This is a genomic window from Reyranella sp. (assembly GCF_004297265.1).
Classification (GTDB): Bacteria; Pseudomonadota; Alphaproteobacteria; order Reyranellales; family Reyranellaceae; genus Reyranella.
In genome coordinates this window covers 54,877-166,692 of record NZ_SCUT01000003.1, presented here as the reverse complement: position 1 = coordinate 166,692, position 111,816 = coordinate 54,877, and the positions used below count along the sequence as shown (strand labels likewise).

The following is a 111,816-nucleotide window of genomic DNA, read 5'->3' as shown; positions in this document are numbered from 1 at the left end:
CGAAGCGGCGGGCCACGCCGCGCGCGCCGTGAAGCTCGGCGAGGCCGACCTGATGATCGCCGGTGGCGTCGAGGGCATGACCCGCTCGCCCTATGTGATGGGCAAGCCCGAAAGTGCCTTCGACCGCTCGATGAAGCTCGAGGACACGGTGCTGGGCTGGCGCTTCGTCAACCCGCGCATGAAGGCGGCCTATGGCGTCGACCCGATGGGCCAGACCGCCGAGAACGTCGCCACCGAGCACCAGATCAGCCGCACCGACCAGGACGCCTTCGCCTATCGCAGCCAGCGCCGCTGCAAGGCCGCGCAGGAGCGCGGCTTCTTCGAGAAGGAAATCGTCAAGGTCTGCGTGAAAAAGGGCAAGGCCGAGATCGTCGTCGAGAAGGACGAACATCCGCGCGGCGACACCACGATGGAAACGCTGTCGAAGTTGTCGGCGGCGTTCCGCGACGGCGGCTCGGTGACGGCCGGCAACTCGTCGGGCCTGAACGACGGCGCCTGCGCCATGATCATCGCCTCGGAAGCCGCCGCCCGCGCGAACGGCCTGACGCCGCGCGCGCGCATCCTGGGCACCGTGTCGGCCGGCGTTCCGCCGCGGGTCATGGGCATCGGCCCGGTGCCGGCGACGCAGAAGCTGCTGGCCAAGCTCGGCATGACCATCGGTGATTTCGACACGATCGAGCTCAACGAGGCGTTTGCCGCCCAGGCGCTGGCCGTGCTGCGCCAGCTCGGCCTCGCCGACGACGCCGAGAACGTGAACCCGAACGGCGGTGCGATCGCGCTCGGCCATCCGCTGGGCGCCTCGGGCGGCCGCCTGATGATCACCGCGCTCAACCAGCTCGAGGCCACCGGCGGCAAGCGCGCGCTCGCCACCATGTGCATCGGTGTCGGCCAGGGCATCGCGCTGGCGCTGGAGCGTGTCTAGGGTTTGTGAGCGAGCGGCATTGTGCTCCTCCGCATTCATCTGCGGAGGAGTGATACTTCAGAGTTGGCAGGAAATTATTTCACTGGCGTGTCGACTGAAGTAGGCGCTGTCAGCAGTTGCTGCTGCAACACCATGATCTGCCGTGAAATGTCGGCGTTTACGTCCTTGAGCCTGCCCGCCGCGGCGTCGTCTTTCTTGGCTTTGAGATCTTCGGCCTGCTTCAAATTGTCGAGCTGCTGCTTTCGTAGGACGTCGATACGCTGCTGAATTCCGAGCGCCGTATCGGAGAACTTCGCATTTGTCTCCGCAAGCGAGGCAAGCCCCCAGGCGAACGAGCAGTATTGATTGTAGAGCTCGACGTCACCCACGGCGCCTTCAGGCGTATACTCGGAAATCGGCTTGATCGTTCGCGGTTTGGCAGCGTCGACCGGCTGTGTCGTGCGCTTGGCGAGAATTTCCTTGCGCTTGTCGGCCCGCGTATCGTTGATTTTCTTCACGACCGCAGGCCCGACATACTTCTGATAGATGTCGGCATTGAAGGCCGCGCGCGTACCCGAGGCGATGGCGCCAAGTGCGGCAAGAATGTTCGTTGCCGGCGCGAGGACGATGGCTGCCGTTGCCGAGAGTCCGGTGGTGACCGTGCTCATGGCAAAGTTCGCTACGGACTGCGTCGAAAGGATACCGGAGCGGTGACGTTCGCACATCTGATCCGAACGCATCATCAGGTAGTCCTGAAGCCGATCGCGCAATATGGCCGCGGCTTCCGGGTTGCTCAGGCTGTCTATCTTCTTGAGGGTTGAGATCTTGCAACTGCCATCCGGTTCGCGTTCTGCGGGAATGCAATCCTTGTTGAGATCGAATGTCGGACTGTCGCCGGGTGTTGAAACCTGGCGCCGACCCGTCGACTCACCGAAGGCTGGATCGGTGCTGTACTGATTCTCCAGCACAGTGCAGCCCCCTGTCAGCCAGACAACGACCAGTGACACGCAGCCCACAGTCGCGTTGCGACTGCGGGCTGGAATGAGCCCCTGTGGCATTCTCCCCTCCGTCAGATGGCCCCCGCCATCTATCGTATAGAGGGAAAAATGTATGGTTGTATCGCGCGTGTCAACACACGCCCGATATCAGGCCGTCGCGTTGAGGTTGATCCCGGCGCGGCGCATGTCGCTCATCATGCGCTTGCGGCTGTCCTCGAGGTCGATGGCGGCCGTCGCCTCGACGACGACGGCCACGTCGAAGCCCGCCTGGCGCGCATCGATGGCCGACCAGGCGACGCAGTAGTCGAGCGCCAGGCCGCAGAAGACCAGTTTCGTGAAACCACGGGCTTTCAGGTAGCCGTCGAGGCCGGTGCGGGTCATGCGGTCGTTCTCGCGGAACGCGGAATAGGAATCGATACCGGCGTGGAAGCCCTTGCGCACGATCATCTGCGCCTTGGTGATCTCCAGATCGGGATGGAACGCCGCGCCTGGCGTGCCTTGCACGCAATGGTCCGGCCACAGGATCTGCGGTCCGTAGGGGAACTGCACGGTCGTGAAGGGCTCCGCGTCCTGCCACGAACTCGCGAACGAGGCATGGCCGGGCGGATGCCAGTCCTGCGTCAGCACCACATGGTCGTGACGGCCGATCAGGCGGTTGACCAGCGGGACGATGGCATTGGCGCCGGCAACGGCCAGCGCACCGCCCTCGCAGAAGTCGTTCTGCACGTCGACGACGATCAGGGCCTCGTTCGGCATCGGTACGCTCCGCTACAGGGGTGGGATGTCGCCCAGCGCCTGGTCCCTCTCGAACGAAGCGATCCAGGACTCCAGGGTCTTGCTCTCGATGGCGCCGCGCAAGCCGCGCATGACGTCCTGATAGTAGTGGAGATTGTGCCACGTGAGCAGCATCGCACCGAGGATCTCGTCGGCGCGGATGAGGTGATGCAGGTACGCGCGGCTGTGGTGTTTGCAGGCGGGGCAGGCGCAGTGCTCGTCGATCGGCCGCGGATCGTCGCGATGGCGGGCGTTGCGCATGTTGAGCTCGCCGCGCCGTGTGAAGGCCTGCGCGGTACGGCCCGAACGCGTCGGCATCACGCAGTCGAACATGTCGATGCCGCGCTTCACCGCGCCCACGATGTCGCCGGGACGGCCGACACCCATCAGGTAGCGCGGCCGGTTGGAGGGCAGCATCGGCACCGTGTAGTCGAGCGTGCCGAACATCAGCGCCTGGCCTTCGCCCACGGCGAGGCCGCCGACCGCATAGCCGTCGAAGCCGATGTCGATCAGCGCCTTCGCGCTCTCCTCGCGCAACGCCGGGAAGATGCTGCCCTGGACGATGCCGAACAGGCCGTAGCCCGGCCGCTCGACGAAGGCCTTGCGGCCCCGTTCGGCCCATTTCATGGAAAGCCGCATCGAGAAGGCGGCTTCCGGCTCCTCGACCGGCCAGCTGGTGCATTCGTCGAACGACATGGTGATGTCGGCGTCGAGCAGGCGCTGGATGCCGATCGAGCTTTCGGGGGTCAGGCGATGCTGCGAGCCGTCGATCGGCGAGCGGAAGGTGACGCCGTCGGGGTCGAGCTTGCGCAGCTCCTTGAGCGACATCACCTGGAAGCCGCCGGAGTCGGTCAGGATCGGCCCCGGCCAGTTCATGAACTTGTGCAGGCCGCCCAGCGCTGCCACGCGCTCGGCGCCCGGCCGCAGCATCAGATGGAAGGTGTTGCCCAGCACGATCTCCGCGCCGGTCTCGGCGACCGACTGCGGCAGCATCGCCTTCACGGTGCCGGCGGTGCCGACCGGCATGAAGGCTGGCGTCTCGATCGTGCCGTGGGCCGTCGTGATGCGGCCGCGGCGGGCTGCGCCGTCGCTGCCCAGCAGCTCGTAGGAAAGGCTCATCGGCGCAACAGACAACAATCGCCGTAGGAATAGAAGCGGTATCGCTCCCTCACGGCATGCGCATAGGCCGCCTTCATGCGGTCCAGGCCCGCGAAAGCCGAAACCAGCATGAACAGGGTCGAGCGCGGCAGGTGGAAGTTCGTCAGCAGCAGGTCGACCGCGCGGAACCGGAATCCGGGCGTGATGAAAATGTCGGTCTCGCCGCTCCACGGCTTGAGGGCGCCGTCATGTTGCCGCGCCACGGTTTCGAGCAGGCGCAGCGAGGTCGTGCCGATCGAGACGATGCGGCCCCCCAGGATGCGCGTCGCCTCGACCGCGCGCGCAGTGGCCTCCGAGACCTCGCCCCATTCGGCATGCATCGTGTGCGCGTCGGTATCCTCGACCCTTACCGGCTGGAAGGTACCCGCGCCGACATGCAGCGTGACGCCCGCCGTGGTGATGCCGCTGTCGGCGAGGGCCGCCATCAGCTCCGGCGTGAAATGCAGGCCGGCGGTGGGGGCGGCGACGGAGCCGTCGTTCCTGGCGAACAGCGTCTGGTAATCCTTGCGATCCTGCGCGTCGGCTGTGCCGCCGCGAATGTAGGGAGGGAGAGGTACCGTGCCTTCCTGCTCGAGTGCCGTGAGAAAGGCGTGACCCTCCTGGTCGAAGTCCAGCACCAGCGAGCCGTCTTCCTCCTTGGCTTCGACGCGGGCGCGGAGGCCCGGGAAGTCCAGCACATCGCCTGGCCTCAGCCGCTTCCCGGGGCGGGCGAAAGCACGCCAGCGGCCGTTGCCGAGATCGCGGATCAGCAACGCCTCGACCGCCACGTCCTGGCGCTGGCCGTTGCCTGGCCGCGTGCCCTTGAGGCGTGCGGGAATGACCTTCGTGTCGTTGAAGACCAGCAGGTCGCCACGGCGCAAGAGGCCGGGCAGCGACCGGACCGTGCGGTCGTGCAGGGTCTCGCCCGTGACATCGAGCAGACGCGCGGAGTCGCGCGGAGAGACAGGCCGCTGGGCGATCAGATCGTCCGGCAGCGCAAAATCGAAAAGGTCGACGCGCATTGTTTGAGGATCTGGCCTGCGTCAGGTCTGGCCGATGTCCATGACCACGCCGTCCGAATCGTCGGCGGGCGGCTGAGCATTGAGGTCGGCCAGGGCCACGAAGCGATGCACGCCGTCGACCACGATCCTCTTCACCCGCGCGCGCGTCTCAAGGCAATGGAGGTGTGCCAGGGTCTCGCCGAAGGCGAAGACGATCTGGTTGTTGTCGAGATGGCGCGGGAACAGGATCGGCACCATGTCCCAGCCGGTGGCGCCCCCCGGTCCCATGCGCGCGATCGCCAGCTCCATGTCGTTCAGCCGCGCATCGTGATGGGCGACGAGCTGGTCGAGGCGCGTGTGCAGGCCGATGAAGGGGAAGCCGTGGCTCGGCAGGACCAGCGCATCTGCGGGCAGCCGGCGGAAGCGCGAGAAGCCGTCGAGGAACCAGGTCAGCGCATCGGCCAGCGGCTCGTTCGGCCACACGCCCACATTGGTGCTGATCTTGGGCAGCACCTGATCGCCCGCGATCATCACGTTGAGTTCGGGGCACCACAGCGAAGCATGCTCGGGTGCATGGCCGCGGCCGACGATGACGTCCCAGCGATGGCCGCCGATGGTGATCGGGTGTGCATGGATCATGCGCCGGAAGGCGGTGGGCAGCGGCACCACGCCCTTGGCATAGCCGCCCTTGTGGCGATGGAAGTTGGCGATGCGGTCGGCCGGCACGCCGTTGCGCGCGACATGCGCGGCGCGCGTCTCCTCGCTCTCGACGAAGTCGTTGCGCGCGGCCTGTGCGCTCATGTACTCGCCGAGCGTCATGTAGAGCGGCGCATTCCACTTCTCGCACAGCCAGCCCGCGAGGCCGATATGGTCGGGATGGAGATGCGTGCCGATCACGCGCACGACATGCTTACCCTGGAGCTTCTCGGCGAAGATCTTCTCCCACAGGGTTCGCGTGTCCTGCGAATTGATCCCGGTGTCGACGATCGTCCAGCCGTCCTTCTCCTCGATCAGCCACAGGTTGATGTGGTTGAGCTGGAACGGCAGCGGCATGCGCAGCCAGTAGATGCCGGGGGCGACGTTCTTGATGTCGCCGGGTTCCGGCACATCACCGCAGGGAAAGCGAAGCTGGGCCAGCAGGCGCTGGGACTCGGAGAGGGCGTCAGGCATGAAACGAAACTAGAGGATTCTCCCGCCCCCGTCTCCGGGGGAGGGCGCATGCCAGCCTTACGAGGCCTTCAGCGCCCGCCAGGCGATGTCCTTGCGGTAGAAGCCCTCGGGCCAATCGATCAGGCCGATCGCGCGGTAGGCGCGGGCGCGGGCTTCCTCGACGGTGGGCGCCATGGCGCTGACGTTCAGGACGCGGCCGCCATTGGCGAGGATCTTCCCGTCGGGGCCGGCCTTGGTGCCGGCGTGGAAGATCTGCACGCCCTCGACCTTGGCGGCCTCGTCGAGACCACGGATTTCGCTGCCCTTCGGGTAGGAGTCGGGATAGCCCCTGGTCGCCATGATCACGGTGACGGCGGCGTCGGGCGACCAGCGCAGGTCGAGATGCTTCAGCCCACCCTCGGCGCTGGCCAGCAGGGCCGGCACCAGGTCGGACTTCAGGCGCATCATCAGCACCTGCGTCTCGGGATCGCCGAAGCGGCAATTGTATTCGACCAGTCGCGGCCCCTTGGCGTCGATCATCAGGCCGGCATAGAGCACGCCCCGGAACGGCGTGCCGGCCTTCGCCAGCGCCCGCACGGTGGGCAGCACGATCTCATCCATCGTGCGCTGCTGCATGGCGGCGTCGAAGACCGGCGCCGGAGAGTAGGCGCCCATGCCGCCGGTGTTTGGCCCCTTGTCGCCGTCGAAGGCGCGCTTGTGGTCCTGCGCGCCGACCAGCGGCAGGACATGCTCGCCGTCGGTCAGGGCGAAGAAGCTCGCCTCCTCGCCCTGCATGAATTCCTCGATCACCACCGAGGCGCCGGCCGCGCCGAAGCGGTTGCCGGAGAGCATGTCGCGCACCGCCTCGATCGCCTGGTCGACCGTCTCGGCGATGATCACGCCCTTGCCGGCGGCGAGCCCGTCGGCCTTGATGACGATCGGCACGCCCTGCGCCCGGATATAGGCCTCGGCGGGCGCCACTTCGGTGAAGCGCTCGTAGGCGGCGGTCGGGATGTTGTTGGCGCGACAGAGTTCCTTGGTGAAGCTCTTGGAGCCCTCGATGCGGGCGGCGGCCTTGGACGGGCCCCAGGCTCTGATGCCGGCGGCTGCGAAGGCGTCGGCCATGCCGGCGACCAACGGGGCGTCCGGAGCGATCACCACGAAGTCGATCGCGAGCCGCTGGGCCAAGGCCACCTGGCCGGGGATGTCCTCGGCACCGACTTCCTCGACGCATTCGGCAATCTGCGCGATGCCGGCATTGCCGGGCGCGCAGTATAGCTTGGTGCAGAGCGGCGAGGCCGAAATCGCCCAGCACAGGGCATGTTCGCGGCCGCCGCCGCCCACCACGAGGATTCGCATGGCGAGGCTTTGACCACAGTTTGCGCCGGGGGCACAAGCGGCTAGGTTCGGGCCCGGATGGATAACCTCGACCCCCCGACTCCCCCTTCGAATGTTCCGGAATTCTCGGTTTCCGAGCTTTCCTTCGCCCTGAAACGCGAGATCGAGACCGCCTTCCCGCGGGTGCGCGTGCGCGGTGAGATCAGCCAGCCGTCGTTCCCCCGGTCCGGCCACTGCTACTTCCGCCTCAAGGACGAGAACGCCGTGATCGACGGCGTCTGCTGGAAGGGCACGATCCCCCGCCTCGGTATCAAGATCGAGGAGGGGCTGGAGGTCATCGCCACCGGCAAGCTCACCACCTATGCCGGCTCCTCGCGCTACCAGATCATCGTCGACCGGCTGGAACTGGCCGGCGAAGGCGCGCTGCTGAAGCTGCTCGAAGACCGGCGCAAGAAGCTGCAGGCCGAGGGCCTGTTCGACCCGGAGCGCAAGCGCTCGCTGCCCTACCTGCCGCTGACCGTGGGCGTCGTGACCTCGCCATCGGGCGCGGTCATCCGCGACATCCTGCATCGCCTCAGCGACCGCTTCCCCTGCCACGTGCTGGTCTGGCCGGTGGCGGTGCAGGGCGAAAAGGCGGCGGGTGAGGTGGCCCGCGCCATCGCCGGCTTCAACGGACTGTCTGAAGACGGTCCTGTGCCGCGGCCGGACGTGCTGATCGTGGCGCGGGGCGGCGGCTCGCTGGAGGACCTGTGGGCCTTCAACGAGGAGATCGTGGTGCGCGCCGCCGCGAACTCCGAAATCCCGCTGATCTCCGCCGTCGGCCACGAGACCGACACGACCCTGATCGACTTTGCCTCGGACCGCCGTGCGCCGACGCCGACCGCGGCCGCCGAGATGGCGGTGCCGGTGCGCGCCGACCTGATGACCGAGACTCTCGACTACGCCAAGCGCCTGGTCGGCGGCATGACGCGACTCCTGCGCGAGCAGTCGATGGAACTGGCCGGCCTTGCACGTGGCCTGGGCGATCCGCGTCGCCTGATCGAAGAGCGCCAGCAGCGGGTCGACGTGAGTGGGGAACGCCTGGCGCTCGCTACACGGCAGCTCGTGGAGCGGCGGGCGCATCAGCTCTCGGCCGCGCGCCTGGTGAGCCCGCAAGCGGTGATCGCCGCCAAGGAACAGGCGCTGGTCGCCGAAAGCCGCGCTCTGACACGCGCCGTCGACCGCTTCAAGAGCGACGCGCTGCAGAAATACGCGCGCGCCTTCGACCGGCTCGACCAGCTCGGGGACCGGCTGAAGCGCCACGGCAACGACCTGCTGCTGAACGGCCAGCGCCAGGTCGACCAGGCCGCCAAGCTGCTGGAGAGCTACTCCTTCCACTCCGTCCTGAACCGCGGTTTTGCCCTGGTGCGCGACCAGGAGGGCCACCCGGTCCTCGCCGCCGCCGGCACCAGCGCCGGCCAGACGATCGCCATCGAATTCAGCGACGGCCGCGTGGGTGCGCGCGTGACGGATGGAGCGGGCGCACCGAAGCCTGTTGCGATTCCCGCTGCACCGCCCAAGCGTCGTGATGGCGGCGGCAATCAAGGATCTTTGCTGTAGCCTTCCCCCTCCCTAGCCCTCCCCCGTAAGACGGGGGCGGGAATAAGAATCATGTCCCCGCCCCCGTCTTACGGGGGAGGGCTAGGGAGGGGGAGAGCAACTGGTGATTGTCTCTCCGTCATACTTTCGTCCTACCGGTGTGGCTTGCTGACTAGGTGAAAAGCTACGCCCAGGACCTCCGCAACAACGCCACCGAACCCGAGCGAGTCCTCTGGAACCGTCTCCGACGCCGCCAACTGGCCGGCCTCAAGTTCCGCCGCCAGCACGAGATCGGTCGCTACATCTGCGATTTCGTCTGCCTCGAAGCGTCGATGATCGTCGAACTCGACGGCAGCCAGCATGTCACCGACGCGCCGTACGACGCCAATCGCGATGCCTTCCTGCGTTCGGCTGGCTTCAGGGTCCTGCGCTTCTGGAATGGGGACGTACTCTCTCAAACAGACTCTGTCGTCGAAACGATTTACGAGGCGCTGTATCGTCCCGAGATGGAGGGGCGCTTCGACTGAGGCTTTCCCCAATGAAGCAAGGGGAAACACCAATGACCGCTGAACCGCTGTCGGCCGAGACGATCGGGAACTTCCTGTATGCGAGCACGGCGACCGTCTCGATGCAGATGCTGAAGCGTGGCTTTCGCAATGTCGCGGTGAACGGGGTGAAGCCGCTCAATCCGGCAGCGGCGCGGATCGTCGGGCCGGCCTACACGCTGCGCTACATTCCGAGCCGCGAGGACATCGACAAGGCGCCGAGCCCCAGTGATCCGCCGAATGCGCAGCGCACGGCGATCGAGGAATCGCCGCCGGGCTCGGTGCTGGTGATCGGCACCGAGGGCAATACGCGCTCCGGTACGCTGGGCGACATTCTGGCGTTGCGCCTCAAGGTGCGCGGCCTGGCCGGCGTCCTGAGCGACGGGGCGATGCGCGATTCACCGGTGATCGGCAAGTTCGACTTCCCGGTCTACTGCTCGGCCGCCGCCGCTCCACCCAGCATGGCCAACCTGCGGCCCGTCGAGGTGCAGGTGCCGGTCGGCATCTGCGGCGTCCCGGTCTATCCCGGCGACGTCATCGTGGCCGACGAGGATGGCGCCATCGTCGTGCCGCGGCATCTGGCCGACGAGGTGGCGCGCGATTCCTTCGAGCAGGAGCGGCTGGAGAAGTTCGTCGCGATCCGCGTGAGCCAGGGGCACCCGATCGCCGGCACCTATCCGCCGAACGACGAGACGAAGAAGCTTTACCAGGCGTGGATCAAGGCCGGTGAGCCTGCCGGCGGGTGAGGAGGTCGTATATGCGTGTTTCATCGATCGCCGTGCTGCTGATGCTCGGGCTTGCGGCCTGCGAAGGCTCGAACGTGGCGATGGCGCCGCCGGGCCAGGATATTGCCGGCAAGCAGTTCGCACCGCCGCCGCCCGGCATGGGCGCGGTCTATTTCTTCAATCCCTCGACGGCGAGCCCGGTGCTGAACGTCACGGCCAACGGCCAGGAGATCGGGCGCCTCGGCACGCAGACCTGGATGCGCACCGAACTGGCGGCCGGCCCCTATACGATGCGCTGCCGCGGCGGCGGTTCGGCCAACGCGATAAACATGAACATCGCGCCCGGTAACATCCGGTATGTCGACGTCCAGATGCTGCCGGGCCAGTATGTCTGCACCATCCGCGAGACCGATCCCGGCTCGGGGCAGGCGGGCGTCATGAGCGGCAGTCGAGCGGCGCAGTATTAGGCGGACGCCGCGGGAATGCGGGCGATGACCTTGATCTCGAAGTCGAAGCCCGCGAGCCAGTTGACGCCGACGGCGGTCCAGCTCGGATAGGGCGCCTCGCCGATTTCTTCGCTGCGCACCTTCATCATCGTCTCGAACTGCGCCTCGGGATCGGTGTGGAAGGAAGTGACGTCCACCACGTCGTCGAAGGTACAGCCTGCGGCCGCCAGAACAGCGTGCAGGTTGGCGAAGGCGCGCCGGACCTGGTCCTCGAACACCGGCTCGGGCGAGCCGTCGTCGCGGCTGCCGACCTGGCCCGACACGAAGAGGAGATCGCCGGAGCGGATGGCCGGCGAATATTTGTGGGTATCGTAGAGCGCATGCCTGTTGTTCGCCGGGAAGACGGCTTCGCGCTTTGACATGTCGGATTCCTTTTCAGTCCTGACCCGGGTGATCGCCGTAGGGCTTGGTAATCAGTTCGAGCAGGTGGCCATTGGGATCCTCGAAGTAGACGCCACGGCCGCCGTAGAGGTGGTTGATCTCGCCGCGCCCGTTCTTGCTGGGGTGGGCGTAGTAGGGGATGCCGGCCTTCTGAATCCTGTCGAACGAGGCGTCGAATTCCTGGTCATCGACGAGGAAGGCGTAGTGCGTCGTGCTGGGATTGGGCGTGCCGATGAAATCGAGCGTGACGCCGTTCGACATCTGCACCGGGCGGAACGGGCCCCATTGCGGGCCGGCCTCGATGCCCAGGATACCGGCCAGGAATTCGGCCGATGCATCCTTGTCCTTCACATGGACGATCAGGTGATTGAGGGCTGGCATGGAAGTCTCCTGCGGGCTGCCCTCAACGTAGGCAGGCCGCGGGTGACTTCAACCGGTTACGCGCCAGTGCTCGGCAGGAGGATCAGCCGCCGCCCTTCTCGCAGACGAAGGCCTTGAAGGTGATGATGTCGCTCGGGACGCCCTTCTTCTTGCAGTAGGCTTCGAACTCATCCGGCGTCACGGGCACCATCTTGATGGCATGGCGGCGGCTGCGCCAGTCGGCCATGCGGCTCATCTCCTTCATATGCCAGTCGGCATAGGAGCTGAGCGGATAGTGCTTCACGGTGCGCTGCAGCACCTCATGGTCGGATGCGGTCACCTTGGCGAAGTACTGGATGGCCATGCCGGTCTGCCTTCAGGAATACGGACGCCGCATCTACCCTCCCCCGGGGGTGGGCTGCAACCCACAATGAGAGGGAGCCTCGTGTGTCGCTAGGGCGCGGCGGCGTCGGGCAGGACGCGATTGGGCAAGGGCTGCCAATGGCTGCGGGGAATGACCTTCAGCGTGTCCGCGAACTGCTGGGCGCAGCGCTGCCAGGTGAAGGTTTCCGCATGGCGGCGGCAATCCTCGGGATCGCGCGGGAACGCGGCCAGGCAGGCGGTGCGCAGGTCCTTGTCGAGGGCGCCCACTCTGGGGTCGGTCACGACGTCGAGCGGTCCCGGCACGGGATAGCCGGCGACCGGTACGCCCGAAGCCAGAGCCTCGACCATGACCAGGCCGAACGTGTCGGTGACGCTCGGGAAGACGAAGCAGTCGGCCTGTGAATAACGATACGAAAGTTCATCGGTGTCGACCGAACCGAAGAAATGCGCGTTCGCATAGCGGCGCTGCAGCGACTTGAGCTGCGGACCACCACCCACCACCCACTTGGTGCCGGGAAGGTCGAGATCGAGGAACGCCTTGATGTTCTTTTCGATGGCGACGCGGCCGGCATAGAGCCAGATCGGCCGCGGCTCCTCGAATTGCTCGCGCGGCTGCGGCTTGAAGGCGGTGATATCGACGCCGCGCGACCACGGCACGAGATTCTTGAAGCCGCGTTCGGCCAGCTCGTCGCGGATCGCCGGCGATACGACCAGCACCGCCGAGGATGGCGCGTGGAAGCGGCGCACGAAGGCGTAGCTCCACGAGAGCGGCGCGAAGATGCGCGCGCGCACATATTCGGGGAAGCGCGTGTGGTAGGCGGTCGTGAAGGGAATGCCGCGACGTCGGCAAAAGCCCCGCGCCGCCCAGCCGAGCGGTCCCTCGGTGACGAGGTGGATGGCATCGGGGGCGAACAGCTTGAGCATGTGGCTGAGCCGCGACGAGGGAAACAGCGAGAGCCTTATCTCGGGATAGGTCGGGCAGGGCACGGTGCGGAAGCGGTCGGGGCCGAACACCTCGACCTCGTGGCCGGCGGCGCGGAGTATGCGCGATACGATTTCGAGCGTGCGGACGACGCCGTTGATCTGGGGTCGCCAGGCATCGGTGACGATGGCAATGCGCAATGGCTACTCCGCGGCCAGTTGAACGTGAGACAAGGGAAGTCGGGACGAACGACGGGCCACCTCGTCCGCCCAGTGGACGATGCGCAGGCGGCCGTCGAAATCCTCGACCAGCGCCGTGCAGCTTTCGACCCAGTCGCCGTCGTTGCAGTAGAGCACGCCGTCGATCATGCGCATCTCGGCATGATGGATGTGGCCGCACACCACGCCGTCGACGCCGCGGCGCCGGGCCTCGCTCGCGACCGCGTTCTCGTAGTCGTTGATGAATTGCACGGCGTTCTTGACACGGTGCTTCAGGAAGGCCGAGAGCGACCAGTAGGGCAGGCCGAGCTTGCGGCGTCCCCAGTTGAAGATCGTGTTGAGCCGCAGCGCCGCGGCATAGGCCCAGTCGCCCAGGATGGCGAGCCAGCGGGCGTAGCGCACGATGCCGTCGAACTGGTCGCCGTGGATGACCAGCAGCTTCTTGCCTTCGGGTGTCTCGTGAATCGCCTCGTCCTCGACGCGCACGTCGCCGAAGGTGAGCTGGCAATATTGCCTCGCCGCCTCGTCGTGATTGCCGGGGATGTAGACCACGTTGGTGCCCTTACGGGCCTTGCGCATGATCTTCTGCACGACATCGTTGTGCGCCTGCGGCCAGTACCACCAGCGCTTGAGCCGCCAGCCGTCGACGATGTCGCCGACCAGATAGAGATGCTCGCTTTCGTTCTTCCTGAGGAAGTCGAGCAACAACTCGGCCTGACAGCCGCGCGTACCGAGATGGATGTCGGACAGGAAGATTGCCCTGTGGCGGGCTGGCTGGTGGCGTTCGTGAAGTGTCATGTGGAAGGCACGGTCATGTGGATAATGGTCGACCGACACAAAATATGTTGTGCGCGATTGCAGGGTACGCATTGGATTGTGTATGGGAGCCGTTGCGTGGAGGTGTATCGGTTGTGACTGTTCGATGACATTCGCCTCGGCCGCCGGACCGGCGAAATCGGTGCTCCTCATTTTCAATCCGACGGCCGGCCGCCGCCGGCGCGGGCTGGTCGACGAGGTCGTGCGCCTCGTCAGAGCCCTCGGCTGGACGGTCGATGTGATGGAGACGGCAGCCTCGGGCGATGCGCGCCGTCTGGCCGAAACGTGCGATGCCGGACGCTACGGCGTGATCGCGGTTGCCGGTGGCGACGGGACGATCAACGAGGTGGTGAACGGGCTTGCCGCCCGCGCCGCCACGGCGCCGCCGCTCGCCCTCGTGCCGCTGGGCACCGCCAACGTGCTGGCGCACGAACTGGGATTGGGTTCCACCGCATCGGCGCTCGCAGAGGCGATCACGGACGGCCGCGAAATTCTCATGCATCCGGGCCGGGCCAGCGGAAGCGGGCTTGCCCGTTGCTTCTCCCTGATGGCCGGCGCCGGCTTCGATGCCAAGGTGGTGGCGGGTGTCAGTGCGCCCCTGAAGCGCCGCTGGGGAAAGATCGCCTATGTCTGGCGCTCGCTGATCGAGGCCAGGCGCTATCGGCCGGTGCGCTACGCCGTCGAGATCGACGGCGTTGCTCACGAGGCGGCGTCGGTGATCGTGACTCACGCCCGTCACTATGCCGGCCCCTATGTCGTGGCGCCGGAGGCGTCGCTCGATGACCCACTGCTGCATGTCTGCCTGTTCGAACGCTGGGGCTGGATGCACGCCCTGCGCTTCGGCGCGGCCCTCTTGCTGGATGCGTTGCCGCGAACGCCGGGCTATCATGTCGTCGCGGGCCGTGAGGTTCGGATCTCCGTCCTGAACGACGCCGGCGAACGGCGCCGCCAGCCTGTCCAGATCGATGGTGACGACGCGCTGACCTTGCCCGTGTCGATCCGTCTTTCGACCGAGGCCGTACGACTGCTCAAGCCGGCCTGATTCCACGTTTTTGTCCGGTGCTGTGCGGGGCGCCGCCGAACGGTCTATCCTTGCTTCACAGGGCGTTGAACCGGGGGGCGTTCGCCGTGGAGGTCTACCCGGCGACCGATCGAAAGGCTTCAGTTTGGCTACAGCAGTGAAATATCGGCGCAAGAGTTCGGCGAAGGCCGAGCAGCGCGCGGCGACGATGGATCAGATTCTCGACACCGCCGAGTACCTGTTCTCACAGCATGGCTTCTACGGCGTCACGCTGAAGGACGTGGCCAAGACCGTCGGCGTGCACCACACGCTGATCAACTACTACTTCGAAGACAAGAAGAAGCTCTTCGAGGACGTATTCGCGCGGCGGGCGGTAGTGACGAGCCAGCGGCGCATGAAGGCGCTCGATGACTATGAAAATGAGGTCGGCAATTCTCCGACGGTGGAGGGGGCGCTGCGGGCCTTCCTCGACACCGACCTCGATCTATACACGGAGGGCGGCGAGGGCTGGCGCAACTATGGCGCGCTGGGTGCCCAGGTGGCGAGCACGCCCGAATGGGGCGCCCGGATGATGGACGAGCATTTCGATCCGGTGGTGCTGCGGTTGATCGGCCTGCTCAAGAAGGCCCTGCCGGAGTGTGCCGAGGAGGACATCTTCTGGGGCTACCACTTCGTGACCGGCGCCCTGATGCTGACGCTCGCCAAGACCGGCCGCATCGACAAGCTGTCCGGCGGTCTCTGCCGTTCGGACGATTACGCCGCCGTGAAGGAGCGTATGGCGACCTTCATGGCGGCCGGTTTCCTGTCGGTCTGTTCGCGCCGGAAAAGCTAGCCGGGAAGGAAAGGAGGGCAGGTCGCACTTGCATCGTGCGCGTTAATTCACTAGTGAGTGAATGAACAAGAAAAGAAGAAAACAACCACTAGGGAAGGAACGAGACCATGCGCGCACGCAGCGGCATTTCCATTCTTCTTGGCCTGGTGCTGGCGATCGCCGGCATGGGCGGCGCCTCGGCGCAGCAGACGATCAAGGTCGCCTATACCGATCCGCTCTCGGGTCCCTTCGCCCAGGTGGGCGACGCGAACCTGAAGCAGATGCAGTACATTATCGACTTCATCAACGCCAAGGGCGGCGCGCTCGGCAAGAAGTTCGAGCTCGTGCCGTTCGATAACAAGTCGCAACCATCGGATGCGCTGATCGCGCTGAAGAGCGCGACCGACCAGAACATGCCGTTCATCATGCAGTGCAGCGGCTCCAACATCGCCGCCGCCCTGATCGACGGCGTGAACAAGCACAACGATCGCAACCCCGACAACCGCATCATCTATCTGAACTGCGGTGCGGTGGCGCCGGAGCTGACCAACGAGCAGTGCAGCTTCTGGCACTTCCGCTTCGACCTCCATGCCGCGATGAAGGCCGAGGTGATGGTCCGCGCCCTGCCGAAGGAAACGACCAAGGTCTATCTCATCAACCAGGACTACCTGTTCGGACAGTCCGTGCAGCGCGAGCTCAGGACCTACCTCGCCAAGCTTCGGCCGGACGTGCAGATCGTCGGCGACGAACTCATCCCGCTCGGCAAGATCAAGGACTTCTCGCCCTACATCACGAAGATCAAGGCATCGGGCGCGCAGGCGCTGATGACGGGCAACTGGGGCCCCGACATGAACCTGCTGATCAAGGCTGGTATCGATGCCGGCGCCGACCTGCGCTACTACACTTTCTACGCCCACCTGGCTGGCGGCCCGACGGCGATCGGCGCGGGCGGCGACGGCCGCGTGCTGTCGGTCATGTCCTTCGGCGAGAACGTGGCGCCGGAACTCGGCAACAAGGAGGCCGAGGAATTCACCAAGGGCTTCCGCGACAAGCACAAGTTCGACTTCTCGGCCGCGGGATACCGTACGATCTTCGAGTATCTCCAGGCGGCGGTGAACAAGGCCGGCGCCGTCGACGCCACCAAGATCGCTTTTGCGCTGGAAGGCATGACGATCCGGGATTTCCTGGGTTTCGAGACGACGATGCGCAAGGACGACCATCAGCTCATCAGCGAGTACTTCGTCGGTAGCTTCAAGAAGGGCGTGAAGTATGACGCCGAAAACACCGGCCTCGGCTGGGCGACCGCGGCGACCGTGCTCGCCAAGGACGTCGACCAGCCGAACACCTGCAAGATGAAGCGCCCGCGCTGATCTCCGCCCGGCCGATCATCAAACGCCCACTCCCGATCCGGGAGTGGGCGCCCTCCCACGGCGATCCGGTGCCATGGAAGTCTTCGTCGTCTCGCTCCTGAACGGACTCGTCTACGGCATGCTGCTGTTCATGCTGGCGAGCGGTCTCACGCTCATCCTCAGCATGATGGGTGTGCTGAACTTCGCCCATGCCAGCGCCTATATGCTGGGGGCGTATTTCGCCTACACGATCAGCCTCTATGTCGGCTTCTGGCCCGCCCTCATCGTGGCGCCGGTGTTGTGCGGGCTGGTCGGCGCGGCCATCGAGATGTGGGGCCTGCGGCGGGTGCATCGCCACGGCCACATCGCCGAACTGCTGTTCACGTTCGGCGTCGCGCTCATCATCGAGAAGGCCGTGCAGATGACCTGGGGGCTTCTGCCGGTTCCCTATCGGGTGCCGGAGCTGCTGGATTTCCCGCTGTTCCGCATCTACGGCACGCAGTTTCCGGCGTACCGCGCCTTCATGCTGCTGATCTCGGCACTGATGTTCGGGGCGATCTGGCTCGGGCTGACGCGCACCCGCGTCGGGCTCGTCATCCAGGCGGCGCTCACGCATCCCGACATGGCCTCCGCGCTGGGCCACAACGTGCCGCGCATCTTCACCCTCGTCTTCGCCGCCGGCACCGCGCTGGCGGGGCTCGCCGGCGTGATCGGCGGGAACTACCAGGTCACCGAGCCTGCCATGGCCTTCACCATGGGGCCGATCGTGTTCGTCGTCGTGGTGTTCGGCGGCCTCGGCTCGCTCACGGGCTGCTTCATCGCCTCGATCCTCATGGGTCTCATCCAGACCTTTGCCGTCGTCTTCGACGTATCGCTGGCCGATCTGCTGGCGAAGTTCGGCATCACCGTCACCGCCAGCACGCCCTTCGCGGAGATCCTCACCGTGACCTTGCCGCGAATCGGCGCGCTGTTGCCCTTCCTGATGATGGTGCTGATCCTGGTGTTCCGTCCGCGCGGCCTGATGGGAACGCGTGACACATGAGCCTGCTGCGTCGCAACTGGCTGTGGCTGCTGGCGCTCGTCGTCCTGCTGGCGTTTCCATTCCTGTTCTACGACTGGGCGAAGGGCCGCCATTCCGGATTCGCGCTGACGTTGATGAGCGAGATCGGCGTCATGGCGATCTTCGCGCTGTCCTTCAACATGCTGATGGGCCAGGCCGGGCTGCTCTCGTTCGGCCATGCCGTGCTGTTCGGGCTGGGCGCCTACTGTGCCGCCCATGTCGTCAACCTGGTCAAGGCGGGCACGATCTGGCTGCCGACCGAGCTGGTGCCGCTGGCCGGCGGGCTGGGCGGCCTGTTCTTCGGCTTCGTCCTGGGCTGGCTGGCGACCAAGCAGCGGGCCACCGCTTTTGCCATGATCACCATGGGCCTGGGCGAACTCGTCTCCGCGGCGGCGCTGATGTTCATGGGGTTCTTCGGCGGCGAAGGCGGCATCACCATCGACCGCGTCATGGATACCAGCCTGCTCGGCGTCCGATATACGTCGCCCTGGCAGGTCTACTGCCTCGTCCTCGCCTGGGCCTTCATCGCCGCCGCCCTGATGCGGCTGCAGACCCAGACGCCCCTCGGCCGGATGGCAAACGCCGCGCGCGACAATTTCGAGCGTGCACAGTTCGTCGGCTACGACCCGCGGCGGATCCGGTGGATACAGTTCACCCTGGCGGGTTTCTTCGCCGGCATCGGCGGCGGCCTCTACGTGCTGATCTACGAGATCGTCACCTTCGACACCGTCTCGGCGGCCAAGTCGGCCAATGCCCTGCTGGCCGTCTATATCGGCGGCACCGGGGCGTTCTTCGGACCCATTCTCGGCACCATCGTGGTGGTGTTGCTGCAGAGCGGCGTCAGCCTGCTCAGCAACGCCTGGCTGCTCTATGTCGGTGTGCTGTTCATCGTCATGGTGATGTATGCGCCGATCGGGCTCGTCGGTCTGATCGGCCTGCACGCGCCGATCTGGCGGGCGGGCAGGCTGCGCGAGCTGTTGCTGCCCTATCTGCGGGCCCTGCCGCCGGCCCTGATGGTCCTGCTGGGCTTCGTGCTGCTGGTCGAACTCACGTCCTTCACCACCATTGGCGCCGCACAGGGCAAGCACTTCGCGATCGCCGGCCGGACAATCGACACCACATCGCCGCTACCCTGGGGGATCGCGCTCGTGGCCCTGGGGTTGGGCGCGCTATGGCTGCGCCGCGAGGCGCGCGCGTTCCGCCTGCGATGGGACGCCTTGATGGAAGACGCCAAGCGGCAGGCGGGTGCCTCTTGAGCGCGCCTGCGATCGAGTTGCGAGACGTCCGCAAGAGTTTCGGCCCCACCGAGATCATCCGGGGCGTCAATCTCGCCATCCCCCGCGGGGAGCGCCATGCCGTGATCGGCCCGAACGGCGCGGGCAAGACGACGCTCTTCAACCTGATCTCCGGACGGTTCCCGATCAGTTCCGGCACCATCACCGTCAACGGCAAGTCCACCGCCGGCCTGCCGCCGCAGGAGATCAATCGGCTCGGCCTGTCGCGGAGTTTCCAGATCACCTCGATCTTCCCGCGCATGACGGTGTTCGAGAACATCCGCTGCGGCCTCCTGTGGTCGCGTGGCTATCGCTATTCCTTCTGGCACTTGCTGGGCGGCCAGAAGGCGCTGAATGCCGAGGTCGACCGGCTGCTCGACCGGCTGAAACTCGGCGACCGCCGCAACGTGCAGGCGGGTCTTCTGTCCTATGCCGAGCAGCGGGCGCTCGAGATCGGCATCACCATCGCGGGTGGCGCCGACATCATCCTGCTCGACGAGCCGACCGCCGGCATGAGCCATAGCGAGACCGACGCCGCCGTCGAGCTGATCCGCGGCGTGTCGGAGGGCAAGACGCTGCTCATGGTCGAGCACGACATGAGCGTGGTGTTCGGCCTCGCCGACCGCATCAGCGTGCTGGTCTACGGCGAGGTCATCGCCTCGGACACGCCGGCCGCCATCCGCGGCAACGCCGCCGTGCAAGAGGCCTATCTCGGAACGATCGCGGCATGAGGGCGCCGGCATGATGCTCGAGGTCCGTGACCTGCATGCCCTGTATGGCAAGAGCCACATCCTGCAGGGCGTCGATCTCGCGGTCGACGAGGGCGAGATCGTGAGCCTGCTGGGCCGCAACGGCGTCGGCCGCTCGACCGCCTGCAAGGCGATCATGGGGCTGGTGCCGCCGGTCGGGCAGATCCGCTTCAAGGGCCGATCGATCGCCGGTTTGAGGCCCGACCAGATCGCTCATGCCGGAATAGGCTATGTCCCCGAGGACCGGCAGGTGTTCCCCAGCCTGACCGTGAAGCAGAACCTCGAACTCGGGCTGAAGCGCGCTGGCGTGTTCGGGCGCTGGAAGTTCGACGACGTGTTCGCGCTGTTTCCCAATCTCGGCGAGCGGCGGGACAATCCGGCCGGCGTGCTGTCGGGCGGCGAGCAGCAGATGCTCACCATGTGTCGCACGCTGATGGGCGATCCCGACCTGGTGATCATCGACGAGCCGACCGAGGGGCTGGCGCCCAGGCTGGTCGAGCAGGTCGGCCGGCTGCTCGACGAGATCGCCCGACGCGGCACGGCGATCCTCCTGGTCGAGCAGAAGCTCACCATCGCGCTCAAAATCTCCCATCGCCTCTACGTCATGGGCCACGGACGCATCGTGTTCAGCGGATCTCCCGCCGAACTGACGGCGAATACCGCGATCCGCAAGGAATGGCTGGAGGTCTGATCGACTCTTCGATCGATCTCCCCCGCTAACGCACAGCCTGCAGGCGGCGCACCGACTCCTGGGTCGGGTGGCCGTCGGCCGGCAGGGCCTGCTGCTGCTGGAACAGGCGCAGGGCGGAGCGGGTCTTGGGACCGAGCAGCCCGTCGGCCTCGTCCTTGTAGAGGCCGAGGCGGGCCAGGCGCATTTGCATGTCGATGACGGTGTCGCGCGAGATCGGCGCATCGTCGGCCGGTGCCGGTTGCTGGACCGGCGGGCCGCCCGCGATCTGGCGGGCCAGGATGCCGACCGACAGCGCGTAGAGCGTCGAGCGGTTCCAGTTCATCACAGCCTTGAAGTTCGGATAGATGATGAAGGCCGGACCGCGAAAGCCGGCGGGCAGCAGGATCGAGGCGGCGTCGTCGACGGCGGGCAGGGCGCCACCGTTCATCTTCTTTACGCCCATCGCGGCCCAGGCCTTCACCGGCTTCTCGACCGTGGTGTCGGCCTGTTCGAGCGGGAAGTTCGCCGGCAGCATCACCTCTTCGCTGGACGGCAGGCCGGGCTTGAAGCCGATGCCGCGCAGGAAGTTGGCCGCCGAGGCGAAGGCGTCGGGCAGGCTGTTCCAGATGTCGATCCTGCCGTTGCCGTCACGGTCGACCGCCCATTTGGTGAAGGTCGACGGCATGAACTGCATGTTGCCCATGGCGCCGGCCCACGAGCCGCGCATCTGGTCGCTGGTCATGTGATTCATGTTGAGGATGCGCAGTGCCTGCACCGTCTCGTTGCTGAAGAATTCCCGGCGCTTGGTCATGCAGGCGAGCGTCGCGACGGAGCGCACGACCCGGAAGTCGCCCATGTAGGTCCCGTAGTTCGTCTCGATGCCCCAGAAGGCCATGAGGTACTGCGGCGGGACCCCGTATTCGGCCTGCAGCTGGTCGAGCAGGGCGCGATGCTGCGCCATCTTCTGCTGGCCCTTCTGGATGCGATCGAGCGAGACGGTGCCGCCGACATACTTGGCATAGGTCAGCGAGAATTCGGGCTGGCGGTTGTCGAGATCGACGACCTTCTGGTCGGGTGTCAGGCCCTGGAAGGCGCGATCGATGACCTGCGCCGGCACGCCCTGCTTCAGCGCATCGGCCTTGATGGTGTTCAGGCAGTCGCGAAAGCCGCCATCCTGGGCTTCGGCGGGCGCAGCCCCGAGGAAGACGGGGCCGCAGAGAAGAGCCGTCGTTGCGGCGATAATTCGTGCATTGGGCATGAAGGACATGCCCGGCAGTTTATCACGAGCCGGCGACGGTCAGCCCTTCAATTCTCACGGTCGGGGCGTTGGTCGAGCTCTTGAATTCGAGGTCGTTCGCGGCGGTCATGTTGAGGAACATATCCTTCAGATTGCCGGCGACGGTGATGCCGCTCACCGGCCACGCCAGCTCGCCGTTCTCGATCCAGAAGCCCGAGGCGCCGCGGCTGTAGTCGCCGGTCACGCCGTTGACGCCGAAGCCGATCAGGTCGGTGATGTAGAGGCCGTTCTTGATGTCGCCGATCAGCTCCTTCACCGACAGCTTGCCCTTCTCGAGATAGAAATTCGAGGTGGTGGGCGAGGGCGGGCCCGAAACGCCGCGCGAGGCATGGCCGGTTGGTGCGAGGTTGAGCTGGCGCGCCGCCGCGAGGTCGAGCAGCCACGTGGTCAGCACGCCATCGTCGATCACCGCGCGGCGCGACGTCGCCAAGCCCTCGGCGTCGAACGGCCGGCTGCCCAGGCCGCGCTTGCGCAGCGGGTTGTCGAGGATGCGGATGCCCTCGGCGAAGACGCGCTCGCCCATCCTGTCCTTCAGGAACGAGGTGCCGCGCGCCACTGCGCGGCCGTTGATGGCGCCGGCGAGATGGCCGATCAGCCCGCCCGAGACGCGGCGGTCATAGATCACCGGCACCCGCGCGCTCTGCGCCTTGCGCGGATTGAGACGACGCACCACGAACTTTCCGGCGTTGCGGCCGACCTTGGCGGGCGCCATCAGGTCCTCGAGATGGACGGCGCTGGTCCATTCATAGTCGCGCTCCATGCCCGTGCCTTCGCCGCCGAGCACCGAGCAGGACAGCGAGAAGCCGCTGCGACGGTAGCCGCCGGAGAAGCCGTTGCTGGCCGCCAGCATCACCGAGGTGCGGCCCCAGCCGGCCTCGGCGCCTTCGGAATTGGTGACGCCCTTGACGGCGCGCGCAGCATCCTCGGCCTCGCCCGCCATGGCGAGCAGCTTCTTGGCCGAGGGGCGCGTCTTGTCGTCGAGGTCGAGGTCGGGCCATTTGCGGGCCAGCAGCTCTTCGGGCGCGAGGCCGCAGGTCGGGTCCTCCGGCACCGCGCGCGCCATGTCGACGGCGCGGCTGGCCAGTTCCCGCAGCGAGGCGGGCGCGAAGTCGGTCGAGGAGACGAAGGCCTGGCGCTTGCCCACGAAGACCCGCAGGCCGAGGTCGCGTCCCTCGCTGCTCTCGAGCTTCTCGCGCTTGCCCAGCCGCTGCGCCACCGAGATCGACTCGCCGTTGACGTAGAGGGCGTCGGCCGCATCGGCGCCGAATTCCTTCGCCCACTTCAGCAGGTCGGACAGGAGGTTCGCGTCGGGAGCCCCGGCCGCGCTCTTCTTCGCCGCTTTCCTGGACTTCTTCGCGGACTTCCCGGAGGATTTTTTCTTCGATTTGGCCATGCGGTCGTTCTACGGCGATCCGGCCGTGTCGTCGAGATAGTAGGAAAAGAACAACACGCCGGTCGCGCCGATGCCGAGTGTCCAGAACAGGGCCCGCACGAGATCGGCGAGCATCGCCTGGTCAGGCCACAGGCGGGCCACGGCGTCGCCGGCGAACTGGTGGCCGAGGATGCCGATCATCGCACCCAGCATGAGCGAGAGCGCGGCGTTCCAGACATGACGGACGCCGCGCCGGATCGGGCCCTCCTGCCGCCGCAATGAAGCTGTCGGTTCAGGAGGCAGCATGTGCTTAGTCGCCCGCGTAGGCGATGCCGGCCTCGGTCTCGTTGATCGCGGCATTGACCAGGTTGATGGCTCGGTCGCGATGACCGCCCTTGTTTGGACGCGCCTGGATCAGCTCGGCGCGGGCAGCCTGCAGCGAGCCGAGGGCAGCCTGCATGTTGGGCTGATTGGCGCCGGCGGCGCAGGCGCCGATGACGGCGCCGATCGCGAGGCTGACGGCGGAAATCTTCACGGACGAACTGATCTTCATCTCTCACTCCAAACGGAAACGGGCGGGGAACCCCCCCCGCCCGTGATGCTAATCGTTCGCAATGCCGTCGCGTATGATTATTTCGCGGCGGCGGCCCGGTTTGCGGCCGACGTGACGGCCTTGAGCGAGGCGGCCACGATGTTGGAGTCCATGCCGACGCCCCACAGGACCTTGCCGCCCGCCGTCTCGGCCTCGATGAAGCTGACGGCCTGGGCGTCGGAGCCGGCGCCCGTCGCGTGCTGGTGGTAGTCGCGCACCCGGATCTGGATGCCGCAGTTCTTGCCCAGTGCATCGACATAGCCCGCGATCGGACCGTTGCCGCGGCCCGAGATGGTGGCCGGCTTGCCGTTGAAGGTCACCTTGGCATCGAGAAGCCGCACGTCGGGATGGCTGGAGTCCGGCACCGTCGTGTGGCTGTCGAATTCCACCGGCGAGGTGTTCTCGAGATACTCCTTGCGGAACGTGTCCCAGATCAGCGCCGGCTGGATCTCCTTGCCCGTCTCGTCGGCGATCTGCTGGATGCGCTTGGAGAACTCGACCTGCAGGAGGCGCGGCATGTCGATGCCGTAGTCGCTCTTCAGGATGTAGGCGATGCCGCCCTTGCCTGACTGGCTGTTGATACGGATGATCGCCTCGTAGCTGCGGCCGAGATCGGCCGGGTCGATCGGCAGGTAGGGAACTTCCCAGACCTTGCTGTTCGACGCGTCGAGAGACTTGAAGCCCTTGTTGATCGCATCCTGGTGCGAGCCCGAGAAGGCGGTGAAGACCAGGTCGCCGCCATAGGGATGGCGCGGATGGACGGGCAGCTGGTTGCAGTATTCGACGGTCTGGCGGATCTCGTTGATGTTCGAGAAGTCGATCTCGGGATCCACTCCTTGCGTGAACATGTTGAGGCCGAGCGTGACCAGGTCGACGTTGCCGGTGCGCTCGCCGTTGCCGAACAGGCAGCCCTCGATGCGGTCGGCGCCGGCCATGTAGCCGAGCTCGGCCGCCGCCACGCCGGTGCCGCGGTCGTTGTGCGGATGCAGGCTCAGGATGATCGAGTCCCGGTACTTGAAGTTGCGGTGGCACCATTCGATCTGGTCGGCGTAGACGTTGGCCGACGACATCTCGACCGTGGCCGGCAGGTTGATGATCATCTTCTTCTCGGGCGTCGGCCTGTAGACATCGCCGACGGCGGCGCAGATGTCGCGCGCGAATTCGAGCTCGGTGCCGGTGAAGCTCTCGGGCGAATACTCGAACACCCATTCGGTCTTCGGATCGGCATCGGCCAGCTGCTTGACTAGCTTCGCGCCCGAGACCGCGATGTCGATGATGCCCTGATAGTCGAGGCCGAACACGACCCGTCGCTGCAGGGTAGAGGTCGAGTTGTAGAGATGGACGATGACGCGCCGGGCGCCGCGGCAGGCCTCGAAGGTGCGCTCGATCAACTCCGGGCGGCTCTGCGTCAGCACCTGGATGGTGACGTCGTCGGGGATCATCTTCTTCTCGATGAGCTCGCGCACGAAGTCGAAGTCGGTCTCCGAGGCGGCGGGGAAGCCGACCTCGATCTCCTTGAAGCCCATATCGCAGAGCAGCTTGAACATCCGCGTCTTGCGGTCGGAGTCCATCGGCTCGATCAGCGCCTGGTTGCCGTCGCGCAGGTCGACCGCGCACCAGATCGGCGGCTTGGTGATGACTGCGTTCGGCCACTTGCGGTCGGGGAGGGGCACCGGCTTGAAGGGCACGTACTTCTCGGCCGCGATCGGCATCATGGGCTTCTGGGGATTTTGGGATGACATGACGTAGCTCCTCGCGCCGCGCACGGGCCGTATGGCTCAAACGAACACTGCGATGGATGGATTGGAGGCGGCGACTGGTTGGGTGAACAGAGACGAACGACAAGTGATCCGCAGGGCCCTTCCGGTTTCCCGGTCGGGCGGCGGATCAGCCAATAAGTCGTAGCGTCATCAGTCGCAGCATGTTGGGCGCGACAATCGTCGATTTGGTCCCGCCCGTCAACCCGGCTTCTCAGAGGAAGCTGGCTTCAGCGGATCACCGCAAGGGAACGTCGACCCCGATGCTCAGATTTCCGCCGCGCGGATAGGCCGGACCATAGACCGGTGCGTAGGCGACCGGCGGGGCATAGACCGGGGCAGGATAGACCATGACGGGACGCGGTGCATAGTAGACCGGCCGTGCGGGCTTCACGACGATTACCTCTGGCTCGTAGTAGTAGTGGTGATGCTTGTGGTGACCACGGCCCTTCTTCCAGTCGCCGGCCATCGCGGCGGAGGCGGTGAGCATGACCGCACCCGCGACCGCGAGCGACCCAGCCAGACGCAAGACCTCGAAATTCATTTGGCTCTCCTTTGCTGCAGGATGAAACGCCTGCAGGAGAGCGATGTTGCCAGTGAATTCGCCCTCGGCGGGTGACCAACTTGTGGTAAGCGGGACCCTTGAAACGGAGGAAATTCAAGATGGCAGGTCCGTTGGACGGCGTTCGCATTCTCGATTGCACGACCGTTGTGCTGGGTCCATGGGCGGCGCAGCAATTGGGCGATTTGGGGGCGGACGTCATCAAGATCGAGCCGCCGGAAGGCGACACGACGCGCGTGCTGGGGCCGGCGCGCAATCCCGGCATGGCGGCCTTCTATCTTGGCTGCAACCGCTCCAAGCGCTCGATCGTGCTCGACCTCAAGCAGGAGGCCGGCCGCAACGCGCTGTTCAAGCTCGCCGAGACCGCCGACGTCATCATGCATAACTACCGGCCCGAGCCGGCCAAGCGCCTGGGCGTCGAGTACGAGAAGTTCGAGAAGATCAATCCGCGCATCGTTTATGTCGCGACCTACGGCTATCGCTCGGCCGGCCCGCTGGGCCCGAAGGCGGCCTATGACGACATCATCCAGGCCGGCTCCGGCCTCGCGGCGCTGCAGACCGTCGTGGCGGGCCAGCCGCGCTTCCTGCCGACCATCGTGGCCGACAAGACGAGTTCCAACGGCGTCGTCTCGGCGCTGCTCGCCGCGCTGTTCGCGCGCGAGCGCACCGGCAAGGGCCAGGCGGTCGAAGTGCCGATGTACGAGACGCTGGTTTCCTTCGTGATGGTCGAGCATCTCTACGGCGAGACCTTCAAGCCGGCACTCGACACGCCGGGCTACAAGCGCGTGCTCAACAAGGAGCGGCGTCCCTATCCGTCGAAGGACGGCTATTTTGCACTGCTGCCCTATACCGACGGTCACTGGCGTGAGTTCTGCACCCTCGTGGGACGCGAGGATCTCGCGAAGGACGAGCGGTTCCAGGGCATGGCCAACCGCCTGAAGAACGTCGAGCAATACTATTCGACCCTGGCGGGCCTGTGCGCCGAGCGCACCAACGCCGAATGGGTGGAACTGCTCAAGAATTCCAACGTGCCGCACGGGCCGGTGAATACGCTCGACGACCTGTTCGTCGATCCGCAGCTCGAGGCCACCGGCTTCTGGAAGGAAGTCGAGCATCCGACCGAGGGCAAGTTGCGCATGCCTGACATCCCGCCGCGCTTCAGCAAGACCCAGCCCGAGATCACGCGCCTGCAGCCGCGACTGGGCGAGCACAGCGTCGAGGTCCTGCAGGAGGCCGGCTTTACGCAGGGCGAGATCGACGCCATGCTCAAGTCGGGCGCGACCAGGACGGCCTAGAACAGCCGCCTCGACAAAGGGTCGCCGCCCATTGGGGAGACGACCATGATTTTGCGGACGACGCGGCGTGACCTGCTGCGTTACGGATCACTCTCGGCGCTCGCGGCGCTGCCGGCGCCGGCCATCGCGCAGGCCTGGCCGTCCAGACCGATCAAGATCGTCTGTACCTATCCGGCGGGCGGCCTCACCGACATCTTCGCCCGCGCCTATGGCGAGTACGTGGCCGAGAAGACCGGCCAGCCAGTGATCGTCGAGAACAAGGCCGGCGCCGCCGGTGCGATCGGCGCGGAGATCGTCAAGCAGTCGCCGCCCGACGGCTACACGCTGATGTTCACCAATTCGACGACGATGGTGCAGAACAAGGCGCTGTTCAAGAAGCTGCCCTACGACCCCGACAGGGACTTCGCCCTGGTCGCCTGGTTCAACACCGGCCACCTGCCGACGATGGTGAACAAGGACATCCCGGTGAAGAACGTCGCCGAGTTCGCGGCCTGGGCGCGGGACAGGAAGGTCTCGCTCGCCACGTACGGTATCGGCTCCTTCGCCCACATCGTCACCGAGACGCTGAACCGCCATTACGGGCTCAGGATGGAGGCGGTGCATTATCGCGGCGAGGCGCTGATGTGGCAGGACGTTGCTTCGGGCGCCGCCCAGGGTGCGACCGGCAGCTACGCTTCGGGCGCGTCGGTGCTGCAGGCGAGCAGCGTGAAGCCGATTGCGGTGCCGACCATGGTGCGGATGAAGAAGCTGCCCGACGTCCCGACCTTCTACGAGCAGGGCCTCACCGAGAAGGCGTTCCAGATCCGCGGCTGGGTCGGCTGCGCGGCACCCGCCGGCACGCCGCCCGAGGTTGTGCGGAAGCTCTCGGCCCTAATGGTCGAGGCCGGCAAGACCGATCGTGTCCAGAAGGTCAACGACACCTTTGCCATCGACGAGGGCGCGCGAGACGCAGCCTACTTCCGCCAGGTTCTCGACGAGGAAGGCCCGGTCTCGCTCGAGGTGATCAGGAGCCTGGGAATCGAGCCTCAATAGGCTGATCGCACTGCGGTGTGGGCTTTACGCAGTGCGAAATCGCGGCCATGCTTCTTCGAGGCGTGCCCGAGACGGCCCCGACCGTCATAAAAATATCGCGCCGTAGGGAGGCAATCGATGATCGTGCGTGCGTCGCGACGTGATGTGCTGCGTTATGGCTCTGCCACTGCGGTTGCAGCGGCACTGCCGGCTCCTGCCATCGGCCAGGGAGCCTGGCCTAACAAACCCATCCGCATTGTCTGCGGTTATCCGGCGGGCGGTCTCACCGACACCTTTGCCCGCGTTTACGGCGAGTACATCTCGCAGAAGACCGGCCAGCCGGTGTCGGTCGAGAACAAGACCGGCGCCAGCGGCGCCATCGCGGCTGAGCAAGTGAAGTCGGCGGCGCCCGACGGCTACACGCTGATGTGGACGATCTCGACCACCATGATCATGAACAAGGTGCTGTTCAAGAAACTGCCCTACGATCCGGACAAGGACTTCGTCCTGATCTCGTGGATGGATGCCGGCCACCTGCCCCTGATCGTGAACAGCAAGCTGCCGGTGAAGAACCTTGCGGAACTCGCCGACTATGCCCGCGCCAACAAGACCAGCCTCGGCACCTACGGCGCCGGCTCCTACAGCCATGTCGCCGTCGAGGCGCTGAACCGCCATTACAAGCTCGGCATGGAAGCGGTGCATTATCGTGGCGAGGCGCCGATGTGGCAGGACGTGGCCTCGGGGGCGGTGCAGGGCGGCAGCGGCAGCGTCGCCGCCGCCACCGGCGTGCTGCAGTCGGGCAACGGCCGGCCCATCGCCGTGCCGACCATGGAGCGCATGAAGAAGCTTCCCGACGTCCCCACCTTCTACGAGCAGGGCGTCACCGACAAGGCGTTCCAGGTTCAGGGCTGGATCGGCCTGGTCGGCCCCGCAGGCATGCCCAAGGAGATCGTGCAGAAGCTCTCGGACATGATGGTCGAGGGCGGCAAGAGCGAGCGTATCCAGAAGATCCTCGCCACCTTCGGCATCGACAATGCCGCCCGCGACCACGTCTTCTTCGAGAAGATCGTGGCCGAGCAGGGGCCGATCTGGATCGACCTGGTGAAGGGCCTGAACATCGAGCCTCAGTAGCCGCAGTTACCGGGAAGAAAGGCACTCGGGCGGGTTGTTCTCGCCCGACTCACGTCAGCAATCGAAATTGAGTAGGATTGCATTGCTTTGCGATTGCGTCTTTGCACGCAAAAATTGTACGAGTAGGTCAACTGAAGGTGGCGAGTCGCGTCAGCGACCGTACGGAAAGGAACCTGTCTCTGCATGGCTCTCGACGTCTATGTCGGGTCGCTTACGCGATATTATGCCGGTGCCTGGGAAAATATCGTCGAGAAAGCAGCGCGTGCGCGGGGCGCGCCGCATCGCGTTCGGTCAGCCAAGCCGACCGACGAGGGAAAGAGCCAGGATCGTATCCGTCCGCGGGTGCTCGCCTGGCGCGCCGCACTCGCGAAGGCGCTGGGCGATCGTCTTTCCGCGCCGCTCGATTGGGACGAGACGCAGGCGGCGCCCTGGTACACCCATCGCCCCGGTTGGGACGGATTCGGGTCGCTCGTCCTGTGGGCGGCCTATGCCGAACATCCGGCCTTGCGGTTGCCTGAAACCCTGCCGGAGGAATGGGACCACGACCTCGCGCTGACGCGGTCGACCACGGCGGGCTTCCGCTCGCGCTATTCCCATCTGGTCCGCAACGTGGAGATGTGGCTGCCGGTCGCCTTCGAGATCACCTTCGAGGGCGAGGATGTCGAGGGCCGGCGGGTCGTCATGGGCTCCGTGACGACGCTGCGCCGCCAGCTCGCCGACCTGAATGCCGCAACCTGGAAGGCCTCGGCTGCCGATGTGGCGGCGTGGGGACGGGTTGTGACCGAGGAAGGAACTGTGGAAGAGCGCGCTCGCTTTGCCTTTGCGGTCCTGACGGAGCTGGCTGAGCGGGCGCAGGCAGAGCGCCTGCCGATGAAGCTCGATCACTAAAGGAAAACGCCCGCGGTCGAGCCGCGGGCGTCTTCGTCGAACAGGCCCTGTCCGGAAGTCTCAGGCTGCGCTGGGCGCCGGCGGGGTCTCGGGCGCCGGGCGGTTGCGGCGGTCGGCCATGAACTGGTCGAACTCGGCGCGGTCCTTGGCGGCGCGCAGCTTGTCGAGGAAGTCGCGGAACTCGCGCTGCTCCTCGTCGAGGCGGTTCAGTGTCTCCTCGCGATATTCGTCGAAGGCGACGTTGCCACTGCTGTTGCGGCGGCTCCAGCCGGAGCGGCGCTTCCAGCTGCGGAATTCCTCACGGCACGAGCGGCCGTCCGGCATGTTCCAGTGACCGTAGCGCTTCGAGCAAAACATGCGTCCACTCCCTTTGAGATAGATGAGAAGGGCCAGGCCGACCGGCCAGAACAGGATGAAGCTCAGCACCATCAGCGCGATCCACGCCGGCTTGCCGAGGTCGTCTATTTTTTCGATCAGGCCCATTTGGGAGCCCCCTTTTGCTGATGTTAACGATGTGAATGTTAACGACATTTACATTGGGGTCGGCGACCCGGGGAGTCAAGGGCTCGCGCAAAACTTTCAGCGCGAAGCGGGAAAACCAAGTCCCTGCATGTAGATGAGCACTTCCGACTCGAGGAGTTCCTCGGCCGACATGGGTAGCGGCCGGCGGCCGGAATCGCCGCGGCCGAACAGGGAGGCGATGCCGTGCGCCATCGACCAGATGTGCAGGCTCATCATCAGTGCCGGCGGGCGCCCGGCGGCCGGGAGCAGGACGACGAGCTGGTCGGCAGCGGCGCGCAGCACGGCAAAGGCGCGTTCCGACGCGGCCCGCAATTCGGGGTTGGAATCGGGTGAGATGCCGGATTCGAACATGGCGGCATAGTAGGCGGGCTCGGACCGCGCGAAGCTGAGATAGGCCCTTCCGATATTGTGGAAGGCCGTGACCGGATCGGGCTTGCCGCTGGCCCAGCCGGTCGAAAGCATCGCGGCGAAACGCTCGAAACCTTCGCGCGCCACGTCGGCCATCAGCGCGTCGCGGTCGCGGAAATGGCGGTACGGCGCGGCGGGGCTCACGCCGGCGGAGCGCGCGGCATCGGCGAAGGTGAAGCCTGCCGGTCCCTTTTCCTTGATGAGTTCGCGGGCGGCCTTGATCAGCGCCTCGCGCAGACTGCCGTGGTGGTACTTCCGCTCCTCACGGTCGTTGCGCTTCCAGCTCATGTTAAGCCAGTTTACATTAAAGCCCCCGCCTGCAACAGCCATGGGATATGCGGAGATGGGCCGTGTTGCGGCCGGCCGGATGTTTCTACGCTCTGCCTGCGCGAAGACGAGGGCGGGGCTCCCATGCACCATGGCGACGTGTCACCGGAGATTGCGGCGGGCCTGCTGGCCCTGAAGAAGCGAATCGATGCCGCGAAGATTCCACCCTCGAAGCTCGACGAGACGATCAACGTCGCAGTCTGGAACATCCGCGAATTCGGCAAGAAGCGGCGCACGGTGGCGGCGCTGCATTACATCGCCGAGATCCTCGGTCAGTTCGACCTGATCGCGCTGGTCGAGCTGCGCGACAATCTCGACGATTTCGGCAGGGTCTGCCAGTTCCTGGGGTCGAGCTGGGACCTCGTCTATTCGGACTGGATGTCCGATGCCGGCGGCAACCGCGAGCGCACCGGCTTTCTCTACGATCGCCGCGCCGTCACCTTCAACGGGCTGGCGGCCGAGGTCGATGCGCCGCGCGCCAAAAAGGACACCGAGTATCTCGCCGCGCAGTCATTCTGGCGCGCGCCCTATATGTGCTCGTTCCGCGCCGGCAACTTCGACTTCATCGCCATCGCCACCCATACGCGCTGGGGCGACAGTCTCGAAGGCCGCGAGGCCGAACTCGGCATGCTGGCCGACTGGATCGACGCGCGGCAGAAGGACAAGTCGGTCGAGGATCACGACCTGATCGTGATGGGCGACTTCAACACACCGAGCCTCGACGACAAGACCTTCAGGGCGCTGACGCGCCGCGGCCTGCAGGTGCCCGACTCGCTGCTCGAGCTCAAGGCGGGCGACGTGGCGGTGAAGGGCTCCAATCTCGGCAAGACGATGCGCTACGACCAGATCCTCCACCTGCCGACGGCGAAGAAGCGCTTCACCAACTTCGGCGGCACGCTCGACTTCCATGTCTCCGATGCGTCGATCAAGCAGCTCTTCCCGGGGCAGGAGATGACGCGCACCCAGTTCACCTACCAGCTCTCCGACCATTTCCCGGTCTGGGTACAGATCAAGACCGACATCGATGGCGAGCGCCTCACGCAGATCGTGCAGAACGCGAAGAAGGGCTGACGCTCAGCGCGACGCCTCGCCGACCAGGATGTCCTCCGTCACCTTGCCGGCCAGCTCTTCCTCCGGCTCGATCAGGCGCTTCTTCTTCCAGTCGCCCTTGGCGTAGAGGCAGAGCGTGATCAGCGCGGTCGCGATGTTGGCGATCGGCAGCGCCCACCAGATTCCGTGCTCGTGCAGGTCGGTGTGCTTGGAGAGCACATAGGCCAGCGGGAACTGCACGACCCATTGCGACACCAGGGTCAGCACCATGGTCAGCACCATGTTGCCCGAGGCGCGGAACACGCCGGTCAGCGCAAACTGCAGGCCGAGGAAGCCCCAGGCCAGGGACATGATGCGCAGGAACCCGGCGCCGGCGGCGATCACGGCGGGATCGCCCGGCACGAAGAACGCGACGAGCTGCGGCGCGAACAGGAAGACGATGATGCCGAAGAAGGAGAGGCTGGCGAAGCCCAGCAGCCCGCCCAGGCGGCCGATCTGTGCCGCGCGCTCGATGTTGCCGGCGCCGATGTTCTGGCCGACCAGCGTCGAGATCGCCATCGACAGGCCCATCGCCGGGACCATGACGACCTGCAGGATATTCGAGCCCACGCCGTAGGCGGCGATCGTCAGGGTGCCGAAGCTCGCGATCAGGAAGGTCATCACCATGAGGCCCAGCGCCCGCGCCGACAGTTCGACGGAAGCGGGGAGGCCCAGGAAGAAGGCGCGCTTTATGTAACTGAAGTCGGGAACGAAATCGCGGCGCCGCACGTGGATGCCGTGCAGGCCGAGCCGCAGGATGGCGATGCCGATGATGGCGGCGATCGCCTGGGTGACCAGCGTGGTGATGGCGGCCCCCATCACGCCGTAGCCGGGCACGGGGCCCCAGCCGAAGATCAGCAGCGGATTGAGCACGAAGTTCAGGAACACCGTGCCCAGCACGATGTAGACCGGCAGGGTCGGCTTGCCGATGCCGCGCATGATCGACTGGAAGACGAAGAAGGTGAAATTGAAGACGATGCCGATGAACGACACCCGCATGAAGCCCAGCGCACCGGGATAGACGTCGGATCCCACGCCCATCAGTCGCAGCAGGGCCGGCGAACAGAAATAGCCGACGGTTCCCAGCACGACCGAGGCCAGGATCACCATCAGCAGGGTTTGGCCCGCGACATGCGCGACCATCTTGTCGTTCCGGGCGCCGACATACTGCGCGATCAGGGTCGAGCCGGCGAGCGACAGGCCCGAGCCGATGGCGAAGGTGAGGAACAGCACCGGAAAGCTGATTGAGACGGCGGCCACCGCCGCGCCGCCCAGCCGCCCGACCCAGAAGGCATCGATGATCTGGTAGGCGGATTGCAGCACGTTCGCCGTCACGATCGGCACGGCGAGCGTCAGCAGCGAACGGAGGATCGGGCCTTCGAGGAGTTTGTTGGGGGCGGGCGACACGCAGGTCTTTTAGGGGATCAATGAGACTTTTGTGCGAGGCTCAACGTCTGAAGCGCAGCTTAGCTCCTGTCACGACGAGTGCGAGAGAGACGACGGATGCTACTTCCAGATCTTCTTCCCGCTACCCGGCAGGCCGAGCTTGCTCCACATCGCGTCGACCTTCTCGATCACCGCATCGTCCATCCTGATCTGACGGCCCCATTCGCGGTTGCTCTCGCCGGGGAACTTGTCGGTGGCGTCGAGCCCGATCTTGGAGCCGAGGCCCGACACGGGACTCGCGAAGTCGAGATAGTCGATGGGTGTGTTCTCGATCACGGTGATGTCGCGCGCCGGGTCCATGCGGGTCGATAGCGCCCACATCACGTCCTTCCAGTTGCGCGCGTCGATGTCGGCGTCCACGACGATCACCCATTTGGTGTACATGAACTGCCGCAGGTAGCTCCACACGCCCATCATCACGCGCTTGGCATGGCCGGCGTACGCCTTCTTCATCGACACCACGGCGATGCGGTAGGAACAGCCCTCGGGCGGCAGCCAGAAGTCGACGATCTCCGGGAACTGCTGCTGGAAGAGGGGGATGAACACCTCGTTCAGCGCCTCGCCCAGCACGCTCGGCTCGTCGGGCGGCCGGCCGGTGAAGGTCGAGAGGTAGATCGGCTTGCGCCGCATCGTGATGGCGCTGATCGTGAAGACAGGGAACTGCTCGACGCTGTTGTAGTAGCCGGTATGGTCGCCGTAGGGACCCTCGTCGCCGTAATCGTCGAGGCTGACATGGCCCTCGAGCACGATCTCGGCCTCGGCCGGTACCTTGAGCGGCACCGTCTTGCACGCGACCAGCTCGACCTTCTTGCCCCTGAGGAGGCCGGCGAACTGATACTCCGACAGCGTATCGGGCACCGGCGTCACGGCGGCGAGGATGGTGCCGGGATCGGCGCCGATCACCACCGCGGCCGGCAGCGGCTCGCGTTTGCCCGACTTCTGCCAGCGCTGGTGATGCTGCGCGCCGCCGCGATGCTTCAGCCAGCGCATGAGCGTCGTGTTCCGGCCCGTCACCTGCAGGCGGTAGATGCCGAGGTTGAAACTGTCCTGCCTGTCGCCTTTGGGGTTCGGCCCCTGCGTTACCACCAGCGGCCAGGTGATGAGCGGCGCCGGCTCGCCCGGCCAGCAGCTCTGGATCGGCAGTTTCCCGAGGTCGATGTCGTCGCCGGTGAGGACGATCTCCTGGCAGGGCGCGGAACTCACCGTCCTGGGCTTCATCGCCATGACGGTGCGCACCATCGGCAGCATTTCCAGCGCCTCGCGCCAGCCGCCCGGCGGCTCGGGCTGGCGCAGGAACGCCAGCGTCTCGCCGACCGCGCGCAACTGGCCGGGCTCACGATCCATGCCCCAGGCCACCCTCTCGACCGTGCCGAACAGGTTGACCAGCACCGGGATGTCGGAGCGCGTCCCGTCGGGCCGCACCACGTTCTCGAACAGCACCGCCGGGCCCTGCTCGGCCAGCAGGCGGGTCTGGATCTCGGTCATCTCCAGGTGCGGCGAGACCGGCGCGGTGACGCGCACGAGACGGCCGCTCTTTTCCAGCCGGTCGATGAAGTCGCGAAGCGAGGCGTAAGGCATGGTAGGCAGTCGGTTTAGAGGGGCGGACCGATGAGATCAAACGGCATTCCCGTGGAGTTCGAGGACCTGCTGAGCCGCGCCGGCAAGCGCGTGCTGGCGGGCACGCATCCTTTGTGCGGAGCGCTGGCCAATCCGCGCACGCGCTTCCTGGCGGCGGAGGACCTGCTCGACCGCGCGAAAGCCGCGCGCGTGCGGCGCGCGCTGGAAGCCGAACTGTCGGACACGCTGGAGACGATCGAACGGCCGATCCCGCCCGATACGATCTTCGGGATGGAAGAAGACTATGCCGAGCTGTTGCCCAAGAGCAGCCGCGCGCGCACGATCTATTTCGAGAGCCGGCGCGAGCCCGGTGTGAAGGCGGCCGAACGGATCGGCCTCGCGCGCATGATGCGGTCACAAAGCTTCCGCGCCTTCGCCGAGGCGCTGGCGGGACGCCGGCTCAGGTCAGGCTGGGGCTTGCAGGTACTGCGCTACGGGCCGGGCGACTATGCCGGGCCGCACAACGACCACCATCCCGAGAACGAGGCCGCGAAGGGCGGCTATATCGACCTGCATCTCAGCCTGTGCGGCCCCGGTGTCGAGCACCAGTGGCTGGTCTACAGCCGCGCCGGCCATTTCAGCGAGATCGTGTCGGTGGCAGGCCCTTCGACCGTGACGGCCTATCGCCTGCCGTTCTGGCACTACACGACGCCGCTGGTCGGTACGCCGAAGTCCGGTCGCTGGGTACTGCTGGGGACGTTCCTCTATCGGTGAGACTGGGCGCGCTCGGTGCCAACCTGATCAACGGACGTTTCTGAAGCAAAACCCGTCGTCTCGACCGAAGCGCCGAAGGCGCGGAGTGGAGAGACCTTCTCTCCACGAAAGCCGGCAATTCGTCGAGAGAAGGTCTCTCCACTGCGCCGCGCTACGCGCGGCTTCGGTCGAGACGACGGATTTCTCTTAATCCCGGTCCGGTGCGCCCAGCGGGAACAGCGGGCGATACTGGCGTGCGTCGTCGACGCAGCGGGCGAAGGACGGCCTTGCCAACAGGCGCGTGCGATAGGCGCGCAGAGTCGGATAGGTCTCGGGAATCCGATGCACCCAGTCGGCGTAGAACAGCGACGGCGCGGCAGCGCAGTCGGCCATCGTGAAATCGTCACCTGTGGCCCAGGTGCGGCCGGCGAGTTCGCTCTCCAGCCAGGCGTAGGCGCGTTCCAGCTTCGCGATGGATTCGTCGTGGCCCTCCTTGCGCTTCACCGGATCGCCGGTCAGTGCGCCATTCACCGCGATCTGCATCATGTTCATCACATGCAGGTCGAAGAAGCGATCGAGGAAGCGCACGTCGAGCGCCTTCATCGGATCGGTGGGCAGCAGCTTCACCGGACCGGGATGCGTGAGCTGCAGATACTCGATGATGATGCTGGTCTCGACGACGGTGCGGTCGCCGTCGACCAGCAGCGGGAACTTGGCGATCGGCCAGCGCTTCAGCCATTCGCCGACATTCTCGGCTTCGTCCTGGCCGAGCGTCCGGAACTCGAACGGCGTGCCGTTCTCGTACAGCGCCATCAACACCTTCTGGGTGTAGGAGGAAAAGAGGTGGCCGTAGATCGCAAGCGACATTGCCGATGGCTCCCGTTCAGCCGGTCTTCTTCCAGGAAGCGGCGCGGGCGAGCAAACGTTCCGCCCGGATGACGATCGGCAGGTCGACCATGCTGCCCTCGAAAGCCACCGCACCCTCGCCGTTGGCCTTGGCGACCTCGAAGGCCGCCAGCAGGCGCCGCGCGCGGTCGATCTCGGCTTCGGACGCGCCGTATTCCTCGTTGATGATCGGCACGTGGGCGGGGTGGATGCAGGAGGCCGTGGTGAAGCCCAGCTCGCGGCCGCGCTTCAGGCCGGCGCGATAGGAGTCGAGATCGTCGATCTTGGCGAGCTGGCCCATCGAGCCCATCGGCAGGATGCCGGCCGCGCGGCAGGCCGCCAGTCCCTGCATGGCGAAGACGTACATGCTGTCGGCGGACGGGATCGCACCCATGTCGGTGGCAAAGTCCTCGCCGCCCACGGACATTCCGGCCATGCGCGGCTCTGCGGCGATGGCGAAGAGATGCGGCAGCGCCGCCACTGTCTCGATCAGCACCAGGAAGCGCGTGTGGCCGATCTCCATGCCGAGCTGATGCTCGCGCTCCGTCACAAGCTCGGCGAGCAGCCGCACATGCTCCGGCCCCATCACCTTGGGCAGCATCAGCGCCGAGACGCCGGGCATCACAGCGGCTTCGATATCGGGCACAGCCAGTTCGAGCGGCCGGTTGATGCGAACCACCACGTCGGCGCCGTTCTGCGCCACCCGCGGCACGGCGGCGGCGATCGCGGCGCGCGCTTCGACTTTCTTGGAGGGAATGATCGAATCCTCGAGGTCGAGGATCAGCGCATCGGCGCCGCGCGTATGGGCCTTGGCGATGAAGCGTTCGGCCAGCACCGGCACGAACATCAGCGAGCGCCAGTTGGGTGGGGGACGGGTCGTCATTTCATTGCTCTCCGGGAGAAGTCAGCGCAGGCCGACGGGCACGACGCTGATCGAGTTCTGGGGACTGCCCTCGATCACACGATCGGTATAGGTGAGATAGATCAGGGCGCGGCGCTTGGGATCGTAGAAGCGCACGACCTGGGTGGTCTTGAAGATCAGAGAAGCGCGCTCGCTGAAGACTTCGTGCGGGCTCTTGAGTCTTTCGGCCTTGTCGCCGTCGATCGGCCCGACCTGGTGGCAGGAGATCGAGGCATAGGGCGGATCCTCGGCGAGGCCAACCATCCCCTTGAGGCCGCCGGTGCGGGCGCGTGCGAGATAGCAGGTGATGCCGGCGAGGTCGGGGTCGTCGAACGCCTCGATCACGATCTTGTCGTTGGGACCGAGCCACTTGAAGCGATAGCCGACCGAGCCGATTTCCTCTGCCGCGGCGGGGAGCGCGACGAGCAGAGCGAGGACGGTGAGGATCGCGCGAATCATGTCAGACTCCCTTGGGGGCGGAACGGGTCGCAAGGAACAAGCCGGGCAGCACCAGCAGGGTTCCCATCAAATGATACCATTGCGGCGCTTCGCCCAGGATCAGCCAGGCGAGGATGCCGACATAGAGCGGGCCGAGATACATCGACACGCTGGTGACGGACGGTCCCAGCTCGCGCACGCAGTAGGCGAAGGCGCCGTAGGCGCCGACGCCGGGAATGATCGCCAGCACGATCCAGGCGAGCCAGGTGCGCCAGTCGGCAAGGTCCGGTGCCTGCCACAGCAGCGCCTCCCCCAGGGTGAACGGCAAGAGCACGAGCGAGCCCGCGAAGGAGATGGCGCAGAGCCGCGTCAACGGATCGAGCGTGCTAGGACGGGCCTTCAGCAGCACCGAATAGAGACCCCAGCAGGCCGATGCGGCGGCAATCCAGAGATCGCCCTCGGTGAACTGCACCGACAGGAGGTTGTCGATCCGGCCCTTGGCGAACACCGCCGCGACTCCGGCGAGACAGAGGACGATGCCGGCGATGCGGCCCGTGGTCAGCCGCTCGCCATAGAGCAGGCGGCCCAGCGCCACGACCAGAATGGGCGAAGCGGCATAGATCAGGCCGATGTTGAGGGCCGGCACCGAGCGCGCGCCGATATAGACCCAGGCGCCGCAGATCCACATGCCGATCGCGCCGAGCACCAGCAGGTCGCGCCATTCGCGACCGAGCGCATGGCGATGGCGCACCAGACGAGGCCAGACGAAGGGCAGCAGCAGCAGGGCGACGAAGAACCACCGGCCCAGCGCCAACGCATTCGGCGGCACGAACGTGGCATAGCGCGCGCCCAGCATGTTCACGGAGAACATCGCGGGCGTGAGCAGCAGCAGCGCCCAGGCGATGCGACGGCGGGTGAAGAACGACACGTTGGGGTTCTACCACGGTACGGTTGGACGCAGTGCCGTCGTCATACCTGACTCTTGAACCGCTCGATCAGCCATTGCGCGGCGGGGCCGGGCGGGCTGTCGATGCGATGCAGGACGTGCATCGGATAGATCGCTGCCCACCAGTCGGCGAGATCGAGTTCGACGAGGCGGCCCGCCTCGATGTCGCCCCTGACCATCGGCGCCGGCATGCTGCCCCAGCCGACGCCGGCCAGCAGCAGTGCATGCTTGGCGCCAAGGTCGGCCAGCCGCCAGGTCTTGGGACCGACCACGCCGAAATCCTGGCCTTCGGTCAGCTTCGATCGATCGGTGAGCACGAGCTGGATATGCTCGCGCGCTGATCCGCGGGCCTGTCCGCCGAGACGGGCGAGGGGATGGAAGGGCGCGGCGACGGGCACGAGCTGGACGCCGCCGATGGCGATGCTCTCGGTCCCCTCCGCGGCAATGTTCGGTCCGCTCACACCGATGTTCGCGGTGCCGTCGAGCACGAGCTGTGTGACGGCGCCCAGTGTTTCGACGTGAAGCCGCAACTGGACGGTCGGGAAGGTCGTCTGGAAGCCCTGCAGCGCATCGACCAGCCGGGCGGTCGGCAGCATGACGTCGACGGCCAGCGACACTTCCGCCTCCAGCCCTTCGAGCAGTCCCTTCACCTTGGCGCGCAGCATGTCGACGCCGTGCGTTACGGCGCGGGCCTCGGCCAGCACTGCCCGCCCAGCCTGCGTCAGCTCGGGCTTGCGGGTGGCAACCCGGTCGAACAGAGGCAGGCCGAGCTGCGCCTCGAGATTGTCGATGGCGTAGGTGATCGCCGAGGTCGCGCGGTTCAGGCGGCGGGCGGCGGCGGCGAAGCTGCCCGCATCGGCCACCGCGAGCAGGACCTGAAGCTGGGCGAAGGAAGGTGTACCGGGTGTCGTAGGCATTTCTAAAAAATTGAAAAGATTGTTCAGAATTATACGGATTTTCAGGAAAAAGCGCAGCCTCTACATAGTCGTCGCACCCAAGGAGGCGGCAATGAACAGCAACAAGCGCCAGCTCGTTTCCATCCATGAGGCATTCCGGACCCTCGAAGGCGACGGGTTCGAAGTGCGCCGTGCCATTCCGTCGAACGCCTACGAGGCGATCGGCCCGTTCATCTTCCTCGACCAGTTCGGCCCGATCGATGTCCGGCCGGGCGAGGCCAAGGGCGCCTCGGCACATCCGCATGCCGGCATCGAGACGCTGACCCTGCTGCTGGAAGGCAGCCAGACGCACAAGGACAGTCTCGGCAATGTCAGCAGCATGCGGCCGGGCGAGGTCCAGTGGATGCGCGCCGGGCGCGGCGTGGTCCACGACGAGAGCCCCGACGAGCAGCTTCGCCGCGAGGGCGGACATGTCCACGGCGTCCAGCTCTGGATCAACATGCCCAAGGGCGGGAAGCATGCGGAACCGGCCTATCGCCACGTGAAGGCGTCGGAGATACCCACGATCACGGCGGACGAGGGTCGAGTTGTGGCGCGGCTGGTGGCCGGCAGCCTGGGCGATCTCAAGGGACCGATCGCGACGTCCGGGGCTCCCTTCGTCGTGCATGCTTCACTGAAGGCCGGGGCCCGCGCGGAGCTTCCGGCGAGCAGCCCGGCCGAACTTGGGCTCTATGTGATGGTGGGCGCCGTGCGTGTCGACGGTGACGAGCGGCGAATCGAGGCGGGCCAGCTCGCGCGCCTGACGGCGGGCGATTCTCTCGACGTCGTGGCAGTCGCGGACAGCGAGGTCCTGTTGGTCGGCGGCGATCCGCTCGATGCGCCGATCCTGCGTCACGGTCCCTTCGTGATGAATTCGATCGACGAGCTCGAACGCGCGGTCCGCGACTACCACGCCGGCCGCATGGGCCAAGTCCCCGCCTGACGCTTCTCTTTCCCTCAACCCTTCAACCTCAACCGACGACTGGAGACTGAAATGACCAAGGTTCTCGTTCTCTACTATTCGACCTACGGCCACATCGAGACGATGGCCGAAGCCGTCGCCGCCGGCGCCCGCGAAGCCGGTGCCCAGGTCGACATCAAGCGCGTGCCCGAGACGGTGCCGGAAGCGGCGGCCAAGGCGGCGCACTTCAAGCTCGACCAGAAGGCCCCGGTCGCCAAGGTCGAGGATCTCGCCGACTACGATGCGGTGATCGTCGGCACTGGCACACGCTTCGGCCGCATGTCCTCGCAGATGGCGAGCTTCCTCGACCAGGCCGGTGGCCTGTGGGCGAAGGGCGCGCTGAACGGCAAGGTCGGCGGCGCCTTCACTTCGACGGCCACCCAGCATGGCGGCCAGGAGACGACGCTGTTCTCCATCATCACCAACCTGCTGCACTTCGGCATGGTGGTGGTCGGCCTCGACTATGGCCATGCCGGCCAGATGACGATCGACGAGATCACCGGCGGCAGCCCCTATGGTGCCACCACGATCGCCGGCGGCACCGGCCAGCGCCAGCCGTCCGAGAACGAGCTGGTCGGCGCCCGCTACCAGGGCCGCAAGATCGCGGAGACGGCGAAGAAGCTCGCCGCCTGATCACCGGGATCGATGCCGGCGTCGCATCCGCGACGCCGGCTCTTGCTCATTGGAGCGCGCAACTCCAGTTGCGCTCATGTCTTGTCGATGGACGAAGCTTGAGCGCAACTGGAGTTGCGCGCTCCATTGATGCGTCCTGCGCTAAAGATCGACCGGTGCGCGTGATCCGGGTCCTTGGCCGCCGCGTGGCCGGATCAGTGAGATCAGGCCGGCCAGGCCGGCCAGACACACCAGCAGAACGATGACGTCGCGGCTGGCGGTGACGAGCGTTGCCACAGGAATGTCGAGCGTACTGCCGCTGTCGCCGCCGAGGGACAGCGCGAGAAGAGTCGAGGCGCCGGCGATGCCGGTGCTCATGCCGAGCATTCGCATGACGTTCAGCACGCTTCCTGCCTGGCCGGTCTCGTCCGCCGGCGCGGTCGACATGATGGCGCTGCTGTTGGGCGAGATGAACAGGCCCTGCCCGACGCCGATCACGGCGAGGGACAAGGTCACCAGCCAGAGATTGGCCGGATTGCCATCGAGGAACCGATAGAGGATCGCGAGGCCTGCGAGGCAGACCAGCATCCCGAAGCAGGTCGGCAGGCGTGGGCCGACCCGGTCGTAAAGCATGCCGCCCACTGGCGCGACCAGCCCCAGCATCACCGGCAGGATCGACAATCGCAGGCCCGCGGCGAGGGCCGTATCCTGATAGATGCGCACAAGCGCGAAGGGAACGAGGAAGAACACGCCGAACAAGGTGGCGTAGGACAGGAAGTTCGCCGTGTTGCCCAGCAGGAAGGCGGGCTTGGCGAGCAACTTGAGGTCGAGCAGCGGCGCCGAGGTGCGATGCTCGGTGCGCACGAACAGCGTCGCGCAGACGATGCCGACCAGGAGGCAGGCGATCAGGATCGGCGACGTCGGCCCCAGCGCATGCACCTCGTTCAACACCGCGACGAAGCCCGTCAGCGCCGGTGCGATCAGGATCGCGCCGCGCCAGTCGAAGCGCTCGTGCCTGGATGGGTTTCCGGTCTGGGGCAGGACGAACCAGCCGATGATCGCGCCGGCGATGCCGAGCGGCACGTTGATCCAGAAGGCCCACTGCCAGCCCAGCGTGTCGAGGATGAAACCGCCGATCGCCGGTCCGGCGCCGAGACCGACCGCCTGCGCCGCCGACTGCAGGCCAAGGCCGCGGCCGCGTTCCTCGGGGCCCATGATCTTCACGACGATGGCGACGCTGTTCGAGGTGATGAGTGCGCCGCCGATCGCTTGCAGGACGCGGAAGAAGATCAGCCAGGGCAGGCTCGTCGCATAGCCGCACAAGGCGGAGCCCGCGATGAACAGCAGAAAGCCCGCGGTATAGAGCAGCTTGCGGCCGAACATGTCCGCCAGCCGTCCGAAGATCGGCATGAACGACGCGAGCGCCAGCAGATAGGCCACGGCCACCCAGCTCACGCTGCTGAGGCGGGCCCCGAACTCGACCTCGAGTCGCGGCAGCAGCACCTGGGTCATGCTGGCATCGACCTGCCCCATGACGGCGCCGATGCAGACCGTGCCGACGACGAACCAGCGATACGATTTCAGGCGTGCGACCGCCTCGAGCGGCGCCGGCTCCCGCCCTTCGAGGGCGGCGGCCCGCAGCGCGCCGAGGGAGAAGGGGCCGGGAGGTGGATTGGTCAAAAGGTCGGCTTCGTCTCGAAGGTGGTCGGCGCCCTGGTCTCGCGCTGCGGCGGCGCGATGGTGGCGTCGAACGTATAGGTCGTGCCGACGGCCGACTGGCTCACGCGATCGCCGTATTCGTTGGCCAGCGCGTGCAGGGCCCGCCAGCCGGTACAGTGGCCGGTGATGATGTAGGCGATATCGAAAGGCTTCAACGCCTCGACCGTCTGCGGAATGAGATGCTCCATGACGCCGCCCAGATGCAGACCGCCCATGACCGCATGGATCGGCGTGTCGGGAAACAGTCGCTTCGCCTCGGTGCAGACGTTGACGATGCCGGCATGCGAGCAGGCGCTGAACACGACGAGGCCGAGATCGCGCACGTTCACGATCAGCATGCGCTCGTCCATCAGGAACGGGTCGGGCCGCCATTCCTCGGAATTGTCCTTGCGGCAGAGATGGTCCTCGCGGCCCTTCTCGAAGGCGCTGACTCGGGGAATCTCGCCGCTGTAGTAGAAGTGACCGTTGAGCAGGGTGCGGGCCTTGCCGTCGTTGACGACCCGCGCGCCCTGGGTCTCCATCTGCGCGGGCGTGGGGACGCGGGCGGCCGGAAAGATCGTCCCGTCCTGCAGCAGCACGCCGCGTTCGTTGAACATGTCGGGATTGACGTTGACCGTCACACTGCCGCGACCGCGGCGGGCGGTGATGGCGTCGAGCGCCGCGGAGAGCGCGCCCATGTGATCCCAATGGCCGTGGGTGACGGCGATCTCCTCGACCTCGCCGAGATCGATCGCCATGTTGCGGCAGTTGCGAATGAACGCCGCTCCTTCCGTGCCGGTGTCGAACAGCAGCGTGTGCTGTTTCGCTCCGACCTTCGTCTTGAGGCGCAGCCCGTAGCCGAGGTTCGCCACCAGCAGGGTCTCTCCCGAAATCTCCTTTGCACCCGCCTTCAGGATGTTGGCCATCTCCGACACGGCGAACGTGGGTTTGCTCGCATAGGTGTCGCTCATATTGTCGGTGATGACATCGACGATCAGTGAATCGACGGCGGCGAGGTCGGGCATGCGAGACGCCTCCTGTGTCAGGGTGCCGGAAGTAGGGAACGGGCGAGATAACGGACGGTCTTGGCTCCACCATGGATGGATGCATGTCCGACTTCGACGAAGCCCAGGGCCGCATGAAACGCATCCGAGGCCGGATTGGGCGGATCGGAATTGACCTCGCAGACGACCTGCTCGTGGCCGGCGACGCGGGCCGCACGAAACAGGTCTTCGTACAGGCGGTTCGCCAGGCCGCGCTTGCGCATCGCCGCAGCGACGACGATGCGGTCGACATAGACGAAGCGTGGATAGCGTTCGCGGAACCAGAGGTAGTTCGGGCTGTCATAGTCGGCGTCCTGGTCGAAGGCCAGGAGGAATGCGGCGACATTGCCGGCGCGGCGGACGTGGAAGGCCTGACCGAGGAGATGCCGCAGCCTCGCGGCGTCGAGCCAGGACAGTTCGACGGCATGTTCGTTGTTGAGGGCGAGGAGGGCGGCCTCCTCGCCGGCTGAAACGCTGGCCAGATCGGTCAGGCTATCGTCTCCTTGAGGAACTTGATCAGCAGGCGGCTCACTTCGGCGGCCTGCTCCTGCTGCACCCAGTGGCCGGCGCCTTCGACCATGTGGATTTCCTTCATCTTGGTGCAGGCGCGCTTCTGCATCTTCTCCAGCGCGCCCGGCGACTGGTAGTTGCCCCAGTCGCTCTTGCCCGAGATGAAGGTCGAAGGCTGGTCGATGGTGCGGCCGGTGAAGATCTCGAGTTCGGGCGTAACGCGCCCGCTGGTGCGGGCACGGTACCAGTTGAGACCGCCCTGGAAGCCGGTGCGCTCGTACTCCCCTGCATAGACCGCGAGCTCGTCGTCGGTGAGCCACCTGGCGGCTGCGATCTCCTCGGCCGTCGGCATCTGCTTGGCGACCGTCTCGGCCATGCCTTCCGCCAGGTCCATGATGTAGTAGGTCGGCATCTTCGCCAGTTCCTCGGCGGTCCAACCCTTGAGCTCGTAGGGCTTGTTCGCCTTCCAGTCGGCGCTCTTGTAGTGATAGTAGGCGCGCAGGAAATTGTGCAGGCCCTGCTTGGCGTGCCACTGCTCCTCATTGGCTTCGCGCGTCGACTGATACCATTGGTAGTGCTTGCGCGGGCGCGGCAGCGACGCCAGCGCGGCATGAACGTCCGGCGCCTTGGCCGGCGCAGGTTTTCCGGCGGTGTCGAAGGGCACGGCGGCCGGGCCCGGGAAGGGGGCGCTCATCAGCACCATGCGCCTGAAGATGTCGGGCCGCGCCAGCGAGGCATACGAAGCGACCGACGAGCCGAAATCGTGCCCTACCGCGGCTTCGGCGGTGCGATGGCCCAACGCATAGAGCACGCCGATGGCGTCGCGCAGCAGGTTGGTGAAACGGAAGCCGATCTGGTCGGCGTCGAAGTCGGCGCTCCAGCCCGTGGTGCGGCCATAGCCGCGCAGGTCCGGCGCGATGGCGTGATAGCCTGCCTCGGCCAGTGCGGGCAGAACCTTGCGCCAGCTGTAGGCGATCTCGGGGAAGCCGTGGAACAGCATCACGGCCGGCGCCTTTCTGTCGAAGCCGGCTTCGAGCACGTGGATGTCGAGACCGTTGATGCCGGGCAGGATGCGGGCGCGAACGCCGGCGGGGAGGACGGAAGCGGGAAGCGGTTGCATGCGACGAGCCTACGCCGGCCTCGGTTAAAATGGCAGGACAGTCTTTAACGGGTCCGGCGGTTGGTCCGCTCTGCGACCACAGGAGAGAATGATGCAGCAACAAATCTCGGTCATCACGCTGGGTGTTGCCGATATCGTGCGTTCGAAGCGCTTCTATGTCGGGGGCTTTGGCTGGAAGCCGGTCTTCGAGGCGGAAGGGATCGTCTTCTATCAGATGAACGGACTGATGCTGGCCACCTGGCTCGCGTCAGCGCTCGCCGAGGATTCACGGCGGAGCGGCAAGACGCCGGGTGCCTTCAGCCTTGCTCACAACGTTGCGAGCAAGGATGAGGTCCAGCCGCTGCTTGACCAGCTGGCATCGGCCGGTGGCAATCTCCTGCGGCCGGCCGATGCGCCGCCTCACGGCGGCTTTCGCGGGTATGTCGCCGACCCCGATGATCATGCCTGGGAGATCGCATGGAATCCCGCCTGGCCGATCGATGCCGAAGGTCATGTCCGATTCGGGACCTGACTAATACCGATACGACACCCGCGAAGGCACCACGTACTCCTCATGGTATTGCGGGTCCGTGGGGTCGGGGTGCACGCGATAGGTCTGCACGAGCGTGGTCCGCGGCGCCGTGGTCACGACGACCGGGGCGCGAGCCTGCTTGTCGGCGACGCACTGACGATAGCTCAGCGTCTGCGGATTGAGGCCGCAGGAGAGACAGGTATCCCGCGCTGTCAGCAACTCGCCATAATCGTACGCGCGCGCCGTGTCGTTGACACAGATGTTGAAGGCGTTGGTGTACGGCTTGATGTGCTTGCCCAGGCAGGCTTGCTCGGCCACGGCGAGAGCATGGCCAGACTGCGCTTGCCCCGGGGGCGCGAAAGCTGCGGCGGCACCGACGGCGATGAAGATCGTGTTAAGGCGATTCATGACATCCTCCGTTGCTGCCGAAGGAACGCCCGCCGGCGTGGACCAGTTGCCCGGAAGGGCTGGCGGCATATTTCAACCACATGGTTGAATGACATCGTCAGACCAGATACGTTCAACCATATGGTTGAATTGAAAACCGGCGATCTCGATCGCATCTTTCACGCCCTGGCCGATCCCACAGCGTCGGCGAACTCGCCGAGCCGTTCGACATGTCCTTCGCCGCCGTCGCCAAGCACGTGAAGGTGCTGGAGGGAGCGGGCCTTCTGAAGCGGACGATCGAGGGGCGCACCCATCGCTGTCGCATCGAGGCCGGTCCGCTCGCCGAGGCCGACCGCTGGATCGCCTATTACCAGCGCTTCTGGACGGGGCGCCTCGACGCTCTCGAAACCGCATTGCTCAAGCACGCCCGAAAGAAGAGGAGCCGCGCATGATCGCCCCGACCAAGAACTACGGCCGTATCGTTGCACCCGCCGAGGTCCGTTTCGAACGCCTGCTACCCGGTCCGATCGAGACCGTCTGGGAATTCCTCACGGATTCCGGGAAGCGCGGCGAATGGCTGGCCTCAGGCCCCATGGACTTGAAAGTCGGCGGCAAGGCCCGGTTCACTTTTCGTCACACCGAACTCTCACCTCACAAGGCGCCTGCGCCCGCCAAGTACAGGGACATCGACGCCAAGCCTCCGACCAGCGAGCACACTATTACACGTATCGAAGCGCCCTATCTCCTGGCTTTCACCTGGTCGCCCGACTCCGAAGTCACCTTCGAACTGAATCCACAAGGTTCTCGGGTGCTTCTCACGGTCACGCATCGCAGGCTGGCAAGCCGCAACGAGATGGTCATGGTGAGCGGCGGTTGGCACACACATCTCGACATACTGGTCGAGCGGGCCAACGGGCGAACACCGCCTGCGTTCTGGTCGGTGTTCGGCGATATCGAGGGCGAATACGAGAAGCTCTACCCCAAACCGTGACTATTGATGGGCGATGTCCTTGTCGTACTGCGGCTCGTCCGTGAAGACGAGCAGGCGACGGGCATGGGTCTCGCGCTCCATGCAGCTCTTGTAGCCGGAGGTGGCGGGCGACAGGCCGTACTCGAGGCACGAATCCCGGGCGTTGGCAGTCACCCGCGCCATCGTATAGGCGATCTCGGGCTTGCCCCATTCGAGGGCGCGCGTGGCCTGGGACAGGCAATATTCATAGCCTTCGGTCCTGGAGGTGATGCCCTGCTCCCGGCAGATGCGCTCAGCCTGGCTCTGGGCCGAGGCGGGCGGGATCGGCGGGGCGAAGGTCACGATCCCCGCCATGAGGAACACGCTTCCCAGCGCCAGGCCGGCGTGCAGCTGGTTGCGGGTCATTGTTCGGCTCCCGTTGAGTTGGTTGCGATCAGGTACTGAACAAACGCCCTGAATCGCCAAGGGGTTGCTGATACAAACGATACAATCGTCTGTGCTTGCCCCTTTTCCGCCTCAATCGGACGCCGGTCAGTAGCTCTTCGGCAGTCCCAACACCCGCTCCGCCACGTAGCAGAGGACCAGCTGCTCGCTGACCGGCGCGATGCGCGCGATCATGACCTCGCGCAGGAAGCGCTCCACGTGGAACTCCTTGGCGTAACCGTAGCCGCCATGGGTCAGGATGGCGCGTTCGCAGGCATCGTAGGCGGAACGGGCACCGAGATACTTGGCCGAATTGGCCTCGGCGCCGCAGTCCTTGCCGTTGTCGTACAGCCAGGCCGCCTTGAAGGCGAGCAGGTTGGCCGCCTCGAGCTGCATCCAGCTCTCGGCCAACGGGTGCTGGATCGCCTGGTTCTTGCCGATCGGACGGCCGAACACGACCCTCTCCTTTGCATATTGCGTGGCACGGGCGAGCGCGGCCTTGCCGATGCCGATCGCTTCGGCGGCGATCAGGATGCGCTCGGGGTTCAGCCCGTGCAGCAGATAGTGGAAGCCCTTGCCCTCCTCGCCGATGCGATCCTCGAGCGGCACTTTCAGCCCGTCGATGAACACCTGGTTGGTGTCGATGGCCTTGCGGCCCATCTTCTCGATCTCGCGCACCTCGATCCTGCTGCGGTCGAAGTCGGTGTAGAACAGCGACAGCCCGTCGGTCGGCCGCTTGCACTTTTCCTTCGGCGTGGTGCGGGCGATCAGCAGCATCTTGTCGGCGACCTGCGCCGTCGTGGTCCAGGTCTTCTTGCCGTGGACAACGTAGCCGTTGCCGTCGCGCTCGGCCTTGGTCTCGAGCGCCGTGGTGTTAAGGCCGGCATCGGGCTCGGTGACGGCGAAGCAGCCCTTCACCTTGCCCTTGATGATGTCGGGCAGGATTCGCTTCTTCTGCTCCTCCGTACCGAACACCACGATCGGGTTGGGCCCGAACACGTTGAGATGGATCGCCGAGGCGCCCTGCAGGGCCGCGCCCGACTCGGCCACCGCCTGCATCATGATCGCCGCCTCGGTGATGCCGAGACCCGCGCCCCCGAACTCCTCGGGCATGGCGATACCCAGCCATCCGGCATCGGCCATCGTCCGGTAGAAATCCTCCGGGAAGCCGCCGTCCTTGTCCTTCTTCAGCCAGTATTTGTCGTCGAAGCCGGCGCACAGCTTGGCGACGCTGTCCTTGATGGCGAGCTGGTCTTCGGAGAAGGCGAAATCCATTGGTAGTGTCCTAACGATTGAGGCCGAGGAAGCTCATCATGAGCCGGTTGAACGGATCGGGCCGCTCGACGTTTGGCAGGTGGCGGGCCTTGGCGATGTCCTCGTAGCGCGCGCCGGGGATCTTCGACGCGATCAGCTTGTTGCGGTCGGGCGGCGTTGCCGGATCCTCGTCGCCGCAGATCACCAGGGTCGGGACCTTTATGGTGGGCAGCCGGTCGAGATAGTCGAAGTTCTGGATGGCGGCGGCGCAGCCCAGGAAGCCGGCGTCCGACGTGCCGCAGATCGTTGAATGGATCTCTTTCCACCGTGTCGGATTGGCCTCCTTGAATTCCGGCGTGAACCACCGCTCCATGTTGCTGTCGGCCAGCGCCTTGACGCCGCCCGCGCGGACCGCCGCCTTGCGCTGGTCCCACAGGCCGGCCGAATCGTCGGGCGAAGAGGGGTGCGTGTCGCACAGGGTCAGCGATTGCAGCCGCTCGGGGTAACTGAGCGCGAAACCCTGGCCGATCATGCCGCCGATCGACAGGCCGATGTAATGGACCTTCCAGATGCCCAGCACGTCGAGCGCGCCCTTCACGTCGCCCGCGAGCTGGTCCATCGTGTAGTCGCCTTCGACCGGCTGGCTGCCGCCATGTCCGCGCATGTCGAGACGCAACACGCGATAGCCAGCGGCAAGCAGCGGCACGAGCTGTTCGGTCCACATGCCGCCATCGGCCGCCAGCGAATGGGTGAAGCAGACCGTCGGCGCGTTCTGCGGCCCGGCCAGGTCGAAGTAGATCTTACGTCCGTCGAGATTGAGAAGCATGAGTGGGCCTCAACGTGTTGGCGCGAATTGTATGAAAAGCCAGTAAATCAACAGCAAGACATTAACGGCAGAAAAAACAAACATCGTGACGCGAACCCAGCGCGGCAGCCGCGCGTTTGCGGAAGCAGGCTCCATGATGCCCGTGCCATCGAGGGTGCGCCCCGGGAAGCCCTGGACTTCAATCGCATGATCCTCGAGTTGTGGAGCGTCTACTTCTTTCATGGCGGGTGGCGGCACAAGTGCCACCATCTCTGCGCGGGACGTCGGCTTTGGATCGACCAGTTCTCTGAGTGAGATCGGCTCGCCCGGCTTCATCGTCACATCGCCGAGATGCCGCCGTCGATGATCACTTCCGAGCCGGTCATGAAGCTCGATTCGTCGGAAGCGAGGAAGACAAGGGCCCAACCCACTTCCTCAGGGCGGCCGAGGCGGCCGATCGGGACCTGCTTGCCGAGCTTCTGCTGCATCAGGTCCTGGCCGAAGCGGTCGCGATACTTGTCGAGGATCGGTGTGTCGATGAAGGTCGGGTGCACCGAATTGCAGCGGATGTTGTAGCCGGACTTGGCGCAGTGCAGCGCAACCGACTTGCTGAGCAGGCGAACGCCGGCCTTGGCCGAATTGTAGGCCGCCATGTTGGCGCCGGCGATGATGCCCGAGATCGACGAGATGTTGATAACCGAGCCGCCGAGGCGGGCCGTGTGCTTCTTGATCTCGGCGACGCCGTGCTTGCAGCCCAGGAACACGCCGTCGAGGTCGATTGCGTGGACCTTGCGCCATTCCGCGAGCTCGATCTCCTCGACCGTCTTGCTGAGGCCGATGCCGGCCGAATTCAGCAGCACGTGGAGGGCGCCGAACTTGTCGACGGTCTCCTGGATGGCGGCCTTCCAGTTGTCCTCGCTGGTCACGTCGAGCTTCACGAAATGGCCGGCGGAGCCCAACCGGTCGGCGACCGCCTTGCCGCGATCGGCCGCGACATCGGCGATGACTACCTTGGCGCCTTCCTTGGCCATCAGTTCGGCGGCATTGGCGCCGAGGCCCGAGGCGCCGCCGGTGATGAGCGCAACCTTGCCGGCCAGACGATCCGTCATTTCTTCTTTCCTCCCGCGGCCCCCGCTCTTGCCTCGCGGTGGGCGATGTAGGTCGTGGAGGCCACGATGATGGCGGCGCCCACGAAGGTCCAGATGTCCGAGGTCTTGCCCCAGACCGCCACGTCCATCAAGGCGGCCCAGACGATGCCGAGAAAGGTGATGGACTGCAGGGCGGAAATGTCGAGCAGGCGATAGGCCCAGGTGATGAAGAAGTAGCCCATCGTCCCGAAGAAGCCCGCCGCCAGGAACAGCAGGAGCTGGTCGGGGGTCGGTGTCTGCCAGAACCACAGGCCGAGCGGCGTGAAGCAGATCGCGCCGATCACGCTCTGCCACAGCACGACAACGGCCGGTTTGTCGCGGCCCGACACGACCTTGGCCACGAGGTTGGAGCCGGCGATCAGCGGCACGGCGCAGAGCATCATGACGATGCCGGGGTTCACGGTGACGAGGCCCGGCCGCACGATGATCAGCATGCCGGCGAAGCCGATGCCGACCGCCAGCCAGCGCCGCCAGTGCACGGTCTCGCGCAGGAAGATGACGGCGCCCAGGGTGACGAAGATCGGCCCGGTGAAGCCCAGCGCCGCCATGGTGGCGAGCGGCAGCCAGACCACGGCCTCGTACCACAGCGCATAGCCCGACGTGTGGAAGACGCCGCGGAAGCAGTGGAGCTTCAGGTCCTGGGTCTTCATGCCGGCGAGGCCGGCCCGCCAGAAGAGGTAGGGCGCGATCAGCGCGACGCCGGCCACCCACCGGCCCCAGGCGACGTAGAGCGGCGGCATCTCGCTCGCCAGCTCCTTCACCGAAGCGTTCAGAAAGTTGAAGAAGAGGCCCGATAGCACGGCCAGGAAGAAGCCGCGCGCCGTACGCGACGGGATCAGGCGGGACAGCGTATCGTTTGTGTCGATGGCGGGTGCGGACATTCGCAGGCAGAGGAGGCCGAGATGCGACTCCGGTCAAGGCACTGCTTTCGCAGGTCAGCCCCTCAAGGAACTAATCCAATGTCACCTTGTATCGGCTCACGGCGACCAGCGAGACGATCAGCAGCATGGCGAGGAGGGCGGCGAGTTCGGTCGAGATGTCGTCGAAGCCCGCACCCTTCAGCATGACTCCGCGGACCACCCGCATGAAATGAGTGGCGGGCAGCGCCTCGCCGATCCATTGAGCCCAGACGGGCATGCCGCGGAAGGGGAACATGAAGCCGGAGAGCAGGATCGACGGCAGCATCATGAAGAAGGATGCCTGCATGGCCTGCAGCTGGTTCTGCGTCAGCGTCGAGATGGTGAAGCCGATGGCGAGGTTCACGGTGATGAACAGCGCCGTGCCGGTCGCCAGCAGGAACACGCTGCCCTGGATGGCGACGTCGAACAGTACCCGCGAAACCAGCAGGATGACGGTCACCTGCACGGCACCGATGACGATATAGGGCATGATCTTGCCGATCATGACCTCGACCGGCCGTACCGGCATGGCGAGCAGGTTCTCCATGGTGCCGCGCTCGCGTTCCCGAGTGACGGCGAGTGCCGTCATCATCACCATGGTCATGGTGAGGATCACCGCCAGCAGGCCGGGCACGATGTTGAGCCGCGACTTGCCTTCCGGATTGTAGCGGCGCTGCACCACCACCTCGACGGAATCGGGCTTGTCGCGCAGGCCGGCCAGCGGTCCCACGAAATCGCGGGCGAGCGCCTGGGCGATCGACGGCCCGGCCGCGGCCAGCGGGTTGGCGGCCGCCATCGGATCGGTGGCATCGGCGTCGATCAGGATCTGCGCCCGCTCACCGCGCACCAGGCGGCGCGTGAAATCGGACGGGATGGTGACCACGAACTGCACCTCGCCCCGCTGTAGCAGCGCGTTGGCCTCCTCTTCGCTCGAGGGATGATGCGTGAAGCGCATGTAACCGGTGTTGTTAAGCGCCGACAGCACGGTGCGTGTGATCTGACTCTGGTCGGCCGAGATGACGGCGGTCGGAAGATGATGCGGGTCGGCGTCGATGGCATAGCCGAACAGCAGGAGCTGGACGATCGGCATGCCGAACATCATGGCAAAGGTCAGTCTGTCGCGCCGAAGCTGCAGCACCTCCTTCACGATCATGGCCCCGAGCCGCCGCAGGAAGCCGCGGCGCGTCTGGAACCAGCGCATCACCAACCTCTCGCAGTCAGGACTCCTCTCCGCCACGAAGTGGGGGAGAGGAAGGGGCCCATTGCGAAGCAATGGGAAGGTGAGGTGGTGTCGATGGCAGGCGAGACCGTCGGATGGAAGCGACGGCGTTTGACCCACCTCACCCTCCCCACGCTACGCGTGGGTCCCCTCCCTCTCCCCCCGCCGCGCGGGCGGAGAGGGCGTATTGAGACATTACGCGCCCGGTGCATTGTCGCGCGCCCGTCCCATCAGGTGGATGAAGATGTCTTCCAGGGTCGGTTCGGATTCTTCCCAGACGATGCCGGGATCGCCGCGATACGGCGCGATTGCCTTTTCCAGCGCCGTGCGGTCGGGGCCGCAGACATGGAGCGTCGTGCCGAAGGCCGCGGCGGCGCTGACGCCGGGCGCGTCGCGGAGCTTTGCGGCCAGCCGGTCGGCGCCGGGGCCGGTCGCGATGAAGGCGAAAAGACCGGATTGGCGGATGATCTCCTCGGCCGTGCCGCGCGCCATCAGTTCGCCATAGGCGATGTAGGCGATCTCGTGACAGCGTTCGGCCTCGTCCATGTAATGGGTCGAGACCAGAACGGTGATACCGTCGGCGGCGTAGGAATGGATTTCGTCCCAGAAGGCGCGGCGGGCTTTGGGGTCAACACCGGCCGTCGGCTCGTCCAGCAGCAGCAGCTTGGGCTCGTGCAGCACGCAGGCGGCAAGTGCCAGGCGCTGCTTCCAGCCGCCCGACAGCGAGCCCGCGAGCTGGCCCTGGCGCGTCGTGAGGCCGAGCCGCTCCAGCGATTGGTCGACTCGCTCCTTCAGCCGATCGAGTCCGTAGACGCGACCGACGAATTCGAGGTTCTCGCGAATCGTCAGATCCTCATAGAGGCCGAAGCGCTGCGTCATGTAGCCGGTCCGGCGCTTGATCGCCTCGCGGTCACGCACGAGGTCGTGGCCGAGGCAGGTGCCGCCGCCGCCGTCCGGCGTGAGCAGGCCGCAGATCATGCGCAAGGTGGTGGTCTTGCCCGAGCCGTTCGGCCCGAGGAAGCCGCAGATCCGGCCTGTCTCGACGGCGAGGCTGAACTTGTCGACGACCGTGCGCGTGCCGTAGCGCTTCACCAGGTCGTGGACGTCGATCGCCAGAGTCATTGCGACGGCCCGAAGGGCTCGACCGAGACCGGCAATCCCGGCGGCAACGGTGTGCTCACGTTCAGGGGACGTGCCTCGACCAGGAAGACGAGCTTGGTCCGCGCGCTCTGGGAGTAGATCACCGGGGGGGTATATTCGGCACGCGGCGAGACGTAGATGATCGTGGCCTTGAGGCCGGCGGGGCAGGAGTCGCAGGTGAAGGCGACTTCGCGGCCGGTGCGAGCACGGGCCACGTCCTCCTCCGGGACGAAGAAGCGCAGCTTCACGCGGAAGTCCGGCAGCAGCGACACGACGGGCGAACCCGCGGGCACCCATTCGCCGACATTGTAGAAGGTGTTCTCGACCAGCGCGTCCTCGGGCGCGAGCGGCATCAGGTCGTCGAGACGCTTCTTCGCCTGCGCGAGATTGGCCTGACTCTGCTCGATCAGGGCGGCGGCCGCGGCGATCTCGCTCTGTCGCGCGGCGAGATCGCCGACGCGTTCCTGCGCCTCCAGCGAGGCTGCGCGCGACTTGAGTTGGCGCACCTGCGAGTCGGCCTGTTCGAAAGCCTGGTGGGTCGAGATGTTACGCGCCACCAGCTCGGTCTGGCGCTTCAGTTCTGCCTCGGCCTGCACGAGCGCCGCCTCGATCTCGCGGCGCTGGGCGCGGATCACGTCCTGTTCCTCCTGCCGCTTGCCGGTCAGCAGGTTCTCGTGCCGCGCCCTGGCTTCCGCGAGCATCGCCTCGGCGCGCGCGACCTCGGCTTTGGCGGCAATGGGATCGATGACGAACAGCCGGTCGCCCTTCTTCACCCTGCTGCCGCGCTCGACGGTCCGCTCGATCAGCCGTCCGGCGGTCGGCGGAGCGATCAGGCTGGTTTCGCCTTCGACATAGCCGAGATAGCGCCCGTCGTCGGTGCCGATTCCGGCCAGGGCGAGCAGCCGGTCCCCCCAGACGACGTAGGAGACGAGAAGCGCCGCGGCGAGAGCCGCGATGCCGACAAGCGGCGCCCGCTTCATGCCGCTTCTCCCGCCACGGGTCGAAGCGCGTGGAGCATCAGGTCGGCGTGATGCCGCGCCAGTGCCTGCACATCGAGCGTCTCGGCGCCGATCGGTTCGAAGACGGTGCGCCACAACATGGCGAGCAGCATCGGTCCCATCATCGAGCGCACGGTCATGAAGGCGTCGACCTTGCGGAACTCTCCCTGGTCGACGCCGCGCCGGATCAGGCCCTCCATCAACGGAAGGCCGCGGCCGATCACTTCCTTCAGGTAGAACTGGCCGATCTCGGGGAAGGCGCGCGACTCCGAAATGACCAGCTTGGCGACCGAGGCCATCGGCGATGTCTCGATCCGCAGCGCCATGAATTCGAGGATGCGCGACAGCAGCGGTGCCACGGGTCCGCGATGGCCCGCGAGCATGGCCTCCACCTGACCGAGATTGCTGGCGACCGCGTGCTGGACAACGCCTTTGAACAGGGCGGTCTTGTCCTCGAAGTAAAGATAGATCGCGGCCTTGGAGAGACCGGCCCGCCGGGCCACGTCGTCGAGGCGCGTGCCGGCGAACCCCGTTTCGACGAACTGGGCGAGGGCCGCATCGATGATTTCCTGTGGCCGCGCGGCGGGAGCGCGACGCTGCTTGGGCGCTTTCATATAACTAACTTACTGGTCAGTTATTTAATATGCAAGATGGATGCGAACCGTCAAAGAGAAGGCCTACACTTGGTTCCGGAGGTCGCCATGGACACAGTGATCGAGACCGCGTCGCGCCGCCGGACCCTGTCGGGCAAGCCGGCGACGCCCATCCTGTTCGCGCACTTCGTGCTGCGCTCCTCGAACGTGCAGCCGATGATCGACTGGTACTCGGCGGTGCTGAACATGCACATCGTGCAGCGCACCGAATACATCTGCTTCCTGACCTACGACGACGAGCATCATCGGCTGGGCATCGTGAACCTGGCGGGGTTGAAGGCGCCCGATGCCAAGACCTCGGGTCTGGCGCATGTCGCCTATACCTTCGCCGACATCGGCGCGCTGCTCTCGACCTATCGCCGCGTCAAGGCGCTGGGTATCGAGCCGTCGCGCTGCATCCATCACGGGCCGACCGTGTCGATCTACTACCGCGATCCGGACGGCAACGGCGTCGAGTTGCAGGTCGACCGCTACGCGACCAAGGAGGCGACGGCGGCCTACTTCCAGACCGAGGCTTTCAGGAAGAATCCGATCGGCGTCGCCTTCGATCCGGAAGTGCTGGTGAAAGCCTACGAGGCCGGCGCGCCGGAAAGCGAGCTGCTCGACATGCCCGATGGTCCGCCGGCCGCGCCGCAGTCGGCGCCGGGCAGGAGCTAGAAGAGCCAGATCAGGGTTGAACCGCCGATGAGGCCGATGGCGACGGCCGTACCGACCATGACCTTGATGGAAGGGCGGTAGGTCTCGTCGTCGATCGTCCTGCCGACATGGAGGTAATGCCAGGTCGAGCCGACCAGCATGACGATGCCCAGGATCACGAGGCCGATGCCGAGCTTCTCGACGTGGCGGTTGGCGAGGTCGCGCACGGTCGGCACGACCTGATGCATCTCCATGAGGAAGAGCGCGAAGCGGTTGATGGCTACGCCCAGCGTCATCACCGCGATCGACGTCCGGATCCAGGCGAGGAACGTGCGCTCGTTGGCCAGGTGATCGGTGACGTGCGGGCTCTTCTTCGGACTTTCCACGGCGTGTCTCCTGCAAAGAAAAAGGCGCGATCCCGGGGGATCGCGCCTCGTTCCGTCCCGGTACCGGGACTTAGTTGTACTTGGCGATCTCGAGACGGCCAACCTGGTCGCGATGGACCTCGTCCGGACCGTCGGCCAGGCGCAGGGTACGCTGGTGGGCATACATGCTGGCCAGCTTGAACACCTGGCTGACGCCGCCGGCGCCATGCAGCTGCAGGCAGCGGTCGACGACCTTCGAGGTGATGTTCGGCACCGCCACCTTGATCATCGCGATCTGCTGGCGGGCTTCCTTGTTGCCGAACTTGTCCATTGCCCAGGCGGCCTTGAGGACCAGCAGCCGGGCCATGTCGATCTCCATGCGCATGTCGGCGACATGAGCCTTGGTCACGCCCATCTCCGAGATGCGCTGGCCGAAGGCGACGCGGCTCTTGGCGCGCTTGATCGCCATTTCGAGCGCCCGCTCGGCGACGCCGATGGCGCGCATGCAGTGATGGATGCGTCCCGGTCCGAGGCGGCCCTGGGCGATCTCGAAGCCGCGGCCCTCGCCCAGCAGGATCGCCGACTTCGGCACGCGCACGTTGTCGTAGACCACTTCGGCATGGCCGTGCGGGGCGTCGTCATAGCCGAACACGTGCAGCATCTTCACGATCTTGATGCCGGGCGTGTCGCGCGGCACGACGATCATCGACTGCTGGCGGTAGGCCGGCGCGCTGGGGTCGCTCTTGCCCATCAGGATGATGACCTTGCAGCGCGGGTCGCCCATGCCCGACGACCACCACTTGCGGCCGTTGATGACATAGTCGTTGCCGTCCGACTCGATGCGGCACTCGACGTTGCGCGCGTCGGACGAGGCGACCGCGGGCTCGGTCATGGCGAAGCAGGAGCGGATCTCGCCGTTCAGCAGTGGCTTCAGCCATTTCTCCTTGTGCTCCGCCGTTCCGTAGCGGGCGAACACTTCCATGTTGCCGGTGTCCGGCGCCGAGCAGTTCACGGCCTCGGAAGCGATCGACGAACGGCCGAGCACCTCGCAGATCGGGGCGTAGTCGAGGTTGCTGAGGCCCATCGTGCCGTGCGTGTCGCCGCTCTCGCGGTCGGCCGGCAGGAACATGTTCCACAGCCCGCGCTTCTTCGCCTCGGCCTTGCACTCCTCGATGATCGGCGGGAGCTGCCAGCGATCCTTGGCCTTCTCCATCTGCTCTTCGTAGATGGGCTCGGCCGGATAGATGACCTCGTCCATGAATTTGTTGAGTTTCTCGAGCAGCGCCTTGCTGCGATCCGAGTATTCGAAGTCCATCACTCTCTCCCTTTGTGCTGCGGCGGACTCTGGCCGAAAACCGCTACGATGTGAACGGGCATTCAGGTCGCATGCCGGTTTCGACTCGCGGTCGAGCTAGGCTTCCCCGGCGTCGGCCCTCGACGGCAGCCGCAACGGCTTGAGGACGGCCAGGGCGAGGAAGGCGGCGAGCAGGTTGAACAGCGCCGCGGCCAGGAAGACGTCACGCCAGCTTCCGGTTTCGACGACCCAGAAGCTCGCCAGCGGGATCAGCAGCGAGGCCACGCCCTTGGCGGTATAGAGAAGGGCGGCGTTGGTGGTGGCGTACTTCGTGCCGAACGCGTCGGTGCAAATGGTCGGAAAGAGGCTGGCCGTCTCGCCCCAGGCGAAGAAGGCGAGGCCACCCAGAATCACGAATAGCAGCGGATCCTGACCATATATCCAGAGCGCCCAGATGCCGGCTCCCTCCAGGAGGAAGGCGATGAACAGGGTGTTCTCGCGACCGATATGGTCGGATATCCAGCCGCACAGGGGCCGGGTCACGCCGTTCATGACGCGGTCGAGCGTGATGGCGAAGGTGAGCGCGGGCAAGGTCAGGCCGAGCAGGTTGACCGGAACGTCGGCGACCTTGAAGTCGCGTGCGATGGGCGCGATCTGCGCCGTCGCCATGAGGCCACCCGAGTAGACCAGGATGAACATGAAGTAGAGCAGCCAGAAGATCCGGGACCGCAGCATCTCGGTCGGTGCGAAGTCGCGGGGCGTCTGGAGGAGGCGCACGGCCGGCGCCACAGCCTGCCCGTGCGGCGGTGCCCGCAGTGCCCAGGCCGTGACCAGCACGATCAGGCCCTGAACTAGGCCAAACCAGAGGAAGGCCGCCTCGTAGCCGCGTGCGGCGATCACGTCCTGGATCGGGATGATGCTGAGCGCCGAGCCCGCGCCGAACCCCGCGACCGTGAAGCCGACCGCGAGGCCGCGGCGGTCGGGAAACCAGCGGACCGCATTGCCGACGCAGGTCCCGTACACCGCCCCGGCGCCGATCCCGCCCAGCGCCGCGGCGACGTAGAGCAGGAACAGCGAATCGGCCACCGAGTTCAGGGACCAGGCTGCGGCCACCAGCACGCCGCCGGCCACCACGACGTATTTCGGGCCGAAACGGTCGACGACCCAGCCTTCGAACGGCACCAGCCAGGTCTCGGCGATGACGAAGACGGCGAAGGCGGTCTGGATGCTGGAAAGGCTCCAGCCGTACCGGTCGTGGAGGGGATGGACGAAGAGCGTCCAGCCATATTGCAGGTTGGCGACCGCGACCATGCAGAGAAGGCCGGCGCACAATTGCAGCCAGCGGCCTGCAGGCGGTGCTGGCGCCGATTCTGGCACCGACGAATTGCCGAGCGACACTTTGCAAACGCTCCCTTGCACCGCGATGGTTCCCGTCCCTAAATCGCCTCGACAGGACAAGCGCCGGGGAGAACGTCGTTGGACAGTGTAATGCAGGTTCCGTTCAAGCCCATCGAATTCCTCAGTCGTGACATCACGGTCGAGCGCCGTCCCGACGGGACCGTGGTGCTGCAATCCAACCACCCCCTGCAACCCCATGCCCGCCACGTTCCGGCGCTGCTCGCCAAATGGGCCGCCGAGGTCCCGGATCGTCTGTGGCTGGCGCAGCGCCGCGGGCCGGCGCGGGAGTGGTTGAAGGTCACCTATGGCGAGGCCAAGAAGCAGGTCGATTCGGTGACGCAGGCGCTGCTCGACCGCGGCTTCGGTCCCGACAGGCCGGTGATGATCCTGTCGTCCAACTCCATCGAGTTCGCGTTGCTCACCATGGCCGCCATGCAGGCCCGCGCCCCGGTCGCGCCGGTATCGCCGGCCTATTCGGTGATGAGCCAGGACCACGCCAAGCTGAAATACGTCTTCGACCTGATCAAGCCCGGCCTGATCTTCGTGCAGAACGGAGAAATCTATGCGCGCGCCCTGGCGGCGCTCGACCTCAAGGGCGTGCTGCTGGTCCATGTCGACAAGCCGCCGCCTCAAATGCAGTCGCTGCCGTGGACAGAGCTTGTGGCCACAAAGGCAACCGACGCAGTGGCGAAATCCATCGAGGCCATCGAACCGAAGACGGTTGGAAAATTCCTGTTCACCTCGGGCAGCACCGGGATTCCGAAGGCGGTGATCAACACGCAGGAGATGATGTGCGCCAACGTCGCCATGATGAGCATGTCGAGGGTGCGCAAGCCGGATGCCCCCGCGCCGGTCATGCTCGACTGGCTGCCGTGGAACCACACGATGGGCGGCAATGCGACCTTTCAGGGCAACCTGAACGAGGGCGGCACGACTTTTATCGACGACGGCAAGCCGCTACCCGGCCTGTTCGAGGAGACGCTGCGCAACCTGCGCGAGGTTTCACCCACGTCGTTCTCCAACGTGCCGGCCGGCTACGCGATGCTCGCGACGGCACTGGAGAAGGACGAGAGCCTCGCCAGGCGCTTCTTCGCCAACATCAGCGTGCTGTCCTATGGCGGCGCCGCCCTGCCGGACGATCTCTACGAACGCATGGAGGCGCTGGCGGTGAAGCATACCGGCTATCGCATCCCCTTCGTCACCGGCTGGGGATCGACCGAGACTGCGCCGACGGCGACGAGTGTGCACTGGGCCTCCGAACGCGTCGGTCTGATCGGCCTGCCCTATCCCGGCGTGCAACTCAAGATGGCGCCGACCGCAGCGGCGGGCCGCTACGAGCTACGGCTGAAGAGCGTGATCGTGACTCCGGGCTACTACAAGCAACCCGAACTCACGGCCCAGATGTTCGACGAGGAGGGTTTCTACAAGATCGGCGATGCCGGCCGCTTCGTCGATCCGGAGGATCCGAGCCAGGGAATCATCTTCGACGGCCGCGTGGTCGAGGATTTCAAGCTGACCAGCGGCACCTTCGTGCTGGTCGGCACCCTGCGCACGACCGCCATCGCCGCCGCCTCGCCCGTGTTGCAGGACGCCGTGGTCTGCGGGCAGGACCGTGAGTATGTGGGCCTGCTGGGCTTTCCCAACGTCGCGGCCTGCCGGCAGCTCGCCGGTGACAGCGGTGCGCAGCTCCCACTCGATGAATTGCTGGCGCACCCCGCCATCGTCGGTACAGTGAGGGAAGGCCTCGCGAAGATGAATGCGGAAGGCCGTGGCTCGTCGATGCGGGTGAAGCGCGTCCTGCTCATGACCGAACCGCCCCAGGTCGACGGCCAGGAAATCACCGACAAGGGCTACATCAACCAGCGGGCCACGCTCGAGCGCCGCAAGGCACTGGTCGACAAGCTCTATGCCGGCGGCGAGGGCGTGATCGAAGTGGCCTAGACCGTGCTTGGGCCATCGGACAGGAGTGAAGGCAAGCCCATGGACCAGATCGAAACGCCCAACAGGGAAGCCGCCAAGAAGGACGTGCCGCTGCGCTACGACACCAGGCTTCTCGGGCGCATTCTCGGCGAGACGGTGCGCGACCAGGAAGGCGACGCCGTGTTCGACCTCGTCGAGCACATCCGCCGCACCGGGGTGCTGTTCCACCGCGATGCCGACGAGGCCGCGCGCCAGGAATTGCAGGTCACCATGAGCGGCCTGCCGATGGGTCTGGCGGTCCGCATCATTCGCGCTTTCGGTCATTTTTCGCATCTGGCCAACATCGCCGAGGACCAGCACCATATCCGCCGCACGCGGGCCCATGCCATGACCAAGGCACCGCCGCAGCAGGGCACGATCTCCTATGCGCTGGGCCGCGCCGCCAAAGCCGGAATCTCCCGCGAGCGGCTGCAGGCCTTCTTCGCCCGCGCGCTCTGCAGCGCCGTCCTGACGGCCCATCCGACCGAGATTCGGCGCAAGAGTTCGATCGACCGCGAAATGGAGATCGCGCACCTGCTGGACGAGCGCGACCGGGTCGAGTTCACGCCGGACGAGCTGCGGGCCAATCGCCTGGCGTTGCGCCGCGCCGTTCTCACTCTGTGGCAGACCAGCATCCTGCGCGACACGCGGCTCAGGGTGATCGACGAGGTCGCCAACGGGCTCGCCTACTACGATCATACATTTCTGCGCGAGCTGCCGATCTTCTACGCCGACCTCGAGGACCGGCTCGGTGGCATCGATGCAGCCTGGCAGGATATCGACGTGCCGTCCTTCCTGCGCATGGGAAGCTGGATCGGCGGCGACCGCGACGGCAATCCCTATGTCACCGCAGATGTCACACGCCAGACGCTCACCCTGCAGAGCCAGCGGGCGCTGCGTTTCTATCTCGAGGAGCTGCACCGGCTGGGCAGCGAGCTGTCTCTCGACGGCCGCATCGTGCACGTCTCGGGGGGATTGCGTGGGCTGGTCGAGAATTCGGCGGATCGCGCGCCGGAGCGCAAGGACGAGCCCTACCGGCGCTCGATCGTGGGCATCTACGCGCGGCTGGCCGCAACGGCGTGGTCGCTCGACAGGTTGGAGCCACCGCATCCGCCGGTCGGGACCGCGCCTGTCTACGCGACGGCGGACGACCTGAAGGCAGATCTCGACACGATCCACCGGTCGCTTTCCGAGAACGGCTCGGCGGACCTGGCGCGGGGCCGCCTGCGGTCGTTGCGGCGTGCCGTTGATGTCTTCGGCTTCCATCTGGCGTCGCTCGACCTGCGTCAGAATTCCGACGTCCACGCGCGTGTCATGGCGGAGCTGCTGGCCGCCACCGGGGCCGGCATCGACTATGCGGCGCTCGACGAGGCGGCGCGGGTGACCCTGCTGACCCGTGAACTCGGCAACATGCGTCCGCTGGCGTCACCCTATCTCTCCTATGCCGATGAAACGGCCGCCGAGCTGGACCTGGTGCGCGTGGCTGCCGATGCGCATCGGCGCTACGGCCGGGCCGCCATGCCGCACTACGTGATCTCCAAGGCCGACAGCGTCTCCGACATCCTGGAGGTGGCCGTGCTGCTCAAGGAGGGTGGCCTGCTCGATCCGCGTGAGGCTCGCCTGGACGTCGACATCGTGCCGTTGTTCGAGACCATCGGCGACCTGCAGCGCTGCGGGCGGATCATGGACGATCTCCTTGCCCTGCCGGCCTATCGTCGCCTGCTTGCCTCACGTGGTGACACGCAGGAGGTGATGCTGGGCTACTCCGACAGCAACAAGGACGGCGGCTACCTCACCTCGACATGGGAGCTGTACAAGGCGGAGCTGGCCCTGATCGAAACCTTCAGGCGCCACCAGGTCGGACTGCGCCTGTTCCATGGCCGCGGCGGCTCCGTGGGACGCGGCGGCGGACCGAGCTACGACGCGATCCTGGCGCAACCGCCTGGCGCGGTGCAGGGCGCCATCCGCATCACCGAACAGGGCGAGGTGATCGCCGGCAAGTATTCCAACGCCGAAGTGGGCCGCCGCAATCTCGAAACCCTGGCGGCCGCCACGCTGGAAGCCTCGCTCCTCGACGCCGACCGGCCGCCGCCGCCCACCGACTATCTCGCGGTCATGGAGGAGCTGTCGGCGCACGCCTTCCGCACCTATCGCGGCCTCGTCTACGAGACCGAGGGCTTCGACCGATATTTCCGCGAATCCACGGTGCTGGACGAAATCGCTTCTCTCAACATCGGCAGCCGCCCTGCCTCGCGCTCCAAGAAGCAGGGCATCGAGGATCTGCGCGCCATTCCCTGGGTGTTCAGCTGGGCCCAGTGCCGCCTGATGCTGCCCGGCTGGTACGGGTTCGGCGCAGCCGTCGAGGCCTGGACCGCCGCGCGGCCGGCCGACGGCATGGCGACGCTGCAGGAGATGCACGACAACTGGCCGTTCTTCCGCACCATCCTGTCGAACATGGACATGGTGCTGGCCAAGAGCGACATCGCCATCGCCTCGCGCTATTCCGAACTGGTGACCGATGCGGCGTTGCGCGAGCGGGTCTTCGGCCGCCTGCAGCAGGAGTGGCAGGCATCGATCGACGCGGTCTGCGCCATCACGCGGCAGAAGACGCTGCTGGAACTCAACCCGCTGCTGGCGCGCTCGATCCGCAACCGCTTTCCCTATATCGATCCGCTGAACCACGTGCAGATCGAACTGCTGCGACGCCACCGCGCCGGCGATCCCGATCCCGCGGTCGTTCAGGGCATCCACCTCAGCATCAACGGCATCGCCGCCGGCCTGCGCAACAGCGGGTAGGCCCGGCCGTCAGCGCGCGAATTCGACGACCGAAAGATCGAGCGGCAGCACGCTGTGAAGACGCTGCGGCGGCCTAAGGGGCGTCAGCGTGAGCGGCGTCCCGGTGGCTTCCGCCTTGTCGAAGTCCGGCGTGCCGGCGGAGTCGACGGCCGTGACGGTGAAGGCGTCGAAGACATAGGGAATGCCATTGGCCAGGAGCGGCGAGGGCCCGTCCATCACATGCAGGTGGAGATGCGGCGCCTGGCTGTTGCCGGTGTTGCCGACCTTGCCGAGGATGTCGCCGCGCTTCACCCGGGCACCGGCGCCGACCACGACGCTGCCGGGCTGCATGTGTGCATAGAGGACGTAGGCGCCACCGCCGATGTCGAGCACGACGAAATTGCCATCGGCCTCGGCGATCGGCAGGTTCGCCGGCAGCGCTCCGGGTACCTGCTCGGGCAGGTCGTTGCGCGCGGAGACGACCGTGCCGTCGGCGACGGCCAGGACGGACTGGCCGTAGATCGTGTAGTTCCTCGGGTCGGCGAGGTTGCCCTTCACCAGGCGGTTCTCTCCGTCGATCTGCTCCCAATCGATGGCGAAGCGCTGTGCGAGCGCGAAGCTGCCGTTCAGAGGCAGCAGCGCACGCACGTGACGGATCGTGTCGCAGCAGCCGTCGGCCGCGACGAAGCCCTTGCCGATCAGCGGCGGCCCGAGGACCGGTGGCGGCACTCTGCTCACGTCGGTTCTGCCAACGGTCTCGGTGATGTCGACGGGATTGGGCAGGGCGAGGCGCAACGAGATCCGATGCACCAGCGAGGACGGCGTCGGGGCCGCCGTGTCGAGCAGCACATGCAGGAACATCACGCCGAACTGGCCGATGCCGAGATCGGCTGATTCGGCGCCGCGTCGGCCGCCGATCGACAGGCGTCGGGCGATGTCGTCACGCTCGAGGGTGAACAGGGTCTTCGCCGTATCGGACTCGAGAATCTCGATTTTCTGGAGCGCCGCCGTGGCGGGACTGGCATTGGCGAGGTCGAGCTCGTAGACGAGATGGCGTTTGCCGTCGGAGCCCGGCACCGCCGCCGGCGGGAACAGCACCTTGGCGACCAGCGGCGTCAGCACCGGGTCGGGAACGGGTGTTTGGGCGGCGGCGGGCAGCGCAGCGAGAATGAGAGAGATCAGGAGAAGGAATCTCATTCGTGAAACGCTAGGCTTGCCTCTGGGCCTGCGCAACACCACCATGGCATCGGAAGGACGAATCGGCATGAATCGACTGTTGGGCAAGGTGGCCATCGTCACGGGGGGCGCGAGCGGCATGGGCCGGGCGACCGTGATGCGCTTTCTTGCCGAAGGCGCGAAGGTGCTGGTGGCCGACCTCAACGAGGCCAATGGCGCGGAGACGCTGGCGGTCGCCAGGGCGCAGGGCTTTGGCGACAATGTGGGCTTCGTGCGCGGCGACGTTTCGAAGGAGACCGATGTCGCCGCCATGGTCGCCGAGGCCAGGAGCCGTTTCGGCCGCCTCGACATCGCCTATCTCAATGCCGGCGTCGGTGGCGCCTTCGGGCCGATCGCCGAGACCAGCGTCGAGGACTGGGATTACACGTTCGCAGTGCTGACGCGTTCGGTATTCCTCGGGATGAAACACGCCTCGCTGGCGATGAAGGAACAGGGAAGCGGCGGCGTGATCCTCGTTACGGCGTCGATCGCCGGCATGGTGGGCGGCGGCGGCAGCCATGCCTATTCGGCGGCGAAGGCGGCCTGCATCAGCCTGATCGAGAACGTGGCGACCGAACTGGGGCCCGATCGCATCCGCGTGGTCGGCATCGCGCCCGGCGTCATCTCGACGCCGCTGGTCCATCGCGGCCGGCCCGACAAGTACGAGAAGCAGTTCGGCCAGCAGCCCTGGCCCGACCGCGGCGAGCCCGAACATATCGCCGACGTGGCGACCTTCCTTGCCTCCGACGAGGCCCGTTTCATCACCGGCGAGACGGTGAAGGTGGATGGCGGCCTGCTGGCCCAGGGCGTCGCGCTCTGGGGCACCGGCGCCGACAACACCTTCATGAAAAGCGCAGGCGTCAACCGCGGTACGACCGGCGAAGCCATGGCCGTCCGCACTTTGCACCTCGGAGATCAGAAGAAATGACCAGCGAAGCTCCCAGTGAAGCCCGGCGCCTGCACGGCCACCTCATCGGACAGCAGGGGTCGCGCGGCTCGCTCAACACGCCGGCGCTCGTGCTCGACCTCGACATGCTCGACCGCAACATCGCGGAGATGGCGAACTTCGCCAAGGCGCATAACGTGAAACTGCGTCCGCATTCCAAGACCCACAAGTCGGCCGACATCGCGCGCCGCCAGATCGCGGCCGGCGCGCTCGGCGTCTGCTGCGCCAAGCTGGGTGAGGCAGAGGCGCTGGGCGAAGCCGGCATCCAGAGCCTGCACATCACCTCGCCGGTGGTGACTCCTCAGGCGATCCAGCGGCTCGTGGAACTGAACGCCAAGGTCTCTGGCCTGATGCTGGTGGTCGACCACCCGGCCAATGCCGAGGCGCTGGCTGCGGCGGCGGCAAAAGCCGGCAAGCCACTCACCGTCATCGTCGACATCGATCCCGGCATCCACCGCACCGGCACCGCCTCGCCCGAGGCCACGGTCGAGCTGGTGCAGAAGGTCGCCAACTTCAGGTCGCTGACCTATGCAGGCGTCCAGTTCTACTGCGGAAGCCACCAGCACATCGTCGACTTCAAGGAGCGCACCGCCCAGATCAAGGAGCGCACGGAGTATCTCCAGGGCATTCTGGCGAAGCTGGAGGAGGCAGGGCTGAAGCCCGGCATCGTCACCGGCTCCGGTACCGGCACGCACTACATCGACGCCAAGCTCGGCGTCTTCACCGAGCTGCAAGTCGGGTCCTACGTGTTCATGGACCACGACTACAACGTTTGCGACCTGCGCGGCCTCGACAAGCCGACCTTCGAACAGGCGCTGCAGATCGATTCGCGCGTGGTCAGCGCCAACACGCCGGGCATGGTGACGGTCGATGCCGGCCTCAAGGCGATGGCCACCGAGAAGGGCCCGCCGATGATCCTGAAGGGCGCCGTGGAGGGCGCGACCACGCGCTTCATGGGCGACGAGCATCTCGCGGTGATCGCGCCCAAGGGCGAGGAGGCACCCAAGCTCGGCGACCAGGTCGTTCTGACGCCGCCGCACTGCGACCCGACCGTGAACCTCTACGAGAGCTTCCACGTGGTGAAGGGCGACACGCTGGTCGAGATCTGGCCGGTCACGGCACGCGGAAGGTCGCGGTAGCTACGGCGTCTTCGGCTGCCCCACCAGCAGCCCGCCGTTCCAGGTGCGCGCGAGCAGCAGCAGGGCACCCATGCCGAGGGCGCTGACGACGGTCATGCCGAGGAACGCGCGCTGGCCGTAGTCTGAATAGAGAATGCCGGAGAACTGGTAGACGACGGCCTGGGTGGCGCCGGTGCCCAGCGCGTAATAGAGGCTCTGGCCGATCGCCGCGCCGTGCGTCGGCAGGGCGCGCTGCAGGAAGGCCATGGCGCCGAGATGGCAGGCGGCGAAGGTGCAGGAGTGCAGCGCCTGCAGCAGGACCAGCGCCCACAGCTCTGTGGTGAAGGCCATGGCTGTCCAGCGCACCAGGCCGGCGGAGAGGCCGAGCGCGATCAGGCCGCAGACCCCCAACCTTGCCAGCAGCCAGCCGCCGAACAGCATCAGCACGATCTCGATGGCGACGCTCTCGGCCCACAGCGCGCTGATGGTGACGTCGGGGATACCCGCGCCGCGCCAGGTCAGGGTGCCGAAACTGTAGAGCACCGAGTGGCTGGCCTGGCAGAGGCCGCAGGCCAACAGGAACAGCAGGAAGGGCGGCCGCCGCAGGAGTTCGCTGACGCGGAACGATGCGTGCTCAGGGCCTGTGGCGGCGGCGCGAGGCGGCGTAGCGGGCAGCAGCAGGGCGAAGGGCGCCAGCAGCACGATGCTCGCCATGCCGACATAGAGCACCCAGGGCGGGCCGTAGCGGTCGACCGCGATGCCGGCGAGGAAGGTGCCGAAGATGAAGGCGACCGAACTCCACATGCGCACACGCGCATAATCGAGCCCGTGTTTCTTGGTCTCCGTCACCAGTACGCCGTCGTAGAGCGGCATCGGCGGCGACCACAGGAAGCCCCAGATCATGGTGACGATGAAGATCGCCAGGAAGGAGTAGGAGAACTGATAGGCCACCATCATCACGATGGCGCCGATCCCCAGCGCCACGATTACGCCGCGCGGTCCGCCCAGGCGGTGGACGATCCAGCCCACCGAAAGCGTGGCGATGACGGTGATGATCTGGCGCGACATGAACAGCGTGCCGATCTCGGTGTCGGTGACGCCGCGGTCGCGCAGCCAGACCGGCCAGTAGCTCATGAAGGCGCCGGCGGCGAAGAAGTAGGCGGCGCCATAGGCCGCGAGCCTTGCTCCCTGAAGCAGGCGGCCCATCGGCCGGTCGGACATCAGGCGGCGAACTCCTTGCGGATCGCCTCGCTGTGCTGGCCGAGCGTCGGCACGTCGCCCAGCCGCTCCGGCTCGCCGGTGTAGGAGGCGGCGAGCGCCGGGATCGAAACGTCCTTGCCGTCGATCGAGTTGAAGCCGGTGCGGCGCAGCTGCGGATGCGTCGTCAGGTCCTTCACGCTGCTGACCCGTGCCCACGCGATCTGCGCCGCCTCGAGGCGGGCCGAGAGATCGGCGAAGGTCTGGGACGCGAAGCTCTTCGCCACAATGGCGTTGGTGTCGTCGCGCCGCGCGTTGCGCGCCTTGCCGGTCGCGTAGTCCGGGTCCTTCTCGAGGCCGGGTCTGTCGATGACGCCATGGCACAGCCGCTCGAATTCGCGGTCGTTCTGGATCGAGATCAGCACCGGCACCTTGTCCGAGGTCGGGTAGACGCCATAGGGCGCGATGAACGGATGGGTGAGGCCGAGCCGCGGCCATTCGTAGTTGGAATATTCCATGCCGAGCAGCGGCACGGTCATCCATTCGGCCATGGAGGAGAAGAGCGAGACCGAGATGGCGCGGCCCTCGCCGGTCCGGCCGCGGGCGATCAGCGCCTCCAGGACGGCGGCATGGGCATACATGCCGGTGCCGATGTCGGTGGCCGAGATGCCGACCCGGCCCGGCGCATGTTCGGTGCCGGTGATCGAGGCCAGCCCGCTCTCGGCCTGGACCAGCAGGTCGTAGGCGCGGCGGTTCTTGTAGGGACCGTGATCGCCATAGCCCGAGATGTCGACGGTGATCAGCTTCTTGTGGGCCGCTCGCATGGCGGCCGAGCCGAAGCCCGCGCGGTCGGCCGCGCCCGGCGCCAGGTTCTGGATCAGCACGTCGGCCTTGGCGATCAGCCGGTGCAGCAGAGCGAGGTCGTCCTTCGCCTTGAAATCGAGAGTGAGGGACTGCTTGCCGCGGTTCAGCCAGACGAAATAGCTCGACTGGCCGTGCACGTAGCCATCGTAGCCGCGCGCGAAGTCGCCCTCCGGCCGCTCGATCTTGATGACCCGGGCGCCGGCATCCGCCAGCCGCGCGGCGCAATAGGGGGCGGCGACCGCCTGCTCGACACTCACCACCAGCAGACCGTCCAGCGCTCCAGCCATCACGCGACCCCAATTTCCAGAAATGCCCCGCGCATCGCACCGCGAAGCGCCTCGGGACGAGGTGTTACTGCAGGACTACCATTTCGCAAAGGGCGATGGCACGGTCCCGGCAAGATCAAAACGTCATAACGGGGACGAGGAAATGCCGGGACCATTGCAGGGCGTGCGTGTGATCGATCTGACGGCCGTTCTGCTGGGGCCATTCGCTACGCAGCATCTGGCCGACATGGGCGCCGACGTGATCAAGGTCGAGCCGCCGGAAGGCGACCTGCTGCGTGCCTCGGGTGGCAGCCTCGGCAACGCGCCTGCCATGGGCCCGATCTACATGGCGGCCAACCGCAACAAGCGCTCGATCTGCCTCGACCTCAAGAAGCCGGCCGCCTGCGCCGTCCTGAAGGACATGATCAAGGACGCCGATCTCTTCATCCACAACAGCCGGCCGCAGGCGATCGAGCGGCTGGGCCTGGGCTACGGGGACCTGAAGAAGATCAACCCGTCGATCATCTATGCCTATTCGCTGGGCTATGCGCGCAGGGGACCCTACGGCCACAAACCCGCTTTCGACGACCTGGTGCAGGGCGTCTCGGGCGCCGCCTCGCTGCAGAGCCGGGTCGACGGTCTGCCGCCGCGCTTCATGCCGAGCCTGATCGCCGACAAGACGACCGGGCTGCATCTCTGCATCGCCGTGCTGGGGGCGCTCTATCACCGCAAGTGCACCGGCGAGGGGCAGATGATCGAGGTGCCCATGCTCGAGACCCTGGCCTCGTTCTGGCTGACCGAGCATCTGTTCGGCGCCACCTGGAGCCCCGAGCGCGCGCCCATGGGCTACGACCGCATCATCAACAAGTTCCGCCATCCCTTCCCGACGAAGGACGGCTACATCTGCGCGCTGCCCTACACCGACGCGCACTGGGTCAAATTCTTCGAGTTGGCGGAGCGGCCCGATCTCGCCCAGGAGAAGAGGTTCGTCGATCGCATGGAGCGCGCCAAGCATTTCAGCGAGCTCTACCAGGTGCTGGCTGAGCTCTTGAAGCATCGCCCGACCCAGGAATGGCTCGACATGTTCGACGAGGCCGACATTCCGGCCATGCCGGTGCGCACGCTGGAAGAACTGAAGGACGACCCGCACCTCAAGGCCACCGGCTTCTTCACCGAGCGCGAGCACCCGACCGAGGGGCCGATCACCACCTTCGCCAGTCCCCTCGACTTCGAGAAGACCAAGGTCGAATTCCGCCGTCACGCCCCGCGAATCGGCGGCGACGGCGTGGAAGTCCTGCGCGAGGCCGGTCTCAGCGACGAGGCGATCGAGAAGCTCAAGGCGGACAAGATCCTGATCGTGCCGGCGGAATGACCATCGCCCCGGACATCAGGCGGGGGATCGAGGCGAGGCTCGCCGACATTGAGCGCCGGTTCGGCGTGGAAGTATTCTATGCCTGCGAGTCGGGGAGCCGTGCTTGGGACTTTGCCTCCGAGGACAGCGACTACGACGTTCGATTTCTCTACGTCCATCCGCGAAACTGGTATCTGTCGCTGACGGAGCAGCGCGACGTCATCGAAACGCCGATCGAGGGCGTCTACGACGTCAATGGCTGGGATCTGCGCAAGGCATTGCGTCTCGCCGCAAAGGGCAACCCGGTGCTGTTCGAATGGCTGTCGTCGCCGATTCACTATCTTCGGCGGCCGCTGTTCGAGGGCTTCCGGGCGGCCTCGTTCGGGGTATTCGATCCGCAGAAGGCCTATTTGCATTATCTCAATATGGCCGAGGGGCAGCGGCGGGCCTATCTCGGCGGCGAGGCGGTGCGGCAGAAGAAGTATTTCTACGCGGTACGTCCCTTGCTCGCCTGTCTCTATCTCCTGGAACGTCGCGCCGTCATCCCCATGCGCTTTTCCGACCTGATCGATGCCGTTTCCGTGCCGACCGACGTATGCGAGGCGCTGGCGGACCTGTTGCGCGCGAAGAGGCAGGTAAGCGAGGTGGCTGAATCGTCGCGTCTACCCATCCTCGATAGATGGATCGACGAAACGATCGACGGCCTGCGATCGCGGAAGCCTGATGCTGCCTCGACCGCGGACCCGACATCACTCGATGCCTTCTTCCGGTCGGCGATCGGCGGCTGACGCGGCCGGAACGCTAGAAGCGGCGGCGCAGGCGGCGCAGCGCGTCGGTCACGATGAGGATGTGAAAAGGGAGGATCGCCGCGAGATAGAGGCGGCCCAGCAGGTTGTGGCAACGCACGACCGTCGTGGCGACGAGCGTCCTGTCGGTGCGGCGCAGCAGCACCGATGCCCGGAAATCGAGATGGCGGTCGTCGGCGCCCAGCACGATCTCGTCGGCCGAGCGCGACAGGACGGGGAAGAAGGCGATGTGCTCGCCGGCCTCGAGGGCATGCGAGGCTTTCACGCCGAACGGCGTCATCACCCGATCGCGGATCGCCAGCAGGATCGTGAACCACACGGGCGGGTCGGCGAAGAGGAGGGCGGCGAGGGTGTCGACGTCGGCGGGCGCGTCCGGCAGCAGGGCGACGGCAAAGCTGTCGGTCAGGCTGGCGCCAGGATACCAGTCACTGAGGCGGCTCTCGGCGGGTGGGGCGATACGGCTCATGGGACGGAATATGGGAACGGGTCCCGGAGAGAACCCCGGGACCCGCTGACGCAGGACGAGTGGTCCCACGCTAAACCGGCCTGAGCGACGCCGATATCGATCGAGCCTCCGCCCGATGGGCCTAGAACCTGTAGGTCACGCCGGCGCCGATGATCCACGGATCGATGGTCGCCGTTCCGGTCACCGGGATGGTGTTGTTGACCGTGGCATTGTAGGTCGGGCGCAGCAGGTACTTCTTGACGTCGAAGTTCAAGCCCCAGTGCTTGTCGATCATATAGTCGAAGCCGACCTGAAGGGCGCCGCCGACGGTATTGTTGAGGGTGAGGTTCGTGACCCCGAGCCCATTGGTCGGCGTATAGCCGGCGCTCTGGCCGAAGAAGATCGTGTAGTTCAGACCAAGGCCGATATAGGGCTTGAACGGACCGAAATCGGTGAAGTGCCATTGCGCCAGCAAGGTCGGCGGCAGGAGCCACGCCCTGCCGATGTTGGTGTTCGCCAGGGCGCCGGTGCCCGTGATGTTGTGAGGCGTGACGCCCAGGATGAGTTCGGCCGCGACGTTGGGCGTGAAGAAGTAGCTGATGTCGAGTTCGGGGACGATCGAGTTGCCGATCGACAGGCCGGAATTCGGGCTGGAAAGTGCTGGCGCGCCCGGCACGTACACCGTGCTGCCGGATGAGGCCGGAAGCACGGCCAGCGCGCGAACGCGCACCTGCCAGGGGCTCTGGGTATCGTCGGCCCGGGCAGCTTGCCCTAGCGAGCAAACCGTCAGGGCGCCCGCAACCAGTGCTCCAAGAACTGAAACTCTCTGCATTTGTACTCTCCCGCTTCAACGCCGAGAGTGAACACCCTTGCAAAGAGTAGGGAATTGACCTGGATCAACCGGCGAGCTGACGTAGGATTTGTCTACGGAAGCCCGTTCCGCATCTCGGCGCGGACACTCGCCAGTCGGTTTATGGATGCTTGTCCCGACCGGGCTCGTGGCTAAACTCCGGCCCAATCGAAAATGCCTCCTCGGGAGGGGGACCATGGATCTCGCTTTCACGCCTGAAGAACAGAAATTCGCCGATGAGGTGCGGGCCTTCGTGCGCGCCAATCTGCCGGCCGACGTGCGCGACAAGGTGAAGAACGGCAAGCACCTGATCCGCGACGACTACATGCGCTGGCAGCAGGCGCTCGGGAAGAAGGGCTGGCTGGTCTACACCTGGCCGAAGAAGCATGGCGGCCCGGGCTTCACGCCGGCCCAGCGCTACATCTTCGAGAATATCTGCGCCGAAGAATATGCACCCGGCATCATCCCGTTCGGCACCAAGATGGTCGGGCCGGTGATCTACACCTTCGGTACCGAAGCGCAGAAGGAGAAGTACCTTCCGGCGATCCGCGAGAGCACCGTCTGGTGGTGCCAGGGCTATTCCGAGCCCGGCTCGGGCTCCGACCTCGCGAGCCTGCGCACCAAGGCGGAGAAGGACGGCGACCATTACATCGTGAACGGGTCGAAGACCTGGAACACGATGGGCCACTGGGCCGACTGGATTTTTTGTCTGGTCCGGACCGATTCCAAGGCCAAGCCGCAGGAGGGGATCTCGTTCCTGCTGATCGACATGAAGACCCCGGGCATCACTGTGAAGCCGATCATCATGGCCGACGGCGGCCATGAGGTGAACGAGGTCTTCTTCGACAACGTCAAGGTCCCGGTCGAGAACCTCGTGGGCAAGGAGAACGAGGGCTGGACCTGCGCCAAATTCCTGCTGGCCAACGAGCGTCTGGGCATCGCCGCCGTGCCGCAGTCCAAGCGCGGCGTCGAGGCGCTGAAGGACATCGCCCGGGCCGAGCAGGACAACGGCCGCCCGCTGATCGAGAATCAGAGCTTCGCCGAGAAGATCGCCGATCTCGAGATCCAGGTGACGGCGCTCGAATTCACCGAGTTGCGCGTGCTCTCGACGATGGCTCATGGCGGCCAGCCCGGTCCCGAAGTGTCCGGCCTCAAGATCCGCGGCTCCGAGATCCAGCAGCGCATCACCGAACTCACGATGGAAGCGGTCGGCGAATATTCCGCGCCGTATCTACCGGGCCTCTTGTGGCAGGGCACGAACGAGGAGCCGGTCGGGCCCGACTACGCCCACCTCGCCGCGCCGCGCTACTTCAACACGCGCAAGACCACGATCTACGGCGGCAGCAACGAGATCCAGAAAGGCATCATCTCGAAGATGGTGCTGGGGCTGTGAGCAGGATCCTGCAGCACCCCGATCCGCTCCTCCAGTCGTAGTATCGCCGTAAAGAAGGAAGCGCTTCATGGCCATTTCTCTCTATGACCTCAGCGTCGTGTCGTTCCTGCAGGTTCTGGGCGGCGTCGAAGGCTTTCTCGCCAAAGGCCTTGCCCATTGCAAGGAGAAGGGACTCGACCCCAACGAGATCGTGGAGACCAGGCTGTTTCCCGACATGGCGCCGTTCCGCTTCCAGATCGTCTCGGCGGCGCACCACTCCGCCGGCGGCGTGAAGGGTGCAATGGCCGGCGCCTTCTCGCCGCCCAAACCCGCAGGTGAGGACTATGCCGGCTTGCAGAAGCTGGTGAGCGACGCGAAAGCCACGCTCGAGGCGATCAAGCCTGACGAAGTGAACGGCATCGAGGGCAAGGACGTGATCTTCTCGCTCGGCGACCGCAAGATCCCGTTCAAGGCGGAGGGCTTCCTGATGTCGTTCTCGCTGCCGAACTTCTATTTCCATGCCACGACCGCGTACGACATTCTGCGCCAGAAGGGCGTGCCGCTGGGCAAGCGCGACTTCCTCGGCAAGTTGCGGATCGCGAGCTGACCGAAATGAACCTCACCCTCAATCCAGAGCATCAGACCTTCGCCGACGAAGTGCGCGCCTTCGTGCGCGACAACCTCTCGCCCGCGACCCGCGAGAAGACCTTTTCCGGCAAGCATTACGATCGCGACGACCACATCGTTTGGCAGAAGGCGCTCGGGAGGAAGGGCTGGCTCGCCTACACCTGGCCGAAGAAGTACGGCGGCCCGGGCTGGGACGTGACGCAGCGCTTCCTGTTCGAGAACGTGCTGGCGGAGGAGGGCGCGCCGCGCATCCTGCCGTTCGGCCCGAAGATGGTCGGGCCGGTGATCTACACCTTCGGCACCGAGGCGCAGAAGGAGCGCTTCCTGCCGGGCATCCGCAGCTCCGAAGTCTCGTGGTGCCAGGGCTATTCCGAGCCGGGTGCCGGCTCCGATCTCGCCAATCTGCGCACGCGCGCGGTCAGGGAAGGCGACCATTACATCGTGAACGGCCAGAAGACCTGGACCTCGTTCGCGCATTGGGGCGACTGGATCTTCTGCCTGGTACGGACCAACACCGAGGCCAAGCCGCAGGAGGGAATTTCCTTCCTGTTGATCGACATGAAGACGCCGGGCGTCACCGTGCGGCCGATCATCATGACCGACGGCGCCCATCACGTGAACGACGTGTTCCTCGACAATGTGAAGGTCCCGGTCGAGAACCTGATCGGCAAGGAGAACGAGGGCTGGACCTGCGCCAAGTTCCTGCTGGCCAACGAGCGGCTCGGCATCGCCGAGGTCCCGTCCTCCAAGCGCGGAGTCTCGATGCTGCGGCAGATCGCCCGCATCGAGCCGCTGGATGGCGGCACGCTGGCCGACGATCCCGCCTTCACGGCGCAGATCGCCGACATAGACCTGCAGGTCCAGGCGCTGGAGATGAGCGAGCTGCGCGTGCTCTCGACCATGGCCCAGGGCGGTGCGCCCGGTCCCGAGGTGTCGACCCTGAAGGTGCGCGGCTCGGAGATCCAGCAGCGCATTGCCGAGCTCACCATGGAGGCGGTGGGTGAGTACGCTCAGCCCTACCAGCCCGGCATGCTGTTCCACGACACCAACGAGACGCCGATCGGGCCCGACCACGCCCCGCCGGCCGCGCCGCGCTATTTCAACATGCGCAAGACCAGCATCTACGGCGGCAGCACCGAGATTCAGAAGAACATCGTCTCGAAGATGGTGCTTGGCCTCTGACGGAGGCTATAACCGCATCCAAGAATTCCGGAGGAGAAACATGGATCTGTCCCTTTCCGACGAACAGAAGCAGCTGCAGGAATCGGCCGAGCGCTTCGCGCGCGAGAAGTACACGTTCGAGAACCGCCGCAAGATCGCGGCGACCGAGCGCGGCTGGCTGACGGAAAACTGGGCGCAGTTCGCCGAGCTGGGGTGGCTGGGCATGGCCTTCTCGGAAGAGGATGGCGGCTACGGCGGCGGCCCGATCGAGACCATGATCGTCATGGAGCAGTTCGGTAAGGGCCTCGTCCTCGAGCCGTTCCTGCCGACGGTGGTCTTGGGCGGCGGCATGATCGCCCGAGCCGGATCGGCCGACCAGAAGGCGGCGCTGCTGGCGCCGATGATCGAGGGCAAGAAGCAGTTCGCCTTCGCCTGGCTGGAGCGCCAGAGCCGCTACAATCTGGCGGACGTGTCGCTCAAGGCGACAAAGGAAGGCAACGGCTGGTCGCTCTCCGGCCATAAGGGCGTGGTCTACAACGCGGCCTCGGCCGACGAGATCATCGTGCTGGCCCGTACCGCGGGCTCGGCGCGCGAGCCCAAGGGCCTGACGCTGTTCGTGGTCGATGCCAAGGCAAAGGGCCTGTCGCGTCGCGACTACCCGACGCAGGACGCGCTGCGCGCCTCGGAACTCACTTTCGACAAGGTCTCGGTCGGGGCCGACGCCGTGCTGGGCAAGGTCGACGAGGCCTTCCCGGTCGTGGAAGAGGCGGTCGATCGCGCCATCGTCGCGCTCTGCGCCGAGGCCACCGGCTGCATGGACGCGATCAACGCCGCGACGCTCGAGTACATCAAGACCCGCAAGCAGTTCGGCGTGCCGATCGGCAAGTTCCAGGTGCTCCAGCACCGCATGGTCGACTGCTTCACCAATGCGCAGGAAGCGCGCTCGATGACCCTGATGGCCTCGCTCAAGATCGACGACAAGGACCCGACGGTGCGCGCCAAGGCGGCCTCCGGCGCCAAGGTCCAGATCGGCAAGTCGGGCAAGTTCTGCGGCCAGAGCGCGGTGCAGATGCACGGCGGCATGGGCGTCACCGACGAGCTGTCGGTCAGCCACTACTTCAAGCGGCTGACGATGATCGATCTGATGTTCGGCAACCAGCAGCATCACCTGACGCGCTACAGCAACCTCGCGATGGCGGCTTAAGGCGCATTCACATGCGCTGGCGGCGCGCCCCCAGCGCATGAGTGCGATCGTCGACATCATCGTGCCGGTGTTCGGCATGGTGCTGGTCGGCTGGATGATCGGCCGCAGCAAGCTTCTCACGCCGGAGGGTTTGCGCGGCTTCACTGCCGTCACCTTCTACGCGCTGTTCCCCGCGTTGCTCTTCCGCTCCATGGCCAAGGTGCGGCTGGAGTCGCTTGAGCCGCAGGTGCTGCTCGCCTTCTTCAGCGGCGTGATGGTGCTCTACGGCGCGCTCATGGTGATCGGCCGGATGCAGGGGCTGCGGCTGGGCGACCGCGCCATGTTTGCGCTCAGCGGCTCCTTCTCCAACGGGGTCGGCATCGGCATCCCCTTCATCAGCTACGGCTTCGGCGAGCGTGGGCTGGTGCCGCTCTTGATGATCATCAGTGTGCATTCGCTGATCCTGCTCACCTTCACCTGTTTCCTGATGGAGATGGACGGGGCGGGCGGGCGGCGCGGCAACGTGCTGAAGCGCTTGGCCGGGGCCGCCCTCTCCATGCTGAAGCATCCGGTGATCCCGGCGATCTTCGCGGGCCTCCTGTGGGGCGAGATCACGACGCACGTTCCCGGGATCGCGATGCCGGCGGTGATCGACCGTATCCTGCAGGCCCTTGCGGCGGCAGCGCCGCCCTGCGGCCTGATCATGGTCGGTGCTTCGCTGGCCCATGTCGGGCTGAAGGGCCACTGGCAGTCGGCGGCCGTGGCGTCGGCCTTCAAGCTCGCCGTGCTGCCGGTGCTGGTCTGGACGATCGGCCGCTACGTCTTCCCGCTCGATCCTCTGTGGCTCAACGTGGCGACCCTGAACGCTGCCCTGCCGGCCGGCGCCAACGTCTACCTGATCGCGCAGATGTACGGGATCGGCGTCGCCCGCGCGACCAACGCCGTGGTGATCTCGACCGCCGCCAGCGTCTTCACCCTGTCCGTGGCACTGTTGTTGCTCGGGGTGCAGGCGCGCTAAGCTTAAGGCTGGAGGGTGCCCATGACGTACGAGACGGTTCAGGTTCGCGAGCTTGAGGGCTGCGGCGCCGAGGTGCTGGGGCTCGATCTCAAGTCGATGAGCAACCGCCAGTGGGACGAGGTACAGCGCGCCTTCGTCGAGCACGGCGTGATCTTCTTCCGCGACCAGGATCTGACGCCCGAGCAGCACATCGAATTCGCGCAGCGATGGGGCGCGATCGACATCAACCGATACTTCCCCGCCGTCGCCGGCTATCCGATGATCGCCGAGGTCCGCAAGGAGCCGACGCAGCAGAAGAACATCGGCGAGCGCTGGCATACCGATCACACTTACGACCAGATCCCCGCCATGGGCTCGATCCTGGTGGCGCGCGAGCTGCCGTCGAAGGGCGGCGATACGCTGTTCGCGAACGTCTATCGAGCCTTTGAAACTTTATCGGAGGGGCTGAAGAAGACGTTGCGCGGGCTGAACGCCGTGCACTCGTCGGCGCACCGGTTCGGCACCGCGGCGCGCAAGGCTAGCGGCAGCGACCTCGTCTTCCACAACGGGGATAAGGTGGGCGACGTGCTGCACCCGGTGGTGATCCGCCATCCCCTGAGCGGCCGCGAGGCGCTCTATGTCAATGGGGACTTCACCTTGCACTTCGAAGGCTGGAGCGTCGAGGACAGCAACCCGCTGCTGGAATATCTCTACGCGCACGTCACACGGAGCGAGTTCACCAGCCGCTTCCAGTGGCGCGACGGCTCGATCGCCTTCTGGGACAACCGCGCCACCTGGCACAGCGCCCAGAACGACTACCAGGGCGAGCGGCGCCTGATGCACCGCATCACCGTCGCCGGCTGCGCATTGCAGGCGGCGACGGCGGCTCGGGTCTGATCCGAAGCTACTGCTTCAGGCGGATCGTCATCGCGGCCACGCCGGTCGCGAGATTGTAGCCGGCGTCCTTGATCACGCCGGACGAGAGCATGCCGATCTCGGCGTTCGGGCCGCCATAGATCCAGTTGCCGCCGGCCTGGTTGCCGGCCGCGACCGTGCCCTGCTCGCCGACATAGGTGCCGCTCAGCTGCGTCGCGCCGCGCTCCGAGCCCAGCGAATAAACGCGCCAGATCGTGTGCACGGCCTTGGTGTAGCCGATGTCGATGCCGATCTTGTCGATAGAGCCGGTGTACTGCGCCGTCGTGACGCCGTCCTTGGCAAGGAACACGCAGTCCAGCGACTTGGCCGAACCCAGGACATAACCCGTGCTGCCGCCGACGTTGCAGGTCAGCGAGCCGATGTAGATGCGGGAGTTGGCGTTGGTGGTGTTGAGCTGCTGGGCGCTGGACTGCTGCATGCTGCAGGCGCCGGTCGAGAGGGCGAGGGCGGCCATCGCGGCCGCCATGACGACGTTCTTCATTGATGCTCCTGTAGGGGAATGGCCGCCCGAAGGAGCGTCCGTCCGGACACGGCTCTTACCACGACTTAAGGCCTGGCGCCCGTCATCACCGCCTCCTGGTCCTCGGGGGCATAGAAGAAGTCGCCGGGGCGGAAGTCGTGGCCGAGGTCGCCCAGCAGGCGGCGCTGGCGCGGCGTGCAGCGGTCGAGGATCGCCGCATACGGCCCGCTGAAATCGTAGGCCCGCATGAACATCTGGCAGTAGTTGTAGAGCAGGGTCTTGCGCGCCTTGCCGGAATGGTTGGGCGAGGGGCCGTGCCACAGCGCGTGCGGGAAGACGTAGGCATCGCCCGCCTTGCCGAGCAGCGGCACGGCGCCCGGCATGCCGGGATGGGGGATGCGCTCCTCGCGCTCGGGGAAGGGCCGCAGGTGGCTGCCGGGAAACACCGTGAAATTGCCGCTGTTCTCGGCGGTCACATCGGTCAGGAGGTACATCACCTTCACCGCCAGCGGTCGGCTGGTCTCGCTGACGCGGATCGCCTTCTGCGCCTGGCCGCCGTCGGTGTGGGTGTAGCCGGGGAACAGGTCTGTCGAGGCGCGCACGATCGCCTGGCTCATCGAGAACTGGATATAGGGGCCCATCAGGTCGAGGATCAGGTCGAAGATCGCGGGCCGGTCGATCAGGTCGATGAACGCCTGGTGATAGGGCAGCAGGTCGCGCCGGTCCATGAACGCGTCCTTGTTCTGGTCAGGCAGCTTCCATGCGTAGTGGCCGCGCGGCAGCGTGCCCGGCGCGGGCTCATAGCCTGGCGCGGTGCGCACCGTGTCGTCGAGCAGCGTGGAAAAGAAATCGACTTCAGCGGGCGAGAGCGCGCCCTCGATCTGCAGGTAACCGTCGACGGCCCACTGCTCCCTTTGTGCCTCGGTGAGCGTGCGCGTGGTGTTGGCCAGCATGCGTTCCTCCCTGGAAGCCTGCTGCCAGTTTAGCGGGCGGCGACGCCCCTGTCGGCGTCGCCCTATCGCATCGCGGCCCTTGATGCGGGCGGGAACTTCAGCGGGCGTCGCGCTTCGCCTGCGAGCGTGCGCCCTGCTTGCGAACGCTGCCGCGCACCGATCCCGGCACGTGGTTCTCCACGGCGACGCGCGCCTTGCCGCGCACGCCGCCCTTGGCGGTCTTCGACGCAGTCTTCGCCTTGGCCCCGGCCGGCTTCGCCTTCTGCTTGAGCGCCAGCGCCTTCTTCGCGCTTGCGACCATCGATGCCTTGGCCTTGGCGGTGGCACGACGCCCGGTCTCGGTGTCGAGACGGATGAGAGCCGCCGACAGGATCATGAGCTTGAGCTGAGATCCGTCATCATCCTTCGCTGGCGCGGCGCCCCGCGCACGTGCCTTGCCGCGCATCTCGCGGCGCTGGCGCTCGGCCACCGTCTTAGCGCGGTCGCGCTTGGCGCGCAGGCGCTTCACCAGCCGTGTGAGCTCGGCATCGGTCAGCGACCGCGCGGCCCGCACGCCCGACAGGCCGACCAGTTCCTTCTCATCCGCGCTCAGCGCCCGCTCTTCCTGCTTCTTCGTGATTGCCATTGTCGATCTCCTCGAAGGGGCGACATCCTTGCCAATCAATTTTGGGCGCGTCTACCTCAGGGCCTGCCAAAGAAGCGCGACTCCCGACACGGCCATCACGATGTCGAGCATGTACTGGAAGGCGGTGACGCTCAGACGTTCGACGATCAGGCGAGCGAGATAGGTGCCGGCCATCACTGAGGAACCGGTGATCAATCCCTTCGCCGCGATGTCGGTGGGCAGCGCGCCGAACGCCTGAAACGTGACGGCCTTGCTGATGTAGAGCGCGAGCGAGCCCGCCGCTTCCGTCGCGATGAAGGCACCCTTCACCAGCCCGTGGGCGGCGAAAGCCGGCACGCTGAGCGGGCCGGTCGAGACCACGATGCCGGTCAGGAAGCCAATCACGATCCCGGCCGCAAACATGCCGCCATAACCCAGCGCGATATGGCGCCGGGCGAGCCAGCGGCGGCCGGGAATCATTGCGAGGAAGAAGAAGCCGAGCGCAGTCTCGACCGTGTTCTCGGGCAATGCCAGCAGGGTGCGGGCGCCCAGGGCCGCCGCGGGAATGCCACCCAGCGCGTAGGCCGCGGAAGCACGCCAGTCTATGTGTCGCCACCAGGCGGTGATCTTGGCGAAGTTCGACATCAGCGCGACGACCGCCATGATCGGCACCGCCTCGCGCGGGCCGAAGACGATCACCAGCACCGGAAGCAGGATGACCGTCGCGCCGGTGCCCACGACGCCGCTCACCGTCCCCGCAATGAACCCGACGAACAGGACGAGGGCGTAGCTCAGCATCGTGATTCCCCAGCTCGGTCCGCAGGCGGTTCGCACGCGTCCGGATCAGGGCCTACCTCAGTCGAAGCCGAAACGCACCGATTTCGTCGAGGCCTCGTCCATTGCCTGGACCACCCGCTGGAAGGAGCGCTCGGCACCGGTATCGCGATGCGGCGTGCGGGTGGGCTGCAGCACGAACAGGTGCAGCGAGCGCGCCGGCACGTCGTAGGCGTGACCGAAGTCCCGCAGCGCCAGCGGTTCGCCCTCCGGGTCGCTGGTGTCGATCAGCCTTACCCAGCGCGCGCCCCCGACCGCCTCGGGGAGCGTGAACGGCACGGTGTCGGTGTGGGAGTTCAGGATGATGAGCAGGGTCGAGTCGGATCCGACGCGGCGGATGCCGGTTTCCTGCGCGCGCCCGTCGAGCAGCACACCGAGACAGCGTCCATTGCCGTCGTTCCAGTTCTCCTCCGTCATCTCCGTGCCTGAGGGCGTCAGCCAGCTCACGTCCTTCACACCCAGCTCCTCGTCGAAGGCGCCGGTGAGGAAGCGTCCGCGTCGCAGCATCGGCAGCGCGTGGCGGATCATGATCAGCTTGCGCACGAACTCCGCGAGATCGCGCTCCGCCGGGCCGATGCCCTGCCAGTCCACCCACGAGATCTCGTTGTCCTGGCAGTAACTGTTGTTGTTGCCCTTCTGGCTGCGGCCGAACTCGTCGCCGCCCAGCAGCATCGGCGTGCCGCGTGACAGGATCAGGGTCGAGAGCATGTTGCGCATCTGGCGCAGCCGCGTGTCGAGGATGCCGCGATCGTCGGTCGGTCCCTCGGCACCGTAATTGTTGGAGAGGTTGTGCGAGTGGCCGTCCTTGTTGTCCTCGCCGTTGGCCTCATTGTGCTTGTCGTTGTAGGCGACGAGATCGCCCAGGGTGAAGCCGTCGTGTGCGGTGATGAAGTTGATCGAAGCCCAGGGCTTGCGGCCGCGCTTGGCGAACAGGTCGGCGGAGGCCGTCAGACGCGCCGCGAGCGGCGGCAGCTTGCCCTCGTCGCCGCGCCAGTAGGCGCGGACCGTGTCGCGGAAGGCATCATTCCACTCGGCCCAGCCCGGTGAGAAGCGGCCGACCTGGTAGCCGCCCGGACCCATGTCCCATGGCTCGGCGATCAGCTTCACTTCCGAGAGGACGGGATCCTGGCGGCAGGCGTCGAGAAACCGCCCCTCCTCTTCGAAGCCGTGGGGTTCGCGGCCGAGAATGGTGGCGAGGTCGAAGCGGAAGCCGTCGATCCGCATGTCGGTCGCCCAGTAGCGCAAACTGTCCATCACGAGCTGCAGCACGCGCGAATTGCTGAGGTTGACGGTGTTCCCGGTGCCGGTGTCGTTGATGTAATAGCGGCGGTCCGGCGCCAACCTGTAGTAGGAGGCATTGTCGATGCCCTTGAAGCAGAGCGTCGGGCCTAGCTGATTTCCCTCGGCCGTATGGTTGTAGACGACGTCGAGGATGACCTCGAGGCCCGAGGCATGCAGGTGTGCCACCATTTCCTTGAATTCGGCGAAGGCGAAGTCGGGATTGGCGGCGTACCGCCGGGCCGGGGCGAAGAAGCCGATCGTGTTGTAGCCCCAGTAGTTCTTCAGCCCCTTCTCGAGCAGGTAACTGTCGTCGACGAAGGTGTGGACCGGCAGCAGTTCGACCGCGCTGACGCCGAGGGAGGACAGATAGCTGGTGATCTCGGCCGACGCGAGGCCGGCATAGGTCCCGCGCAACGGCTCGGGCACGGCGGGATGCAGCTTGGTGAAGCCGCGGACATGGGCCTCGTAGACGATCGTGTTTTCCCATGCCGTGCGCCGCTGCGGCGCCCGCCCCCAGCTGAAGGCCGGATCGATGACGCAGCTCCGGTAGGTGTAAGGCGCACTGTCGCGATCGTCGAAGGTGAGATCGTCCCCGCTCTCCATCCTGTAGCCGAAGAGGGCGGGGTTCCAGGTCAGCTTGCCGATCACCTGCTTGGCATAGGGATCGAGCAGCAGCTTGTTGGGGTTGAAGCGATGACCGGCTTCCGGCTCGTAGGGCCCATGCACGCGATAGCCATAGATCGTGCCGGGCCGCGCATCGGGCAGATAGCCGTGCCAGACCTCGTCGGTATATTCGGGCAGCACGATCCGCTCGATTTCGCGCTCGCCCGCCGAATCAAACAGGCAAAGCTCGACCCTGGATGCGCTCGCTGAGAAGAGCGCGAAATTGACGCCCAGCCCATCCCAGGTTGCGCCGAGCGGATAGGGAAGTCCTTCGCTGAGCCGCGACGGCCTGAACTCGCTCAAGACCGGGAGCCGCCAGCGAAAGGTATGCTTGTGTCAGCTACGACGATCATCTCAGTCTCCCCCGGAGCATGCGGCGATGCACGGCGTGCATGTCGACGAGCCACAAACGCACGTCGGGAGGACTCGTTGCTTCGCTGCCTGTGCCGGCCACTGGGCCCTGACGCTGGGCCGCAACCCAAAGGACTCTACTGCCGGGTCAATCGATCAGCGGGTGGAGGCAGGCGACTTCGCGCTTGGTGTGCGTCGTGGCGAGCGGTGGCTCGTGCGTGCGGCAGTCCTGTGCCGCCCGGGGACAGCGGCCGGCGAACCGGCAGCCGGGCGGCAGGTCGATCGGGCTCGGAATCTCGCCCGGCAGTGTCTCGGCGATCGGTTCGAAGAAGCGGGGAGAGGCGTTGAGGAGCGCCCTCGTGTAGGGATGCAGCGGGTGCCGCAGCACCTCCTTCGTCGGGCCGGTCTCGACGATCCGGCCGAGATACATCACCGCAATCCGGCGGCAGAGATAGCTCGCCACGGCCAGGTCATGGGTGATGAACATCAGGGTCAGCCCCATCTCGTGCTGCAGGCCGCGCAGAAGGTTGAGGAGTTGTGCCTGGGTCGACACGTCGAGGCCCGAGACCGCCTCGTCGGCCACGATCACCTTGGGCTCCGAGGCAAGGGCGCGGGCGATCGCGACGCGTCGCACCTGGCCGCCCGACAGCTGCCCTGGATAGCGGTCGGCCGTGTCGGCCGGCATACCGACGCGGGCGAGCAGGGCGGCGACGCGGTCGCGCAGTTCCGACTCTCGGCAGAGGGCGTGCTGGCGGATGGGCTCGCCGATCAGGTCGAGCGCCTTGAGCCGCGGATTGAGCGAAGCGCGCGCATCCTGGTAGATCATGGCGACGTCGCGCTGGAACGAGCGCCGCTTGTCGTCCGTCAGGGTCTCGATGTCGTCGCCGCGATAGAGCGCACGGCCGTCGCTGCTCTCGGTCAATCCGAGCAAGACGCGCAGCAGGGTCGACTTGCCCGACCCGCTCTCGCCGACCAGCGCGACGCTGTCGCCTGCCCGTACCGTGAGCCGGATGCCGTCGAGGGCGGCCAGCTGCCGCGGCGGGCGGCGGCCGAGCCGCGACCAGCCGCCGCGATCGATCTGGTAGACCTTCTCGACATCGAGCAGGCGGAAGATCGGCGCGGCGTCGCTCATCCCGGATGCCAGCAGGCGATGTCGCGGCCCTCCAGCGCGCGAAGCGGCGGGGTTTGACTGGCGCACAGGGCGGTGGCGCGTGAGCAGCGCGGCGCGAACCGGCAGCCCGCCGGCATGGCCCCGATCGCCGGGAGCCCGCCTTCCGGCGGCGTCAGCGTCTCGGTGTCGAGTTCGATCACGCAGGACTTGAGCGCATTGGTATAGGGGTGCAGCGAACGCCGCAGGACGCTCTCGGCCGGTCCGCTCTCGACCACCTGGCCGGCGTAGAGCACGACGATGCGATCGCATACCTGCGAGGCCAGCGCCAGGTCGTGCAGAACGAAGATGCAGCTCGCATTGCGCGCGCGGACCTGGCTCAGGATGAGTTGCATGATCTGCGCCTGAATGGTGACGTCGAGCGCACTGGTCGGCTCATCGGCGAGCAGCAGCTCGGGATTGCAGGCAAGCGCGATGGCGATCATCACCCGCTGCTGCATGCCGCCGGAGAGTTCGTGCGGGAAGGCGGCGAGCCTGGCCTCGGCATCGTTGAGACCCGCGCTCTCCAGCAGCTCGATCGAGCGACGCCGGGTCGCCGCCTGATCGAAACCGAGCAAGCGGCGAAGCGGGTCCCCGAGCTGACGGCCGACGGTAAAACAGGGATTCAGCGCCGATGCCGGATCCTGGAAGATCATGGCGATCCTCCGGCCGCGGAGCGTCGCCCACCCGGCCTCCGGCTCGGCGAGCAGGTTCCCGTGCTCGGCAAATTGCATGCGCCCCTCGAGCGTCACCGCCGGGGAACGAAGCAGACCCATCGCGACCAACGCGATCGTGGATTTGCCCGCGCCGGATTCGCCGACCAGACCCAGTGTCTCGCCGCGGCCGAGATCGAAGCTGACGCGATCGAGCACCGAATGTCCGTTGCGGGCAAGCGAGATGTCGGCGAAAGACAGCAGGGGATCGCGGTGGCGCGTCAAGGGCAGGACGTTTGTCTGTCGCGCGGATTGCTGGGTCATCATGCCCCAGGCCTACCGGTTTGCGCGCAGCTTGGGGTCGAACTGCTCGCGGACGCCGTCGCCGACGATGCTGAGGGAGATCAGCAAGAGGGCCAGAGCGGCGCCCGGCACGCCGGAGATCCATGGCACGATGCTGATGAAGGCGCGGCCTTCGGAAATCATCAACCCCCAGTCGGGGGCCGGCGGTACCACGCCCAGGCCGAGAAAGGACAAGGCCGAGGAAACGAGAATCGCTTCGGCGATCCGGATCGTCGCCTGGACGGCGAGGGGAAAGACCACGTTCGGCAGGATGTGGCGCCAGATGATGCGCAGCCGATCCACCCCCATCAGCCCGGCCGCCTCGACGAAGGCCTGGGCGCGGACCTGGAGGACGTCGGCCCGCACCGTGCGGGCAAAGGGGCCGATCATGGCGAAGCCGACGGCGTAGATGACCTTGTCGATACCCGGCCCGAGAATGGAGATGAAGGCGATCGCCATGATCAGCGACGGCAGTGCCAGGATCGCATCGACGAACCGCATCAGGCCCCACTCGACAGCGCCGTGCGTCAAGCCGGCGGCGAGGCCGATCGCGAGTCCGCCTGCGGCACCGATGACGACCGAGGAGAATCCGATCAGGAACACATAGCGGGTGCCGAAAATGACACGCGACAGCAGATCCTGGCCGAAGGAATCGGTGCCGCACCAATGGGCGGCGCTCGGTGGCGCCATCAGGGCATCGGGATCCTGGAAGTTCGGCGCATAGGGCGCCACCCACGGCGCGAAGATCGCGGCGAACAGGAATGCCAGGGAAATCACGGTGGCGATGACGAAGAAGGGCCGCGCATCAAGCTGGCGGGCGAGGAAGCGCAGCAATGTCGGCGCACGCAGGCGCACACCGCGATCCGCCCCGGAAAGATCGCGGATGGCCATGTCAGCGCGGCCTCAGGCGCGGATCGAGCAAGGGATAGGACAGATCGACCGCAAGGTTGGTGAAGATGACCAGGCAACCGGTCATCATCACGCCGGCCTGTACCACCATGTATTCGCGGTTCAGCACGGCATCGGTGATCATGCGTCCGACACCGGGCAGCGAGAACACCGTCTCGGTCAGGACGGCGCCGTGCAGCAGCGCGCCGAGCTGGAGCCCGACGATGGTGGCCAGCGGCATCAGCACGTTGCGCATGCCATGGACCCAGGTGATGCGCCAGGCCGGCTCGCCTCGCGCCCGGGCGGCGGCGATGTAGGGTTGCTCCAGCACCTCGACGAGATTGGCGCGGGTGATGCGCACGATCAGCGCCATGAAGGGCGTGCTGAGCGTGATGGCCGGCAGCACGAGGTGATAGGCGCCGCCCCAGAAGTCCTGCCAGGGCGCGACGAAACCCATGGTCGGAAACAGACCGAAGGCGACGCCGAAGATCCAGATCAGCAGGATGCCGAGATAGAAGCTGGGGAACGCCGATCCGGTCAGCGAGAAGGCCGCCGCCGCTGCATCCCAGGCGGAGTCCTTCCGGACAGCCGAGAGGACGCCGAGCGGGACGCCGATCAGGAGGGCGAGGCCCAGCGCCGCCGCCGACAAGGTGAGCGTGACGGGGAGGGCCTCGACGAAGGCATATTGGAAGATCGGCGTCCGGCTTACGAAGGACGTTCCCCAATCGCCTCTGACGAACCGTCCGAGCCAGTCGACATACTGTTCTGGCAGGGGCCGGTCGAGGCCGAGCTGGACCATCAGCGTCTGATGCGATTCCTTCGAATAGTCGTCGCCGAGCATCAGCTCGACCGGGTCGCCCGGCGCCAGTTTCAGCAGGCTGAAGCTGGCAGCCGAGACGATCAGCAGGACGGCGGCGGTCTGCAGGATCTTCGCCAGCGTCCAGCGCAGCATCAGAGGCTCACGGTGTGCAGATCCAGGCTGTCGACGGGGATGTATTTGAAGCCCTTGACCTTCTTGCTGAGGATCTTGAACTCCGGCATGTGCGTCAGGATCGCCATCGGCGCCTCGTCCATGAGGATGTCCTCGGCCTTGACGTAGAGGTCGCGCCTGGTCTTCACGTCGAGGACGACCTGCGCCTGCTCGACCAGCTTGTCGAACTCCGGGCTCGACCAGCCCGAGAAATTCCAGGCGTTCCCCGAATGCCATTCGGGAAAGATCGTCTCGTCGGGATCGAGGTCGGCCGACCAGGTCATGTCCAGCATGTCGAACTCGCCGGCGTTGCGGCGGCTGATCCAGGCCGCGCGTTCGACCAGCTCGAGCCTCGCCTTGATGCCGATCTTGTCCAGCATCGGCACGATGGTCTGCGCTACGCGCGTGCCGTACTGGCCCTGCTCGGACGTGAGGATGACAGCCTCGATTGTACCCTGTGTCTTCGCCTTGGCACGGAACGCCTTGGCCTTTTCCAGATCGAAGAACTGGCCGCGACCGCTCTTGGCGATGTTCTTGTCGAAGAAGCCGGTCATGGGCGGCGAAATCGGGGTGTAGGCCGGAATGCCGATGCCGAAGAACGCCTGCTTGATCAATGCCTCGCGGTCGATCGCGAAGCCGACCGCGCGGCGTACGTTCATGTCGTCGAACGGAGCACGGCGGCAGTTCATTGCCATCAGCGAGTAGTTGCCTTCGATGTCGCTGTAGACCGTCAGGTTCGGGTTTGCCTTGAGCTGGCTGATGAACTGCAGCGGGCTGTTGCCCATGGCGTCGACGCGGCCGGCCAGCATCGCCGCCACGGCGCTCGATGCCTCCTTCATGATGAGGTAGGTGGCCCGCTCGAGCTTGGGCAGGCCCGGCTCGAAATAGTCGGGATTCTTCTCGAGCACGATCGAATCGTTTTCCTTCCAGCTCACGAACTTGAAGGGCCCGGTACCCACCGGATTGCGCCCGAAGTCCTTGCCGTACTTCTCAACGGCGTTGCGCGGCACGATGGTGCCGGCGCGACCCGTGCTGCCGGTCAGCGCCACCGGCAGGAAGGCGTAGGGATTCTTGAAGTTGAGCTTCACGGTCAGAGGGTCGACGACCTCGACGCTCTCGAGATAGTCGTACTTCCAGGCATGCGGCGACTTGGGCGTGCCGCGCCAGACGCGCTCGACGCTCCATTTCACCGCCTCGGCGTCGCAGATCTCGCCATCGTGGAACTTGACGCCTTTGCGCAGCTTGAACAGGTGCGTCTTGTCGTCGAGCAGGGTCCACGACTCTGCGAGGTCGGGCACGAACGACACCTTCTCCCCATCGTACTCGACCTTCAGCAGGCCGTTGTAGATGTTGTTGTGGATCTTGATGGCACCCAGATAGCTGGTGAAGTGCGGGTCGAGCGTGTCGACGAAGTCGATCCAGGCGAGCTTGATGTGCCCGCCATCGGCAGAGCGCGCGACGGCGGGAAGACCTGCCGCGGCGGTTGCGGCCGCCCCTTGGAGCAGGCGACGGCGACCGAGCCGCGCCGCCAGTGTAGTGGCCAATATCTGCTTGTGATCGATCGCCATCTGGACACCTTTGTTCCGCGATGAGGTCGACATTGGCTCTGCAGTTCTCGTGCCACGTGCAGAATCGCAGCGGTTGTGGGGAATCGATGATCGTCCCGGAGGCGATTGCGTTTACGAAGTGGGCACTCGGTGCGCGATTGACTGACAATTGGTCAAGCGTCGGCCGCCGGCTGGCTGGACGGCGTGATGGAAGATACTGGAAGGTGGCGACGCTCGGTCGGGAGCGGATCAATACCCGATGTTCGGCCGCAGCCACCTCTCCGCCTGCTCGATCGTGACGCCGCGACGCTTTGCATAGTCGTCGACCTGGTCCTTACCGATGCGGGCCACGCCGAAATACTGCGCGTCGGGATGGGCGAAGTAGTAGCCCGAGACCGCCGAAGTCGGGATCATCGCGAAGCTCTCGGTCAGCTGGATGCCGGCGTTCTGTCCCGCATTGAGCAGCCGGAACAGTTCGGGCTTCTGGCTGTGGTCGGGGCAGGCGGGATAGCCGGGCGCCGGACGGATGCCGCGATACTTCTCGCGCACCAGCTCCTCGTTGGAGAGCGCCTCCTCGGGCGCGTAGCCCCAGAGCGTCTTGCGGACGCGCTCGTGCAGCCGCTCGGCGAATGCTTCGGCCAGACGATCGGCCAGCGCCTTCAGCAGAATGTCCGAATAGTCGTCATGGTCGGCCTTGAAGCGGGCGAGATGCTCTTCGATGCCATGGCCGGCGGTGACGGCGAAGCCACCGATCCAGTCGGCCTCCGGCGAGATGAAGTCGGCCAGGCACATGTTGGCCCGCGGCGCGCGCTTCTCGATCTGCTGGCGCAGAAAGAAGAGGCGGGAGATCTCCTTCGTACGGGTCTCGTCGCTATAGATCACCACGTCGTCGCCCTCGCGGCGGCACGGCCAGAAGCCGACCACGCCCTTGGCTGTCAGCCACTTCTCGCGCACGATGTGATCGAGCATCTTGCGCGCATCGGCGTAGAGCTTCTTCGCGCTTTCGCCCACTACCGGGTCTTCCAGGATCGCCGGATAGTTGCCCGCCAGCTCCCAGGCGCGGAAGAACGGCGTCCAGTCGATGCGCTCGACCAGCTCGTGCAGCGGGTACTCGGCGAACACACGCGTGCCGCTGAGCGCCGGCTTCGGCGGCGTGTAAGCCGACCAGTCGATCTTGAAGTCGTTGGCGCGGGCATCGGCGAGCGGGATCACCTTCTCCTTGGTGCCGCCGGCGCGTTCCACGCGAATCGCCTCGTATTCGGCGGCGACCTTGCTGGCGAAATCCTCGGCCTGCGAGCCCGACTCCGACACCAGCGCCGAGCAGACGCCGACGGCGCGCGAGGCGTCGAGGACGTGTACCGTCGTGCCGTTGTAGCGCGGCGCAATGCGAAGCGCGGTGTGGACCTTGGAGGTGGTGGCGCCGCCGATCAGCAGCGGCAGGTTCATGCCCTGGCGCGTCATCTCCTCGGCCACCGTCACCATCTCGTCGAGCGAGGGCGTGATCAGCCCCGAGAGGCCGATGATATCGGCCTTGTTGTCATTGGCGCTCTTCAGGATGTCCTGGAACGGTACCATGACGCCGAGATCGATGACCTCGAAGTTGTTGCACTGCAGGACCACGCCGACGATGTTCTTGCCGATGTCGTGGACGTCGCCCTTCACCGTCGCCATGACGATCTTGCCCTTGGGCCGCGAGCCCTCGGTCTTCTGCGCCTCGATGTAGGGCAGCAGGTGCGCCACCGCCTTCTTCATGACGCGGGCGCTCTTCACAACCTGCGGCAGGAACATCTTGCCGGCGCCGAACAGGTCGCCGACCACGTTCATGCCGGCCATCAGCGGGCCCTCGATCACCTCGATCGGCCGCGCGATCTGCAGCCGCGCCTCCTCGGTGTCGGCGACGACGAACTGGTCCATGCCCTTGACCAGCGCATGCTCCAGCCGCTTCTCGACCGGCCAGCTGCGCCACTCGGCATCCTGCGTCTCGGCGACCTCGCCCGTGCCCTTGTACTTGGGCGCCAGCTCGAGCAGCCGCTCGGTGGCGTTGGGATTGCGGTTGAGGATCACGTCCTCGCAGGCGTCGCGGAGCTCCTGCGGGATCTGGTCGTAGACTTCGAGCTGGCCGGCATTGACGATGCCCATGTCCATGCCCGCCTGGATGGCGTGGTAGAGGAACACCGAATGCATCGCCTTGCGCACCGGCTCGTTGCCGCGGAAGGCGAAGGAGAGGTTGGAAACGCCGCCCGAAATCTTGGCGCCGGGGCAACGCGCCTTGATCTCCCGCGTCGCCTCGATGAAGTCGACGCCGTAATTGTTGTGTTCCTCGATGCCCGTGGCCACCGCGAAGATGTTCGGATCGAAGATGATGTCCTCGGCCGGGAAACCCACCTGGTTCACCAGGATGTCGTAGGCGCGGGCGCAGATCTCGACCTTGCGCTCCTTGGTGTCCGCCTGGCCCTTCTCGTCGAACGCCATGACCACGACGGCGGCGCCGTAGCGGCGGACCTTCCGGGCGTGCGCGATGAAGGGCTCGATGCCCTCCTTCATGGAGATCGAGTTCACGATCGGCTTGCCGGCGACGCACTTGAGGCCGGCCTCGATCACGCTCCACTTGGAGCTGTCGATCATGATCGGCACCCGGGCGATGTCGGGCTCGGCGGCGATCAGCTTGAGATACGTGTCCATCGCCAGCTCGGCGTCGAGCAGGCCCTCGTCCATGTTGACGTCGATGATCTGCGCGCCGCTCTCGACCTGCTGGCGAGCGACCTCGACGGCAGCGGTGTAGTCGCCCTCAAGCACCAGCTTCTTGAAGCGGGCCGAGCCGGTGACGTTGGTGCGCTCGCCGATGTTGATGAAGGTGGCGCGAGGCTTGTTCTCGCCCGTGTTGAGATCAGTGTTCATCAGAAGAAACTCGCTGCTTCCATGCCGGAGAGCCGCAGCGCCGGCGGCAGGACGTGCCAGGTGCGCGGCTTGATGCCTTTGACCGCCTCGGCGATCGCCTTGATGTGGGCTGGCGTCGTACCGCAGCAGCCGCCGACCACGTTGATCCAGCCGTTCTCGGCCCAGCCCTTGACCAGCTTGCCGGTCATCTCCGGCGGCTCGTCGTAGGCGCCGAGCTCGTTCGGCAGGCCGGCATTGGGATAGATGCAGAGCATGCTGTCGACCTGCGGGTTCAGCGCCTGCACGTAGGGATGGAGCTCGGTCGCGCCGAAACTGCAGTTCAGGCCCATGGTGATCGGCTTGGCATGCCGCACCGAGTGCCAGAAGGCCTCGACGGTCTGGCCCGACAGGTTGCGGCCAGCGAGGTCGGTGAGAGTCATCGAGACCATCACGGGGATGATCTCGTCGCGCGCCTCGCCCGCCTCGTCGACGGCGACGAGGGCGGCCTTGGCGTTCAATGTATCGAACACCGTCTCGACCAGGATGAAGTCGACGCCTCCGTCGAGCAGCCCGTCGATCTGCTCGCGGTACATGTCCTTCACCTCGTCGAAGGTGACGGCGCGGTAGCCGGGATCGTTGACGTTGGGCGAGACCGAGAGGGTCTTGTTGGTCGGTCCCAGCGCGCCTGCGACGAAGCGCGGCTTTGCGGGATCGCGCGCCGTGGCGGCGTCGGCGCAGGCGCGCGTCAGCTTCGCCGCGGCGATATTGATCTCGCGGGCCATGCCGGTGATGCCGTAGTCGGACAGGCTGATGGCGTTGGAGTTGAAGGTGTTGGTCGCCACGATGTCGGCGCCGGCGTCGAGATAGGCGTTGCAGATCTCGCCCACCACGTCGGGACGCGTCAGGTTCAGGAGATCGTTGTTGCCCTTCTGGTCGTGATTGAACGAGCGGCCGCCGCGGAAGCCTTCCTCGTCGAGCTTGTAGCTCTGGATCATCGAGCCGTACGGCCCATCCTTGATCAGGATGCGCTCCGAGCCGATCTCGCGGAGCTGCTCGGCCTTTTCCTGGCGTGTCATTGCGGGCGCACTCCCAGCAGGTGGCAGATCGCGAAGGTGAGATCGGCGCGGTTCAAGGTGTAGAAATGGAACTGCTCGACGCCCTCGTCGCGCAGGCGGCGGCACAGGTCTCCGGCCACGGTGGCGGCGATCATGCGGCGTGTTTCGAGATCGTCGTCGAGCCCGTCGAACATGCTGGCAAACCACGACGGCACTTTGGAACCGCACAGGCCGGCGATGCGATTGACGGCCTGGAAATTCGACACAGGCATGATGCCCGGCACGATCGGCACGTTGATGCCCATCGCCGCGGCCCGGTCGCGGAAGCGCAGGAAATCCTCGGCCTCGAAGAAGAACTGGGTGATGCAGCGGTCGGCGCCGGCATCGACCTTGGCTTTCAGGTTCTCGAGGTCGGCCTTCTCGTCGGCCGAGGCGGGATGCTTCTCGGGATAGCCCGCGACGCTGATCTGGAAGTTGCCGATCTTCTTCAGGCCCGTGACCAGCGCCGCGGCGTTGGCGTAGCCGCCGGGATGCGGCGTGTACTGGCCGCCCATGCCGCCCGGCGGGTCGCCGCGCAGCGCCACGATGTGGCGGATGCCGGCATCCCAGTAGGCGCGCGCGATGTCGTCGATCTCGCCCTGCGTGGCGGCCACGCAGGTGAGGTGCGCAGCGGCATCGATGCCGGTTTCGTTCTTGAGCCGCGCCACGGTGTCGTGCGTGCGCTGGCGCGTCGAGCCGCCGGCGCCATAAGTCACTGAGAAGAACGATGGATGGAGCGGTGTCAGGCGCTTCACCGTCTCCCACAGCGTCTGCTCAGCGGCGTCGGTCCGGGGCGGCGAGAACTCGAACGACACGGCGAGCCGCTGCGGTGCGCGGGCCGGGAATTCGGTCGCGGTCGTGCTGCCAGTGGAGCTTAGGGGATTGCCGATCGGACCGGTATCGGGGCTCATCGTGTCACTCCTTGGACGGAAACGGCGGCAGGCCGCGGGGTGGCGCGGGCCGGCAGCTCGCGCTCGCCGCGCCAGATGCCCGTCATCAGGCGGCGGCCGGGAAAATGGATCGGTTCGAGCGGATTGAGGCCTGCGCTGCGCAGCCAGCCCTGCACCTGGTTGTCGGCAAACCCAAGGTGGACGTGGGCATGCTCGCGCTTCAGCTCGACCAGGTCGTGTGGCGCGAAGTCGACCACGAGGACAGAGCCGCCGGGCTTCACGACGCGCGCGGCCTCGGCCAGCGCGGCGGCGGGATCGTCGGCATAGTGCAGCACGTGGTGGATCGTGACGACGTCGAAACTGTCGGATTCGAAGGGCAGGGCGTACATGTCGCCCTGGCGGATGTCGGCATTGTCGATGCCGGCGCGGGCGAGGTTGGCGCGGGCCAGCGCCAGCATCTCGCGGCTCTGGTCGACCCCGATCGCCTGCTCGACCTTGGGCGCCAGCACCTCGAGGAGCCGGCCGGTGCCGGTGCCGACGTCGAGAAGCCGGCGCGCGCCGAGCGGCAGGTGATGGCTGAGCGCACGCTCGATCTCGCGGTCGGCGACGTGCAGCGCGCGGAGTTCATCCCAGCGCTGGGCATTGTCGCGGAAGAAACGGGCGGCCGCGGTCTGGCGGCGCTGCTGGACGGCGTCCAGCCGGGCGCGGTCGGTCGCGATCCGGGGATGCTTGGGGTCGAGCCGGCGCACGAACTCGCGCACCAGGGCGGCATCCTCGCCGCCATTGGTCAGGCGGAAGCGGGTGAACTGAGCCTCGCGAAACCGCTCCAACAGCCCCGCCTCGACCAGCAGTTTCAGGTGCCGGGAGACGCGCGGCTGGCTCTGCCCCAGCACGTTCACATAGTCGCTGACGGTCAGGTCCTCGCGCGCCGCCAAGGCCAGGATGCGCAACCTAGTATCCTCGGCCGCGGCCCGCAGCAGGGTGAGAAGGTGTTCCATGCGAAGAATGATATAAGCATATCTTTATGTATGCAATATATCATTGTGGATCGATCCATGGCCACCGAAACACAAGAAACAAAGGAAACCTTGGCTCGGCGATGTCGTGCCCGGAATTGCTTCAAACCACAGCAGCGGTGTGCAACACTACCGCGCAATGCGACGGATAAACGTCGCGTCGCGCTTTGTGGCCCGGCGTCCCGGGCCAGCGGGATGATCCGGGGTCGGCGTTGATGTTCGGTGTGACGAAAGCCATTGCTGCCAGCATTCGCCGCTCGGTTGTCGCGGTCGCCCTTGCCGGGACGGTTGTCGGGGGCTGTGCCTCCGGCGATACCGGGGCCGCCGAGGTATGGGATCCGCTGGAAACGCCCAACCGCTTCATCTTCTCCATCAACCGCGCCATCGATGTCATGGCCTTCCGCCCTCTGGCAGTCATGTACCGCGACCTCGTGCCCGAGCGGGCACAGACCGGCGTGCGCAACGTCCTCGACAATCTCGGCGAGCCGGTGACGGCCATTAACGAGGTCTTCCAGGGCGATCCGAATCGCGCCGCCACGACGATGGCCCGCTTCCTCGTGAATTCGACCATTGGCGTCGCCGGCATCTTCGATGTGGCCTCGAGCCTTGGCCTCGAGCGCACCAAGGAGGATTTCGGCAAGACGATCGGCCTGTGGGCCGGCGTCGAGCCGGAGAATGGCGGATTCTATCTCATGTTGCCGGCCTATGGCCCATCCAACGCGCGCGACGGCACCGGTCTGATGATGGACTATCTGGTCGATCCGTTCCGTATCCTGACTTTCAACCTCGCCGTCGATTGGGATTACTACCAGCTCGCCCGTTACGGCATGAATGCCGTCGACTACCGTTCCCGCACGATCTTTGCGCTCGACGATCTCGAGAAGAACAGCGTCGACTACTATGCGGCCCTGCGTTCGGCCTACACCCAGAACCGCGCCGACCAGATTCGCGAAAAGCGCGAGAAGACCAATGCGCGCAGCGAACTCGAGCGGCGCGACAACCTGGCACTGGTCCGCTAGCGCAGCGAGTCCGGCGGAGGGTGCGTTGATCGGGCATCCGGGCTAGAACGCTTCCCCCAAATTTCGTCATAGGAGTGCACGGTGCCGAAGGTCGCCTCTCGTCGTGTCGCGTTGCAGCTCATGGCCGCCGCCGCGATGTTCGCCGCCGTGCCCATGGTCGCGCCGGCCGTTGCCGCCGATCCCTCACAGATCGTGCAGAACACCGCGCAGCAGGTCATCGAGATCGTGAAGAGCAAGACCGGCGCCGATCGCCAGGCCGCGATCCTGGGCGTTCTCCAGACCAGCTTCGACATGCCGGCCATGGCCCGCGCGGCGCTGGGCACGCATTGGAACCAGGCGACCGAGCAGGAACGCACGCGCTTCCTCAAGGCCGTCGCCACCGCCGAGGCCAAGGCCTACAGCGAGCGCTTCGGCCAGTATGGCGGCCAGACCCTGACAATCGGCAAGGTCACGCCCCGGGCCAACGGTGTGACGATCGTCGACAGCCGCCTGAACCAGACGAGCGGCCAGCCGATCAAGCTCGAATGGGAAGTCCGCGGCGACCGCATCACCGACGTGAAGGTCGAAGGCGTCAGCATGGTCATGACTAGACGTTCGGATTTCAATTCCTACATCCAGAACCATGGCGGCAAGGTCGAGCCGCTGGTCAGCGAGCTGGAAGCCCGAGCCGCACGCTGAAGCGGCGAATTGCAGCGGCAGGCCGGTCGGCGTAATCTTCCGTCAAGGGAGGCGCGTCGATCGCTTTCGCGGGCGTCGCAGGGGACGAGGGCGGAGCGGAGGAGAGCGCCATGGACAGCGCGTTTGCCAAGAACCCGGCCGAGCTTCTGAGGTCGGTCGATCCGGTCTGGGATCGGATTCGCGAGGCGGCCCAGTCGGCCGCGGCCGCCGAGCCCGTGCTGGCCGGAACCCTCCATGCCACCATCCTGAGCCAGCCCCGCTTCGAAAGCGCGCTCAGCTATCACCTCGCGCGGCTTGTCGGCACGACCGAGGTGCCCGCCGCGCTGATCCGCCAGACGTTCGACGAGGCGCTGGCGGCCGACCCCGGCATCGGCCTCGCCGCGCGCGCCGATATCGTGGCGGTGGCCGACCGCGATCCGGCCTGCACCTCCCATCTCGATCCGCTGCTCTGGTTCAAGGGCTACCACGCGCTGCAGAGCTACCGGGCCGCGCACTGGCTGTGGCTGCAGGGTCGCCAGACGCTCGCCCACTTCCTTCAGAGCCGGTCGAGTGCCCTGTTCGGCCTCGACATCCATCCCGGCGCGGTGATCGGCAAGAGCATCTTCATCGACCACGGCACCGGCGTCGTGATCGGCGAGACGGCCGTGGTCGAGGACGGCGTCTCCATGTTGCACGGCGTTACCCTGGGAGGCACCGGCAAGGAGCGAGGCGACCGCCATCCCAAGGTACGCCGCGGCGTGCTGCTGGGCGCCGGCGCCAAGGTACTGGGCAACATCGAGATCGGCGCCTGCGCCAAGATTGCGGCCGGCAGCGTGGTGCTCGATCCCGTGCCGGCCGGCTGCACCGCCGCCGGCGTCCCCGCCCGCATCATCGGCTGCGTCGACGTGCCGGAACCGGCGCTCGACATGGATCACCGCATCTAGGCTCAGGGCCTTGATCTGTTGAGACCGGCAGGTGGTGAGCGGCATCGTCGCTGCGCGTGCCCGCAAAGAAGGCCTTCTGATCACGGTCTCAGCGCATGTCGGGCGGCTCGCTCGGCTTCGTCGATGATCGCTTGGGCCCGCGCCGGGGGTGGAGTCGAGATCAGCTGCAGAGCGATCCCGCGTAAGAGGCCAAGAAGTGCCACGGCCATAGCCTCGGGATCGGCGTCTGCTCGCACCGAGCCGTCGCGAATCCCCTCGCGGACCTTATCGGCGAGCAGGCGCCGAAAGCTGGCGTCCTGTTCTGCGTAGAGCGGCATGAGGACGGGATCGGCGGCAATCGCTTCGCCCCACATCTGCAGGAACGCGCGGGCAGCCGGACGTTTGTTGGTGACGTTCGTTAGATAAGCGCGAACTGTGTCCACCAGCCAGGCTCCGGCACTTTCCCCCGGATCCGGAAGGCTGAAGGCCTGAGCATCACGCATCACCGCACGGAGTAGATTCTCGCGGCTGCCGAAGTGATGAGAGACGATCCCCCGGCTGTAGCCGGCGGCCTTGCCGACCTCCGCCAGGGTTAGTGCGCGCGATCCGTACTCGGCGATGAGTGCCGTCGCGGCAGCGACCACCTTGTGTTCGGTTTGCTCGCGCCGCTCTTGCTGCGTGCGACGAGTGGGAGGCTGATCGGGCGACAGAGCTGTTCAGACTTTGGGTCGGAGAAGCATGTGAGTTGCCAGTATGCGGGCTCATTTCGCCGGTAGCACGCTCGACAAAGCGCGCGCAAGCGGCCCGGGAGGAACGATCGGCTATGGCCCTTGCCCGTCAATTGTGCGTATATACTTGCGTGTCGATCAGCAAGTATATACGGTGGCTTCATGTCACGCACTCCACTCGTCCTCGTCCACGGCAACCCCGAGTCGGCGGCCATCTGGGGCCCCCTCATCAAGGAGCTCGACCGGGCCGACGCCATCGCCCTGTCCCCGCCTGGGTTCGGCGTCCCTGCGCCTCGCGGCTTCGACTCGTCGACGACGACCTATCGAGACTGGCTGGCGTCTCAGTTGGAATTGTTCCGCGCTCCCGTTGACCTGGTGGGACACGACTGGGGCGGAATCCACGTCGCGGCGCTGGCCATGAGCCGTCCGGATCTGATTCGTAGCTGGGCCTCCGATGCACTCGGCGTGTTCGCGCCCGATTACGTCTGGCATCCGCGCGCGCAGGTGTGGCAGCAGGAGGGCCCTGGGGAAGCCTCTGTGCAGGAGCTGTGGGGAGGCGACCTGGAGCAGCGACTCGCGGTGACGTCAGCCCTCGGGATGACCGGGCGCATGGCGGAGCGGGTCGCGGCCGGCATGGATCCCGAGATGGGTCGGGCCGTCCTCAAGCTCTTGCGGTCGGCACGACAGCCGGCGATGGCCGAAGCGGGACGGCTCCTGCCGAGCGCCGCACGACGCCCGGGTCTCGCTCTCATCGCCGTCGACGACATCGGGCGAGCCAGCGGGACGTTGGAGCAGCATGAGTGGGCAGCGCAGCGATCGGGCGCGAAAATGGCGCATCTGGCGGGCGTAGGCCACTGGTGGCCGGAAGAGACGCCCGTGCCGGTCGCCGAGGCCTTGATGAGCTTCTGGGCGGAGCTGCCGGATCCAGCGGGGGCCCCTGCGACCGGCTCCCGGGGAGTCTAGGAACCGCCGCCGTGGTCCACGACCCAGCTTGAGCGCCTGTCCCGGCCGTCCATAATCGGACGAGGGGATCATAAAACATGCGCCACAAGTTCCGCGGTCTCGCCCTCCATCTCTGGACGGTGGACACGACACCGTTCGAAGAAGCACTCGCTGCCGCGAAGGCCGGCGGCTTCGACGCGGTCGAACTGCGCCGCGTCGACTTCATGCGGGTGCGGGAGCGCGGCCTGTCGAACACCGAGGTGCTGGGCCGCGTGCGCGCGAACGGGCTGCCCATCAGTGCCGTCGGCTGCGAGTACGGCTGGACCTTCGCCGCGCCGGAAGATCGCGAGCGGCTGTTCGCCTCGCTGGAGGAGGCGTGCGAGAGGGCGGTCACGCTCGATTGCGCGACGGTGATGAGTGGGATCGGACCCGGCGGCGCGTCGCTGGAGGAAGGCGTTGCCAACATCCGCCGTGCCGGCGAGATCGTTGCGCGGCATGGCCTGCGGCTGGCGCTCGAATACCAGTTCCAGCATCCGATCGTCAGCCGCCTTGAGATCCTGCGCGAACTGATCGCCAAGGCCGGACAGAAGCATGTGGGGCTGCTGCTCGATGCCTATCACCTGCAGCGGGGTGGTCGCCCCGGCCGGGGCTTCGAGGAAGTGCCGGCCTCGGAGATCTTCTATGTGCAGTACAGCGATGTGCCGAACGCGCCGCCCAATGCCGCGCCGCCGGTCGATCGCCTGCCGCCGGGGCAGGGCGTGGTGCGCTGGAGCGAGCTGTTCCAGCTTCTCGCGGCCAAGGGTTACGAGGGCTGGGTGAGCTACGAGGCGCCCAATCCGGTCCACTGGGCGCAGCCCGCCGTCGATGTCGCCCGCGAGGGTGCGAGGGCGACGCGGCGCGCGCTGGAGATCGCCTTCTCCTGACCCGCCTGCGACCAGCGGCGGGATGGATGCCGCGGGCGGGAAGCGCTACCTGTTCAAACCATGGCGCAGAAGAAGAAGTCCCCGAGCAAGTCGCGGAAGAGTGCTTCTTCCGGTGCGAAGCCACCTTCTTCCGGCACGAAGCCGAGAGCGCGCAAGCAGCCGCCCCGGGCTTCGGGGCCGAGGCCGCTACCGCCGCCGACCACGACCCTGCAGCAGGAATTGCGAATGATGGCGCGGAGCGGTGCGCAGTCGCTGCAGAGCCTGATCGTCTTCCTGGCCGTGCTGGTCGTGGTCGCGGGCGCTGGCATCGGCGCCTGGGCGATCCGGCCGGTGCCGGGCTATGCGTCGGAGGAGCAGAAGGCCGGGTCGCCCTTCGACGCGACCTTCACGGCGGAGAATCCCAGCCCGTGGTTTGCGATGAAAGGCCTGAAGTTCGCCTGCGTGCTCGATCACGTCCGCGCTTCGGGCCGCGAGCCGACCCTCATCGAGGCGACCGATGTGCGCTTTCCCGACGGATCGGCCTCGGAGCTGAAACCGGGCGAGTCCGCGACCTTCAGGTGTCCCTTCCGCGCCCTGTTCGGCCTGCCGCCGCTCAACGAGGATTACGGCGTGGTGCAGCGCTCGCAGATCTACTTCCATGCCTCCTACGACCTGCCGTTCGTCGGCGTGATCCGGCTCAGCGACAACAGCGTGCCGTTCGTCCTCAACACGAGGCTGCTGCCGCCGCGGTGGACGAGCCGGCCGGACGGGTGACTGTGCTTCGTCCGGAAAGATGACGATCCGCTTTCCCACGTCCATGCCCGTTCGAGACTGGCGCAACCCCGCAGGCGACGGCACCATGTGTCCGTATCGCAGCGAGGGCATGGACCATGGACGACTATTACGATCTCGGCGCCTACAAGCGGACCGTCACCACCTCGTCGCTGCAGACGCAGCTCTGGTTCGATCGCGGCCTGAACTGGCTCTACGGCTTCAACCATGCCGAGGCGATCAAGTGCTTCGAGAAGGCGCTGGAGACCGATCCCGGTTGCGCCATGGCGCATTGGGGCATCTCCTACGCTGCCGGGCCGAACTACAATCTCCCCTGGCACCGCTACGACCCGGCCGGCAAGAAGCGCGCGCTCGAAGCCTCCTATGACGCCATGCAGCGCGCGCTGGCCGCCGCGCCCAACGCCTCGCCGGTCGAGCAGGCGCTGATCCGTACTCTGCCGGCGCGCTATCCGCAGCGCGAGGCGATCGAGGACCAGACGACGTGGGACAAGGCCTTCACGGTCGAGATGCGCAGGCTGTTCCGCGCCCATCCGCACGATCTCGACCTGCGCTCGGTGTTCGCCGAGGCGATCATGAACGAGACGCCCTGGCAGATGTGGGACCTCAAGACCGGCCAGCCGACGCCGGGCGCCGGCACGGAGGAGGCGGTCGAGGTGCTGGAGAGCGCCTTCCGCGACATTCCCGCGAGCTGGGACCATCCCGGTCTGCTGCATCTCTATGTGCATCTGATGGAGATGTCGCCCTTCCCGCAGCGCGCGCTGCGCGCTGGCGACCGGCTGCGCGACCTCGTGCCGGACTCCGGCCACCTCGTGCACATGCCGACCCATATCGACGTGCTGTGCGGCAACTACCGCGACGTCGTCGTCTACAACCAAAAGGCGGTCGTGGTCGACCGCAAGTACCTGGCGCGCGAGGGCGCCCTCAACGTCTATTCGATGTATCGCAGCCACGACCATCACTTCATCGTCTACGGCGCCATGTTCCTCGGCCAGTACACGCCCGCCATCACCGCGGCGCAGGAGCTGATCGACACCACGCCCGAGGAATTGCTGCGCATCCAGTCGCCGCCGATGGCCGATTTCGTCGAGGGCTATCTCTCGATGAAGCAGCATGTGCTGGTGCGTTTCGGCAAGTGGCGCGAGATCATCGCGCAGGAGCTGCCGAAGGACCCCGATCTCTACTGCTCGACCACGGCGATGACACTCTACGCCAAGGGCGTGGCGCATTCGGTGCTGGGCGAGATCGAGCAGGCCGAGCAGGCGCGCGCCGCCTTCCGCGCCGCCAAGGCGCGCGTGCCCGAGAGCCGGCGGCTGCACAACAACACCATGGTCGACCTGCTGGCGATCGCCGAGGAGATGCTGACCGGCGAGTTGGAATATCGCCGCGGCAACTTCGATCTCGCCTTCGCCCATTTGCGCCGCGCCGTCGAACTCGACGATTCGCTGCCCTACGACGAGCCCTGGGGCTGGATGCAGCCGACGCGCCATGCGCTGGGAGCGCTCCTGCTGGAGCAGGGTCACCTCGCCGAGGCCGAGGCGGTCTATCGCGCCGACCTCGGCTTCGACGGCAAGACCAACCGCGCCTGCTGGCACCCCGAGAACGTCTGGAGCCTGCATGGCCTCCACGAATGCCTCACGCGCCGCGGCGAGACGGTCGAGGCGCCGCTCATCAAGGCACGGCTGGATCTCGCGGCCGCACGGACGGAGATGCCGGTGCGGGCATCGTGCCTGTGTCGGAGGGAAGCTGCTTAGGCGGGGCGTCGCCCCGCCGGTTAGCGTCAGGACATTGCGTAGCAATGTCCGGGAGCGTCGACGATACGCGCGACCAACCTCGTGTCCCTCTCCCCCTATCGGGGGCGAGGAGTTTCAAGGCCTCAGCCGCGCCTCACCGCTTCGCCGGCGGCAGCACTCTCTGGATCATCGCGAATAGGAACGCGGTCGTGAGGCCGAACAGCAGCATGCCGTTCACCGCTTCCAGGGCGCCCAGCATCTTCCAGTTGTGGGCGAGGTTGATGGTGGTGTCGCCGTAGGTGGTGAGCGCGCCCAGCGAGTAGAGCATCGCCGAGCGGTTGTCGGGGATGGCGCCGAGGAAACGGAAGGCCAGCGCCCAGATGCCGCCTTCGAAGATGTGCAGGGTCGTCACCAGGGTCACGGCCATCGCCATCACCAGGGAGAAGATGAGGGTGACGTGACGGCCGCGGTCCCGCATCGTGTCGAGCAGGCGGTCGACCCGGCCGGTGAAAACCGCCAGACAGAGGATGTGGATGACGCAGGTCAGCGCGATCAGCGGCACGCCCCACGCCCAATCTTGTCCCCACTGGACCTCGTTGAGTGGATTCATGCCGCTGCCATCGCTGCGCCGGCCACACCCTAGCTGCGGACCAGCGGCTTGTACTTGATGCGGTGCGGCTGGTCGGCGTCGGTACCCATGCGCCGGTGCTTGTCGAGCTCGTAGTCCTGGTAGTTGCCCTCGAACCACTCGACATGGCTGTCGCCCTCGAAGGCCAGCATGTGGGTGGCGGTGCGGTCGAGGAACCAGCGATCATGCGAGATCACGACGGCGCAGCCGGCGAACTCGACCAGTGCCTCCTCGAGCGCCCGCAGGGTGTCGACGTCGAGATCGTTGGTCGGCTCGTCGAGCAGCAGGACGTTGGCGCCGCTCTTCAGCATCTTGGCGAGGTTCACCCGGTTGCGTTCGCCGCCCGAGAGCTGGCCGACCTTCTTCTGCTGGTCGGCGCCCTTGAAGTTGAACGAGCCGCAATAGGCGCGGCTGGACACTTCCCGGGTGCCAAGCTTGATGATGTCGAGGCCACCCGAAAGCTCCTCCCACACACTCTTGTTGGGATCGAGCGTCTCGCGGCTCTGGTCGACGTAACCGAGCTTCACCGTCGGGCCGACCGAGAAGGTGCCGCTGTCGGGCTTGTCCTGGCCGGTGATCATCTTGAACAGCGTGGTCTTGCCGGCGCCGTTGGGGCCGATGACGCCCACGATGCCGCCCGGCGGCAGGTTGAACGACAGGTTATCGATCAGCAGCCGGTCGCCGAAGCCCTTGGAGATGCCCTCGGCGCGGATGACATGGTCGCCGAGACGCGGGCCGGCCGGGATGACGATCTGCGCCCGGTCGAGCGTCTGCTGGCTGTCCTCTTCCACCATGCGCTCGTAGGCGGCAATACGCGCCTTGCTCTTGGAGCGGCGGGCCGAGGGGCTGGTGCCCATCCATTCGAGTTCGCGCTGCATGGTGCGGCGGCGGGCGTCGGCGGTCTTCTCTTCCAGCTCGAGGCGCTTGTCCTTCTGCTTCAGCCAGGACGAGTAGTTGCCTTCCCACGGGATGCCGGCGCCGCGGTCGAGTTCGAGGATCCAGCCGGCGACGTTGTCGAGGAAGTAACGATCGTGGGTCACGGCCACGACGGTGCCGGGGAACTCCGCGAGATGGCGCTCCAGCCAGGCCACCGACTCGGCGTCGAGATGGTTGGTCGGCTCGTCGAGCAGCAGCATGTCGGGCTTGGAGAGCAGCAGGCGGCACAGCGCCACGCGGCGCTTCTCGCCGCCCGAGAGCTTGGTCACGTCGGCATCGGACGGCGGGCAGCGCAACGCGTCCATCGCGATCTCGACGGTGCGGCCGAGGTCCCAGCCATTGCCGGCGTCGATCTTCTCCTGCAGCTCGCCCTGCTCGGCGATCAGCTTGTCCATGTCGGCGTCGGGGTCGGAGAACGCGTTGGAAACCTCCTCGAAGCGCGCCAGCATTTTCGCCATCTCGCCGGCCCCGTCCATGACATTGCCCAGCACGTCCTTGTTGGGGTCGAGGCCGGGCTCCTGCTCCAGCAGGCCCACCTTCACGCCCTCGGCCGCCCAGGCCTCGCCGGTATAGTTGTCGTCGCGACCGGCCATGATCTTGAGCAGGGTGGACTTGCCCGACCCGTTGAGGCCGAGCACGCCGATCTTGGCGCCGGGAAGGAACGACAGCCAGATGTCCTTCAGGACCTGCTTGCCGCCGGGAAAGGTCTTGTTCAGACCCTTCATCACGTAGATGTACTGGTAAGAAGCCATTGTAATTCCTTGGTGTGCAGCGCTTGTAGCGGCCCCGCCGAAACGGTTCAATGACGCCGGGAGAAACGCGCACGCATGCTGGTCGAACCGGCTGTCCTGGCCCTGTCGCTGGCCTATCTGGGGCTTCTCTTCGCCGTGGCCTATTTCGGCGACCGCTATGCGCGTGACTGGTCGCGGAATTCGGTGGCGCCGGTCGTCTACGGCCTGTCGCTGGCCATCTACTGCACTTCCTGGACCTTCTACGGCGCGGTCGGGCGGGCGGCGACCTCGGGCATCGACTTCGTCCTGATCTATACCGGCCCGGTCCTGGTCGTGACCCTGGGCTATCCGGTCGTCGCCAAGATGGTGCGGCTGGCCAAGCAGCACAATGTCACCTCGATCGCCGACTTCCTGGCCTCCCGCTACGGCAAGAGCCGCGCCGTCGGCGTCATCGCCACGCTGTTCGCGACGGTGGGCGTGCTGCCCTACATCGCATTGCAGCTCCAGGCCGTTTCCTCGTCGTTCCGCACCATCGCCGCGCCCTTGCCGTGGAGCGGCGGCGCACCCGGTGTCGTGCATGCCGACACTTCGCTGATCGTGGCGGCATTGATGGCGCTGTTCACCATCCTGTTCGGCGTGCGCAACGTGCAGGCTTCCGAGCAGCATCGCGGTATGATGCTGGCCATCGCCTTCGAATCGGTGGTCAAGCTGCTGGCGCTACTGGCGGTCGGTCCCTTCGTCGTCTGGTTCCTGTTCGACGGGCCGGCCGATATGGTGGGACGCCTGGCCGAGGTCCCGGCCGTAGCCGAGCGACTGACGCGCGAGGCCTCGCCGCTCACCTGGGTGGTGATGTCGCTGCTCTCGGGCATGGCCTTCCTCTGTCTGCCGCGCCAGTTCCACGTCGCCGTCGTCGAGCACGACCATCCCGCCAGCCTCAGGACGGCGCGCTGGCTGTTTCCCGCCTATCTCGTGCTGATCAACCTGTTCGTCATCCCGATCGCGGCGGCGGGGCTGCTGCTGCTCGGGCCGAACGTCAGCCCCGACCTCTACGTGCTGCAGCTGCCGCTGGTCAGCGGCGAGAGCTGGCTGTCGGCCTTCGTGTTCATCGGCGGTCTCTCCGCCGCGACCTCGATGGTGATCGTGGCCTGCATGGCGCTGTCGGGCATGATCGGCAACGAGCTGCTGATGCCCTACCTGCTGCGCCGGCAGGCCGGCGTCGTGCGCGACATGGGCCCGCTGGTGGTGCTGGTGCGCCGCGCCGCCGTCGTGCTGATCCTGATGGCGGGCTACGCCTACGAGCGCATCATCTCGGGCTACCTGCCGCTCGCCTCGATCGGCCTCATCTCGTTCTGTGCGGTCGCCAACTTTGCTCCGGGCCTCGTGCTAGGCCTCTACTGGCAGCGCGCGCACCGCTTCGGCGTCGTCTCGGGCCTGCTCGGCGGCTTCGTCGTCTGGCTCTACGCGCTGCTGCTGCCGACCTTGCGCCAGGGTGCAGGCGACGGACCGGCGGCGCCGTTCGTGTCCTGGCTGCCGGCGCCGCTGGCTGCGCTCGATCCGGTGCTGCAGGGGTTCCTGGTCTGCCTCGCCGTCAACACGGCGCTGCTGGTCGGCGTCTCGCTGCTGGTACGGCCGGAGGGCCGCGACCGCGAGCAGGCGGATGCCTTCGTGCTGGGCGCCGAGCCGCGGCCGCCGTCGCGCCGCGCGCCGGCCGACGCCACCCGCATCGAGGAGCTGCGCCAGCTCCTCGCGCGCTTCGTCGGCGTCGAGCGTGCGGCCCGCACGCTGTCGGGCGAGCTGTCGCTGGAAACCGCGCTCGCCCGTACCGAGCGCATGCTGTCGGGCACCCTGGGCGCCGCCTCGGCGCGCGTGATCGTGGCGGCCTCGGGCCGGCGCGGCCGGCTGCTGCCGCGCAGCGCGCGCGCCATCATCGACGAGGCGTCCGAGGCGATCCGCTACAATTACGAGATCCTGCGCAACACGCTCGACCATGTCGGCATGGGCATCGCCGCCTTCGATCGCGATGGCCGGCTGGAGATCTTCAACGATCGCTTCACGTCACTGCTGGCGCTCGACGACGATGCCGTCGCGGTCGGCGCCGCCCCGCGCGAGTTCGGTGCCGCGCCCGACGTCGTCGACCTGCTGCGCCGGCCCGAGTCGCCGCAGACGCACGAGATCGCCACGCGCGACGGCCGCGTGATCGAGCTGCGGCTCGATCCGCTGCCTGAGGACGGCTTCGTCGCCACCTGCAACGACGTGACGGCGAGGGTACGCACCGCCGAGGCGCTGCGCGACAGCGACAGCCAACTGCGCCGCGCCGCCGAGACGCTGGAGCAGCGCGTGGCCGAGCGAACGGCCGAACTCGAAGCCAGCCGCGCCGAGGCAGAGGCGGCCAATCTCGGCAAGACGCGCTTCATCGCAGCCGCGAGCCACGACCTGCTGCAGCCGCTGCACGCCGCACGCCTCTTCACGGCGGCGATGATCGACCGCGATCCGCGCAACGACTTGGGCGGCAAGATCGATGCGAGCCTCGGCGCCGTCGAATCGCTGCTCGACGCGCTGCTCGACATCTCCAAGCTCGATGCCGGCGCCTTCAAGCCCGAGAAGCGGGCGTTCGCGCTGCAGCCGCTGTTCGAGTCGCTTGGCACCGCCTTCGCGCCGACCGCGGCCCGGCACGGCGTCGAACTCGTGATCGTGCCGACGCGCGCCTTCGTCGACACCGATCCGGCCTTCCTGCGTCGCATCCTGCAGAACCTTCTCTCGAACGCCCTGCGCTACGGCCGGATCGAGGGAAGGCCGGCCAGGGTGCTGCTGGGCTGCCGCCGCGCCAGCGGCTCGTTGCGCATCGAAGTGAGGGACAACGGCCCGGGAATCCCGCCCGACAAGCAGGCTGTGATCTTCGACGAGTTCGTGCGGCTGCAGCCCGAGGACGAGGGGCCGCGCGAGGAGCGAGGGCTGGGCCTTGGGCTCGCCATCGTCGATCGCATCGCCCGCATGCTCGATCTTCCCGTGGGCCTCGCCTCGGCGCCCGGCCGCGGTTCGACCTTCTCCGTGACCGTGCCGAGGGTGCCCGCGGTGGCGACCTTGCCCAGTGCCACGCCGGCGCCACAGCCCATGCCGTCGATCGAGGTCGAGAGTTTCGTGCTCTGCCTCGACAACGAGGCGCGGGTGCGCGAGGCGATGGCGGCGCTGCTTAGCGGCTGGGGATGCAAGGTCACGACGGCGGCGACGCTGGCCGAGGCGCTGGACGCGGTGATCCGCGCCGGCCGCCTGCCCGACCTCGTGCTGGCCGACCTGCATCTCGACGAAGGCGCCGATGGGCTCGAGGCCGTGATGGCGTTGCGTGAGGCCTGGGGCCGCACCGTGCCGGCGGCCCTCGTGACGGCCGATCGCGACCCGACGCTGCGTCTGCGGGCGCGGGCGCAACAGGTCGAACTGCTGCACAAGCCGGTGAAGCCAGCCTCGCTGCGCGCGCTGTTGCGCCTGCGCAGCGCCGCGGCGGGGCGTCTTACTGCCTGAGCGTTTCCGGGCCGGGCAACGCCAGCCCGCGCGCCTCGATCACGGCCTGCGTACGGGAGCGGACGCCGAGCTTGCGCAGGATCACCGTCACGTGCGCCTTCACGGTCGCCTCGCCGACACCGAGCTTGTGGGCGATCTGCTTGTTCTGGTCGCCCTGCACCATCAGCGCCAGCACGCGCCACTGCTGTGGCGTGAGCTGCGCGGCGCGCTGGGCGAAGCTGTCGCCGGCCACGGCATCCGGCGGCGCGAAGATCTCGCCGTCGAGCACGGCGCGAACGATGCCGGCGATCTCCTCGAGAGAGGCGGACTTGTCGATGTAGGCCGAGGCGCCGAACTCGTAGGCACGCTGCACGACGCCGGCTTCGCGCGCCGCCGAGACGATGATGATCGGCACGGTCGGATGCTCGGACCGCAGCCGCGCAAGCCCGGTCAGCCCGTCCATGCCCGGCATATCGAGGTCGAGCAGGACGGCGTCGGTGTCGGGCTGCCGGTCGAGCGCAGCCTGCGCCTGGGCCAGCGTGCCCGCCATGGTGAACTGCGCGCCGACGAACACCTGACCGAGCGCGGACACCAGCGCGTCACGGACCATCGGATGGTCGTCGGCTACAAGGAAGCGTTCGGTGTCAGCCATGCGGCAAGGGTGACCATCGGGACCGTGAGAATCAAGTTGCATGGCGCAGGTCGTGCACAAGCGCGTCGCGATCGAGACGTTTGGGCAGGCGATCGTTGAAGGAGATCAGGCCGAACGTCACGGCTGCGGCCAGCACCTGGCGTTCCTCCTCCGCGTTCTTCGAGCGGGCCGGCACGTGCTCGTGGATCAGCACGCCCGTCCTGTGGCCCATGGCCTTGAA

General features: G+C 66.3%; 112 protein-coding genes (2 of these 112 cut by a window edge). 44 read left to right on the top strand and 68 right to left on the bottom strand.

The annotated features are described in order from the left end of the window. Positions 1 to 922 carry the 3' portion of a 3-oxoadipyl-CoA thiolase gene (gene pcaF, locus EPO41_RS01095; protein ID WP_296319334.1) on the top strand. It extends 281 nt beyond the left edge of the window, so the window shows 922 of its 1,203 coding nt (coding positions 282–1,203); its start codon lies beyond the left edge, outside the window; the stop codon is at positions 920 to 922. Positions 923 to 996: 74 nt separating this feature from the next. On the opposite strand, the gene EPO41_RS01090 is transcribed toward pcaF, so the two are convergent. The 6 genes from EPO41_RS01090 to purD all read right to left on the bottom strand — a co-directional run bounded on the left by EPO41_RS01090 (position 997) and on the right by purD (position 7,319). Beyond that, positions 997 to 1,959 (bottom strand): hypothetical protein, encoded by a 963-nt coding sequence (locus EPO41_RS01090; protein WP_296319332.1) that lies wholly within the window; start codon positions 1,957 to 1,959, stop codon positions 997 to 999. Between the two features lie 87 nt (positions 1,960 to 2,046). Beyond that, positions 2,047 to 2,655, bottom strand: coding sequence for a bifunctional nicotinamidase/pyrazinamidase (gene pncA, locus EPO41_RS01085; RefSeq protein WP_296319331.1), 609 nt, complete (start codon positions 2,653 to 2,655; stop codon positions 2,047 to 2,049). Positions 2,656 to 2,667: 12 nt separating this feature from the next. Then, positions 2,668 to 3,792: a tRNA guanosine(34) transglycosylase Tgt gene (gene tgt, locus EPO41_RS01080; protein ID WP_296319329.1), complete on the bottom strand. Its 1,125-nt coding sequence runs from the start codon at positions 3,790 to 3,792 to the stop codon at positions 2,668 to 2,670. After that, positions 3,789 to 4,832: a tRNA preQ1(34) S-adenosylmethionine ribosyltransferase-isomerase QueA gene (queA, locus tag EPO41_RS01075; RefSeq protein ID WP_296319328.1), complete on the bottom strand. Its 1,044-nt coding sequence runs from the start codon at positions 4,830 to 4,832 to the stop codon at positions 3,789 to 3,791. The genes tgt and queA overlap by 4 nt, the downstream gene beginning before the upstream one ends. A gap of 21 nt (positions 4,833 to 4,853) precedes the next feature. Then, positions 4,854 to 5,981 carry an MBL fold metallo-hydrolase gene (locus EPO41_RS01070; RefSeq protein ID WP_296319326.1) on the bottom strand — a complete coding sequence of 376 codons (1,128 nt, stop codon included), beginning with the start codon at positions 5,979 to 5,981 and terminating at the stop codon, positions 4,854 to 4,856. A gap of 57 nt (positions 5,982 to 6,038) precedes the next feature. Continuing rightward, complete coding sequence (gene purD / locus EPO41_RS01065) at positions 6,039 to 7,319, bottom strand: phosphoribosylamine--glycine ligase (RefSeq protein ID WP_296319324.1); 1,281 nt, start codon at positions 7,317 to 7,319, stop codon at positions 6,039 to 6,041. Positions 7,320 to 7,376: 57 nt separating this feature from the next. Between purD and xseA the strand changes: the two genes are divergently transcribed. The 4 genes from xseA to EPO41_RS01045 all read left to right on the top strand — a co-directional run bounded on the left by xseA (position 7,377) and on the right by EPO41_RS01045 (position 10,613). After that, positions 7,377 to 8,897, top strand: coding sequence for an exodeoxyribonuclease VII large subunit (gene xseA / locus EPO41_RS01060; RefSeq protein WP_296319322.1), 1,521 nt, complete (start codon positions 7,377 to 7,379; stop codon positions 8,895 to 8,897). A 155-nt stretch (positions 8,898 to 9,052) separates the two neighbouring features. Then, positions 9,053 to 9,403 (top strand): DUF559 domain-containing protein, encoded by a 351-nt coding sequence (locus EPO41_RS01055; protein WP_296319320.1) that lies wholly within the window; start codon positions 9,053 to 9,055, stop codon positions 9,401 to 9,403. 32 nt (positions 9,404 to 9,435) lie between these two features. Continuing rightward, positions 9,436 to 10,167, top strand: coding sequence for a ribonuclease activity regulator RraA (locus EPO41_RS01050; RefSeq protein WP_296319319.1), 732 nt, complete (start codon positions 9,436 to 9,438; stop codon positions 10,165 to 10,167). 11 nt (positions 10,168 to 10,178) lie between these two features. Further along, positions 10,179 to 10,613, top strand: coding sequence for a hypothetical protein (locus EPO41_RS01045; protein WP_296319317.1), 435 nt, complete (start codon positions 10,179 to 10,181; stop codon positions 10,611 to 10,613). Here the strand turns inward: EPO41_RS01045 and EPO41_RS01040 are convergent. From EPO41_RS01040 to EPO41_RS01020, 5 genes are all read right to left on the bottom strand, one after another. Beyond that, positions 10,610 to 11,014 carry a RidA family protein gene (locus EPO41_RS01040; RefSeq protein WP_296319315.1) on the bottom strand — a complete coding sequence of 135 codons (405 nt, stop codon included), beginning with the start codon at positions 11,012 to 11,014 and terminating at the stop codon, positions 10,610 to 10,612. The genes EPO41_RS01045 and EPO41_RS01040 overlap by 4 nt on opposite strands. 13 nt (positions 11,015 to 11,027) lie before the next feature. Continuing rightward, a complete protein-coding gene (locus EPO41_RS01035; protein ID WP_296319313.1) occupies positions 11,028 to 11,414 on the bottom strand; it encodes a VOC family protein in 387 nt (128 codons plus the stop codon). Between the two features lie 82 nt (positions 11,415 to 11,496). Continuing rightward, positions 11,497 to 11,757: a hypothetical protein gene (locus EPO41_RS01030; RefSeq protein WP_295137019.1), complete on the bottom strand. Its 261-nt coding sequence runs from the start codon at positions 11,755 to 11,757 to the stop codon at positions 11,497 to 11,499. Positions 11,758 to 11,846: 89 nt separating this feature from the next. Next, complete coding sequence (locus tag EPO41_RS01025) at positions 11,847 to 12,899, bottom strand: glycosyltransferase family 1 protein (RefSeq protein ID WP_296319311.1); 1,053 nt, start codon at positions 12,897 to 12,899, stop codon at positions 11,847 to 11,849. Positions 12,900 to 12,902: 3 nt separating this feature from the next. Beyond that, positions 12,903 to 13,715, bottom strand: a complete 813-nt coding sequence (locus EPO41_RS01020) for a UDP-2,3-diacylglucosamine diphosphatase (RefSeq protein WP_296319309.1) — start codon at positions 13,713 to 13,715, stop codon at positions 12,903 to 12,905. A gap of 124 nt (positions 13,716 to 13,839) precedes the next feature. Between EPO41_RS01020 and EPO41_RS01015 the strand changes: the two genes are divergently transcribed. The 7 genes from EPO41_RS01015 to EPO41_RS00985 all read left to right on the top strand — a co-directional run bounded on the left by EPO41_RS01015 (position 13,840) and on the right by EPO41_RS00985 (position 20,688). Beyond that, on the top strand, positions 13,840 to 14,775 hold the full coding sequence (locus EPO41_RS01015) for a diacylglycerol kinase family protein (RefSeq protein ID WP_296319308.1): 936 nt from the start codon (positions 13,840 to 13,842) through the stop codon (positions 14,773 to 14,775). Between the two features lie 136 nt (positions 14,776 to 14,911). Then, complete coding sequence (locus EPO41_RS01010; protein WP_296319306.1) at positions 14,912 to 15,586, top strand: TetR/AcrR family transcriptional regulator; 675 nt, start codon at positions 14,912 to 14,914, stop codon at positions 15,584 to 15,586. A 107-nt stretch (positions 15,587 to 15,693) separates the two neighbouring features. Continuing rightward, positions 15,694 to 16,935, top strand: coding sequence for a branched-chain amino acid ABC transporter substrate-binding protein (locus EPO41_RS01005; RefSeq protein ID WP_296319304.1), 1,242 nt, complete (start codon positions 15,694 to 15,696; stop codon positions 16,933 to 16,935). Between the two features lie 73 nt (positions 16,936 to 17,008). Further along, positions 17,009 to 17,956, top strand: a complete 948-nt coding sequence (locus tag EPO41_RS01000) for a branched-chain amino acid ABC transporter permease (RefSeq protein WP_296319302.1) — start codon at positions 17,009 to 17,011, stop codon at positions 17,954 to 17,956. Continuing rightward, on the top strand, positions 17,953 to 19,230 hold the full coding sequence (locus EPO41_RS00995) for a branched-chain amino acid ABC transporter permease (protein WP_296319301.1): 1,278 nt from the start codon (positions 17,953 to 17,955) through the stop codon (positions 19,228 to 19,230). Before EPO41_RS01000 ends, EPO41_RS00995 begins: the two co-directional genes overlap by 4 nt. Then, a complete protein-coding gene (locus EPO41_RS00990) occupies positions 19,227 to 19,979 on the top strand; it encodes an ABC transporter ATP-binding protein (protein ID WP_296319300.1) in 753 nt (250 codons plus the stop codon). Before EPO41_RS00995 ends, EPO41_RS00990 begins: the two co-directional genes overlap by 4 nt. Positions 19,980 to 19,992: 13 nt before the next feature. Next, positions 19,993 to 20,688: an ABC transporter ATP-binding protein gene (locus EPO41_RS00985; protein ID WP_296319545.1), complete on the top strand. Its 696-nt coding sequence runs from the start codon at positions 19,993 to 19,995 to the stop codon at positions 20,686 to 20,688. Positions 20,689 to 20,713: 25 nt separating this feature from the next. Here EPO41_RS00985 and EPO41_RS00980 read toward each other — a convergent pair whose 3' ends face one another. The 6 genes from EPO41_RS00980 to EPO41_RS00955 form a co-directional block, all read right to left on the bottom strand. Continuing rightward, on the bottom strand, positions 20,714 to 21,934 hold the full coding sequence (locus EPO41_RS00980; RefSeq protein ID WP_296319298.1) for a lytic murein transglycosylase: 1,221 nt from the start codon (positions 21,932 to 21,934) through the stop codon (positions 20,714 to 20,716). A gap of 13 nt (positions 21,935 to 21,947) precedes the next feature. After that, positions 21,948 to 23,357, bottom strand: coding sequence for a TldD/PmbA family protein (locus EPO41_RS00975; protein ID WP_296319296.1), 1,410 nt, complete (start codon positions 23,355 to 23,357; stop codon positions 21,948 to 21,950). A 9-nt stretch (positions 23,358 to 23,366) separates the two neighbouring features. Then, entirely contained in the window at positions 23,367 to 23,642 is a 276-nt protein-coding gene (locus EPO41_RS00970; RefSeq protein ID WP_296319294.1) for a hypothetical protein, read from the bottom strand. 4 nt (positions 23,643 to 23,646) lie between these two features. Beyond that, entirely contained in the window at positions 23,647 to 23,889 is a 243-nt protein-coding gene (locus EPO41_RS00965) for a hypothetical protein (protein WP_296319293.1), read from the bottom strand. Positions 23,890 to 23,966: 77 nt separating this feature from the next. Next, positions 23,967 to 25,670 carry a 2-isopropylmalate synthase gene (gene leuA / locus EPO41_RS00960; RefSeq protein WP_296319291.1) on the bottom strand — a complete coding sequence of 568 codons (1,704 nt, stop codon included), beginning with the start codon at positions 25,668 to 25,670 and terminating at the stop codon, positions 23,967 to 23,969. Between the two features lie 253 nt (positions 25,671 to 25,923). Continuing rightward, positions 25,924 to 26,229 (bottom strand): hypothetical protein, encoded by a 306-nt coding sequence (locus EPO41_RS00955; RefSeq protein ID WP_296319289.1) that lies wholly within the window; start codon positions 26,227 to 26,229, stop codon positions 25,924 to 25,926. 119 nt (positions 26,230 to 26,348) lie between these two features. Between EPO41_RS00955 and EPO41_RS00950 the strand changes: the two genes are divergently transcribed. The 4 genes from EPO41_RS00950 to EPO41_RS00935 all read left to right on the top strand — a co-directional run bounded on the left by EPO41_RS00950 (position 26,349) and on the right by EPO41_RS00935 (position 30,572). Further along, a complete protein-coding gene (locus tag EPO41_RS00950; RefSeq protein ID WP_296319287.1) occupies positions 26,349 to 27,542 on the top strand; it encodes a CoA transferase in 1,194 nt (397 codons plus the stop codon). 45 nt (positions 27,543 to 27,587) lie between these two features. After that, positions 27,588 to 28,574: a tripartite tricarboxylate transporter substrate binding protein gene (locus tag EPO41_RS00945; protein WP_296319285.1), complete on the top strand. Its 987-nt coding sequence runs from the start codon at positions 27,588 to 27,590 to the stop codon at positions 28,572 to 28,574. A 117-nt stretch (positions 28,575 to 28,691) separates the two neighbouring features. Continuing rightward, positions 28,692 to 29,684 (top strand): tripartite tricarboxylate transporter substrate binding protein, encoded by a 993-nt coding sequence (locus tag EPO41_RS00940; RefSeq protein ID WP_296319283.1) that lies wholly within the window; start codon positions 28,692 to 28,694, stop codon positions 29,682 to 29,684. Between the two features lie 183 nt (positions 29,685 to 29,867). Then, entirely contained in the window at positions 29,868 to 30,572 is a 705-nt protein-coding gene (locus EPO41_RS00935) for a hypothetical protein (protein ID WP_296319281.1), read from the top strand. 60 nt (positions 30,573 to 30,632) lie between these two features. On the opposite strand, the gene EPO41_RS00930 is transcribed toward EPO41_RS00935, so the two are convergent. Together EPO41_RS00930 and EPO41_RS00925 are read right to left on the bottom strand one after the other, a co-directional pair. Beyond that, on the bottom strand, positions 30,633 to 31,055 hold the full coding sequence (locus tag EPO41_RS00930) for a DUF2852 domain-containing protein (protein ID WP_296319279.1): 423 nt from the start codon (positions 31,053 to 31,055) through the stop codon (positions 30,633 to 30,635). A gap of 96 nt (positions 31,056 to 31,151) precedes the next feature. After that, a complete protein-coding gene (locus tag EPO41_RS00925; protein WP_296319278.1) occupies positions 31,152 to 31,790 on the bottom strand; it encodes a TetR/AcrR family transcriptional regulator in 639 nt (212 codons plus the stop codon). 138 nt (positions 31,791 to 31,928) lie between these two features. On the opposite strand from EPO41_RS00925, the gene EPO41_RS00920 reads away from it, so the two are divergent. After that, positions 31,929 to 32,900, top strand: a complete 972-nt coding sequence (locus tag EPO41_RS00920) for an endonuclease/exonuclease/phosphatase family protein (protein WP_296319276.1) — start codon at positions 31,929 to 31,931, stop codon at positions 32,898 to 32,900. Positions 32,901 to 32,903: 3 nt separating this feature from the next. On the opposite strand, the gene EPO41_RS00915 is transcribed toward EPO41_RS00920, so the two are convergent. Beyond that, complete coding sequence (locus EPO41_RS00915) at positions 32,904 to 34,325, bottom strand: MATE family efflux transporter (protein WP_296319274.1); 1,422 nt, start codon at positions 34,323 to 34,325, stop codon at positions 32,904 to 32,906. A gap of 99 nt (positions 34,326 to 34,424) precedes the next feature. Beyond that, complete coding sequence (locus EPO41_RS00910) at positions 34,425 to 35,942, bottom strand: UbiD family decarboxylase (protein WP_296319272.1); 1,518 nt, start codon at positions 35,940 to 35,942, stop codon at positions 34,425 to 34,427. A gap of 30 nt (positions 35,943 to 35,972) precedes the next feature. Here EPO41_RS00910 and EPO41_RS00905 point away from each other — a divergent pair, with 30 nt between their 5' ends. After that, positions 35,973 to 36,695: a hypothetical protein gene (locus tag EPO41_RS00905; protein ID WP_296319270.1), complete on the top strand. Its 723-nt coding sequence runs from the start codon at positions 35,973 to 35,975 to the stop codon at positions 36,693 to 36,695. A 186-nt stretch (positions 36,696 to 36,881) separates the two neighbouring features. Here the strand turns inward: EPO41_RS00905 and EPO41_RS00900 are convergent, their stop codons facing one another. The 5 genes from EPO41_RS00900 to EPO41_RS00880 are packed head-to-tail and all read right to left on the bottom strand — an operon-like array spanning position 36,882 to position 40,761. Then, entirely contained in the window at positions 36,882 to 37,541 is a 660-nt protein-coding gene (locus EPO41_RS00900) for a glutathione S-transferase family protein (protein WP_296319268.1), read from the bottom strand. Between the two features lie 16 nt (positions 37,542 to 37,557). Continuing rightward, entirely contained in the window at positions 37,558 to 38,442 is an 885-nt protein-coding gene (locus tag EPO41_RS00895; protein WP_296319266.1) for a CoA ester lyase, read from the bottom strand. Positions 38,443 to 38,463: 21 nt separating this feature from the next. Further along, a complete protein-coding gene (locus EPO41_RS00890; protein WP_296319264.1) occupies positions 38,464 to 38,919 on the bottom strand; it encodes a CreA family protein in 456 nt (151 codons plus the stop codon). 1 nt (position 38,920) lies between these two features. Then, positions 38,921 to 39,826 (bottom strand): DMT family transporter, encoded by a 906-nt coding sequence (locus EPO41_RS00885; protein WP_296319262.1) that lies wholly within the window; start codon positions 39,824 to 39,826, stop codon positions 38,921 to 38,923. Positions 39,827 to 39,867: 41 nt separating this feature from the next. Then, a complete protein-coding gene (locus EPO41_RS00880; RefSeq protein WP_296319260.1) occupies positions 39,868 to 40,761 on the bottom strand; it encodes a LysR family transcriptional regulator in 894 nt (297 codons plus the stop codon). Between the two features lie 91 nt (positions 40,762 to 40,852). Here EPO41_RS00880 and EPO41_RS00875 point away from each other — a divergent pair, with 91 nt between their 5' ends. Both EPO41_RS00875 and wrbA read left to right on the top strand, forming a co-directional pair. Next, positions 40,853 to 41,722, top strand: coding sequence for a pirin family protein (locus EPO41_RS00875; protein WP_296319259.1), 870 nt, complete (start codon positions 40,853 to 40,855; stop codon positions 41,720 to 41,722). Positions 41,723 to 41,773: 51 nt separating this feature from the next. After that, a complete protein-coding gene (wrbA, locus tag EPO41_RS00870) occupies positions 41,774 to 42,373 on the top strand; it encodes an NAD(P)H:quinone oxidoreductase (protein WP_296319258.1) in 600 nt (199 codons plus the stop codon). A 141-nt stretch (positions 42,374 to 42,514) separates the two neighbouring features. Here the strand turns inward: wrbA and EPO41_RS00865 are convergent, their stop codons facing one another. The 4 genes from EPO41_RS00865 to EPO41_RS00850 are packed head-to-tail and all read right to left on the bottom strand — an operon-like array spanning position 42,515 to position 46,723. Beyond that, the gene (locus EPO41_RS00865; protein WP_296319257.1) at positions 42,515 to 44,032 is read right to left on the bottom strand and encodes an MFS transporter; all 1,518 of its coding nucleotides are present in this window, start codon (positions 44,030 to 44,032) and stop codon (positions 42,515 to 42,517) included. Next, a complete protein-coding gene (locus EPO41_RS00860) occupies positions 44,029 to 45,075 on the bottom strand; it encodes an MBL fold metallo-hydrolase (protein WP_296319255.1) in 1,047 nt (348 codons plus the stop codon). The genes EPO41_RS00865 and EPO41_RS00860 overlap by 4 nt, the downstream gene beginning before the upstream one ends. Positions 45,076 to 45,092: 17 nt before the next feature. Further along, a complete protein-coding gene (locus EPO41_RS00855; RefSeq protein ID WP_296319542.1) occupies positions 45,093 to 45,584 on the bottom strand; it encodes a GNAT family N-acetyltransferase in 492 nt (163 codons plus the stop codon). Further along, the gene (locus EPO41_RS00850; protein WP_296319253.1) at positions 45,581 to 46,723 is read right to left on the bottom strand and encodes an alpha/beta hydrolase; all 1,143 of its coding nucleotides are present in this window, start codon (positions 46,721 to 46,723) and stop codon (positions 45,581 to 45,583) included. Before EPO41_RS00850 ends, EPO41_RS00855 begins: the two co-directional genes overlap by 4 nt. 91 nt (positions 46,724 to 46,814) lie before the next feature. On the opposite strand from EPO41_RS00850, the gene EPO41_RS00845 reads away from it, so the two are divergent. After that, positions 46,815 to 47,234 carry a VOC family protein gene (locus EPO41_RS00845; RefSeq protein WP_296319540.1) on the top strand — a complete coding sequence of 140 codons (420 nt, stop codon included), beginning with the start codon at positions 46,815 to 46,817 and terminating at the stop codon, positions 47,232 to 47,234. On the opposite strand, the gene EPO41_RS00840 is transcribed toward EPO41_RS00845, so the two are convergent. After that, positions 47,235 to 47,642: a hypothetical protein gene (locus EPO41_RS00840; protein ID WP_296319251.1), complete on the bottom strand. Its 408-nt coding sequence runs from the start codon at positions 47,640 to 47,642 to the stop codon at positions 47,235 to 47,237. Positions 47,643 to 47,770: 128 nt separating this feature from the next. Between EPO41_RS00840 and EPO41_RS00835 the strand changes: the two genes are divergently transcribed. Beyond that, complete coding sequence (locus EPO41_RS00835; protein WP_363246940.1) at positions 47,771 to 48,073, top strand: helix-turn-helix domain-containing protein; 303 nt, start codon at positions 47,771 to 47,773, stop codon at positions 48,071 to 48,073. Continuing rightward, on the top strand, positions 48,070 to 48,612 hold the full coding sequence (locus EPO41_RS00830) for an SRPBCC family protein (protein ID WP_296319249.1): 543 nt from the start codon (positions 48,070 to 48,072) through the stop codon (positions 48,610 to 48,612). Before EPO41_RS00835 ends, EPO41_RS00830 begins: the two co-directional genes overlap by 4 nt. On the opposite strand, the gene EPO41_RS00825 is transcribed toward EPO41_RS00830, so the two are convergent. From EPO41_RS00825 to EPO41_RS00780, 10 genes are all read right to left on the bottom strand, one after another. Continuing rightward, positions 48,613 to 48,996, bottom strand: a complete 384-nt coding sequence (locus EPO41_RS00825; protein ID WP_296319247.1) for a hypothetical protein — start codon at positions 48,994 to 48,996, stop codon at positions 48,613 to 48,615. Between the two features lie 126 nt (positions 48,997 to 49,122). Next, the gene (locus tag EPO41_RS00820; protein ID WP_296319245.1) at positions 49,123 to 50,289 is read right to left on the bottom strand and encodes an acyl-CoA dehydrogenase family protein; all 1,167 of its coding nucleotides are present in this window, start codon (positions 50,287 to 50,289) and stop codon (positions 49,123 to 49,125) included. A gap of 10 nt (positions 50,290 to 50,299) precedes the next feature. Further along, positions 50,300 to 51,094 (bottom strand): 3-oxoadipate enol-lactonase, encoded by a 795-nt coding sequence (gene pcaD, locus EPO41_RS00815; protein WP_296319243.1) that lies wholly within the window; start codon positions 51,092 to 51,094, stop codon positions 50,300 to 50,302. Positions 51,095 to 51,103: 9 nt separating this feature from the next. Beyond that, on the bottom strand, positions 51,104 to 51,415 hold the full coding sequence (locus EPO41_RS00810; RefSeq protein WP_296319241.1) for a hypothetical protein: 312 nt from the start codon (positions 51,413 to 51,415) through the stop codon (positions 51,104 to 51,106). Further along, positions 51,412 to 52,182 carry an SDR family oxidoreductase gene (locus EPO41_RS00805; protein ID WP_296319239.1) on the bottom strand — a complete coding sequence of 257 codons (771 nt, stop codon included), beginning with the start codon at positions 52,180 to 52,182 and terminating at the stop codon, positions 51,412 to 51,414. Before EPO41_RS00805 ends, EPO41_RS00810 begins: the two co-directional genes overlap by 4 nt. Further along, on the bottom strand, positions 52,179 to 53,102 hold the full coding sequence (locus EPO41_RS00800) for a DMT family transporter (RefSeq protein WP_296319237.1): 924 nt from the start codon (positions 53,100 to 53,102) through the stop codon (positions 52,179 to 52,181). The genes EPO41_RS00805 and EPO41_RS00800 overlap by 4 nt, the downstream gene beginning before the upstream one ends. A gap of 70 nt (positions 53,103 to 53,172) precedes the next feature. Then, positions 53,173 to 54,321 carry an ABC transporter permease gene (locus tag EPO41_RS00795; RefSeq protein ID WP_296319539.1) on the bottom strand — a complete coding sequence of 383 codons (1,149 nt, stop codon included), beginning with the start codon at positions 54,319 to 54,321 and terminating at the stop codon, positions 53,173 to 53,175. Between the two features lie 213 nt (positions 54,322 to 54,534). After that, entirely contained in the window at positions 54,535 to 55,461 is a 927-nt protein-coding gene (locus EPO41_RS00790; protein ID WP_296319235.1) for an ABC transporter ATP-binding protein, read from the bottom strand. After that, the gene (locus EPO41_RS00785; protein ID WP_296319234.1) at positions 55,458 to 56,459 is read right to left on the bottom strand and encodes an HlyD family efflux transporter periplasmic adaptor subunit; all 1,002 of its coding nucleotides are present in this window, start codon (positions 56,457 to 56,459) and stop codon (positions 55,458 to 55,460) included. The genes EPO41_RS00790 and EPO41_RS00785 overlap by 4 nt, the downstream gene beginning before the upstream one ends. Further along, complete coding sequence (locus EPO41_RS00780; protein WP_296319231.1) at positions 56,456 to 57,091, bottom strand: TetR/AcrR family transcriptional regulator; 636 nt, start codon at positions 57,089 to 57,091, stop codon at positions 56,456 to 56,458. The genes EPO41_RS00785 and EPO41_RS00780 overlap by 4 nt, the downstream gene beginning before the upstream one ends. An 87-nt stretch (positions 57,092 to 57,178) precedes the next feature. Here EPO41_RS00780 and EPO41_RS00775 point away from each other — a divergent pair, with 87 nt between their 5' ends. Then, positions 57,179 to 57,787 carry a VOC family protein gene (locus EPO41_RS00775; protein WP_296319229.1) on the top strand — a complete coding sequence of 203 codons (609 nt, stop codon included), beginning with the start codon at positions 57,179 to 57,181 and terminating at the stop codon, positions 57,785 to 57,787. Here EPO41_RS00775 and EPO41_RS00770 read toward each other — a convergent pair. The 3 genes from EPO41_RS00770 to oxlT all read right to left on the bottom strand — a co-directional run bounded on the left by EPO41_RS00770 (position 57,784) and on the right by oxlT (position 60,823). Next, complete coding sequence (locus tag EPO41_RS00770; RefSeq protein WP_296319227.1) at positions 57,784 to 58,152, bottom strand: DUF202 domain-containing protein; 369 nt, start codon at positions 58,150 to 58,152, stop codon at positions 57,784 to 57,786. The two genes, EPO41_RS00775 and EPO41_RS00770, sit on opposite strands and share 4 nt — an antisense overlap. Before the next feature lie 70 nt (positions 58,153 to 58,222). Then, positions 58,223 to 59,446 carry an acyl-CoA dehydrogenase family protein gene (locus EPO41_RS00765; RefSeq protein ID WP_296319226.1) on the bottom strand — a complete coding sequence of 408 codons (1,224 nt, stop codon included), beginning with the start codon at positions 59,444 to 59,446 and terminating at the stop codon, positions 58,223 to 58,225. Between the two features lie 96 nt (positions 59,447 to 59,542). After that, positions 59,543 to 60,823 carry an oxalate/formate MFS antiporter gene (gene oxlT, locus EPO41_RS00760; RefSeq protein WP_296319224.1) on the bottom strand — a complete coding sequence of 427 codons (1,281 nt, stop codon included), beginning with the start codon at positions 60,821 to 60,823 and terminating at the stop codon, positions 59,543 to 59,545. A gap of 78 nt (positions 60,824 to 60,901) precedes the next feature. Here oxlT and EPO41_RS00755 point away from each other — a divergent pair, with 78 nt between their 5' ends. Next, positions 60,902 to 62,764: an AMP-binding protein gene (locus EPO41_RS00755; RefSeq protein ID WP_296319222.1), complete on the top strand. Its 1,863-nt coding sequence runs from the start codon at positions 60,902 to 60,904 to the stop codon at positions 62,762 to 62,764. A 39-nt stretch (positions 62,765 to 62,803) separates the two neighbouring features. Beyond that, a complete protein-coding gene (gene ppc, locus EPO41_RS00750) occupies positions 62,804 to 65,578 on the top strand; it encodes a phosphoenolpyruvate carboxylase (protein WP_296319220.1) in 2,775 nt (924 codons plus the stop codon). Positions 65,579 to 65,587: 9 nt separating this feature from the next. On the opposite strand, the gene EPO41_RS00745 is transcribed toward ppc, so the two are convergent. Continuing rightward, complete coding sequence (locus EPO41_RS00745) at positions 65,588 to 66,754, bottom strand: M23 family metallopeptidase (protein ID WP_296319218.1); 1,167 nt, start codon at positions 66,752 to 66,754, stop codon at positions 65,588 to 65,590. 67 nt (positions 66,755 to 66,821) lie between these two features. On the opposite strand from EPO41_RS00745, the gene EPO41_RS00740 reads away from it, so the two are divergent. Together EPO41_RS00740 and EPO41_RS00735 are read left to right on the top strand one after the other, a co-directional pair. Next, a complete protein-coding gene (locus EPO41_RS00740; protein ID WP_296319215.1) occupies positions 66,822 to 67,700 on the top strand; it encodes an SDR family oxidoreductase in 879 nt (292 codons plus the stop codon). Further along, positions 67,697 to 68,857, top strand: a complete 1,161-nt coding sequence (locus EPO41_RS00735; RefSeq protein WP_296319213.1) for a DSD1 family PLP-dependent enzyme — start codon at positions 67,697 to 67,699, stop codon at positions 68,855 to 68,857. The genes EPO41_RS00740 and EPO41_RS00735 overlap by 4 nt, the downstream gene beginning before the upstream one ends. On the opposite strand, the gene EPO41_RS00730 is transcribed toward EPO41_RS00735, so the two are convergent. Continuing rightward, positions 68,858 to 70,057: an MFS transporter gene (locus EPO41_RS00730; protein WP_296319211.1), complete on the bottom strand. Its 1,200-nt coding sequence runs from the start codon at positions 70,055 to 70,057 to the stop codon at positions 68,858 to 68,860. Further along, a complete protein-coding gene (locus tag EPO41_RS00725) occupies positions 70,057 to 71,184 on the bottom strand; it encodes a CaiB/BaiF CoA-transferase family protein (protein WP_296319210.1) in 1,128 nt (375 codons plus the stop codon). The genes EPO41_RS00730 and EPO41_RS00725 overlap by 1 nt, the downstream gene beginning before the upstream one ends. Before the next feature lie 142 nt (positions 71,185 to 71,326). On the opposite strand from EPO41_RS00725, the gene EPO41_RS00720 reads away from it, so the two are divergent. Together EPO41_RS00720 and EPO41_RS00715 are read left to right on the top strand one after the other, a co-directional pair. Next, the gene (locus tag EPO41_RS00720) at positions 71,327 to 72,535 is read left to right on the top strand and encodes a CoA transferase (RefSeq protein ID WP_296319208.1); all 1,209 of its coding nucleotides are present in this window, start codon (positions 71,327 to 71,329) and stop codon (positions 72,533 to 72,535) included. Beyond that, a complete protein-coding gene (locus tag EPO41_RS00715; RefSeq protein WP_296319206.1) occupies positions 72,532 to 73,302 on the top strand; it encodes a nucleotidyltransferase domain-containing protein in 771 nt (256 codons plus the stop codon). Before EPO41_RS00720 ends, EPO41_RS00715 begins: the two co-directional genes overlap by 4 nt. A 13-nt stretch (positions 73,303 to 73,315) precedes the next feature. Here EPO41_RS00715 and EPO41_RS00710 read toward each other — a convergent pair whose 3' ends face one another. Further along, positions 73,316 to 73,786, bottom strand: coding sequence for a DUF2867 domain-containing protein (locus tag EPO41_RS00710; protein ID WP_296319204.1), 471 nt, complete (start codon positions 73,784 to 73,786; stop codon positions 73,316 to 73,318). A gap of 121 nt (positions 73,787 to 73,907) precedes the next feature. Beyond that, the gene (locus tag EPO41_RS00705; protein WP_296319202.1) at positions 73,908 to 74,597 is read right to left on the bottom strand and encodes an OmpW family protein; all 690 of its coding nucleotides are present in this window, start codon (positions 74,595 to 74,597) and stop codon (positions 73,908 to 73,910) included. 214 nt (positions 74,598 to 74,811) lie between these two features. Between EPO41_RS00705 and EPO41_RS00700 the strand changes: the two genes are divergently transcribed. The 6 genes from EPO41_RS00700 (at position 74,812) to EPO41_RS00675 (ending at position 80,852) form a co-directional block, all read left to right on the top strand. Further along, positions 74,812 to 76,008 carry an acyl-CoA dehydrogenase family protein gene (locus tag EPO41_RS00700; RefSeq protein WP_296319200.1) on the top strand — a complete coding sequence of 399 codons (1,197 nt, stop codon included), beginning with the start codon at positions 74,812 to 74,814 and terminating at the stop codon, positions 76,006 to 76,008. A 67-nt stretch (positions 76,009 to 76,075) separates the two neighbouring features. After that, positions 76,076 to 76,594 carry a DUF1993 domain-containing protein gene (locus EPO41_RS00695; RefSeq protein ID WP_296319197.1) on the top strand — a complete coding sequence of 173 codons (519 nt, stop codon included), beginning with the start codon at positions 76,076 to 76,078 and terminating at the stop codon, positions 76,592 to 76,594. 5 nt (positions 76,595 to 76,599) lie between these two features. Beyond that, on the top strand, positions 76,600 to 77,796 hold the full coding sequence (locus EPO41_RS00690) for an acyl-CoA dehydrogenase family protein (protein WP_296319195.1): 1,197 nt from the start codon (positions 76,600 to 76,602) through the stop codon (positions 77,794 to 77,796). Between the two features lie 40 nt (positions 77,797 to 77,836). Then, entirely contained in the window at positions 77,837 to 78,979 is a 1,143-nt protein-coding gene (locus tag EPO41_RS00685; protein ID WP_296319193.1) for an acyl-CoA dehydrogenase family protein, read from the top strand. Positions 78,980 to 79,016: 37 nt separating this feature from the next. Then, the gene (locus EPO41_RS00680) at positions 79,017 to 79,976 is read left to right on the top strand and encodes an AEC family transporter (RefSeq protein ID WP_296319191.1); all 960 of its coding nucleotides are present in this window, start codon (positions 79,017 to 79,019) and stop codon (positions 79,974 to 79,976) included. A 21-nt stretch (positions 79,977 to 79,997) separates the two neighbouring features. Continuing rightward, entirely contained in the window at positions 79,998 to 80,852 is an 855-nt protein-coding gene (locus EPO41_RS00675; RefSeq protein WP_296319189.1) for a TauD/TfdA family dioxygenase, read from the top strand. A gap of 7 nt (positions 80,853 to 80,859) precedes the next feature. Here the strand turns inward: EPO41_RS00675 and EPO41_RS00670 are convergent, their stop codons facing one another. From EPO41_RS00670 to EPO41_RS00610, 14 genes are all read right to left on the bottom strand, one after another. After that, positions 80,860 to 81,372, bottom strand: a complete 513-nt coding sequence (locus EPO41_RS00670; protein WP_296319187.1) for a DUF992 domain-containing protein — start codon at positions 81,370 to 81,372, stop codon at positions 80,860 to 80,862. Positions 81,373 to 81,437: 65 nt separating this feature from the next. Next, positions 81,438 to 82,304 (bottom strand): phytanoyl-CoA dioxygenase family protein, encoded by an 867-nt coding sequence (locus tag EPO41_RS00665; protein ID WP_296319185.1) that lies wholly within the window; start codon positions 82,302 to 82,304, stop codon positions 81,438 to 81,440. Positions 82,305 to 82,401: 97 nt separating this feature from the next. After that, positions 82,402 to 82,929 (bottom strand): hypothetical protein, encoded by a 528-nt coding sequence (locus EPO41_RS00660; RefSeq protein WP_296319183.1) that lies wholly within the window; start codon positions 82,927 to 82,929, stop codon positions 82,402 to 82,404. A gap of 51 nt (positions 82,930 to 82,980) precedes the next feature. Further along, positions 82,981 to 83,703 (bottom strand): sulfite exporter TauE/SafE family protein, encoded by a 723-nt coding sequence (locus EPO41_RS00655; protein WP_296319537.1) that lies wholly within the window; start codon positions 83,701 to 83,703, stop codon positions 82,981 to 82,983. Positions 83,704 to 83,763: 60 nt separating this feature from the next. Next, on the bottom strand, positions 83,764 to 85,989 hold the full coding sequence (gene glgX, locus EPO41_RS00650; protein WP_296319182.1) for a glycogen debranching protein GlgX: 2,226 nt from the start codon (positions 85,987 to 85,989) through the stop codon (positions 83,764 to 83,766). A 196-nt stretch (positions 85,990 to 86,185) separates the two neighbouring features. Beyond that, a complete protein-coding gene (locus EPO41_RS00645; RefSeq protein ID WP_296319180.1) occupies positions 86,186 to 87,169 on the bottom strand; it encodes an ABC transporter ATP-binding protein in 984 nt (327 codons plus the stop codon). Then, positions 87,166 to 88,164: an ABC transporter ATP-binding protein gene (locus tag EPO41_RS00640; protein WP_296319178.1), complete on the bottom strand. Its 999-nt coding sequence runs from the start codon at positions 88,162 to 88,164 to the stop codon at positions 87,166 to 87,168. The genes EPO41_RS00645 and EPO41_RS00640 overlap by 4 nt, the downstream gene beginning before the upstream one ends. 9 nt (positions 88,165 to 88,173) lie before the next feature. After that, on the bottom strand, positions 88,174 to 89,070 hold the full coding sequence (locus tag EPO41_RS00635) for an ABC transporter permease (RefSeq protein ID WP_296319176.1): 897 nt from the start codon (positions 89,068 to 89,070) through the stop codon (positions 88,174 to 88,176). Between the two features lies 1 nt (position 89,071). Next, complete coding sequence (locus EPO41_RS00630; protein ID WP_296319174.1) at positions 89,072 to 90,019, bottom strand: ABC transporter permease; 948 nt, start codon at positions 90,017 to 90,019, stop codon at positions 89,072 to 89,074. Further along, positions 90,019 to 91,605, bottom strand: a complete 1,587-nt coding sequence (locus tag EPO41_RS00625) for an ABC transporter substrate-binding protein (protein WP_296319171.1) — start codon at positions 91,603 to 91,605, stop codon at positions 90,019 to 90,021. Before EPO41_RS00625 ends, EPO41_RS00630 begins: the two co-directional genes overlap by 1 nt. Before the next feature lie 228 nt (positions 91,606 to 91,833). Continuing rightward, complete coding sequence (gene metH / locus EPO41_RS00620; protein WP_363246937.1) at positions 91,834 to 94,482, bottom strand: methionine synthase; 2,649 nt, start codon at positions 94,480 to 94,482, stop codon at positions 91,834 to 91,836. After that, a complete protein-coding gene (locus EPO41_RS29710; RefSeq protein ID WP_363246936.1) occupies positions 94,482 to 95,537 on the bottom strand; it encodes a homocysteine S-methyltransferase family protein in 1,056 nt (351 codons plus the stop codon). Before EPO41_RS29710 ends, metH begins: the two co-directional genes overlap by 1 nt. After that, a complete protein-coding gene (gene metF / locus EPO41_RS00615; RefSeq protein ID WP_296319169.1) occupies positions 95,534 to 96,466 on the bottom strand; it encodes a methylenetetrahydrofolate reductase [NAD(P)H] in 933 nt (310 codons plus the stop codon). Before metF ends, EPO41_RS29710 begins: the two co-directional genes overlap by 4 nt. Further along, entirely contained in the window at positions 96,463 to 97,443 is a 981-nt protein-coding gene (locus EPO41_RS00610) for a metalloregulator ArsR/SmtB family transcription factor (protein ID WP_296319167.1), read from the bottom strand. Before EPO41_RS00610 ends, metF begins: the two co-directional genes overlap by 4 nt. A 242-nt stretch (positions 97,444 to 97,685) precedes the next feature. Between EPO41_RS00610 and EPO41_RS00605 the strand changes: the two genes are divergently transcribed. The 3 genes from EPO41_RS00605 (at position 97,686) to cysE (ending at position 100,081) form a co-directional block, all read left to right on the top strand. Further along, entirely contained in the window at positions 97,686 to 98,480 is a 795-nt protein-coding gene (locus tag EPO41_RS00605; protein WP_296319166.1) for a VacJ family lipoprotein, read from the top strand. An 81-nt stretch (positions 98,481 to 98,561) separates the two neighbouring features. After that, on the top strand, positions 98,562 to 99,158 hold the full coding sequence (locus EPO41_RS00600; protein ID WP_296319164.1) for an ABC transporter substrate-binding protein: 597 nt from the start codon (positions 98,562 to 98,564) through the stop codon (positions 99,156 to 99,158). Positions 99,159 to 99,268: 110 nt separating this feature from the next. After that, complete coding sequence (gene cysE / locus EPO41_RS00595; RefSeq protein WP_296319162.1) at positions 99,269 to 100,081, top strand: serine O-acetyltransferase; 813 nt, start codon at positions 99,269 to 99,271, stop codon at positions 100,079 to 100,081. Between the two features lie 80 nt (positions 100,082 to 100,161). Here cysE and EPO41_RS00590 read toward each other — a convergent pair whose 3' ends face one another. Further along, positions 100,162 to 100,704 (bottom strand): TetR/AcrR family transcriptional regulator, encoded by a 543-nt coding sequence (locus EPO41_RS00590; RefSeq protein ID WP_296319160.1) that lies wholly within the window; start codon positions 100,702 to 100,704, stop codon positions 100,162 to 100,164. Between the two features lie 246 nt (positions 100,705 to 100,950). Here EPO41_RS00590 and EPO41_RS00585 point away from each other — a divergent pair, with 246 nt between their 5' ends. The 4 genes from EPO41_RS00585 to EPO41_RS00570 all read left to right on the top strand — a co-directional run bounded on the left by EPO41_RS00585 (position 100,951) and on the right by EPO41_RS00570 (position 105,175). Beyond that, positions 100,951 to 101,751, top strand: a complete 801-nt coding sequence (locus tag EPO41_RS00585; RefSeq protein WP_296319158.1) for an alpha/beta fold hydrolase — start codon at positions 100,951 to 100,953, stop codon at positions 101,749 to 101,751. 77 nt (positions 101,752 to 101,828) lie between these two features. Next, a complete protein-coding gene (locus EPO41_RS00580; RefSeq protein ID WP_296319155.1) occupies positions 101,829 to 102,653 on the top strand; it encodes a sugar phosphate isomerase/epimerase family protein in 825 nt (274 codons plus the stop codon). 225 nt (positions 102,654 to 102,878) lie between these two features. Further along, positions 102,879 to 103,406 carry a hypothetical protein gene (locus EPO41_RS00575; RefSeq protein ID WP_296319152.1) on the top strand — a complete coding sequence of 176 codons (528 nt, stop codon included), beginning with the start codon at positions 102,879 to 102,881 and terminating at the stop codon, positions 103,404 to 103,406. A 116-nt stretch (positions 103,407 to 103,522) separates the two neighbouring features. Further along, complete coding sequence (locus EPO41_RS00570; RefSeq protein ID WP_296319150.1) at positions 103,523 to 105,175, top strand: tetratricopeptide repeat protein; 1,653 nt, start codon at positions 103,523 to 103,525, stop codon at positions 105,173 to 105,175. 133 nt (positions 105,176 to 105,308) lie between these two features. On the opposite strand, the gene EPO41_RS00565 is transcribed toward EPO41_RS00570, so the two are convergent. Both EPO41_RS00565 and ettA read right to left on the bottom strand, forming a co-directional pair. Further along, positions 105,309 to 105,764, bottom strand: coding sequence for a hypothetical protein (locus EPO41_RS00565; protein WP_296319148.1), 456 nt, complete (start codon positions 105,762 to 105,764; stop codon positions 105,309 to 105,311). A gap of 29 nt (positions 105,765 to 105,793) precedes the next feature. Further along, entirely contained in the window at positions 105,794 to 107,470 is a 1,677-nt protein-coding gene (gene ettA, locus EPO41_RS00560) for an energy-dependent translational throttle protein EttA (RefSeq protein ID WP_296319146.1), read from the bottom strand. Between the two features lie 75 nt (positions 107,471 to 107,545). Between ettA and EPO41_RS00555 the strand changes: the two genes are divergently transcribed. Continuing rightward, positions 107,546 to 110,965 (top strand): ATP-binding protein, encoded by a 3,420-nt coding sequence (locus EPO41_RS00555; protein ID WP_296319145.1) that lies wholly within the window; start codon positions 107,546 to 107,548, stop codon positions 110,963 to 110,965. Here EPO41_RS00555 and EPO41_RS00550 read toward each other — a convergent pair. Beyond that, positions 110,955 to 111,596, bottom strand: coding sequence for a response regulator transcription factor (locus tag EPO41_RS00550; protein ID WP_296319143.1), 642 nt, complete (start codon positions 111,594 to 111,596; stop codon positions 110,955 to 110,957). The genes EPO41_RS00555 and EPO41_RS00550 overlap by 11 nt on opposite strands. Positions 111,597 to 111,627: 31 nt before the next feature. Further along, a protein-coding gene (locus EPO41_RS00545; protein ID WP_296319141.1) for a hypothetical protein crosses the window boundary here: on the bottom strand, positions 111,628 to 111,816 show its final stretch. Its footprint extends 408 nt past the window's final position; 189 of the gene's 597 nt are visible here — the last part of the coding sequence; its start codon lies beyond the right edge, outside the window; the stop codon is at positions 111,628 to 111,630.

Bases quoted from the DNA above. Each gene is read 5' to 3' on its own strand.
- EPO41_RS00970 (WP_296319294.1), bottom strand. From the start codon at position 23,642: ATGCTGCCTCCTGAACCGACAGCTTCATTGCGGCGGCAGGAGGGCCCG.
- EPO41_RS00945 (WP_296319285.1), top strand. From the start codon at position 27,588: ATGATTTTGCGGACGACGCGGCGTGACCTGCTGCGTTACGGATCACTC.
- EPO41_RS00925 (WP_296319278.1), bottom strand. From the start codon at position 31,790: ATGAGCTGGAAGCGCAACGACCGTGAGGAGCGGAAGTACCACCACGGC.
- EPO41_RS00880 (WP_296319260.1), bottom strand. From the start codon at position 40,761: ATGCCTACGACACCCGGTACACCTTCCTTCGCCCAGCTTCAGGTCCTG.
- EPO41_RS00825 (WP_296319247.1), bottom strand. From the start codon at position 48,996: ATGACCCGCAACCAGCTGCACGCCGGCCTGGCGCTGGGAAGCGTGTTC.
- EPO41_RS00580 (WP_296319155.1), top strand. From the start codon at position 101,829: ATGCGCCACAAGTTCCGCGGTCTCGCCCTCCATCTCTGGACGGTGGAC.
- EPO41_RS00690 (WP_296319195.1), top strand. From the start codon at position 76,600: ATGAACCTCACCCTCAATCCAGAGCATCAGACCTTCGCCGACGAAGTG.
- leuA (WP_296319291.1), bottom strand. From the start codon at position 25,670: ATGTCATCCCAAAATCCCCAGAAGCCCATGATGCCGATCGCGGCCGAG.
- EPO41_RS00805 (WP_296319239.1), bottom strand. From the start codon at position 52,182: ATGACGGATCGTCTGGCCGGCAAGGTTGCGCTCATCACCGGCGGCGCC.
- EPO41_RS00820 (WP_296319245.1), bottom strand. From the start codon at position 50,289: ATGGATTTCGCCTTCTCCGAAGACCAGCTCGCCATCAAGGACAGCGTC.
- EPO41_RS00585 (WP_296319158.1), top strand. From the start codon at position 100,951: ATGTCACGCACTCCACTCGTCCTCGTCCACGGCAACCCCGAGTCGGCG.
- tgt (WP_296319329.1), bottom strand. From the start codon at position 3,792: ATGAGCCTTTCCTACGAGCTGCTGGGCAGCGACGGCGCAGCCCGCCGC.
- EPO41_RS00910 (WP_296319272.1), bottom strand. From the start codon at position 35,942: ATGCCTTACGCCTCGCTTCGCGACTTCATCGACCGGCTGGAAAAGAGC.
- EPO41_RS00670 (WP_296319187.1), bottom strand. From the start codon at position 81,372: ATGAAGAACGTCGTCATGGCGGCCGCGATGGCCGCCCTCGCCCTCTCG.
- EPO41_RS00940 (WP_296319283.1), top strand. From the start codon at position 28,692: ATGATCGTGCGTGCGTCGCGACGTGATGTGCTGCGTTATGGCTCTGCC.
- EPO41_RS00695 (WP_296319197.1), top strand. From the start codon at position 76,076: ATGGCCATTTCTCTCTATGACCTCAGCGTCGTGTCGTTCCTGCAGGTT.
- pcaD (WP_296319243.1), bottom strand. From the start codon at position 51,094: ATGCTTCTCAATCTCGACGGACGTAAGATCTACTTCGACCTGGCCGGG.
- EPO41_RS01045 (WP_296319317.1), top strand. From the start codon at position 10,179: ATGCGTGTTTCATCGATCGCCGTGCTGCTGATGCTCGGGCTTGCGGCC.
- wrbA (WP_296319258.1), top strand. From the start codon at position 41,774: ATGACCAAGGTTCTCGTTCTCTACTATTCGACCTACGGCCACATCGAG.
- EPO41_RS00790 (WP_296319235.1), bottom strand. From the start codon at position 55,461: ATGACTCTGGCGATCGACGTCCACGACCTGGTGAAGCGCTACGGCACG.
- EPO41_RS00890 (WP_296319264.1), bottom strand. From the start codon at position 38,919: ATGATTCGCGCGATCCTCACCGTCCTCGCTCTGCTCGTCGCGCTCCCC.
- EPO41_RS29710 (WP_363246936.1), bottom strand. From the start codon at position 95,537: ATGACACGCCAGGAAAAGGCCGAGCAGCTCCGCGAGATCGGCTCGGAG.
- EPO41_RS00765 (WP_296319226.1), bottom strand. From the start codon at position 59,446: ATGGACTTCGAATACTCGGATCGCAGCAAGGCGCTGCTCGAGAAACTC.
- EPO41_RS00995 (WP_296319301.1), top strand. From the start codon at position 17,953: ATGAGCCTGCTGCGTCGCAACTGGCTGTGGCTGCTGGCGCTCGTCGTC.
- EPO41_RS01070 (WP_296319326.1), bottom strand. From the start codon at position 5,981: ATGCCTGACGCCCTCTCCGAGTCCCAGCGCCTGCTGGCCCAGCTTCGC.
- EPO41_RS00800 (WP_296319237.1), bottom strand. From the start codon at position 53,102: ATGTCCGCACCCGCCATCGACACAAACGATACGCTGTCCCGCCTGATC.
- EPO41_RS01020 (WP_296319309.1), bottom strand. From the start codon at position 13,715: ATGACACTTCACGAACGCCACCAGCCAGCCCGCCACAGGGCAATCTTC.
- EPO41_RS01015 (WP_296319308.1), top strand. From the start codon at position 13,840: ATGACATTCGCCTCGGCCGCCGGACCGGCGAAATCGGTGCTCCTCATT.
- EPO41_RS00665 (WP_296319185.1), bottom strand. From the start codon at position 82,304: ATGCTGGCCAACACCACGCGCACGCTCACCGAGGCACAAAGGGAGCAG.
- EPO41_RS00635 (WP_296319176.1), bottom strand. From the start codon at position 89,070: ATGGCCATCCGCGATCTTTCCGGGGCGGATCGCGGTGTGCGCCTGCGT.
- purD (WP_296319324.1), bottom strand. From the start codon at position 7,319: ATGCGAATCCTCGTGGTGGGCGGCGGCGGCCGCGAACATGCCCTGTGC.
- ettA (WP_296319146.1), bottom strand. From the start codon at position 107,470: ATGGCTTCTTACCAGTACATCTACGTGATGAAGGGTCTGAACAAGACC.
- EPO41_RS00775 (WP_296319229.1), top strand. From the start codon at position 57,179: ATGGACACAGTGATCGAGACCGCGTCGCGCCGCCGGACCCTGTCGGGC.
- EPO41_RS00785 (WP_296319234.1), bottom strand. From the start codon at position 56,459: ATGAAGCGGGCGCCGCTTGTCGGCATCGCGGCTCTCGCCGCGGCGCTT.
- EPO41_RS00845 (WP_296319540.1), top strand. From the start codon at position 46,815: ATGCAGCAACAAATCTCGGTCATCACGCTGGGTGTTGCCGATATCGTG.
- EPO41_RS00610 (WP_296319167.1), bottom strand. From the start codon at position 97,443: ATGGAACACCTTCTCACCCTGCTGCGGGCCGCGGCCGAGGATACTAGG.
- EPO41_RS00565 (WP_296319148.1), bottom strand. From the start codon at position 105,764: ATGAATCCACTCAACGAGGTCCAGTGGGGACAAGATTGGGCGTGGGGC.
- EPO41_RS01035 (WP_296319313.1), bottom strand. From the start codon at position 11,414: ATGCCAGCCCTCAATCACCTGATCGTCCATGTGAAGGACAAGGATGCA.
- metH (WP_363246937.1), bottom strand. From the start codon at position 94,482: ATGAACACTGATCTCAACACGGGCGAGAACAAGCCTCGCGCCACCTTC.
- EPO41_RS00860 (WP_296319255.1), bottom strand. From the start codon at position 45,075: ATGCCCGACCTCGCCGCCGTCGATTCACTGATCGTCGATGTCATCACC.
- EPO41_RS01050 (WP_296319319.1), top strand. From the start codon at position 9,436: ATGACCGCTGAACCGCTGTCGGCCGAGACGATCGGGAACTTCCTGTAT.
- EPO41_RS00555 (WP_296319145.1), top strand. From the start codon at position 107,546: ATGCTGGTCGAACCGGCTGTCCTGGCCCTGTCGCTGGCCTATCTGGGG.
- EPO41_RS01000 (WP_296319302.1), top strand. From the start codon at position 17,009: ATGGAAGTCTTCGTCGTCTCGCTCCTGAACGGACTCGTCTACGGCATG.
- EPO41_RS00630 (WP_296319174.1), bottom strand. From the start codon at position 90,019: ATGCTGCGCTGGACGCTGGCGAAGATCCTGCAGACCGCCGCCGTCCTG.
- EPO41_RS01090 (WP_296319332.1), bottom strand. From the start codon at position 1,959: ATGCCACAGGGGCTCATTCCAGCCCGCAGTCGCAACGCGACTGTGGGC.
- queA (WP_296319328.1), bottom strand. From the start codon at position 4,832: ATGCGCGTCGACCTTTTCGATTTTGCGCTGCCGGACGATCTGATCGCC.
- EPO41_RS00575 (WP_296319152.1), top strand. From the start codon at position 102,879: ATGATGGCGCGGAGCGGTGCGCAGTCGCTGCAGAGCCTGATCGTCTTC.
- EPO41_RS00965 (WP_296319293.1), bottom strand. From the start codon at position 23,889: ATGAAGATCAGTTCGTCCGTGAAGATTTCCGCCGTCAGCCTCGCGATC.
- EPO41_RS00875 (WP_296319259.1), top strand. From the start codon at position 40,853: ATGAACAGCAACAAGCGCCAGCTCGTTTCCATCCATGAGGCATTCCGG.
- EPO41_RS00830 (WP_296319249.1), top strand. From the start codon at position 48,070: ATGATCGCCCCGACCAAGAACTACGGCCGTATCGTTGCACCCGCCGAG.
- EPO41_RS00705 (WP_296319202.1), bottom strand. From the start codon at position 74,597: ATGCAGAGAGTTTCAGTTCTTGGAGCACTGGTTGCGGGCGCCCTGACG.
- EPO41_RS00895 (WP_296319266.1), bottom strand. From the start codon at position 38,442: ATGACGACCCGTCCCCCACCCAACTGGCGCTCGCTGATGTTCGTGCCG.
- pncA (WP_296319331.1), bottom strand. From the start codon at position 2,655: ATGCCGAACGAGGCCCTGATCGTCGTCGACGTGCAGAACGACTTCTGC.
- EPO41_RS00935 (WP_296319281.1), top strand. From the start codon at position 29,868: ATGGCTCTCGACGTCTATGTCGGGTCGCTTACGCGATATTATGCCGGT.
- EPO41_RS01030 (WP_295137019.1), bottom strand. From the start codon at position 11,757: ATGGCCATCCAGTACTTCGCCAAGGTGACCGCATCCGACCATGAGGTG.
- EPO41_RS00550 (WP_296319143.1), bottom strand. From the start codon at position 111,596: ATGGCTGACACCGAACGCTTCCTTGTAGCCGACGACCATCCGATGGTC.
- EPO41_RS00720 (WP_296319208.1), top strand. From the start codon at position 71,327: ATGCCGGGACCATTGCAGGGCGTGCGTGTGATCGATCTGACGGCCGTT.
- EPO41_RS00740 (WP_296319215.1), top strand. From the start codon at position 66,822: ATGAATCGACTGTTGGGCAAGGTGGCCATCGTCACGGGGGGCGCGAGC.
- EPO41_RS00780 (WP_296319231.1), bottom strand. From the start codon at position 57,091: ATGAAAGCGCCCAAGCAGCGTCGCGCTCCCGCCGCGCGGCCACAGGAA.
- xseA (WP_296319322.1), top strand. From the start codon at position 7,377: ATGGATAACCTCGACCCCCCGACTCCCCCTTCGAATGTTCCGGAATTC.
- EPO41_RS00840 (WP_296319251.1), bottom strand. From the start codon at position 47,642: ATGAATCGCCTTAACACGATCTTCATCGCCGTCGGTGCCGCCGCAGCT.
- EPO41_RS00725 (WP_296319210.1), bottom strand. From the start codon at position 71,184: ATGGCTGGAGCGCTGGACGGTCTGCTGGTGGTGAGTGTCGAGCAGGCG.
- EPO41_RS00905 (WP_296319270.1), top strand. From the start codon at position 35,973: ATGAGATCAAACGGCATTCCCGTGGAGTTCGAGGACCTGCTGAGCCGC.
- EPO41_RS00625 (WP_296319171.1), bottom strand. From the start codon at position 91,605: ATGGCGATCGATCACAAGCAGATATTGGCCACTACACTGGCGGCGCGG.
- EPO41_RS00675 (WP_296319189.1), top strand. From the start codon at position 79,998: ATGACGTACGAGACGGTTCAGGTTCGCGAGCTTGAGGGCTGCGGCGCC.
- EPO41_RS00685 (WP_296319193.1), top strand. From the start codon at position 77,837: ATGGATCTGTCCCTTTCCGACGAACAGAAGCAGCTGCAGGAATCGGCC.
- EPO41_RS00745 (WP_296319218.1), bottom strand. From the start codon at position 66,754: ATGAGATTCCTTCTCCTGATCTCTCTCATTCTCGCTGCGCTGCCCGCC.
- EPO41_RS01005 (WP_296319304.1), top strand. From the start codon at position 15,694: ATGCGCGCACGCAGCGGCATTTCCATTCTTCTTGGCCTGGTGCTGGCG.
- EPO41_RS00680 (WP_296319191.1), top strand. From the start codon at position 79,017: ATGAGTGCGATCGTCGACATCATCGTGCCGGTGTTCGGCATGGTGCTG.
- cysE (WP_296319162.1), top strand. From the start codon at position 99,269: ATGGACAGCGCGTTTGCCAAGAACCCGGCCGAGCTTCTGAGGTCGGTC.
- EPO41_RS00795 (WP_296319539.1), bottom strand. From the start codon at position 54,321: ATGCGCTGGTTCCAGACGCGCCGCGGCTTCCTGCGGCGGCTCGGGGCC.
- EPO41_RS00985 (WP_296319545.1), top strand. From the start codon at position 19,993: ATGCTCGAGGTCCGTGACCTGCATGCCCTGTATGGCAAGAGCCACATC.
- EPO41_RS00660 (WP_296319183.1), bottom strand. From the start codon at position 82,929: ATGGCAATCACGAAGAAGCAGGAAGAGCGGGCGCTGAGCGCGGATGAG.
- EPO41_RS00980 (WP_296319298.1), bottom strand. From the start codon at position 21,934: ATGTCCTTCATGCCCAATGCACGAATTATCGCCGCAACGACGGCTCTT.
- metF (WP_296319169.1), bottom strand. From the start codon at position 96,466: ATGAGCCCCGATACCGGTCCGATCGGCAATCCCCTAAGCTCCACTGGC.
- EPO41_RS00975 (WP_296319296.1), bottom strand. From the start codon at position 23,357: ATGGCCAAATCGAAGAAAAAATCCTCCGGGAAGTCCGCGAAGAAGTCC.
- EPO41_RS00570 (WP_296319150.1), top strand. From the start codon at position 103,523: ATGGACGACTATTACGATCTCGGCGCCTACAAGCGGACCGTCACCACC.
- EPO41_RS01040 (WP_296319315.1), bottom strand. From the start codon at position 11,014: ATGTCAAAGCGCGAAGCCGTCTTCCCGGCGAACAACAGGCATGCGCTC.
- EPO41_RS00850 (WP_296319253.1), bottom strand. From the start codon at position 46,723: ATGCAACCGCTTCCCGCTTCCGTCCTCCCCGCCGGCGTTCGCGCCCGC.
- EPO41_RS00730 (WP_296319211.1), bottom strand. From the start codon at position 70,057: ATGTCCGACCGGCCGATGGGCCGCCTGCTTCAGGGAGCAAGGCTCGCG.
- EPO41_RS00950 (WP_296319287.1), top strand. From the start codon at position 26,349: ATGGCAGGTCCGTTGGACGGCGTTCGCATTCTCGATTGCACGACCGTT.
- EPO41_RS00955 (WP_296319289.1), bottom strand. From the start codon at position 26,229: ATGAATTTCGAGGTCTTGCGTCTGGCTGGGTCGCTCGCGGTCGCGGGT.
- ppc (WP_296319220.1), top strand. From the start codon at position 62,804: ATGGACCAGATCGAAACGCCCAACAGGGAAGCCGCCAAGAAGGACGTG.
- EPO41_RS00930 (WP_296319279.1), bottom strand. From the start codon at position 31,055: ATGGGCCTGATCGAAAAAATAGACGACCTCGGCAAGCCGGCGTGGATC.
- EPO41_RS00645 (WP_296319180.1), bottom strand. From the start codon at position 87,169: ATGAGCGACGCCGCGCCGATCTTCCGCCTGCTCGATGTCGAGAAGGTC.
- EPO41_RS00735 (WP_296319213.1), top strand. From the start codon at position 67,697: ATGACCAGCGAAGCTCCCAGTGAAGCCCGGCGCCTGCACGGCCACCTC.
- EPO41_RS00710 (WP_296319204.1), bottom strand. From the start codon at position 73,786: ATGAGCCGTATCGCCCCACCCGCCGAGAGCCGCCTCAGTGACTGGTAT.
- EPO41_RS00700 (WP_296319200.1), top strand. From the start codon at position 74,812: ATGGATCTCGCTTTCACGCCTGAAGAACAGAAATTCGCCGATGAGGTG.
- EPO41_RS00715 (WP_296319206.1), top strand. From the start codon at position 72,532: ATGACCATCGCCCCGGACATCAGGCGGGGGATCGAGGCGAGGCTCGCC.
- EPO41_RS00900 (WP_296319268.1), bottom strand. From the start codon at position 37,541: ATGTCGCTTGCGATCTACGGCCACCTCTTTTCCTCCTACACCCAGAAG.
- EPO41_RS00640 (WP_296319178.1), bottom strand. From the start codon at position 88,164: ATGATGACCCAGCAATCCGCGCGACAGACAAACGTCCTGCCCTTGACG.